Raw genomic sequence first — 115,343 nt, forward strand, 5'->3', positions numbered from 1 at the left:
GGCAGGTGCCGCAGCGGACCTCGGTGCGGACCATGCCGTGCGTCTTGTCCTGGATGAGCTCGACGTTGTCCGCGTCGGTCGGCTGGTAGAACGACGGCCAGCCGCAGTGCGAGGAGAACTTCGCCTCGGAGGTGAAGAGGTCGGCGCCGCAGGCCCGGCACACGTAGGTGCCCTGCGTCGTCGTGTCGGTGTACTCGCCGGTCCACGCGCGTTCGGTGCCCCCCTGGCGGAGCACGGCGTACTCCTGCGGGGTCAGCTCAGCGCGCCACTCGGCGTCGGTCTTGTTCACGGAGCGGGTCATGCTGCCCACGGTAGCCGGATCGCGCTGCGCAGTGCGTCGATGCACCACGGGGCGTCCGGCGCGGGTCAGGCCGGGCAGAGGGTGTCGGCCGCGGGGAGGGTGCCGTCGAGCAGGTAGGCGTCCACCGCCGAGGTGACGCAGTCGCTCGTGCCGTAGCCGCCGTGCCGCGGCCCCTGGTAGGAGACCAGCGACGCCGAGGCCAGCTGCCCCGCGACCGCCTCCGCCCCCACGTACGGCGCGACGGGGTCGTCGACGCCGCCGATGACGAGCAGCGGTGCGGCGCCCTCCGCGCGCAGGGTCGTCAGGGGTGAGTCCGGGGTCGGCCACTGCCGGCACAGGCTGGACAGGGCGACGAGGAACGAGCCGAACGTCGGTGCGGCGGTCGCGGCGTCGGTGAACCTGACCGGCAGGTCGCTGTCGGCGAGCCGCTCGTCGGAGTCGTTGCAGGCGATCATCATCCGCGCCGACTCCGCCGCCCGCGGCTCGTCCAGCAGCGCGTCGAGCAGATCGGTCAGCGTCCCCGGGCGACCGTCCGCCGCGTCGGCGACCGCATCGGCCAGGTCGGTCCACCGCCCCCGGTCCGGCAGCGCCATGACCATGGCCCACAGCACCGCCGACGACCGGGGCTGCAGGTCGTCGCCGAAGCCGTCGGCCTCGTCCAGGGCGGTCAGCGCGTCGGTCACCGCGCGGGCCGGGTCGGCGCCCAGCGGGCAGGACGGCTGGGCGGCGCAGTCGGCGTAGAACGCCTGGACGGCGCGCTCGTACTGGGTCGCCGACGACACGGCCCGCTCCGACGGCGGTCGGCCGTGGTCGGTGGGGGAGTCCAGGGCGGCCCGCCCGATCCGCCCCGGGTAGCGGTCGGCGTAGACGGCGCCGAGCGTGGCGCCGTAGCCGGTACCGAGGAGATCGAGGGTGTCCCGGCCGAGGGCCGCACGCAGCGAGTCGAGGTCGTCGGCGGCCTGGGTGGTGCCGAAGAAGACCATGTCGGGGCCGATGTAGTCCTGGCAGCCGAAGGTGAAGGCGCGGGTGACGTCGAGCAGGCCGGCGCCGGCGTCGGACGCGGTCTGGTCGGCGGCGAGGGTGTAGAGGTACTGGAACGGCTCGTCCCGCCAGCAGGTACCGCCGCCGGACGCGGGCGTCCCCCGGATGTCCAGCGTGACGATCTGGTACCGGGCGGTGAGCGTCGCGGGCAGCCCGGCGGCGAGGTTCGCGATCCGGCCGGTGGCCGAGAGTGCGGCCTCCAGGGGTCCGTCCACGTCCAGGACGACCAGCGTGGGGGCGTCCGCCGGTAGGCCCGGTGTGCGCGCGCGGGCCACCTGGAGCACGACGTCGGTGCCGCCCGGCTGGTCGTAGTCCAGCGGCACCAGCATCCGGGTGCAACCCGTCTCGAACGTCCCGGCCCCGGCCACCGGGGCGTCCAGCTCGTCGCAGCTGTGCCAGTCGGCGACGAACTGCGCCTCGCGGCCGGGGCCTCCCGGTCCCAGCGGCAGCGCGGGGGCGGTGGTCGGGCCGACGGGTGCGCCGCCGCCGTGGACGGCCAGATCCGGGCGGCTGCTGGGTCCGACGGTGCAGCCGGCGAGCACGGCGGCGCCGGTGAGCGCCGCGACCAGCCGACGGACCCGGGCCACGATCGGTGGGGGACGGCGTCGGACGGACAACGGGTGCTCCTGACGGCGGGGGCGGGCTCGGCCCTTCCATCATGGCGGTGCTCGCGGCGGGCGGGGCGCGGGTGCCGACCGGCGCCCCGCGCCGCGCACCGGGCGCCGACCGCGCCGCGCACCGGGCGCCGACCGCGCCGCGCACCGGGCGCCGACCGCGCCGCGCACCGGGCACCGACCGCGCCGCGCACCGGGTGCCGACCGCGCCGCGCACCGGGCACCGACCGCGCCGCGCACCGGGCACCGACCGCGCCGCGCACCGGGCACCGACCGCGCCCCGCACCCACCGGCGCCCCGCGCCGGGCACCGACCGCGCCGCGCACCGGGCACCGACCGGCGCCCCGCACCGGGCACCGACCCCGCGCCCCGCGCCGGGCACCAGTCGGCAAGATCACCGGTCATCTGGTCGGGGCGTCCGGGGCCGTCGTTTACGTTGCTGGCATGTCCCTCGTCCATCTGGTCGACATCGAGCCGGTGATCAGCACCGACGAGCTCATCGACGGTCTGGTCCCGCCGCCCCGCTTCGGCGAGGCGCGTTTCAGTACCTACCGCCCCAATCCCGGTGAGCCGTCGCAGGCCGCGGCGCTGGCCGCGCTGGAGCAGTTCGCCGACAAGATCGCCGCGCCGCCGGCCAAGAAGGGGCTGTTCCGCCGGACGGTCGCGCCCGCGGCGGCGAGCGGGGTGTACCTGGACGGCGGTTTCGGTGTCGGCAAGACCCACCTGCTCGCCTCGCTGTGGCACGCCGTTCCCGGCCCGAAGGCGTACGCGACGTTCGGCGAGATGACCCAGCTCGTCGGCATGCTCGGGTTCGTCCCGACCATCAAGCGGTTGGCCGACCACCGGCTCATCGCCATCGACGAGTTCGAGCTCGACGATCCCGGCGACACCATGCTGATGACGCGGTTGCTGGGCGAGCTGGCCGAGGCGGGGGTGTCGATCGCGGCGACCTCGAACACTTTGCCCGACAAGCTCGGTGAGGGCCGGTTCGCCGCCGAGGACTTCCGACGCGAGATCCAGGCGCTGTCGTCCCGGTTCGCCACCATCCGGGTCGACGGTCCGGACTTCCGGCACCAGGGCCTGGCGGAGGCGCCGCCGCCGATGACGGACGCGCAGCTCCAGCTGGTCGCCGGCGAGGCCGCGGCCCACGGCGACAGCAGCCTGGACGGCTTCGAGGCGCTGTGCCGCAAGCTGGCGAAGCTGCACCCGTCGAAGTACGGGCGGCTGCTCGACGGCATCGGCTCCGTCGGGTTGTCGCACGTGCGGCCGGCGCCGGACCAGTCGGTGGCCCTGCGGCTGGTGACGTTCATCGACCGGCTCTACGACCGGTCGATCCCGGTGAGCGCCAGCGGTGGCTCGCTGGGCGAGCTGTTCACCCCGGAGATGCTGCGCGGCGGCTACCGGAAGAAGTACCTGCGGGCCACGTCCCGCATCCTGGCGCTGGCCCGGGACGCGCAGAACGCCTGACGGTCGGGCGTGGTGCCCGGAGGTCAGACGGGCGCGCTGACCCCGGACAGCATGGCCAGCCGCAGCTTCGTCTCGTCCTCGGTGTCGGGAGCGGCGCTGAGGATGACCACCCGGAGTTCGGCGTCGGCGTCGGTCATCACGTCGCAGTCGACCGTGACGGGTCCGACCGCGGGATGGTGGACCACCTTGTGGTCCTCCCGGTGGCTGCCGACGGCCCCGGCCGCCCACAGCTCGGCGAACCGGGCGTTGCCGTCGTCGAGCGTGCGGACCAGCCGGGCCAGCCGCCGGCTGTGCGGGAAGCGGCCGGTCGCGGCGCGCAGGTCGGACACGACCGCCGCCTCCACCCGCTCGTGGGAATCCGACACGACGGGCCAGTGCGACAGCTGCCGGACGTCGCCGTCGACCGGGAAGGTGTCCCGGGCGAAGTTGCGCAGCGCCGGCGGCGCCGCCGTCGGATCGCCGAGCAGCGCCGCCCAGCCGCGGTTCCACCAGATCAGCTGCCAGTCGGCGGCGAAGACCCCGACGGCGACGTCGCCGAGCCGGTGCAGCACCCGCTGCAGCCCCGGCGCGATGTGGTCGCTCACCTCGTGGCGCGTCGGCGGTGCGATGCCCGCCAGCCGGTACAGGTGGTCGCGTTCGGCGTCGGTGAGCCGCAGCGCCCGGGCGAGCGCCGCGACGACCTGGGCCGACGGAGTGGTGGCGCGGCCCTGCTCGAGGCGCACCACGTAGTCCACCGAGATGCCGGTGAGCTCGGCGAGCTCCTCCCGGCGCAGTCCGTGGGCGCGGCGGGCGTGGCCGGTGGGCAGGCCGGCGGCGGCCGGGGACAGCCGGTCGCGCCACGCCCGCAGGGTGGTGCCGAGTTCCGCGGGCGTCGTGGTCATCCTCCGAGTGTGCGGGTCCGCGGTCCGTCCCGGGTGGTACCGCTGTTCCTACCGTCGGGCCGTCCCTGGTGCGACCGGCCCGACGTGCCCACGATGGGTGCATGACCACCACATTCATCACCGGAGCCAACAAGGGTCTCGGCCACGAGACCGCCCGCCGACTGATCGCCGAAGGCCACACCGTGCTGCTCGGAGCCCGCGACCCGCAGGCGGGGACCGCCGCCGCAAAGGCGCTCGGCGCCCGTTTCGTGCAGATCGACGTCACCGACGACGCGTCGGTGGCGGCCGCCGCCGCCGACGTCGCCGCCCACGAGGGCACGCTCGACGTCCTCGTCAACAACGCCGGCATCGCCGGCGGACAGATCCCGGCCGAGGCGTTGACCGCCGCGGACGTCGCCGCGGTGTTCGACGTCAACCTGCTCGGCGTCGTCCGGACGACCACGGCGTTCCTGCCGCTGCTGCGGACGTCGGCCGACCCGGTCATCGTCAACGTGAGCAGCGGGCTGGGCTCACTGGCGATCACCCACGACGCGTCGCGCATCGAGTCACAGGTGGTGGCGCCGGCCTACACCTCGTCGAAAGCGGCGCTGATCATGCTGAGCACCCAGTACGCCAAGGCGCTGCCGGACGTCCGCATCAACGTCGTCGACCCCGGCTACACCGCCACCGACCTGAACGGGCACAGCGGACCGCAGAGCGTCACCGAAGGCACCGACGCGGTGGTCGCGCTGGCCACCGAGGGGCCGGGGCACGGGTCGGGCCGTTTCCTCGACCGGGCGGGGGACATCGGCTGGTCCTGAACCGGGGTGCAACCCCCGGGTGGGGCCAATGCGTCCGAACTGCATGAAGCGACGGGCGGGCGTGCTGACCACGGTGCTGGGGGCGGCGCTGGGTGCGGTGGTGCTCGCCGGGTGTGCCGCCGACCCGGTCGTCCCGGCGCCGCCGACGTCGCTGGCCGAGCTCGACGGACGGTCCTTCGAGCTGGCCTTCCTGTTCACCGACACCGGGAGCGGCCGCTACCGCCCCGACGACGACGCCCGGATGGTGCTCACCTTCGGGCCCGGGTCGGCCCGCGCGGACACGCACTGCGGGACCATCGAGTATCCGGTCGTCCGGCAGCTGCCACCGCACCCGGGTTGGACCCTGGAACTGGACTTCGGATCGCCGCCGGGTACGGACTGCCGGATGGGCCCCGACCCGGCCGGCACCCAGATCAGTTCCCCCTCCGGGTCGCTCTTCATGGGCGTCGTCACTGAGTCCGAGTACTTCTACCTGACCAACGGCACGACCGGCTGGTACCTGCGGGAGATCTGAGGTCCGCGGACCTCCATGCGACCGAGGCGCCGGGTCGTCACGTCGAGCCGCCGCGGATCCGGGTGTGGTCGTGGTCGTGTGCTGGCGTCAGGCCGTTGCGCCTGGACGGCGCATGACCTGACCGGGACGGTCGCGGGCGGGCCGCCGTCGGCAGCGTCGCGGGCGGGCCGCCGTCCACAGCGGAGTCGGGTGTCGTCGTGTTCTCGGACGGCTCCACGGCGCCGGGTGCGGCGGCGCCGTCGGATCCGGCGCCGCGTACGGAGACGGCGCCCGAACCATCGTGGATTGCACCGACCTCGACCGCTGCGCCGTCGTCCGGGGGCGGCCCCGGGGCCGTGCCGCCCGTCGATCCGGCGTCGCTGAGGGGACGACCCTTCGAAATGGTCGCGGTGTTCAGCGACGCGGGCGCCAGCTACCCGCCGGATCCGGACGCATGCCTGCGGCTCACGTCCGCCGCGGGTCGGCCATCGGCACGAGGCAGTGCGGCACCGTCAGATACCGGTGGGCACGGAGGTCGACGGATCTCCGATGCCCGATCCGACGTCGGGACGACGCGGGGCACGGGGTGCCGTATGGGGACCGACCCGGGAGGTGCGAGATCATGCTGCCGGCCGAGCCGCTGTCCATCGGGTTGCTCGGCGACGGGGTTCTGCACCACCTGTCGACCGGCGACACGGGCCGGCACCAAGGCGAGATCGGACCTCGGCGCACGCCGTGTACCGCGCGCAGGAACCCCGTGACACAGTGGTCGGATGGCAAAGTCAGACAAGGGCTCCAAGAAGTCGCAGGCCAAGGCCGCCGTCGTCACCTCGGCGAAGGCGGCCGGCACGAAGGCCGCCGGCAAGAAGGCGGGCGGAGCGAAGTCCTTCGTCCTGGACCCCGAGGGCCCGCCCGAGGTGCGTCCGGCGGAGCTGCTGCGGCTGCCCGACGGCCCCATCACGCTGGCCCAGCTGAGCACCGAGCGGCTGCCGGGCGTCCCGAAGGACAAGGCCGACGCCCTGGCCCGCATGGAGGCTATGGCGCCCCGGCTGGCGGAGCTGCAGGAGCGGCTGTTCGCCGCGTCCACCGCCGGTGACCGCCGGCGGGTGCTGTTGGTGCTGCAGGGCATGGACACCGCCGGCAAGGACGGCGTGATCAAGCACGCGATGGGGTTGCTCGACCCGGCCGGGGTGGAGCTGTCGTCGTTCAAGAGGCCCACGGCCGAGGAGCTCGAGCACGACTTCCTGTGGCGCATCGAGCGGAAGGTGCCCGCCCCCGGGATCATCGGCGTCTTCAACCGCTCGCACTACGAGGACGTGCTCATCGCCCGGGTGCACGATCTCGTGCCGCGGGAGGTCTGGACGAAGCGGTACGCCGCGATCAACGCGTTCGAGCGCCGGCTGGCCCGGTCGGGCGTGACGATCGTCAAGTGCTTCCTGCACGTCTCGTTCGAGGTGCAGGCCGAGCGGTTGGCCGCCCGGCTGGACGACCCGACGAAGTTCTGGAAGTTCAACCCGGCCGACGTCGACGAGCGGGCCTACTGGGAGGCCTACCAGGAGGCCTACCGGGTCGCGCTGACCCGGTGCTCGACCACCGCGGCGCCCTGGTACGTCATCCCCTCGGACCACAAGTGGTACCGGAACTGGGCGGTGGCGGCGCTGCTGCTGGAGACCCTGGAGAAGCTGGATCCCCAGTACCCGGCGGCGACCTACGACGTCGACGAGCAGAAGGCGCGGCTCGCCGCCCAGCTGGCCCCGTGACCTACGCCGTCCTCATCCCGCTCAAGGCGACGACGCGGGGCAAGTCCCGCCTCGGTCTGCCGGACGGTCCCCGCGCCGCGCTGGCCCGGGCGATGGCCCTGGACACCGTCGCCGCGGTGCGCGGCGCCGCCGGGGTGTCGCTGGTGCTGGTGCTCACCGAGGACGTCCCGGACGCGGACGCGCTGGCCGGTTGTGGCGTCGAGGTGGTGCTCACCGACGTGCGGGGGCTGAACGAGACCATCGCCGAGGGCGCCCGGCTACTGACCGCCCGCGGCTGGACCGGCCCGGTGGCGGTGCTGCCCGGTGACCTGCCGTTCCTGACCGCCGCCGATCTCGCGGCTGCGTTGGCGACGGCCGCCGGTGGGCCGGGGGTCGTCGCCGACGCCGACGGCACGGGCACCACGTTGCTCGCGGCGGCGTCATCGGGGGAGCTGCGCCCGCAGTTCGGCGTGGGCTCCTACCGTCGGCACCGCGACGCGGGTGCGGTGGGTCTCACGGTGCCGGCGGCCAGCACGCTGCACCGCGACGTCGACGTGCTGTCCGACCTGCGGGAACCGGGGTCCCCGGCGGTGCCGGGCCGCCACACCCGCGCGGTGCTCGACGGCCTGCGCGGCTCGGTGGACCGGGGATCGTCGCAGGTCACGGTGTTACCGTAAGAAGCGTGTCCCGTTTCCTTCGCCCCGGTTGGGTGGTCGGCCACGTCCTCGTGCTGGTCGCGGCGCTGGTGTGTTTCCGGTTGGCCTGGTGGCAGCTGGACCGCAGCGAGGAGGCCGACGGCACCATCCAGAACTTCGGCTACGCCCTGCTGTGGCCCGCCTTCGGTATCGCCTTCGTCTACATGTGGATCAAGTTCATGCGTCTGGAGGCGGAGCGCAGCGCTCAGGAGGAGCAAGAGCACCGGGAGTCGCTCGAGCTGATGTTCGCCGAGGCCGAGTCGTTCACCGCCGAGGCCGCGGGTGTCGGATCCGTCACGGGCCAGGAACGGCCCGGGGACGGCTCCGGCGAGACCGGCGCTGGCACGATGGAGGCGTCCGCCCCGGGTGGCCAGGACAGCGGATCACCGGCCGGCGTCGTGGACGACGAGGACGACGATCCCGAGTTGGCTGCCTACAACCGCGCACTCGCTGCGCTCGCCGAGAAGGATCGTCGTGCCCGATAACGCCGTAGCCGTCCCGCCCAAGGTGCTCGCGGCGTTGGGACGGTTCCGCATCGCGGCGATGATCGTCGGTATCGCGCTGCTCGTGCTGGTGGTGGCCATGGTGCTGCGGTACGGCTTCGACCAGCGCTGGGCCGTCGCGACCTGGGGACCCATCCACGGGTTGCTGTACTTCGGCTACTTCCTCATCGTGTTGGACCTGAGTTTCAAGGCCCGGTGGACGCCCGTCGGCACGCTGCTGGTCATCCTGGCCGGCGTCGTGCCGGTCGCGTCGTTCTACGCGGAGAAGACCGTCCGCCGCAAGGTGCTGGCCGGCGAACGGGTCTGACCTGCCCGGTCCGGTCGCCGCGCCGGACCTCAGCTGTACGGTGACGGCCCCTGCAACTGCGGCCGCGGCTTGCTGACCACCCAGGCAATACCCAGGGCGATGTCGGCGAACACCCACATCATCAGCATCGGCAGCAGCGGGCTGCTGGCGGTGACGGGGGCGGCGACGCAGTTGTTGTAGTAGGCCTTCGCGCAGTTCATCGTGGCGCCGCTCTGCAGACCGTGCAGCACCCACAGCGGGAAGATCGCGTTCACCACCACGATGAACCAGGTGATCGGCCGTACCCGGTCCCAGATCGACGCCATGCTCCGATGCTGCCACGATCGCGGCCGGGCCGGTCGGTGCACGGTGGAACCGGGGCCCGGTCACCGCTTCCGCCGACCCCGGACACCCTTGTTCTCCGAGACGCAGCGGCAGGCGGCGGGATCGTCCTTCAGCAGCGCGCGGGCACGCTCGGCGCTGACCTCGAACTCCTCCGGTGGTCGCCCCCGGCGGGCGAGTCCGAGGGCCGACGCCCAGCAGGACGGCAGGTGGCCGGCCGCCGCCTCGACCTTGGTGCGGTGCTGTTGCGGGGAGGCGATGCCGTCTCGTCGATCGTTCATGTGTTCGAGTTTGCCTCCCGAACAGCGAATTGTCTCTCCCTCGAACGGAGGACGAGCGGACCCGGCCGGCTCAGGCGCCGGTGACCCGGGTGCGGTGCCGGTCGGTCAGTGCGGTGCAGACGTCGAGATAGTCGCGCATCACGGCGAGATCGTGATCGGTCAGCCCTTCGAACAGGGTCTGCCCCTCCTGGACCATCGGCTGGTACATCGCCGCGATCTGCTCGGCTGCCTTCGGGGTCATCCGGACGAGCACCACCCGGCGGTCGCGATCGTCACGGAACCGCTCGACCAGACCCCGGCCCTCCAGTCGGTCGAGCAGGGCCGTGGTCGCCGCCGGCTTCAGGCCGGTGGCCGCGGACAGCCGGCCCGCGCTCATCGGACCGTCGGTGAGCCAGTCCAGGCAGCGCAGGTCGGCCGGGCCGAGCCCGAGCCGCCGTCCGACGGCGTCGTCGAACGCCTGGACGCTGCGCTGGTAGCGCTGCACCGCGCGGCCGATGTCGGCGGTGAGGGCTTGACGGGTCTCGGACATCTACCTATTCTCTCGACATTCGAACCATTCGAGAATCGAATGAAAGGGGATGCGGTGCGGGCTCTCATCGTAGGAGGCGGCGTGGCCGGACCGGCGGTGTCGCTCGCGCTGGCCCGGGCGGGCGTGGAGTCCGTGCTCGTCGAGCGCCGTCCGTCGGCGCCGGACGCCGGCTCATACCTGACCGTCGCGCCCAACGGGCTGAGCGCGATGGACGCGCTGGGGGTGCTGAACGCGGTCGCCGCTGTGGGCTTCCCGTCCCGTGACAACGTGATGTACGGCGCGGACGGGCGACTCCTCGGGCGGCTGAGCCTGGGGCCGCCGGTGCGGGACGGTCTAGTCGCGCTCACGCTGAAGCGCTCGCAGCTCGCCGCTCGGCTCACCGAGGAGGCTCGGGCGCGCGGTGTCGACGTCCGGCACGGGAGTGCGGTCGCGGCCGTGTCGGACACCGGGGACGACGTGCAGGTGGTGCTCGCCGACGGCACCACGCTCACCGGTGACCTGGTCATCGGCGCTGACGGGGTGCGGTCGGTGGTGCGGCGCGCGATCGACCCCGCCGCTCCGGACGCCCGCTACGTCGGGCTGACGAACTTCGGCGGCATCACCGACGATGCCCACGGTCTCGAGCCCGAGGCCTGGCACTTCGTGTTCGGCCGGAAGGCGTTCTTCGGCGCCCATCCGACACCCGACGGTCGGGCGGTGTGGTTCGTCAACGTGCCGGAGCCGCCGATCAGCCCGAGCAGCGGGACTCGATGAGCGTCGACGCCTGGCGTGACCGGTTGGCGGCGCTGACGGCCGACGACGCCGGCCCGGCCGTCGACCTGATCCGCCGCGGCGCGCTGGAGCTGATCGGCGACAACACCCACGACCTGCCGCACGTGCCGGTGCGGAGTCGCGGCCGACTGGTGCTCGTCGGTGACGCGGTCCACGCGCCGGCGCCGAGCTCGGGGCAGGGGGCGTCGATGGCGCTGGAGGACGCGGTGGTGCTGGGGCAGGCGCTGCGCGACAACGCGTCGGTACCTGCGGCCTTCGCGGCGTACGAGCACGCGCGACGGCGGCGGGTGGAGCGCATCGTCAAGGTCGGTGCCCGGAGCAGCAGCAGCAAGATCCCGGGACCGATCGGCCGCCGGTTCGCCGAGGCCGGGATGCGCTTCGCGTTCCACCACATCGTCACCGACGCCCGCACGGCGTGGATGAACGGACACCGGCTGGAGTGGGACGCACCGGTGGCGGTCTGACCGCCGCGTCCCTCTTAGGATGGCCGGTGCACCGACACCCGGCACGAAAGGCACTGCGCACCATGTCCACCGAGACGATCGAATTCCAGGCCGAAGCCCGTCAGCTGTTGCAGCTGATGATCCACTCGATCTACTCGTCCAAGGACGTGTTCCTCCGTGAGCTCATCTCCAACGCCTCCGACGCGCTGGACAAGCTGCGGATGGCCGCCTACCAGGACAAGGATCTCGAGGCGGACGTCTCCGACCTGCACATCGAGCTCCAGATCGACACCGACGCCCGGACGCTGAGCATCCGCGACAACGGCATCGGGATGAGCCGCGACGAGGTCGTCGACCTGATCGGCACCATCGCGAAGTCCGGCACCGGCGAGCTGCTCGCGAAGCTGCGGCAGGCGCGGGAGTCCGGCACGGCCGGTGACCAGGCGACCGAGGACCTGATCGGTCAGTTCGGCGTCGGCTTCTACTCGAGCTTCATGGTCGCCGACCGGGTGACCATGGTGACCCGCAAGGCGGGGACGTCGGGCGGCGTGCAGTGGGAGTCGGCCGGTGAAGGCAGCTACACGATCGGGGAGGTCGAGGGCGCGCCGCAGGGGACGGCGGTGACGCTGCACCTCAAGGCCGAGGACGCCGAGGACGCGCTGCACGACTACGCCAACGAGTCGACGGTGCGGACCATCGTCAAGCGGTACTCGGACTTCATCACCTGGCCGATCTTGCTGGTCAACGGCGAGGAGCCGGCGCCGGCGGAGGGTGAGGAGCCGGCCGAACTGCAGCCGATCAACTCGCGGAAGGCGCTGTGGGCGCGCTCGCAGAGCGACGTCAGCGAGGAGGAGTACGCCGAGTTCTACCGGCACGTCTCCCACGACTGGCAGGAGCCGCTCGAGACGATCCGGCTGTCGGCGGAGGGGACGTTCGAGTACCAGGCGCTGCTGTTCCTGCCGAGCCACGCGCCGATGGACCTGTTCTACCGGGACGCGACGCGCGGGGTGCAGCTGTACGTCAAGCGGGTGTTCATCATGGACGACTGCGAGGCGCTGGTGCCGGAGTACCTGCGGTTCGTCAAGGGCGTGGTGGACGCGAACGACCTGTCGCTCAACATCTCCCGCGAGATCCTGCAGCAGGACCGGCAGATCCAGCTGATCCGCAAGCGGCTGGTCAAGAAGGTGCTGTCGACGGTCAAGTCGATGCAGGAGAACGAGCCGGAGAAGTACGCGACGTTCTGGACGGAGCTGGGCCGGGCGGTCAAGGAAGGCCTACTGAGCGACCGCGACAACCAGAACGCGATCCTGGAGATCTGCTCGTTCGCCTCGACGCATGATGCCGAGAAGCCGACCACGCTGGCGCAGTACCTCGAGCGGATGCCCGAGGGCCAGGACGCGATCTACTACGCGACCGGCGACTCGCGGTCGGCGCTGGAGAACTCGCCGCACCTGGAGGCGTTCCGCGCCAAGGGCTACGAGGTGCTGCTGCTGACCGACGCTGTCGACGAGGTGTGGGTCGACCAGGTGCCGGAGTTCGAGGGCAAGGCGTTCACATCGGTCGCCCGCGGTGAGGTCGACCTCGGTGGCGACGTCGATGCCGACGTGGCGACGTCGTTCGAGCCGCTGCTGAGCTGGATGTCGACGGAGCTGGCCGACGAGGTGAAGGCCGTGCGGCTGTCGCACCGGTTGACGTCGTCCGCGGTGTGTCTGGTGGGAGAGCCGGGTGACCTCACCCCGACGCTCGAGAAGATGTACCGGGCGATGGGCCAAGAGCCGCCGAGCGTGAAGCGGACGCTGGAGCTCAACCCGTCGCACCCGCTGGTTGCCGGGCTGAAGTCGGCCCGGGACGCCCGGCCGGACGATGTGGCGCTGGGGGAGACCGCCCGGCTGCTGTACGGGATGGCGCTGCTCGCCGAGGGTGGGGAGCTGCCGGAGCCGGCCGCCTTCGTGGCGAAGCTGTCAGAGCGGTTGGCCACGGCGCTGGGGTAGTCGACCGTCAGGACGCTGTGGGCGGTCGGATCGCGGCCGCCCACAGCTCCGGGTTGGGGTGTGACCATTGCATGGCGGTGAGGACGTCCTCCGGGTTGCGGCCCAGCAGGACCGAGTACCGCGCGGCGACGCTCGGGGTGCGGCTGAGCCCTTGAACGCAGTGCAGCAGCACGGTCTTGCCCTCGGCGCGGAGCTCCTGGATGGTCCGGGCGGCGTCGTCCAGCAGGAAGGCCAGGTTGGGGTTGCGGCGGGGTCCGGCGTCGATCAGCCAGAACTCCGTGTGGTCGGCGTCGAGGGTGGCCGACCCCATCCGGCAGAGGCTGACCACGGCGTCGTACTTCCCGGTGAAGACGGCGTCATAGCCGCCGAGGAAGACGCCGCTGTCGTGCGGGTGCGGGACCGGCTTCGCCGAAGTGTGCCAGTTAGCCGCGTAGTCAAGGCGGTCGATTCCGGGCCAGCCGTCCCGGTCGTGACTGCCGCCGGTGGCCGTGAGCGCGGCCAGGACGACCAGGTCGCGAGACCGCAGGCCCGGCCAGCCGTGCAGGATGCGCCGCCACTTCGCCGGCACCGCGGAGGCGCCCCAGCGAGCGCCGAGCAGCGCTCCGGCGATGGCCGCCGTCGTGTCGGTGTCGTGGCCGGCCCGCACGGCGAGCTCGAGGGCCGCCTGCAGATGGCGCGCATCGTCGGCCGGTGCGGAGGTGATGGCCCACCACGCGGTCTGCAGGGCGTGCACGACCCAGCCGTTATTCGGGAAGCTCGGCGGCCGGCCGGTTTCGGCTTGCTTGATGAGCGGCCGCCAGTAGTCGCTGACGTCGACCGGGGCACGATCGAGGAAGTCCTGCACGCCGTCGAAATTGCCGTGGATCACCGCGTGCCGGATGGCGTGCGACCAGAGCTGGCAGGCCTCGCCGGCCCGCGTATCAACGTGCGTCAGTTCGCTGACGGCGCGCGCAGCTTCCGCGCAGGCCTCCGCGTCGTCGAGGTAGGCAATACCGACGGCGGCGGTCCGCATCAGCGATCCGTTGCCGCCCTTGAGCCCGTCCAGGCCGGCTGCGGTGGCTTGCATCTCGGCGCCGGTCCGGTCGCGATGCGACAGCACGGCGCGGGTCTGGTTGCCGATGTCCTTCGGTTCGGAGTCGTACCACTCGATGAACCCGGCCGCGACGGCGTCAAGGCCCGCGGGCGTGCGCAGATCGATGCCCTGGGCCGCGACCCGGGCGACGGCGATGGACATCGACGTGTCGTCGGTCCACTCGCCCGGCGCGAAACCGAACGGCCCGCCGCCGATCATCGCGATGGTGTCGGTGCGTGCCGGATAGGTGAACTCGTAGCCCGCGCCCAGGGCATCGCCGGCGGCGCTGGCCAGGAGGACGCCTGCGGCGCGGTCGGACTGGGCAGGGGTCAGTCTCATGCCGGCACCGCCTCGTCATTCGTGATGGGGGCTTGCGCAAGAAGTCAACCGACAGTCCATGCTGTCACCTCGGCACGAGCGACAGCGGTAATACATCTCCAGGGGCCCATCAATCGGCGATGAACTGGTCCGCTATGTACCGCCGGAGGCGTTGGCCGCGTCGACGCCGCCCGGCGCCGACCCTGCGGTATTTGGAGTCGCGTATCTGCGTCGGCGACTGGCGCAGACGCGTGTGCGCTGTCTGCAGGCATGACGATTGGGGACCTGGTCGAGTGTACCGAGGTGGACGCCGCCTCAGCGATGCCGAGTTGAGACAAGGTCCTTGGGATTCACGGACCACTTGACCGACACATGGCGCAGGTTTCCCTTCGATTGGGGCACCGATTGGTTGGACTGGGCCAATCGGCTTGGGGCCTCCCAACGCTGAACTGGACGGCGACGGCGCTAACGCGATCGATGCACCCTTGCCAGCCGCGTCAAGCAGACTGGCAATTACGGAACTCAGTGTTCCTGGCTGTTCGGAATCTCGACAAGCGGTGATCGCTCGTCCTGCACCAGCTCGTCGTCGGTGGTGTCGTCGGCCTCGGGTTCGTACTGCATCACTTCGGCTGCTTCATTGACCGGATCCTCCACCACGCTCTTGCCCATCGCATCAGAGATGAGTGCGATCAACGCCGAGCGCCGAGCGGAGAAGAACGCGTTGAAGTCGCCGGCCCGCAAAGCCCCCGGGTCGATGAGGTGCGTCTTGATGACTTCATCCATGACAACCTGGTCGACAGATGCTCGCTTCTCGAGGACTGTGACATAATCAGCGGGATCCTTGGCGCCGATGATCCTGTTGGTGTCGTAGGAAATGGCGGTTTTGTTGACGATGCTCTCTTGCCGGTTGTGATCGATGTCGTTCTTTGCGCACCACGCTTTCGGGAAGATGTGATGGATGTCGATCTTGTACCCGAAGAACGACGACATGTTCATCGGTTGGTGTTTGATCCAGTCGAGACAGTCTGACTGCATCAGGAGGGCATAGACCCCCTTGTAAGCTGCGCTGTTCCGTGTTTTCAGCGTCAAGAGTCGGGCGGCTCGGAAGTTTGCCTCCGACACGGTCCCGGGTTCACTTCCTCCCTCGAGCCACGGCTTCATCTGCTCGACGTCTCGAGCGAAGCGGGTTTCCGTGGAGCCGCCGTACATCTCGCCCAAGACGCCGGACCAGAACCAACGCCTGATCAGGGCTCGCTTGCCATGCTCTTCGGCTCTGACCCCCAAGATCACTCGACAAGCAGCCAGCGGAACCAGCTGCGTCCGATAGGGGAGATCGTCAGCCCGGAAGAAGTGCTCCTGAGAGAGGAACTCGTAGCACCACTCGAATGCATTGGTGACCGGCTCTGCCCACTTGGTGTAATCAGTCAGGCTCAATCGGAGGATGTCGCGCCGCTTGCAGGAGATGCCAGGGGCATCAGCTGGCGGGCGCCCCGCAGCGAGGTGTCGTTCTCGCTTGTCTCTGGTGGCGAGGAGCGAGACAACCTGTAGGAAATCCGTGTTCTCGACAGAACGCAGTACGGCCCGCGTGTCCAGTCGGGCTCGCCGATCGTTCCAATCGTCCTTGAGCCGAAAGTTTTCGCTGGCGAAGGTCGCGGTCAGCAGTTCGAACACATTGAGCGGAACGCCCCCGGTGTTGACCTTCTCGAAGACAGTGCACACGGCTTCTTTGGACGTGCCTTTGGTCAACCTGATGACCGGCACTTTGTAGTCCGCGATCTCTTTCAACACGCGGTTCTGGAAAGCCGTCCACCGAATCAAACGTTCTGGCATACCGTTTGTTTCCAGCTGGAGGTAGGTGACCATCCATTGGTTGAGCGCGGCTTGATCGAAGATGATCCCTGCTGGGAACATCTCAGCGGCACACTCGAGCTGCGTCGACGAATAGTCAATGATCACATCCCGGCCGAAATTGTCTCGTATCATTCGGTCTGCAGGAACTGCGACGACAGCGTCCTGGAGGTCGCTGTCTGGAGCTAGTGCAACCTTCATGTCGATGTAGTACCACCGCGAGATCTTCTTCTCTCGCGCGTCCTTCGTGTCCACCGGTTCTCCAGACATCAGTGCCTGGTAGAGCGACGTCGTCCGCTGTTGGCCGTCCAGAAGTAGCTGCTCGGGTGATGCGAGACTGCCTTTTACTCCCGACAGGGGCTTGGGTGCGAAGTGGACGTCGCTCCCTCCGACTTCCAGCGTCATGACCACTCCGACCGGATGTCCCTGCGCGACGCTCGCGATGAGGCTGGCGACTCGGTCGGAATCCCACTTCCATTCACGTTGGAAATCGGGGAGTTGAATCTTACCTGAAGCAACCTGCCTGAGCAGATCCCCCAACGGCACATCTGGGCTTTCGAACGGCATGCAGTCCCCCTGGCAGTTGTCTTTCACAGTGCAGTTGAGCTTCCCAGCCCGGTCCTTTTCATCGCGCCGGACACAGAGGGTGCGCTCGTGCCGTCACCGTACGCGACTGACCCGAGGGCCGTGACAAACCCGGGCCGCCTGACTTCGTGGTTCGTGCTCCGATGTGTCTCCATGGGTCATGGTGGGTTCCGGCCTATGCTCTGAGGCGGGCAATCGGGAAGGCTAGGGATACTCCAGTGGCACGCGTTCGGTCCTTCGGTCGCTCCCATAAGCGCATCAAGGCCCATCCGACCGAAGTGGACTGCGAGTACGCCACAGTCGGCGAAGGAATTGATCGACTGCTGCACCTCTCCACCTTCGGGAGCGACGGTCGGGCGAGTGACCACAAGTCAAGTCAGAGCCTCCAGCTCGAGGCGGTCCGAGCTCAGGAGCTGGTCGACGTCATCGAGGACGCGTTTCCGGGCACCAGGCGTCGTTGATGCCAGCTCAGCCCCTTCAGACCCTGTCGCTGTTCAGCGGCATCGGCGGTATCGAGGTTGGGTTGGCGGAAGCCGGGGCAGCCGAGATCAGCGGATTTGTCGACAGTTGGGCCTCTGCGCGGTCCGTGCTCACGGACCGATTCCCAGGTGTCCCTGTAGGTACTGACGTTTCCGAACTCGAAAATCTCGGAGGCGCAGATCTGGTCACGGCCGGGTTCCCTTGTACCGATCTCAGTCAGGCAGGCCGTACGCGGGGTCTCGCCGGGGACGCCTCCAGCCTGGTTTTGAAGGTCCTCGAGCTGGTAGACCGCGATCGCCCAGCCTGGCTGATGCTCGAGAACGTCCCGAATCTGCTTCATCTCGGTGGGGGCAGTGCCATATCGCCGATCGTCGATTCTCTCGAGGACAGCGGCTACTCATGGGCGTACAGGGTGGTGGACAGCCGGTTCACCGGTCTGGCACAGCGGAGGAGGCGCGTGATCCTCCTGGCTTCGAACGTACGTGATCCTGCACCGATGTTGCTGGCCGAGGATTCTGGTCCGCCCGTTGGCGATCAGGGGGTGACTGCCTACGGATTCTCGTGGACGGAAGGTAACCGGGGTGTCGGTTGGGCACCCGGTGCTGTACCGACGATCAAGGGCGGTACAACGCAGAGGGTCGCGAGCCCGCCGGCTGTGTGGCTCCCCGGTGCGGAGCTGCGTCATCAGATCGTCCGACCGAGCATCGAGTCGGTGGAGGTCCTTCAGGGGTTCTCACCGGGGTGGACGTCCGTGGCGCCAGTGCGGGACAGATGGAAGTTGGTCGGCAATGCCGTCAGTACGCGCGTCGCGAGGTGGGTCGCTGATCGGCTTGCGCTTCGGGACCGTCCGATCGACTCCGTCTGGCCAGAAGAACTGCTCGTCGACGGGGCCAGGTGGCCGAGCGCGGCCCGCGGCGCTGATGGCAAACGTTGGAAGGTGATCGCATCTGAGTACCCCCAAACGCCCAGCTCAGGAGAGCATCAAGATCTCCTGACGGTGCTGAAGACGCATGGCGCTCAGCCGCTCTCGCTCCGTGCCACCAAGGGATTCCGCGACAGACTGATCCGGAGCCGGCTGACTTTCTCTGACGAGTTCTTGGCTTCCTTGAACGATCACATCGTTGCCTACTCTGACGATCGATCTTCGGGATAGTCAAGTGGCGCAGCTCGAAGCCAGATACTGCCCACCCGATTCGCGGGATGCGTGATCTCGCGCTGCAGGGACCTGTTGATGACGTCGAGCTCAGCGACGTGCATCGAGGACAGACTCCAGTCGCTCGACCGCGTGTTCGACCGTTTCATGCTCCCAAATTCTCACGACGGCCCATCCGAGTGACTCCAGAGCTGCAGTGTTCCTCGCATCCCGAGCGATGTTTGCCATCAGCTTTTCGGCCCACCACGAAGCGTTGTTCTTGGGTGCAGTCGCGTGGAGTGGGCAACCATGCCAGAAGCATCCATCAACGAAAATGGTCACCTTGCGTCTCGTGAAAACAAGGTCGCCTCGGCATCGGAGCGATTGCTCGGCGCGGTAATCTACTCGATACCTGTGACCGCGAGCGTGCAGCTGGCGTCGTATTGATAGCTCCAATTTGGTGTCTCGACGTCGCTGCGCACGCATTCGGCGGCGCACGATCTCGTCGAGCGGTTGAGGCCCGGACGGCTTCGTCACGCGATCCCTCCCACTTGTACCGATTGACACCTGACCAAGTATACCGATTGACACCTGACCAAGCCTGTATCAGCGCCGAGTCGACCGCCGACGTTGCTGCCCACTTTCAATGGGCGTCGTAATCCACGAGAATCCCGTTCTGACGCAGCAATTCCAAGTGGGTGCGCAACGCGCGGGCCACGTTCGGGTCAGAGCTGTGGACACCGCACTCCAGACTGCGGTGAGCAGCTGCGGAGGAGAAATTCGCACTGGTCACGAAAGACACGCTGTCATCAACGGTGATCAGCTTGGAATGCTGGATCGCCCACGAGCCGTCCTCCGGCTCGGAGAGTGTCCACATCCGTGCTTTCGGGAGAACGGCCCTCACCATGGTCGCGTGGTCACTGCGCTCTCTGGTGTCCACGACAACGGTCAGTGCAACTCCCCGGTTGCTGGCGTTGGCGAGTGCAACGAGGTGCGGTGAGTACTGGCCCGCAGAGTAAGTTGCTGCATAGATTGCGACCTGAGCGTTGTTGATGAGATCGAGTGCCGCCAGAGTCGTTCTACCTTCACCTCCAGGTACACGTGGTGAAGTCCAGACCAGATCCGGCCGTACCGTTCGAGGAACAGCAGCGATGCCGTCCAAGACCGCGGCAGCGCGGAAGACGTCACCGCTGTCGGCCACGAGCTCAGCGAGCAGCACCTTGACTTCGGCACGGTTCGGCGGGAAAGCGCGTTTGGCAGCGAGGTGAGCGAGCTTCCGTTGCCGGAGTTCTGCGGCGATTCGTCCGGCCTCATCAGCGCCTAACAGGGCACCGAGCCTTGTGATCGCCGACATCTCAGCGCACCTCGACCATGGACTCCAGGAAGCCCGGAGTACGGACCGTCGGGTCAGTAGGAAGACCGAGCAAGAGACGGCGGTCGAGGAACCGGTTGGTCCGCTCACAGCTCGTTTCGCTGAGGAACAAGCAAAAGTGGCACGCCGCGCCATGCAGGAACTCCTCCTTGCCCGTTGGCACTCGGTGCGAACAGATCGGATCCGAGGAGCACCGCTGACCACGACGGAGCGCGTCGAAGACGATCTTTTCGAGCTTGTCGGGCCGGGCGAGAGCGACGAGCCCGCCGAGTGTGCCTTCGCTGTCGGACGCAGTGGTGCTGATCAGCAACCCCGCAGCGGGCTCATGGTCTGCGTCGCCCGGCCAGGCGTAGACCCGCTCGGTCAAGCTTGCCGATCCGTAGCCGCTCGACATCGCAGCCTCTCGGATCAACAGATGGGACAAAGTGTGGATGGCCCAATACCGCGGTGCGGGAAATCGCGAGTCGGGGTTGATGTCACCGGCAGTCTTGCTGGTGCGCCGTCGGAAGTTGCGATCGTGGGCCCGGCGGAAGGCTTCCCACACCGGCAGGCCCAGGACGCCGCCCTCCCATGCTGCCATGCGCTCCTCAGAAAACTGGATGAAGACGCCTTCGCCTCGGTCCTCAGTTGCCGGGACCCAGGTTGGCTTGCCATTGCGGGCCAGTGGAGCGACTCTTGTCGCCGCGTCATCGATACGGTCAAGCGCGTCGATACGAGTGAACCCGATGAAGGCGTTCACCTTCTTGAGCTTTTCGACCGCGACGACTTCAGCGATGGGTCCCGTGAGGTGACCGGCAACATCCCGGCGTAGTGCCCTGAAATCGGGTGATCCGCTGTGCCGCGTGTACTTCTTGTGATCGGTCAGAACGGTCCACTCGGGTGCAAGGATCGTCCGTGGATCGGTGCGCCTGACCGCTTCGACAACGGGGGGTTCGATCTCGCCCCGAGCAAGGAGAATTGCTTCCCAGAGGACCTCGTCGGTGACAGCTGCGAGCTCGTCGGTCTTGACCGCCATCGCGACCAATTTGCGGAACATTTTCAGCTCGCCGGGTCCTGACACGTCACCAAGAGTCTCTTTGTCCAGAGCTTGCAAAATCGGCACCAGATCTGCAGCCGACGCAGCCTCCTCGCGGGGGAGTGCCAGCAAGCTCAGTGTGGAAGAGAACCACTGGTTCGCTGCACCCAGCATCATCAACTTTCCTGGCTGTGTGCACGGGTAGAACGCGTCCAGGTGCGGGTGTCTTCCGCGGCAATTGGGGAGCTTGTCCCCAGCCTTGGGGCCTGTCGCCTCGAGCATGCCGCGCTGTGCGTTGTTGCATGACGTGCACATGATCTGGACGTCCGGACCGAGGTTGCTCTTCCACTCACGCATCCGCAGGCGGGGGAATGGGCCACTCGGACATGAACCACCGCGATGCACCCAAGCTACATAAGGGAATTCGTCGAGGTGTCCGTTGACGCAAGCGATGAGGTAACGGGCTGGAACTGCAGGTTGCGGGGTCGCCTTGCGCTTTGTCGCTGTCTTTGCTTGACCAGCCCAACCAGTACATGACTTGTGTTCGAACTGCGCCTGATCCGGACGAAATCTATTCGTGTTCGTGTACGCGAACTGCTCGTTCGACACCGGCGCCAGTAACCCGCACCCAGTGCAACGGAGCCACTGCGGGAAAATCCTCCCCGGAATGCCCAGATCGACGGCGTCGCCTGCACTGTGCCCCTTCTCCTCCGGGGCCCACGGTGGTTTTCGAAGCTGCGCAACCTGGTTGCCGATGTGTGACCGGACCAACTCGAGCAATCGCGGTTCGAGCACGGTGTCAACTGGGCCGGGCCGTCTGGCGTAGATCGGCTCCCAAGCGTCGATTCCATGCGGCATCACGGCTAGGTGGGGTAGGTCGACCGTCGCGCCGATGCCGTTGGTGTAGAGCAAGGCCGAAGGCCTGACAGATCCAACGCGTGCCCGGTTTTTGGGCTTGTTCGTTTCGACGTCCTGGATTGGATCTAGAAGCTCCACGCTCGAGACAACAGGCTCTGGCGGTGTGAGCGTTGCTCCGAGGTCGGCCTCTTGTGCAACCGCGGTTGGTTCACTCACGGCTTGTTCGCCCCCAACGGAAATGACCAGCTCGGACTGTCGATCGGCTCCTTGAACGCGAGACGCTGGGGGCTCGGACTCACCAGCAGGTTGATCTCCGGTTGGACCTCGCGCATCGAGTTGGCCACCACGAACACCTGGTCGGCCGGCTGCGGAACCTGATCTTCCGGACTGATCAGCAGCGGCCACGTCACCTTGTTTTTCGGCTTGCGTTCGTAGACGAGGGCGCCCTGGACTCCGGAGGCCTTCTCATACCAACGGTCTTTCCGCTGCAGGAGCTTCCCGCGCATTCGTTCCGCGGATGCGATGTCGTCGACAGCCGGTTCTGCTCGATCGATGAGTTGCTCGATCAGTTGCTCCACTGCTGCGAGACCACTCAGGATCTGGCCGGCGCCTACTTCTGCGGACATGGAGGAGGTTCCGCCGGCTGCCTGGGTGACACGTGTGACGCTGACCAATACCCCGGTGAGGCCTCGCTCCATTGCCGTTTCCGAGTAGGGGGTGACACTGAGCGCCTCGACCTGGGCGTAGAAGGTCTCGTGATAGTGGCGGAACTGCTCGAAGTGCGCCATATCTCGTGGTCGCGACCAGTTCGCGAGCGACACGACCAAACCTGGCTTGGAAGCATCGCGGCCGACCCGAGACGACGCTTGGATGTACTCAGCTGTGTTCTTCGGCTGACCGACGACCATCATCAACCCGAGCCGAGGTACGTCCACGCCGACCTGGAGCATCGAGGTGGCCAACACGACGTCGTACGGTTTGACCCCCCACGGCTCGGTTGGCTTACCGGAGTCGCGCAGCACAGCATTTCGTTTCCTGAACTCATCCCTGCCCCTGGTGCTCCAACGGTCTGCGGTGAACGGGAGGGACAACTTGTCGAGAGTCTTCGAGATGTCCTCGGCGGATATGCGAGACGTGAGTTCGCCGATCTCGAGCCGCTCCCAGTCGTTGGTGCGTCGAGGGAATGGCTCGGTGTTGCCGGTGACACGAGTCGTGACGTCGTCATCGAGGTAGCGCCGCATACCGGCCAGCTCTCGGGTGGCCGAGAAATATCCGACCGTCGTGAGATAGGGGTCCGCAGCATCGCCGTGATCGTCGAAGAGCTTCTGCCCGGCGAGGAGTAGCACCTCAGCGAGGCGGATCTCGGCCAGTGTGAGCCGGATGCCGTGTGCGCAAACACCGAGATACTTACGTCCGGGATCGGCATCGGACACAGTCTTTTCCTTAGAGAAAAATGTGTCCCTGACGTCGAGAACTTGTGGTGGGAATACGTCGACACCACGGCCGTACAGTGCTTGGACCTGGCCTTCGGCGTTCCGTACTGTAGCTGTCGACGCAATAATGAGCGGGCGGACGGTCAGCCCGTTCCGGCGATAGGACGACAACAGGTCCACAGCGTTCTCGAAGAGGCCGACAGCCGTACCCAACGCGCCGGTAATCAGGTGCAGCTCGTCTTGGATGATCAGGTCCGGCGGTCGTAAGCGCGCGACCTTCTGGACTGTGACCTTGGGGTAGGTGACGCCACTCTCGACTTTGGCGTTGTGTGACGCACCGGAGCAGCCACCCTGCGAGTCGGGGTGACGATAGCCATGACGCGGACACCACTCCGCCACATAACCGAACAGACTCGCTGCCTCGCCTTCTCGGGCGAGGCGCGCGAATTTGTCGACCGTGGCCAGCAAGAATGTCGGTGGGTTGCGATAGATCTCGTCATCGACCGTGATGATCGGCAACGCCCCGTCGGCGTCGCCGTCTTTCGAGAACGGACACAGCCCATGTCGCTCGCCGCAGAAGACCTCGATCCGCTCCGTGGTCTCGACTGCCCCCACATCTCGCTTGGGGTTGATCTTCTCGCCGCACCATGGGCAGCGCTGCAACTGCAGCACAGTGAGGCCATAGGCGCGCTGGCTGTCGTCGGCACGAACAGCCTTGACCTGATCCCGTGCCGCGGTATACCGCTTGGGGCTCACCGCAGACCCCACCCAGAGGCCGATGCTGAACGGCTTGGCTCCCCAGGTTCCAGTGTCTTCCTGGCGAATCAGTTCGGCTGCACAGACTAACGCCGCGGCCCGCTGAAATTGCTGAGACGTCAGTAACCGCAGCGTATAACGCATCAGGACCGCGACGCCGTCACCGCCGTCGAGAACACCGCTCTCGGTTTCGACCTTGCCCTGAAGTCGGCGCATGGCGAACACGTACGCGGCGAGGCCCAGGTAAGCCTCGGTCTTGCCGCCACCGGTCGGGAAGAACAACAATTCGACATTGGCGGCGTCGCCACTGCGGATCGCATGAGCGGGGTCGGTCAGTGCGGGGAGTTGCAGCAAGATGAAAGCGAGCTGAAAGGGCCGCCAAGATGCGGCTTTATCGCCGTCGGCCTCAATCTCTTTTATGGCGTCAGCGATGGACAAGCCCTCGTTCGCAGCGCGCTTCGCTGCGATTTGGCTACGAATGCGCTGGTCGCGCATCGCGCGGTTCATGAATCGAAACGCTTGAAGCGCTTGGCCGCCGCGCTTCAGCAAGGCCACGCCTTCCCTCAGACGATCCGCGACGACTTCAGCTTCGGCGATTGCCTCTGAGGCGATGACCTGAAGATGCTCAGGAAGATTCAAGGTGGCGTCGCGTTGCTCGTCGAGCCACGTCGAGTAGCCGTCGATCAGTGGCCCCAAGGCACCTTCGACGTCGGCAGCAGAGGTCTCGGCTAGTCGACGCATTAGCATGACCGCTGTTCCTGCTGAGCCAGCGATCGTCTGCGGAACGTCGGCCGTCGGAAGCCATGTCGTTTCCACTTTCGTCGCGCGGCGCACAGGATCGTCTGCTTGCACCCAGGTGACGGAACAGGTTCTACCGATGGCAAACTCAAGTCGGTGCCGGTACTGCAGGTCAAGCCGGCGCCGCTCCTCGTCAAGCTCGTCGTACCCACTGTCCAGCACGTCCCGAGTCGGTAGAAAAACCGGTTCGCCGTTGTTCGCTTCGACCTGGATCCTCGTCTGAAAGAGCCAGTCGCCGGGAGGTGCATCCATTCCGGTGACTCGGTCATTCGACAGGGCGAGCTCCACAATGATTCGATCCTTGAGCGGAAAGAGCTCGACCCGCAAAGACACGTCAGTGTCGAGTGGAAAGGGCTCCAGCGAGACGTAGTTATAATGTCCTGTAACGTCGACTTTCACGGTCTTCGCGCCTGGAATTCGGCGGGAATACAGGACCCGCCGACCTTCGGAGTTCTCCTGGCGGAAACCTTCGTAGCGACCCCAAGCAGCGTTGACCGCGAGCAATCCACAATCCAGGGGAACCTGAAAGCGAAGGCCCATTGCTGACGGGTGGGTCAAAGCCCCTTTAGGTCCCTCGTCACGATCCTCCGAATCATCCGCGTTGCCGGTCTCTTCATCCGTAATCACAGGGACTCCGCGTTGACCCGAAACTGCTGGATCGCCATCATTAACGCCCAACCCAGTTTCGTTAGGGTTGCCTCCCTGGTCTGGGTCGGTGTCACTCCCTCTCGACGGCCCCGCTAAAGACGGATCAACTGTTACCGGCGCTAGGGCGCCCACTGCGTAACGACCGCGTGGAGTTCCCGCGATCTCTTCAGTGCTGCCACCCCGCGGCCCAAGCAGTTCTCTATTGATAAGCGTAATTAATTCGGATCTGACCACTGTGGATCTACGTTTAGTCATCGATTGTGTCCTCGACTCGCTCATTTCTCGGAGGATCTGTCATGGTTCAGCCTTAGAAGTCGCTCGAGCAACTCAACTCTAGAATCATCATCTATTGTGAACCGGTGCAGGTTATTTCGCTTCCGAACGCTGTACTGTGGGTGGATATCATTCCAGCCGTACCACCCCAGCACTTCTTTATCCATCCTAATAAAAGAGTCGCGGAGTTCAGTTATTGATGCGCCCACGTGATTCTGACTGTTGAACATATTCATCAACGGGCGTAGCCCTCCCGCTTCCAGACAACCGCGCTCCAATGAGGCTTCGAAAGCTTCCGTCGCAGCCAAGTCCGTACGGCTGCGATGTAACCATGGGAAGGTGTCGCTGACTCGCCTCGGCGCATAGCTGGGATCGTCGCGAGTTGTCGCCGCAAAGCTCAGAGTCCAATGATAGTGAAGACTCGAAGCAATTTGGCCCCAAAGGGTCATGCTGTCATATGGAAAAACGACGACGCCCATATCAAAATGAAGCGAAGCTGATGCGAACCTCGGCATTAATAGATTGCTGGTCCTTGGCAGCACAATGCACCTGTCGACAGAGGACAGCTCGCCGTACAATTTATCGGCTGCCGCCTCGAACCACCACCAGTGCTCCTTGAGGCGGGGTTTAGTCGATGGCTGCTGGCGCCATGGACGTTGAAACTGCTCAAGATGATCCCAAGCCGGTCCTGCAGTTCGGGCTAACTTCTCAGGCAGCCCATGCACATCGATGATCCATTCTGATGGGGCGCTGAGATCGCCGATAGACAGGTCCCCGGCCCGAACATAAGGGTAAAGCACTTCGCTTAGACTTTTTTCTTCTTCCATCCACGATGCTGCGAGCCCCGCTGAGACTCTGAAACCCTCGCCGTTTGGATAGGTTCCCACGAAAGCGTTAACTGGTCGCACGCCCGGCGGTCTGATCGGCTCGGTCACGGTGTGCTCCGTACTGTCCTCGCGCAACCGCAACCAAAATCTAACGACTGAGACAGAAGCCTCTCCGCTGCCCCAATCAAATGGCTGGCTGATTGTAGCGTCTGCGCCTTTTCTCAATATCTGCTCCAATCCAACGAGTCGAGTCGCCGACTGCTGGATGGACTTTGTCACGACTAAACCAATTATAGATGATTTCCGGGCCAGTTGCGCCTGTCTCAGAAGGAAAAATGCGGCGAGGTCTGCATTACCCTTGATGCCATTGGCCAGTACGGCCTGAAGATAGCTGCGGTAGTTAACACCGTACGCAGTTGATATCTTCTTGCTGTGTAGAAAGGCAGGATTTCCAATAATAGCGTCGAACCCGCCGCGCTCCACCAGGATTTGTGGTGCCTGTAAGATCCAGTGAAGTGGCCGCCATCGTTTGTAATCGGTCCGTGTCTCAGGTGTCAAAAGCCCGTCGATCTGCTTCTCGACCAAGTTTCGACTTCCCGTGGAAACTGGATCTTGGAGTGCTCTCGCCAAATCTAAACTCAAGCTCACATATTTGGCATTGAGTTGGGTACCGGGTTTGCCGCCGACATGTAAGGCCACCGCGACGATACCGTCGGCAATGAGGCTGAGCTCCTCAGTCGCTTTTTGCGCCTGGTTCATCAGTGACAGCTTGCTGCGCGTCGAACGCATAGGATCGTGTTCGTCCACCGGAGACGCCAACTCTTGCTTCAAGCGAACTGCTTCGGCGACCCTGCCATCGACGTCAATGATCTCGTGAAGAAGGTTGCCGCCGCCTTGTGTTTCCGGATAGATGTGTACGGCGCGTAGCTGATTCAAGCTGGTGAGGCCGAACAGTGAGTTTCCGCAAAAGATCTTATCGTCCACGAAAGAAAATGGTTTGGCCTTGTCCATCGAAATCAACCATAAGGAAAGTTTGCACATGTCGACAGCCATTGGATTGATATCCGCACCGTAAAGGCATCGAGCAATGACTTCGCGGATAGCGCGCGCTACTGCCAGATTTGGCCTAGTTCTCTCCTCCTTGCTTAGATTCCCCTCCCTGGTCCACGCCTCTGCGACGCGGTCAGCAAGAAAGCGGGCAGCAGCCACAAGAAAGGCGCCGGAGCCTACGGCGATGTCTACGACGCGTAGATCAAGAATCGCGGTACTGGACTTGACCTTCCAAAGATTCTTGTCAGCGGTGGTCCAGGCACCAGGCTCGTACACGAGAGGCTCTAATGCATGTTTGACCACATCTTGAGCGAGAATTCGAGGGGTGTAGTGTGCACCTGCGTCTTTTCGAGACGGGGTCTCGATAACGACAAGTCCGCCGACAGGAAGGACGAGGGGAATACGGCGAAGATCGCGGCGGATCAGACTGCCCCACCTGACTAATCGTGACATTAAGACGGGGTCAGAACCGGCGATCGGTGTTAACAGCCGGATTAGCTCAGCCTTTTTGTCGCCGTTCAATCCTTGGAGTAAAAGCTTGTTAATCGTCCCAGCGGATGGACCGATAGCAGCGGGCTGGTTTACTTTAAACCAGTTAACCAGGCTCGCAGCAAAGCCGTCGATGTCCGAGGCCTGATAGAGGCCTTCAATTATTTGGAGCGGAATCTCGGGCTCTTGGCCATTCTTTCCGACTAGGCCCAGCACGACGTCACCCGTGACGATTTGACATGTGTATCCGAGTAGACCTTCATATATATAGCCAATTTGTTCGACGTCAATCTCACGGAAAGATATGAGACGGCGGTCGTTACTCACATCGACAGATTGAACAGAGTCGAAGACATGCAGCATTACGCGGTCTGAAACTATCAATCGAAGGTTGCCTCGATGGTCTACAGCATCCAGCCAAGGAAAACGCGCGGGGTCTAAGAGTGAGCCCCCGTAGGCCGGTATGCGCATTTCGTCATAATTCACTCCTGAAAATAAGGCGTTACTAACGGCAAGGAGGCGGTGCCAGGCGTTGAAGCTCGTGTCAAGACGCTCTTCACCATCGGCCGCTATTGTCTTAAGTTGCTGGAGTAAGTCCCGGATAGCGTACGAATCCCAGTAAAGCTGTTCGGTGGGCAGCATCTCCCGTTCTTCCGCGAAGAGCAGAAACACCACCCGCATCATGACGGTGACGGCACCTTGGTAGATGGCGTCAGGCTCATCCGTTAGGGGGTCGGGCTCGCCGGCGGCAGCGGCAGCGAGGCGCGCTTCTGAAAACGCCTGCACGAGCAGCTCGACGGAACGGCGAACCTGGGTTCCGAGTGCTTCGGTGATCTCCTCAGCTTCCAGTTCACTTCGTTCGAAGAGCCGTGGAAGCCGTTGCTCTGCGTCCTTGGCGCGGAAGCGACGCTGGTCGATAAGAGTCAAGAAAGCGTCACGAAGAAGGGGCTCCTCGGCCCAGGTCAGCGCGTTGACTATTCCGGATCCGGTGGGTTTTCCGTCCTTTGCCCAGACGATTGCCCACCATTGCCCGTCGGTCACGATTCCGACCTCGACCCTGGCTTGGCGCAGGAGCGCGGCCATCCGGTCGATCTCGGTGGCCGCCCAACCATCGAGCCCGATGGTGCGCAAGTCGGAGGTCGGGTCGCCCGACAGCACGAGAACGGCGAGTTCGCCGTCCCGCCCCTCAAGCGCTCCGCTGGGACGGACGGTGATCTCGCCGCCGGGGGAGTTGATCCGAAGTGCAGACAGCCGTTGGTCATCTGCATCCAGCCGGAGGTCTTGCCAGCCGGCAAGGCGATCGAGAACCAGCTCGATCCAGGCGCGGTTGACTACCTTATAGTCGGCCCTCGCATCGGCACTCTTAGAGTCTGCCGTGTAGGTGTCGAAAGCCCTTTGCCATTGCACGTACGCCTGCTTGAAGGTGACCGTTCGGTCGTCGGCGTCACCGAGGCGGTCGACGCCCTGGGGCCAGATGTCCTTGACGACCGGAAGTGCCAGGAAGGGCCCGTCGGTCTCGATCTGGGCCAGCCAATCCTTGTGCAGCTCCGTGACAGTCGGCGTCTTGGGCTTCATCGGATGACAACTCCGTCCTGAACGTCTTTCGGGGAGAGCGCGAAAACGACGGCGGCCGGGAACTCCCAGGCACGAACTTCGTCATAGCGGGCCTCCACTGCATCGATCTCGCGTTGTCGTTCGTCGCGGATCAAATCGATCCGCCGGCGAATCTCTCGAAGGTCGCGTGCCGTCTGACGGCGCTCGTCATCGAAAAGACCGAGCTGGCTGTCATTGTCGAGTGCTGTCGCTTCGCCCAGCGCGTCGCGAAGGGTGCTGCCGAACCGGTCGAAGATCTCGACTATCCGCACTCGGTCGCCCTCCCTGCGGGCGTCGAGCTGACTGCCCACCTCGTCGCGGCGCCGCTTGGCACGCGCATCGATGGCCTCACGAACACGAGCTGCGATCCCGCCGGCAGCAGCATCGTTCCAGGCCGTCGCCAGCTCTGCAGCCAACTTCATCGGAACAGGCTGCAAGCCGCCGCTGTCGAGGGCATGCTCGAGGAGCTCCTCAGCGCGGTGCTCCCCGATCGCCTGTCGACGAGCTAGGCGAGTTCCAGCAAGGAAGACCTCCTCATGAAGTCGGAGACCAGCTCGGCCCACGAGTACCAGACGGGTCACCGCCACCGCGAAGGACTCGTCGAGGTCCGGAACGACCATCGCAGTGACTCTGGACAGCGAGCTGTCACTCCCCCATAGAGCAGACCGGAGACGACGGGTGGTGCGCTGCAGCAAGGGGCTGCCCAGGTGCATGTAGACGACATCCGGATCTTCGCGGAGGACATCAGGATTGAAGGCGATGGGCCTCGCGCGCGTCGGATCGAGGCGGGTGTGTAGCCCACGCGTCACGGGCTCCCACGCCGAGCTGAGAGAAGGCAAGTGGAAGACTGGCACCTCGGTGCGGCCGGATCCGACTTCCACCAAGGGCGGGAGCTTCTCCAAAACGAATGCTGTCTCGACCACCCGCTGCAGATTGGCCGGGTGGAGGTGCAGCTTGTTCCGACTGTCGGCGAGATCCTGCTCCAACCGCGTGAGATCGGCGTTCTTGACTCGGTCTCCTGCCATGACGCCGGCAATCGGATCTCTCTCTGCTTTGGCTTTGCGCGGGACGACCTCGATTCCGCCTAGCTGACGCTGGATGTCCGGGGCGATGATCTCGTTGGCCGATCCCAAGTCCTGCATGATCTTGGAGATCTTCTGAGCCACGCGGGCGAGCATCTCGACGTCTTTGGCGTACGGGGTGTCGGTCCTCAACGCGGGCGCGAAATGACGCACTTCGGGGTTGTGGGTCTGGCCGTATCGGTCGATCCGACCGATGCGCTGCTCGAGCCGGTTGGGGTTGAACGGGATGTCGAAGTTCACCAATCGGTGGCAGTGATTCTGTAGATCGATACCTTCGCCAGCGGCATCTGTGGCAAGCAGGATCCGGACCTTGGTTTTCGCCGGGTCCTCGTTGAAGCGTTCCCGGACCAGCTCGCGGTTGAGGGGATCGGTTCCGCCGTCGATGATCTCGATGCGATCGTTCTCGTAGCCCTTCTGACGAAAGATCTCGCGGATCCATCCCAGGGTGTCGACGTATTCGGTGAATATCACGAGGCGCTCGTTGTACCAGTGACCGCCTGGACGCAACTCGCCTTCTATATATGCGATGAGGGCTTGGAGGCGGCTGTCCGCCTTCCCTTCCTGGGCGTGTCCCCAGTTGCTGAGCCACGTCAAGTCAGCCTGGTCTTGCGCCGTGAGGGGTGGCAGTGTCCCTGTTGCCTGCGCGAGTGTTTGGAGTTCAGGCTGGTCGAGCTTTCCCTCTTCGAGATCATCTGCGTCCGCGCCCAGCAACTCGTCGTACTCGATGTCGAAGTCGACGTTCAGACCTTGACTACGCGTGCTTTGATAAACGTCGACGGTGCGAGCGAAAGCGACCGGCGAAGAGAAGAAGCGCTTCTTGAGCAGTAGGGTCGTCAGGTCTTTCGCGCTGCGACTACCGCTCCCTGTTGCGACCGCCTTGTCGCGACGTCGAGTGAAGGCGAGGAGCCGGTCATAAGCCTCTGACTCGCCCGCGGAGGGTTCGAATTCTAGCGGAAGCACCTTGCGTTCGGCGAAGCCTTGGGCCTCCCTCAGGTCCCGCTTGAGGCGGCGAACAGCGACCTCCTTCAGCGCTTTCTCGTCGAACGTCTTGCCACGAACGAACCGCTGGGGATCGATCATCTCCAGAAGTGCCGTGAAGGACTCGGTGTACCCGTTGTGGGGCGTTGCGGACAGGAACAGGCGGTGTTCGACCCGCTCCGCGAGTTCTCGCACCGCTCGCGTGCGGTGGGAATCGACGGCGTATCCCTGCCGCGCCACACCAGCCGCGTCGGTACGAGTCGGGCTGCTCGGTGCTACGTGGTGGGCCTCGTCGACGACCAGGATGTCGAAGACGAACCTTTCCGTCGTCGACCCGAAGGCATCGCGTAGTTGCCGTTGAGCGCGCTGACCAGGGAGCCACGCCATCGAGACAATGATCCGGGGAAAGAGCGTGAACGGGTTGGCGTGTATGCCGTGTGATCGGCGTACGTCTTTCATCGTCTGCGAGTTGATGATCTCGAAGCGCAGGCCGAACTTCTGGTCCATCTCGTCCTGCCACTTGAGGCACAGACCAGCAGGACACACGATGATCGCGGTGCGAGCGCGGTGCCGAAGGAACAATTCTTGGATGACCAGCCCCGCCTCGATCGTCTTGCCGAGACCGACGTCGTCTGCCAACAACAGATTTGCGCGAGGGCTGCGCAGCGCTCGTACGAGTGGCTCGAGCTGGTAGGCCTCGACGTTGGCTCCGCTGCGGAACGGGGCTTGGATCGTCTGGTTGTCAGCGCTGGTTATGGCGCCCCATCGGAGCGCGTCGATGAACGCTGCCAGTCGATTGGGGTCGTCGAACTTGGTCGCATCGATGCGGGTCGGAAGTCCGCGGGCGGCGTGAAGGCTGCGTCCGGGCTCGAGCTCCCACACCACACGCAGTTCGTCGCCCAGGCGTTCTTCCTCGACGCTCTGCAGGGTCACCGCGTGCTGGAGCTCTTGGACAGCGTCGTCAGCGCTGCTGCGGGTCAGGCTCTGCTGTCGGACGGCGGTCACCACCCAGTTGGCGGCGCGGACGCTGACGAGCTGCCCGACCTCGGGCACCGAGGTGCGAAGTCGCTCATCCGAGTGGGGTGTCGTCGTCGAGGTCACCCACGCACCATATGGGAGCCGTCCGACAGTCCGTGGTCCGATTGTCACTTTCGGTGTGTCTGAGCAACCGACGGGCGCGAATTGGCCAGCGGGGCCTCCTACGATCAGGTCAGGTAGCTGCGGGAAACGGGTGCTCAACCAGATCCAGGGGCTCATGGCCGCGTTTGGGTGCTGTGGCCAGTGGCTCCCAGGTGGTGTGACGCGATCTGCAGGAGCGGCAGGGGGCGGGGTGGAACCCATCGACAAGCGACGAATGCAGTCGATCACGGAAGAGCTGTCGAGCTGGGTGCAGGCGGCCCGGTCGATCCGGAAGCGACGAGCTGACCTGCAGCGGTCGGCCGACGATGCTGTGTCGTCGCTCGTGAAGGGCGCGTTAGAGGTGCCGTCGGCCCAGGGTCCTGGATGGCGGGTTCTTCTGATCCGCTCGCAGCAGAGAGAAAGGATTGGCCAGGTTCTGCAATTCTCTCGGATGCAGGTCATCACCGCGGGCGACGACGCAGTCCTTGAGGTCCTGACCACACGTGTCGCGGAAGCGCTCGCAAATGAAGCGAAGATCAAGGGCGTTCGCGGATGGTTCTCGGGCCGTGACAAACGTGAAGCCGCAACTGCAGCTGCAGCGTTCCTTGCTGACTACCACGCGGATTCATCGACGCGCGGAGTCGAAGCTACCTTGCGGCGCCTGGATGCGGAGGTGGATGGCCCTTCGCCGGTCGACATGTCCTCGGTTCTGGAACCACGGACGGGTCTCGGTGCTCGTCTCGGATCACTCGGGGCGAACGCGAGGATCGCCAACGGAAGCGTGTTCGCAGAGTTGCCAACGGCTGTACATGCAATCCAACAGGCGCTCGCCAGCGGCGACGCCACACGAGACGAAGCGGTCGCGGCGGCAGCTGAGGTCAGGGGCGCCGCCGCTCGCGCGTTGATCGCGACAATGCCGGTGGAGCGACTCCGCGAGGCGACACGAGGACGGCTCCTCACAGGACCACTGATCGAAGCGGGGATCACATCCGTGCTCGACGTGATCACGTCAGGCGACCGGCTGGTGCGCCTGCGTGGAATCGGCGACGCCTCAGCCAAGCAATTGCAAGGTGCAGCTCAGACCCTCTGGAAGACAATTCTCGACGAGACGCCGCTCAAGATCGACGTGTCTGCCCGCGGTCCTGCGGCCACTGAGCTGTTGAGGGCCCTTTCGGCATGGGAGTCCGTCCGCGACCTAAGAGCTGCGTCGCGGGACCTAGAAGCCGCCTGGAGGCTCGCCCCACTCGCCCGCGGCTTCGATCGGCACGTCAGCCATGTCGCAGTCTTCGACGCGGGGCGGCGACCGCAATCGGAATTGCGTAGTGATGTCGAGTTGGTTGTCGCACGTGCCCGCCAACTTCGCGCTCACTTGCAGGCGGGTAATCGGGTCGATCCTTGGGCAGATTTCATTGCGCGTCCTGCAGCTTACTACGCCCTTTTGTCGGACCTCGGCTTGCTGGCCGAGGACGACCAGAAGAGTTTGGGCGACCTGCCAAAACACATCCTGGAAGCGATTCGTAAATTTAAACTGAGCGACAAACTGTTGATCGGATCGCTCCGCGGCTATCAGAGTTTCGGAGCGCGCTTCGCCCTCGTGCAGAAGAAGGTCGTCATTGGGGACGAGATGGGTTTGGGCAAGACCTTCGAGGCCCTCGCTGTGCTGGCGCATCTGCACGCGAAGGGCGAACGTCATGCGGTAGTTGTCTGCCCCGCAGCTGTCGTAGCCAACTGGATGCGCGAGGTGTCGGAGAAGTCGAAGCTGACCCCTCATCGGCTGCATGGGCCGGGTCGTCAGTTGGCTGCCGACGAATGGTCAGCTGACGGAGGTGTAGCGGTGACAACGTACGAGACGCTGGGATGGTGCCGCGACCAATTCCTGGCAGTGCCCAAACTGTATTGTGTGGTGGTCGATGAGGCTCACTACGTCAAAAACCCCGACGCGAACCGCTCGCGCCGCGTCGCTGAGCTGATCACGCTGGCGGATCGCGCCGTACTCCTCACTGGTACACCAATGGAAAATCGTACCGAGGAGTTCCGCAACCTGATCAGTTATCTGCGGCCGGATTTGACTGTCGATGCTGGTGAACTGTCTCCAGCTCGGTTCCGGAAACAAGTGGCGCCCGCGTACTTGAGGCGGAATCAAGAAGATGTCCTCAAGGAATTACCACCGCTGATCGAGGTCGATGAATGGGTACCCATGACGCCAGAAGATCTCGCACTTTACCGCCGCGCCGTTGGGGAATCGAATTTCATGGCCATGCGGCAAGCAGCCGCTGCGGCTGGGCATCAGTCGGGGAAGATGAAGCGTCTGGTCGAACTCGTCAATGAAGCCAGGGAAAACGGACGCAAGGTGCTGGTGTTCTCGTATTTCAGAGCGGTGCTCGAGAGCGCAGTCGAGTTGCTGCCTGGGCAGGTCTTCGGGCCGATCACCGGATCTGTGCCGGCCCCGAAGCGGCAGGCACTGGTTGACGACTTCTCTGCAGCCCAGGGCAGCGCCGTGTTAGTGGCGCAGATCGTCGCCGGAGGGGTTGGCCTCAACATCCAAGAGGCATCCGTTGTGATCATCTGCGAGCCGCAGCTCAAGCCGACAGTCGAATGGCAGGCGATCGCGCGGGCTCATCGCATGGGTCAGCTCAGCTCGGTCCAGGTCCACCGGTTGCTGTCGGATCAAGGGGTCGATGTGAGGGTCACCGAGATCCTGGCTCGTAAGGGCGCTCTGTTCGATGAATTCGCCAGGCCTAGCGACACCGCAGCGAGTGCGCCTGAAGCCGTGGATGTGTCCGAGGCCCAGCTGGCTCGCGAAGTCATTGCCGCTGAGCGCGAGCGGCTGTTTCCGGCGGCGCCCGGATCGCAGGGGCCGGCATCTGACACGCTGAACGGGTGACGCGGACACGCACGACGACCTGACTTGAGGTCGTGTGAAGGCCACTTGTGAGCTGCTGTCCGTCGACAGTGCCGGTCACTCACCAGGCGGGGTCGCCGGTGCAGTCGAGGGCTTCCCGGGCAGCAAGAGTGGTCCGGCTGCTGAAATGTCACCTGCTGCTGCCCGGCTTGCGCGAGGTTTCACCTGGGGCCGCTCGAGCTTCGTCTCCAGATCCGCGGACTTGAAGTCTCGATCGTCGATAGATCCGCCGAAGACTTTCTGGCGCGGGTGGCAACGTCACGAAAGGTCGACGAGCTTAGTACATCGGCCGCAAAGTAGGCATTGTGGAACCGGCTGAACATCCGGGAGCCTTGACGCATGAGGGCAATATTGCGATGATAGGCGGCGTCTGCCAAGAAGTCGTGCAAGAGTTCGGCCGGTGCGGAGGTGTAGTTGTCAAATCGAACAGTTGTCACCGGATAGGAAATGGAATGGGTACCGGGAGAAAATGTCAGACGGTATGATCTAGAGCGTAGTCGGAAAAGCCGTCGATAAAGCTTGGGATCTGACCAGAGGTTGATGTAGACCGCGGTTTCCTGTCGGCCACTGGGTCGGCTGCGACTGATGACAAACAGCGTTTCCATCTGTCCGATGCTGAGGGTCGCCAGTCGACGCGTACTCGCAGTACGGCTCGTTCTGGGTAATGCCGTGAGAGACCATGCGCCTTGCGTGTCGCCAGGGGCGGGCACCGCCTGCACCAGATACATTCCGAGCGCCGCGGTGAGGTCGGGGTAGCCCTCTCGCAAACGTAGCTTGTTGTACGCAGTTCTTGAGGTGGACGAAGCACGTGCGGCTGAATCGAGTTGACTCGTGTTACTCGGGGCAGGCGTCGCGTACGATTGGGGCCGCTCTGCGCGGTTCCCAGGGAGTGTGATGCTCTTACCTTCTGCCACCATTGTCTCCAGGTCCAAAGCCCCGCCAGGCTGGCCCGTCGGGTTCAAGTTGCGCAAGCTGTAGGTGCGTTCCTGGATGCGGACTGTTTCTCGTTCTCGTTGGTTGAGTTCCGCCGCGGTGCACGATGCAAACTGCAGCGCGTGGATGTCAACGTAACGCCGCCGGTGCGTCGTATACCGGTTAACTATGTCTCGCGTTTGGCCGACGTAGCGCATGCCGTCCCGAAATTCGAGGATGTAAATCCCGCAACGCTCTCGCCCGGCGAAAACAGGGTATGCGGAGCCCGCCTGTGACATGTCGTACCTGACGAACGCTAGCCGCCGTGGGCCGAGGTGTATCGCTGAGTCTCAAATCTTCGGGTGGGCCGGCGCGGAGCCGCTGCACCAGCACGGGTGACTACTGAAGTGACGGGGATCAGGCGATGCCGTCACGCTGCCTTCCGGGTGCCACCGGAACGAGGCCGAGCTTCGACGCCAGGCTGCGAACATGAGGGAGGTCGAGCCCGCTCGCTCGGATCTTCGACTACAGGAGCGCCGAGCCTGTGGCACGCTCGTGGACGACGGTGGCCGCCGGTCGTCGATGCAACACAAGGGTTACCGGTCGGTGACTAGCTTGAGTTTAACGCTCCGGCCGATCGCGGCTGTAGCCACGGATTTGGTCGATTTCGCCCAGGACTGCGAGCTTCCCTGGGCTGCTGGGGTCAGTCCGCCAAACGCGATGATGACGCGTTGAACGACGTCAGCTGGCTTGACGGAACTCCTGGTACCGCTCCTCTAGACGCACTGGGTCGGGTTTGTCGCGCCGTTGGCGCGGGAGAGCCATCAGGGGTTGGCCGTGCCGACCCTGCAGGCCGTGCAGGAGCATCGGCCCGTCGATTTCGTCGAGGAGCCGATGATGGATCTCGACGGTGTAGTCCGGTCGGATGGCCATGATGTTGCGGTCGTAAGCGGCGTGGTGGATCTTGCACAGTGCCAGCGCGTTGGGGACAATCGGGAGTCCGTGGGGCTGGCTGTCCGCGATGATGTGGGCGGCGTCCAAGAGCTCGCGATGGTTCAAGGCACACACCGCACAGCGCTGCTCATAGGCCAGCATCACCTGACTGGCGAACACCGGCTGATGGAGGCGCTGACGCGTCTCGCGGATGAGGTATCGGCGCATGCGTTCTTCGATCGGGCTCCCGGGCCGGACCATGCGCTGCATGTCCGTCAGCGTCAGGGAGAACTGGTCGAGCTCGGGTTCCTCCTCGCGGAGATAGACAGGGCTGATGACCTGGAAGATGCCGGGCTCAAGGCCGTAGAACCACGCCAGCGGAAGGTCCAGCGCGAGAGCAGCGCGTAGGCCGTTGTTCTCAGCGGACCCGCCGTCGTCCCTGCGCAACTTGTACCGATGCAGGCCGTCAGCACCCTCGACGTCGTCGTATGGGCGCGCTCGGCCGGACTTGGGCGCAGCTGTGGCGATGGACAGGGCCGCTCGCCAACCTGCCGGCTTTCGGATGCCGCGCCCGCGGTCGATCAAAGGGAAACGCTCGCCGCCGACGATGAAGTCGGTGGCGAGCTGCGCCCGGGTCAACGGCACTTCGCCGCCGAACGACGTTCGTTCGAGCCACGCGAGCGCTGCCGAGCGGATCTCCGGCTCGGTCCACGCTGCCGTCATCGTCTCTCCGACTTCTTTGCGTAAGCGGTTGTGCGCCGGGGCGGCTCGAGCAGTACATCACCACAGTGAAGGCAACCGTTGCGGGCGGGCATCGCCTCGAAGCGAACCATAAGACGCCGGCAACCGCACCGACCTGCGAAGCCGTCGTGGCCCGCATGGCCGGCCAGTTCGCGTCGCTGCAGCGTCCTGAGCACCGCAGCGGCCACCCCGGCATGCCGATATCGCAGGAGGGTGCCGGGCTTGACTCCCAGGATGGCGTCTCACGAGGTCCAGACGACGTCGTCGACGATGGCCACTGCCTCGCGCACTGGCACACACGGGCGAAGTCGCACTTCGGAGTTGATCAACGGGCGCAGCGGATCGGGTAGATCGCCGTTCCCCGGCGGAGTGAACCACAGCGATACCCGACAGCCTCGCCGGGCTGCGTCCGCGAGGCGGCCGACAACCTGCGAGGTTGCGGGACCGGTGACCGATTCGGACCAGACCTGGACCGTGGAGACCGCGGCATCGATGTCCGACAGGAGCTGGTGCAGGTCAGGTTGTCGGAAGCCAGCTCGTTGCAACAGCTCTAGGGGATTGACGAAGTCCGCATCGCGTACTGCTGCTCTGAAGAAGCGGCCGAGCGGATCCGTCCGCGCCGTCTTTCCCACAAGGTGCGCTCGGTCCTTGACCAACACGAGGCGCTCCCTCGCCCGGCTGACCGCAACGTTGATGAGTCGAGGTCCGTCGGCACTGTCGCTGCTCTCATGAAACCAAGGGTGCGGCTTGTCGACCCCTCGCGGCGCGTCCACTGTGTCGAAGACGACGACGCCCCGCTCACCACCCTGGAAGCGGTGAACGGTCGACCCGATTCCGAAACCGTGGCCATCGCCGACCAGCGCCTCCAACAATCGCGCTTGAGGAGTGAAAGGCGTGATCAGGGCCGGCGCCGACCCACACAGGGGTTCCTTCTTCGTGGAGAGCCGCCGATACCAGGGCGCTCATCAGGTTGTATCTGGATCCGAGTCCGTTCGCCCTACCGACCCGAGGCCTCAGGGCGGTGGTGTCGACAACGACGATCGGGGTCGTCATCGATGGAGCCGGGGGACCGAGTGAGCACGCTGCCAGCGGTGATCAATGGATTCTCCGGGTCAAATCCGGCGCTCACCGCATCGGCAACAGCTGCCGCCATTCGGTGCTGTACGTTGAGAGCCACAAGGTTTGTCGGGGGAGTGGCCGATGTGACTTTGCTCGCAATACCGCTGGCCCCGAAAGCGCTCCGGTAGAGCCAGTCGTGCGCCGGTCCGGACTCCGCCAGCACAACGGGCCGGAGCTGTCGGAAGTCGCCGGCGACGACGGTATGTCCGTGACCTGCACCAGCGGCCAACATCGTCAGGCTAGCTGGCAGCATGCTGGCTTCATCGACGACAACGGCATCGAATCGGAGACCGCTCAGGGTCGTCATCGCCAACTGATGCGCCGTCGCCGCCACCAGCCGTGCGTCCTTGCGGACCTGACGCTTGACCTCTCCCATGAGCCCTTTCAAGGCCTTGGCGTAGGCGGAGGCCTCTGCAAGCTCCAGCTGGATGTCGCTGAGTCGTCGACGGTGGCCGCTGGGGTCACGTTTCACCGCCAACTGCTCAGCCTGCAGTTTCCGTATCTGCTTCGACACCTCCCCGTGTGCACGTCCGACAGCGACGCCTCGAACCGCTGCGATCTCCTCGATCAGCACGTTTCCGTCTGCCCGATCCACAAGTGAGATGTCGCTCGGCTGGCCGGCCCGGACTACCTGGCCAGGCCGGAACCTGCCCAGTCGTGTGAGCGCGCCCTGGAGGGCGATGTCCACACCGGTATTCGTGGGCGCGACCAGCAGCACACGCTTGCCTGCCTGGAGGAGTTCCTTTATCAGCACCGAGAAGGTCGTGGTCTTGCCGGTGCCGGGTGGCCCCCACAACCATGTGAGCTGGTCAGCCAGCCCGTGATCGACCGCCGAGCTCTAGATGTTGTTGAGAGGACGGTCGTTTCGCGTCGGTGACACCGACCGTCCACCAGGGTCGCTACGCGATACAACCGCCAGCGCCGCGTGCGGGTCGAACCCATCCGTGCTCGCAGCGAGTTCGCGGAACCGACGAGTCTGGGCGGACAAGAGCCACGACAAGTCGCACCTGAGTCGCACCGTCTTCGGTCGAGGTGCGGAAATCGGTAGCGACAGCGTGACTGTCGATCCGAACTGCGACACGATCTCCACGTCGATCGATTGCTGGTCGACCATCAAGGTCGCTGACATCCCATCCCGCGACGCCAACTCGGCGTCGGTGTCGAAGCGCATGACCACCCGAGACGCGCCTGTCGCGACCACGGAACCACCGCTGCGAGGAACGTCAGTCTGGGTGCGACGTCGGGAGACGGCGTCGAGCTCGTCGGTCAGGGCCCTTGCTGCCTCGTTCGCGACCTCTGCCCATTTCGCGGGGACAGGGGCTGCCTTCTGAGGTTCGTGACCCGTGAGAGCGAGCGTTTCCCTGAGGTGCCTGATCTCGTGTCGGTCGCTCGCGCGGAGGCGCTCCGCTGGCGGCTCGGCGACGAGATTGCTGTCGGGACCGGCCTTACGGGCGTGCTCGCGCTGCGGATCAGTCGCTGACCACCCCCGGGGATCCACGTGCGATCCGCAAGGTCGGCGATGCCGTGCTCATGGCAGATCGTCCACACCGACGAGTTCGGTACCCGCCCGAACCCCATTTGGTCCAGAACGCGTTCGAGCTCGGCCATGGGGAGTGGTCCGTTGCGCAAGGCGCGCTGGAGCGCTGACACCAAGGGGAGAGTCACTACCGGGCACCTGGCCTCACTGCGGGACGGGTTCGAAAGGTTGGAGCCTGGCACGACTGGGGTGAACGCACGATGCCTCGACAGATCACGTGGTCAGTATTGAGTGGGCGGGCGCCCGGTCTCCAGCGCCTTTCGTGCTTCTAATTGGAGTCCGACCTCAGGAACTGACGTCAACGAGTCAAGCGCTGCGAGTGCACGTACCAAGAGATCTTGTTTTCGGCGCCACTTCTTCGTCCCGTCCGCCCCCGGAGCAATCTCTTCATGAATCGACTGCTCGGCCCGGACGGAGTCAAGGGCCGCGGTGACGACTGCTCGCGCATACGGCTCGGTGCTCCGGAACCCAGGCAACTGGGTTTGAGCGTGAATGACGGCCAGCATTCCGATCAGGGTCACTGTCAGGGTTTCCGGGGACAGGGGAGCCAGGTCCGCGACAATGCGGGCAGTTGCTGCTGCGGTGTGCATCGTTTCAGCGTCGTCAGCCTCGAACTCAGCTGAGACGCCCAAGGCGCCCAGCGCACTGGCCGAGCCAGTCAACGCTCCCAGCGTCAACAACCCTCCGACCATGCCCCCAGGCCCGAAGGCTGCGAGGGTAGAGGTCACCACCGCCGCTCCCGCGAGTCCGGCGGGTGCAGCGAGCATGATCCCGATTCCGGTGGCCGCCAGGACGACCACTCCGGTACCGATCAGAACGGTGCCCCATGGGAACTTGCTCTCGACCATCTGCTTTTGGGCCCAGACAAGGGAGTCCCTCACCTGATGTGCATATGTTTGGTCTGCCAGATCTCCGCGATGGTCGCGGACCACGTTGAGAGTGAGCACCAATGCTGGAAGCCTCTGCTTGAGGTCCGCTTGAACGTCGAAAGGATCTACAAGCGGCTGCATCAGCAATCCCACTGCGAGGGCCAAGAGATCTTCGTCATCCCACGTGCCTCTCAGAAGTGATGCCGCGCCCGTTGTCAGGTCCAACAGGGTCGGGTAGCGGTTGTCGGCCAGAGGATGATCTGTGAGCTGACGGGGCTCCCACGACACCCCTCTTTCCTGCATCGAACGGATCAGTTCCGCTCGCTGCGCGCGCTTGCCGACGATGTCATCGACGGCCCGCCGGGCAACCTCCGACCTCGCTGCATCGAGCCTCAGGCGAGCTTTCCACTCGCCCGTCGGCAGCGACTTCGCCAACTGGTGAGTGAATGCCGTCCCCAGCAGCAGGGGGAACCACGCCTCGTGGATAGGACGCGCGACGGCCCGGTTGTTGGCTGTCGCAGCACCAGACGCTGGTCGATCGAGCGGGAAAACGACTGAGCGGATCGCTGCTGCCGTCGCAGGATGCGACATGTAAGCGCCGAGGGAGTGTGCGTGGGTCTGAATGGCGACATCGATCGCGGAACTGATGCTGCCAGCGACCCCCCGGCCGCCGGTGACGAAGTCACGCAGGCCGTGCACGTTGAGCCACCGGTGCACTTGACGGTAGGGAAAGGAGGACGCGAGCGCGCCCAGGTGAGACCGGTAACGAGGTATGCCCAGGGGGCTGCCGATGGTGATGAACAGGTCCACTGTCAACTCGGCAGGTAGTCGCCGCAGCAGCCCTGCCGCAACGACGCTGCCGAGGCTGTGAGCGACCAGGATGATGTGGCCCGATTGCGGCAGCTGCGCAAGTACATGACGGTAGACCGCAGATCTCATGGCCGGCATCTTCATGAACTTCGTGACTTCTTCGAACTTGAGTAGTTCTGCCACGCCCGCAAGAGGCTCGACGACCGGACCCGGAACGCGGTGCAGGCCAACGATTTCCTCAGATTCCGCATGTCTTCGGACGACCCGCTCCAGCTCTTTCTGGCGCGCCCAGAAGGTCAGCCTGTGTTCGAGTGACGTTCTCTCGTCGTCTTTGCGGGAAGTCTCTAGCGCCTCCGGGCCTGACGGCGTTTTCGCAAAAAGATTGCCGTAATCCGGAAGAAAGATGCTGTCGGTCGGCTCACCTATCCGAGGGGCTTCCTGGCTTGCCAGGCCCGAGTTCAGTGGCTGTAGCCACGCGGATTCTGGACTTGCGCCTCCGACACCGTGAAGGAAAACAACATTCGCCAAGATGACCGCCTCTTGCTCAGGCCACGTCACGCGTTGCGGACTTGCGGCAATTGACCGGCGAGGGCGACCGTGTGTGTTGGTCGCGTCCCCGTCGAAACCATAGACCAGCCAGAAGTCCGGCGTGCAGAGTTGCGGAGTCTCAACCGATCGAGAAGTCCCAGCTCGACACACCGTGGTGGCGGTTGAGCTCTTCGATGACTGGTCCACTCATTCGGCGCCCTATCCTGATTGCATCAGAGGATCGGGATGCGGCAACGGTGCGGGTCAGTCCGGCTTGTTGGCGCGGGTATAAGCAGGCTGCCACCATATCGGAGTTCGCCCTGGCCAGCCTTCTGATCACCCGGTTTGCAGTACGCCGGAACCCTTGGAACCGCATAGGGGCAACTGACAAAGCAGGTGAACCTGCGACAACTCCTGGGCGAAATAACGAAAAGACTTCCAGGCAACGTTTCCGTTGCTGGAAGCCTTTTCGCAATGGTGGGCGATACTGGGATTGAACCAGTGACCCCTTCCGTGTCAGGGAAGTGCTCTCCCGCTGAGCTAATCACCCGGGGTGTGAAGTTGTGGACGACCTGCCGGCCGATCCTTGCGAACCGTGAGGTGGGAACGGGATTCGAACCCGTGTACACGGCTTTGCAGGCCGTTGCCTCGCCTCTCGGCCATCCCACCGAGATGGAGCTTCGGTGTACCTCGAGCGGACGACGGGATTCGAACCCGCGACCCTCACCTTGGCAAGGTGATGCGCTACCAACTGCGCTACGTCCGCACCGCACGTCTCCGTGCTGCTGGACGAGCTTATCCGAACCGCGGGGGAGAACCCAAATCGCGAGGCCCGCACCTGGTGTGACCCCACCCGGCGAGCCCCGCCGCCGCCTCCGCCGGACCTGGTCAGGGGCCCTGCCGAGACGCCGTGGGTCAAGCTGCGGCGTCGCCGTCGCGCTGGGCGTACAGCTCCGACAGCATGTCCAGCTCGGCGTCGACCGAGAAGTAGTCACCCTCGGCGCCCTCGGGCACCGTGGCGAACACCGAGCCGATGAACTCGATCACCGGCGCGATCGGCGCCTCCAGGATCGCCCGGCCGCTCGGCGAGGCCAGCTCCATGTACAGCGTGTCCGACACCGGGTACACCCGGATGTCGCCCAGTCCCGTCGGCATCACCACACCCTCGCGCAGCAGATCGCGGGACATCACCCACTGGACCGCCGGGCCCTCGCCCAGCACGAACGACGCGGTCACCGCGAACGGCTCGAACACGTTGTACTTCAGGGTCGCGGCGATCGGGTCGTCGGACTCGCTGCCGGCGAAGGTCATCTCGAAGGCGGTGGTCACGGCGACGTTCTCGACCTTGGTGCGCGAGGGGTTCATGGTCATCCTGCTCTGGGGTGGTCCGGCGGGCCGCCGTACCGTGCGGGTGGAGTCGGAAAGGGAACGCATCAGCCCGGTTTCCATCACGCAGCCCGCCGTACTTCACCCTGTCGGGTGCGTTGGAACCCGAGAGGTCACGGGCGGCCACCTCGCCCGCTCCCGCCCGGCGCAACTGAGCGGACAGTGACCGACACGCCGCTCGTCGTGCCCGGAAGTCACGCTGTGCGATCGTCTGTGTCGGATGCGTGGACGACATGCCGCCCGGGTTCATGCAGATGCATCGACCTTGACCGGGAGTGGTTCCACTCGGCGCAGCGGCAGGTGGACAATCGCACGCCCGACATCGGGTAGGGTATTGAGGTCCCTGAGGGCGATTAGCTCAGGGGGAGAGCGCTTCGTTCACACCGAAGAGGTCACTGGTTCGATCCCAGTATCGCCCACCGTATTACCGCTGGTCAGGTGCCCCAGGCGCCTGACCAGTGGTGTTTCGGGGCCGACCGGGCATGCTCCCGTCGCAGCCCTCCAGCGGCCCCGCCGTCTCCAGGACGCCCCGCCGCCCGCAACGCCCGAACGTCCCGGCCGCTTCACGCCCGGCCGCTTCACGCCCGGCCGCTTCACGCCCGGCCGCTTCACGCCCGGCGGGTGCCTCGCCGTCACGTGTCGCACCGTGGCGCAGCGACGACCGCCGCCCGGCGACGGCACCCACCGCGCGCCCTCCGCCGTGCACATCACCCACGGCCGGGTGCACCGGCACCCGTCAGGGTCCGCCTCGCACCGGCCTCGGTGCACGGTCGGTGACGCCCGGTCCCCGGCGGACTGATGCCCACCCCGTACCGCTGTCTGTGACTTCTCGTCTACCTACGGTGAGCGGGTGTCTTCCGTCGCGCTCAGTCCCCGCCGTGCCGTCGCGTTTCTGATCGTGCTGATCGCGCTGTCCGCCACTGCGGTGCTGTCCGGATCGCAGAGCGCCACCGCGAGTCCGCAGCGGCCTGGAGACCTCGCTGCCCCGAGCCCGTTGGCCTTCGGCGTCAGCACCTGGGGCGGCCCGCTCGACACCGCGGGCATGGCCGAGGTCGCGCGACTCGCGGGGGAGACCCCGACCCTCGAGCTGTTCTACGAGGACTTCGAGCAACCGGTTCCGCTGGCCAAGCTCGACGCCGTCCGGTCCCGCGGGGCGACGCCCGTCATCACCTGGGAGCCATGGCAGTGGGGCGGCGGGCCGGTGCAGCCCGCCTACGCGCTGGACCGCATCGCCGACGGCACCTACGACGCCCACATCGCCGACTGGGCTCGCGGACTGCAGGCGTGGGGTCACCCGCTGACGCTGCGCTTCGCGCACGAGATGAACGGCGACTGGTACCCGTGGGCGGCCGGCGTCAGCGGCAACACGGCCGCCGATTACGTCGCCGCCTGGCGCCACGTGCACGACCTGTTCACCGCCGCCGACGCCACCAACGTCACCTGGCTGTGGAGCCCGAACACGCCCTACGACGGGTCCGCGCCGATGGCCGACTTCTACCCCGGGGCCGCCTACGTCGACACCGTCGGCCTGGACGGCTACAACTGGGGCGGCACCACCGCCTGGAACCCGTGGATCGAGCCGCGGGCGCTGTTCGCGAACGGCCTCACGCAGCTACGGGCGCTGGCCCCGGGGAAGCCGATCCTCATCGCCGAGACCGGGTCAGCCGACGCCGGCGGCGACAAAGCGCGCTGGATCGGTCGTCTCGTGCGCTACCTCGACGCGCAGCCCGACGTCACCGGCTTCGTCTGGTTCGACCACGTCAAGGAGACCGACTGGCGGTTCCACAGCACGCCGCGCACCACCGCGGCCTTCGCCGCCGCCCTCGACCGCCGCGTCGCGGGCTGACCCGGACACCCGGGCGGCCCGCTACCGCATGCACAGCATCGATGACCGAATTCAGTGGGTGTCCGGTCGGCGGAGGGCTTGATCCGCTGCATCGCCGGTTGGCTCGGACCCGGCCGGCTCACGACAGCACCCACAGCATCGACGGCCGGGTGTCGTGCGGGTTCCGGCCGGTGAGCCGGGGGCGGTCGATAAAGGACCAGGACCGCCGCGCCGCGGGCTGACCTTGACGCCGGCCGGCTCACGACAGCACCCACAGCATCGACGGCCGGGTGTCGTGCGGGTTCCGGCCTGTGAGGCGGGGGTGGTAGATGCAGGACCAGCACCGCCGCGTCCCGGGCTGACCCTGACGCCGGCCGGCCCGCGACAGCACCCACATCATCGACAGCCGGACGTCGTGCGGGTTCCGGCCGGTGAGCCGGGGGCGGTCGATGCAGGACCAGGACCGCCGCGCTGCTGCCTGACCCGGACACCGGCCCGCAACGCTCATCCCCGGAAACGCCGACGACCGGGCACCCATCGGGCATCCGGTCGTCGGGACAGGAAAGGTCAGCGCACCGCGTCGACCGCGGGCGTCCCCAGCAGTGCGTCCGTGCCGCAATCCCCGGCCACGCTGATCGAGGGAACGGACGACCCGACCGCCCGGGCGGCCCGCCGTCCGGCCAGCACGGTCCGGCCGTGCAGCAGGATCGGCGCGGAGCACGTCACCGCGGTGACCACCAGCCAGAAGACCAGCGTCGGGTAGCTACCGCCGACCCCGAAGCCCAGGGTGGCGACGAGCAGGGCCGCGGAGGTCCCCAGCCAGAACAGGTGCGGCCGGAAGGTGGCCAGCGTGTCGCCACTGGTCAGCTTGCCCTTCGCGGTCACGGCGTAGGCCAGCGGCCGCCGGGTCAGGAACTGGAACGCCGCCGCCACGTAGACCGGGGCACACACCAGCATCAGCCCGAGACCGGCCATGCCCCATTCCTTGCGCTCGTGGGTGTCGAGGTTGAAGCGGCGCAGCCAGAAGAACGTCCCCAGGCTGGTCCCCATCGACAGCGCCCACAGCACCAGCCACTCACCGACCGGCAACCGCACCGCGGACCCGCCGAGCAGGTACAGCGCGGTCAGCAGGTTGCCCAGCACCCAGGACACCGCGACCGACGGGTAGAACATCTGCAGCAGCGAGAACGACAGTCGCTGAGCGGGTTTCATGTCACCGAAGATCTTCGGCGAGTGCTTGACCATGATCTCCCAGATGCCGTACGCCCACCGCTTCTGCTGGCTGAAGTAGTCGGTGTAGGAGGTGGGGCCTTCGCCGACGGCGAGGATGTCGGGCGTGTAGACGCCCTTGAAGCGGTTGCCCGTCCGCGGGTTGACGGTGGCGTACATGGCCATCGAGGTGAGGTGGTCCTCGATGATCGAGTCCTGGTAGCCGCCGATGGTCTTGAACGCCGACGGCCGGTACAGGTGGTTGGTGCCGATCAGCAGCGGCGCCTCCATGCCGTTGCCGCCGCGCTGGATGATGCCGTGGAAGACGTACGCCTGGATGGCCGAGCCCTTGGCGATCCAGTTCTCCTCGAGGTTGCCGTAGACCTGCGGGGCGACGACGAAGCCCACGTCGGAGTCGCGGAAGTAGCCGAGGCTGCGCTCGAGGAAGTCCGGCGTCGGGACGTGGTCGGGATCCATCTGGGCCACCACGTCGTAGTCGGCCTCGTGGGAGTCGCGCCAGGCGTTGTGGTTACCGGCCTTGGTCTTCGCCTTGAACTCGCCGCCGGGGGTGTTGTACGCGGCGATGCCCTTGCGCGAGAAGTGATGGACGCCGATGGCTGCACACGCGGCCGCGACGGCCGGGTCCCCGCCCTCGTCGAGCAGCCAGACGTCGACCTGCCCGTCGTAGCGCACGTCCTTCATCGCCGTGAGGGTCTCGAGGATCATCTCGAGCGGTTCCTTGTTGGGGACGATGGTGGTGAGCAGTGCGACCCGCATGCCGGTCTCGGGCCGCAGTGGGACCGGGTCCTTCGCGCGGGTGGAGAACAGCCACAGCGCCGCGCCCTGCGCCATCCGGATCACCTCGATCCCCACCATCAGCACCACGCCGACCACCGACGTCGCGAACAGCCATCCGCCGGCCTGCGACAGCAACGGCAGGTGGCTCGGCCACACGAGCCATCCGATGAACGTCAGACCGGTCAACACCTGAGCCGCGATCAACCCGAGCAGCGTCTTCTTCTGCCGGGCCGAGAAGACGTCGGTGTACCGGACGGTGGACCCGGACCGGAGCGGGCCGGTGATGGTGCTGGTGCCCTGGTACGGGCCGGGCGTGGACGGGCGGCGGTCGGGGCCGCTCGACGACGGTGCGGTGGTGGGGTCGGACAGGAGCGTCATGCTGTGCGGCGCCTTCACTCTTATGAGGTAGAGGTTCCGCGCGAATGCGGTCCTCGACACGGACAGACGACACTGTAAGTAAGATCTGAATCGATTTTCAGGGCGATCTACCGCTCGAATCGGTGATTCACCGCACAGTCCTCTACCCAGAGTGATCAATGGAGTTGCCAAGGGGAGAAGCTGCCGGCGCGCTGAGGAAAACGCTGTGGCGTGCGGCACGATCGGGCGGGCTGATCGATGGACCGGACGTACCCCGTCCGGGACAGGGCCGCGGCGACGCCCTCGGACCGAAGTCGGGAGCCGGCGACCCGAGGCGTTCAGCTCGGGGGTGCGGGCGGTGCTGCGGGGCTGCTGGCGGGTGCCGGGCGGCGGTCGACGGCGTCCCGCCACGCCTGCACCGCCTCATCGCTGGAATCGAGCCGCCAGTCCCGCTGGGTGTCGCGCCGGTCGTCCTCGCTGAACCAGATGACGGCGGTCAGCCGGGGGAAGGCGCGGCTGCCGAACATGTCCCGGATCCAGTCGGCCTTGCCCGGTTCCGTCGTGCCGAACTCACAGAGCCAGATCTCCTTGCCGGGTGCCAGCCGGCTGATGCGCTCGTACGGGGCCTCGACGATCTCCTCGAAGCTCCGGTTCTCGCCGTCCCCCCGGCGCGGCTCCGCGTCGCCCCAGTCGTAGGCGTCGAAGCCGGCGATGTCGACGTAGTCGGTCCCGGGCCAGTAGTCCTCCAACCGGTTGCCGTCGACGTCGGGATCATCGGACTCGTTGGGTGACCACACGAACCGGGCGTTGCCGGCTCCGGCCAGCCGGAAGCGGTCGACGACGTGCCGCCAGGCGGCGACGAACTCGCCGGCGGTCGGGCCGCCCCCGCCGGCGGAGTACGACATCCAGGAGCCGTTCATCTCGTGACCGAAACGGAGGAAGACGGGGCGGCCGAAGGCCGCGACCTGACCGGCGAAGGTGTCCAGGTAGCCGTCCTGAGCGCCCGCGTTGATCTGCCGGACGAGGTCACCGTCGGGCTTCAGCGACAGCAGCAGGTCGTGGTCGACGCTGGTGCTGTTGCGGAACTCGTCGAACTGCCGTCCCCAGGTGACGAAGGAGTGCACGATGTCCAGCCGGCCGAGGCGGCTCTCGAACGACGCCAGATCCTGCGGGGCGACCGGATCCAGGAACGGACGATCCTGCAGGTGGATGTACGCACCGACGCGGACCCGCTCGATCAGCGGGGGGCCGTCGGGTCCCGCGCAGCCGGTCAGGGTCAGCACGACAGCGGCGGCCAGTACGGCGCGGATCCGGGCGGTGGCACCGTGTCTCACTGATCTCCCACGCAGCGCTCGACGGTCTGCGGTCCGAGCGTAGCCGGGCGGCCGGAATCTTCGGGGTCGGCGACCACGCACGTTCAGGGCCCACACGCCTGCGTGGGTGTCCTCCGGACGCTCAGGGGGATCGGCTGCTCAGGACTGTCGAGCTGTCGATCTTCAAGCTGTCATCGGCGCGGACCAGCGTGTACCGGGTCCGCTCCTCCGACACCTGGCCGTCGGCGAAGTAGTAGGTGACGGTGGCCTCCACCGTGCCCGGGGGAGTCGCGTCGACGTCGGCGACCTCGACGCGGTCGATCCCGCCCCAGAAGTTGCCGTAGTTGGCGCGGTTGCGGGCGATACCGGTCTGGAAGCCTTCGGTCAGGCGTTCCCAGCCCTGATCGGTGTCCCCGGGCAGCCGGGAGTAGTAGTCGGTCACGAACCCGGCGAGCTCGTCGGCGGTGGGCGCACCGGCCACCTCGGGCGACGACTCGGTGCTGGTCGACGACTCCGTGCTCACGGACGACTCCGTGCTCGTCGACGTCTCGGCGGTCGGCGCCGAGGAGGACGGTGCCGAGGAGGACGGTGCCGGCGTCGACTCGACCGGCTCGCCGGCGTCGACCGGTGCGGTGGACTCGCCGACCTCCGCCGGAGACGGCTGGGACGTGTCCGACACCGGGGGTGGCGCCACCCCGCCCGACGGCTCCGACCCCGCCGTCGACGCGCTCGTTTCCACGGTCGAGGTGCCGGTCGTGGTCGTGGGGTCGGCGCCGTCCGCGGACCCGTCCCCCCTCGTCCGGGTCAGCACCAGGATGACCGCTCCGGCCACCAGCACCGCGACCAGTGCGGCGAGTGCCGGACGCAGCCAGCGGCGGTCCCGCGCGGCCGCCGGTCGGCGGGGAGCGCGGGTCGAGGACGCGGGTGCGGACAGCGGCAGCAGCGGCGACTCCACCGAGTCATCTGGGTCCGGTTCCGGCTCCGGGTGATCCGCCGGCGCCTCGCCCCGGACGAGGCCCTGCCACGGGCCGGGCGGCAGCGGCGCCGTCCCGGCCGGCCACTCCCGCACGGTCTGCGGCGGAAGCACCACCGTCGGCCCGTGCAGGAGCTCCGCTCCGGTGCTCCCGGCGGCCTGGCGGGCGGCCAGCATGCGGGCGACCTCGGCCATCGTCGGCCGCTCGCCCGGTTCGGGGGTCAGCATCGCCAGGAGCACCGGTGTCAACGAACCGCTGCGACGCGGCGGGATCATCTGCCCGGAGGCGACGCGGTGCAGGATCGCCATCGGGTTCGGGTCGGTACCGAACGGCGGCGTGCCCTCCAGCGCGGCGTACAGCGTCGCCCCGAACGAGAAGACGTCCGCCGGGAAGCCGGCCGCGCCACCGCGGGCCACCTCCGGGGCCAGGTACGACGGCGTGCCGGTGACCATGCCGGTGGCCGTCAGGTTCGCGTCGCCCACGGCGTGCGAGATCCCGAAGTCGGTGAGTTTGGCGGCGCCGTCCTCGGTGATCAGCACATTGCCGGGTTTGACGTCGCGGTGCACGATGCCGACCTCGTGCGCGGCCGCCAGCCCGGCCGCGAGTTCGGCGCCGAGCCGCAGCACGGTCGCCTCGGGCAGCACGCCGCGTTCCTGCAGAACGGCGTTGAGGCTGCGGGAGGGGACGTACTGCATGATCAGGCACGGGCAGTCGTCGTGCTGGACGACGTCGTACAGCGTGACCACGTGCGGGTGGTGCAGCCGGGCGGTGATCCGGGCCTCGCGGATGAGGCGACGACGGGCCATCTCGGCGTCCTCGGCGCTCACACCGGGCTGCGGCAGGAGCTGTTTGACCGCGACCCTGCGGTGCAGCAGCTCGTCCCAGGCCTCCCAGACCGATCCCATTCCGCCGGCGGCGATCCGCTCGACCAGGCGGTACCGGCCGGCCATCAGGGTCCCGGGTGCGGTCATGAACACCTTTCCACCGCACTCGTCGGGGTCACGTCGGTCATCGGTCGCATCGTCACAGGTGCCGGCGCGCGGCGACCAGTCGCGGCCGTGCCACAGACTCTCCTACCCGCGGGCCCTACGGGAGAAGCCGCGCCGCAGTCGCCCCGCCGCACCATCAGACCGGCGCCGGTGCGACCGATCGCGCTGCGACCGACGGTGCGACCGTTCGCGGTGCGACCGGGGTCACGCAGCCGGCGCCGTGACCGGGATCCGGCCGGATCGTTCTCTGGACAGAGTCGCCCCCGGGTGCCGCGGTCCCGCCGCCTGGGGGCTTCTTCGCGTCCGGGGCTCCCCGGCGGCTCCCCACATACGGACGACGGCCCGGACCTGGAGGTCCGAGCCGTCGTCCGTCAGCACAAGGGGTCAGTGACCCCGTCCCGTCAGGTGTGGTCCCCGCGTCGGCGGCGCCCCACCAGGGCGAACCCGACGCCGACCACCAGCAGGCCGAGGCCACCGGTGAGCACCGCCGTCGTGTCGATCCCGGCGCCGGTGTAGGCCAGCGGGGTGACCGACGTCCGGGTGGTCGTCGTCGAGACGACAGCCGTGGTCGTCCGGGTGGTGGTGGCGGACGGCGTGCCGGCGGCCGGCGTGCTCGTGGTGGGGGTGGCGTCCACCGGGGTGGTTTCCACCGGGGTCGTCGGCTCCGGCGTGGTTCCCGCCGGCGTGGTGGGCGGTGTGGTGGTCGGCGCCGCCACCGTCAGCGCCTGGTCGAGCACCGACACGTTGCCCGCCGCGTCGGTGAAGCTCGCCTGCACGGTGTAGCTCCCCTCGGGCAGCTCCGACACCTCAACGCTCCAGCTGCCGTCGTCGGCCACGGTGGTGGTCAGCGTCCGTCCGCCGACGGTCACGACGACCGGGGATCCGGCCGGCGCGTCGGTGGTGCCGCTGATGGTGAACGACGCGGTGCCGACCGTGACCGCGTCGCCGTCGTCGAACGCGGCCTGCGGGGCGACGGTGTCGATCGTCAGGGTCTGGGTCTGGGGTGCGCTCGCGTTGCCCGCCGGGTCGGTGACGACCACCGTCACCGGGTGGTCGCCGTCGTCGAGACCGGGCTCCGGGACGGTCACCGACCAGGTCCCGTCCGCGCCGACCGTGGCGGTGAGGACGAAGCCCTCGACGGTCACGGTGACGGTGGAGCCCGCGGGGGCGTCGGTGGTGCCGGAGATGACGGGGGTGGCGCTGTTGCCCAGTGGCGTCGCGCCACCGTCGATCTCGCCGGCGGGCGGCGTGGTGTCGACGGTGAGGACCTGGGTGGCGGTGCCGGTGTTCAGCGCCGCGTCGACGAAGCCCACGACGACGGTGTGCTCGCCCTCGCCCAGCTCGACCTCGAGGGTCAGCGCCCAGGTGCCGTCCTCGCGCACGACGGTCTCGAAGACGCCGTCGTCGACGGCCACCAGGACGGTGCTGCCGACGGGTGCGTCGGTGGTGCCGGAGATGGTCGGCGTCGGCGAACCGGTCAGGGCCGGGCTGGTGACGGCGCCGACGGGGGCCGTGGTGTCCACCACGAGGGTGAGCTGCGCTTCGCTGGAGGTGTTGTCGGCCTCGTCGGTCACCGTGGCGCGGACGACGTACTCGCCGTCGTCGAGCGCCGGCAGCACGACACTCCAGGTGCCGCCGGCACTCACCGTGCCGCTCGCGACGGCGGTTCCGGCGGTCACCACGACCCGGCTGCCCGCCGGGGCGTCCGAGGTGCCGGTGAAGGTCGGGGTCTTCGTCGCCGAGACGACCGATCCGGCGACGTCGAACGACAGCGACGGAGCCTCGCGGTCGACCACCAGGGCCTGGGTGACGGTGGTGGTGTTCCCGGCCGGGTCGGACACGGACACGGACACGGAGTGCTCGCCGTCCGTCAGCCCGGTCCCCTCGGTCCCCGGGGTCACGCTCCAGCGCTGGTCGTCGCCGACGACCGCGGCGTAGGGCACGCCGTCGACGGTGACCGTGACGGTGGTCCCCGCCGCGGCGTCGGTGGTGCCGCTCACGGTCGGCGTCGCGTCGTTGGTGGCGACGCGGCTGCCGCCCGTGACGGTGAGCAGCGGGGCGACCGTGTCGACGGTCAGCGTGCGGGTCACGGTGGTGACGTTCTCGACCTCGTCGAAGACGGTGGCCGAGATCTCGACGTCCCCGTCGGGCAGCGACTGCTCGGGGGTGACACTCCACGTTCCCGCGTCGGTGACCGTGGCGGTCAGCGGCGGGAGACTCCCGATCACCACGAGGACCGTGGTGCCGGCCGGCGCGTCGGTGGTGCCGGAGACGGTCGGGGTCGAGGTGGTGGCGAACGCCGGGGTGGGGCCGTCGATGGTCAGCGCCGGCGGGGTGGTGTCCACCGTGTAGCGCTGGGTGGCGGTGGCGACGTTGCCGACGGCGTCGGTGACCGACGCGCTGACGGTGTACCCGCCCTCGGGGAGCTCCACGGGGGTGACCGACCAGGTGCCGGCGTCCGTCACGGTGCCGGTCAGGGTCTGGCCGCCGACCGTCACGGTGACGATCGAACCGGCGGGTGCGTCGGAGGTGCCGGTGATCCGCTCGTCGCCGTGGTGGGTGCCGGCGGCCTCACCGCCGTCGATTCCCACACCCGGCGGCGTGAGATCGACGGTCAGCGACTGGGTGGCGGGCGTGGAGACGTTGAGCGCCTGGTCGACGGCGGTGGCCGACACGGTGTAGGTGCCTTCGGCCAGCGTGGCGGCCGTGACCGACCAGGTCCCGCCGTCGACGACGGTCGCCGTGAGCGTCTGGTCGGCGACGGTGACCGTGACGGTCGAGCCGACCGGCGCGGTGGTGGTACCGGACACCGTCGGCGTCGGGTCGTTGGTCGCGCGTTCCGGCGCGCCGTCGATCGTCACGGTGGGGGCGGTGGTGTCGACGACGATCGTCTGCTCCCCGGTGCCGGTCTTGCCCGCCACGGTGACCGAGGCGACCACCGGGTAGCTGCCCTCGCCGAGCGCGGTGGGCGTCACCGACCAGGCGCCGCCGGCCGCGACCGTGGTGCTCAGGGTCTGACCGCCGACGGTGACGGTCACGGTGGTGCCGGCGGGTGCGTCGGTGGTCCCGGTGACGGTCGGGGTGGTGTCGGCGGTCCAGACGGTGTCGCCGCCGGTGATGGTCACGACGGGTGCGGCGGTGAAGCCGCCGTCGGAGATCTTGGCGTCGAACGCGGCGATCGTGGTGGCGGTGCCGGCGGCGTCGGTCTCCAACGTCACGACCGGATCGGTGGGCGTGCTGAAGCTGTTGTGCGTGGCGCAGCAGTTGACCATGCCCGCGGTGATGCCGAGCCCGGCGCCGCGCGTCGTCGGGGTGAACGGGGGGTTCACGTCGACGGCGTTGATGGTGATCGGCACGAAGTCGTAGTAGCCGGGCATACCCGCGCCGGACTGGGCGAGGATGCCGCCGCCGGCGTTGAAGAACGTCCGGATGTCGGTGGACCGCGCGTTGATCGTCGCCGAGTCCGACTCACTGATGTCGGCGACGTACCAGGACGAGCCGACGACGATGGCGCTGTACAGCTTGGCCCCCGATCCGTCGACCAGAGGGATCGCGTTAAACGCGGCGGCGTCCGACGGGTCGGCCACGACCACCGGCGTCACCCCGGCGAGCTCGAGTGCCTCGGTGGTGATGGTCCCGCTGTCGATGGACAGCACCGGCAGGGTCGAGCCCTTCCGGACCAGGTCCACCGACACCCGGAGGAAGTCGCAGGATTCGCTGCTGCCTCCCTGGGAGCAGTGCCAATCCTGGTCGTGCCCGGTGGCGATGAAGTTGGCGCCGGTCTCGGCGGCCGCGGCCACGGGTACCGGGAGCGCCGCGGTGGGCAGCACCGCGAACGCGAGGGCCGTCAGCAGGGACGCGGTGCGCCGGGCCAGGCTTCCCCTCCGGCCCGGGTGGCTTCGCGGTCGCGACGGTCGGGATGTCGTCATCTGGGTCTTTCTGTCGGACGGACGCACGCCTGACGGTCGCGCCACGACTTGACTGTCTGTGGCTCATCGATCACGTCAGGTAGGCAGATTTTCATATCGGTCCCGATCGAGGCACCACCGAACGGGTGAAGGTCTGACTGTGGGCGACGACTCGCTCACAGACGGCTGACGGTGTCGGCGGTTCCGCCCACTGATCGAGGACCGCCTGTGCGCCGAGGTGGTGGGCGTGACGAGCGTCGCGCCGGCGCCGATCGCGGCTCACTCCTCAAGTCCCGACCGGTGCTGCCGATGGGGAGGGGACAACCGCGTCCAGGTGCCACGCCGGTCCCGACCCGGGGCCGGCGCACAGGTACCACCTCGCGGAGGGAGACGGATGTACGAATCGTTCCAACCGCTGCTCGACGCCCTCGCCGACCGCGGTGCCGACCTCAACGACCTGGAGGACGCCGCCCTCGAGACGCGGCGTTCCGGCCGGTCCATCCGTGACGTCCTCGTCAACGACTCGGTCATCACCGAGTTCAAGCTCGCCGAGGGCCTCGGCGACGCCCACGGCATGGGCAGCGTCGACCTCGTCGGCTACCCCGTGGACCCCGCCGCGATCGCCAAGATCCCGCTCCCGATGGTCATGCGGCACCGGGCGCTGGGCATCTCGATCGACAACGGCGAACTCGTCGTCGCCATCAGCGATCCCGACGACGTCGTCGCCCTCGACGACATCCGCGCCGCCACCCGGATGACCGTCCGCCCGGTCGTCGCCGCCCGCAGTGAGCTGCGCAAGCTGATCGACCGGGTCAAGCGGCAGGACAGCAACCTCGGCGCGATCATCCCCACCGTCCGCGCCGAGGACGAGGACAGCGTCGCCAACCTCACCGCGGTCGGCGACGACGGCCCGGTGGTCCGCTACGTGAACTCGCTGCTCGAGCAGGCCATCCAGAACCGCGCCTCCGACCTGCATCTCGAGCCGACCGCGACCGACATGCGGGTCCGGTTCCGCATCGACGGCGTGCTGCACGAGATCGACAAGGTCCCCGGCGGCGTCCAGTCGGCACTGATCTCGCGGCTGAAGATCATGTCGGGCGTCGACATCACCGAGCGGCGGCTGCCGCAGAACGGCCGCATCACCGTCCAGCTCAACGGCCGCAAGGTCGACCTGCGCACCGCGACGCTGCCCACGGTGTGGGGCGAGAAGGTCGTCCTGCGGGTCCTGGACACCAGCGGCATCGACCTGGACCTGAAGAAGCTCGGCTTCACCGACGCCAACTACGCCCGGTTCTCCGGCTCGTTCCGCAAGCCCCACGGCATGGTGCTGGTCACCGGGCCCACCGGCTCGGGCAAGTCGACGACGCTCTACGCGACGCTGTCGGAGATCAGCAAGCCCGGGGTCAACATCATCACCGTCGAGGACCCCGTCGAGTACCGCCTCGACGGCATCAACCAGGTCCAGGTCAACCACAAGGCCGGCCTGAACTTCGCGGCCATCCTGCCGGCCATCCTGCGGTCGGACCCCGACATCATCATGATCGGCGAGATCCGCGACCGGGCCACCGCGCAGCTCGGCGTCGAGGCCGCCCTCACCGGTCACCTCGTGCTGTCGACCCTGCACACCAACGACGCGCCCAGTGCCGTCACCCGTCTCGTCGAGATGGGCATCGAGCCCTTTCTCGTCGGGTCCGCGCTGGACTGCGTCCTCGCCCAGCGGCTCGCCCGCCGGCTCTGCGACTGGTGCAAGGAGGAGTACACCGCCACCGCGGCGGACCGCTCGCCCACCCGCTGGCCCAGCACGACCGTGTCGCCGCCGGACACCCTGTGGCGCCCGGTCGGCTGCCGCAACTGCAGCCAGACCGGCTTCCGCGGCCGGATGGCCGTCAACGAGGTGATGCCCGTCGGTGAGGAGATCGAGCACCTGGCGCTGGCCCGCGCCTCGGCCGGCGAGATCCGCAAGGTCGCCCTCGCCGACGGCATGGTCACCCTGCGCGACGACGGCCTGCGCAAGGTCGCCGCCGGCGACACCACGCTCGACGAGGTCATCCGGGTCACCGTCTGACCCCGTCGGCACGACCGAGGAACTCCCATCAACCACCTCCCCACCCCGGACGGACGGCAATGCACCCGACAACCCTGGCGGATCTCGTGCCGCCGCCGCCCACGGCCCCGCTGCGGCTGGACGACCTGCTCGCCGCGACGGTGCGGATGGGCGGCTCCGACCTGCACCTGACCGCCGGCATCCCGCCGTGCGTCCGGCTGCACGGATCGCTCGCGCCGCTCCCCGGGCTCGCCCCGCTGGAGGCCGCGGACACCCAGCGGCTCGTGCGGAGCGCCCTGACCGACGACCAGTGGCAGCTCTACGCCCGTGAACACGAGCTCGACACCGCCCACGCCCTCCCGGGGGTCAGCCGGTTCCGGCTCAACGTCTACCGCCAGCGGGGCTCCGTCGGTGCGGTGTTCCGGGTGATCGCGCACGCCATCCCCAGGCTCGAGGACCTCGGTCTGCCGCTGGCCATCGAGAGTTTCGCGCACCTGCCGCGCGGTCTGGTGCTCGTCACCGGCCCGACCGGCTCCGGCAAGTCCACGACGATGGCGTCGCTGCTGGACGTGGCCAACCGGACCCGCTCGGCGCACATCATGACCATCGAGGATCCCATCGAGTACGTCCACACCCATCAGAGGTCGGTGGTCAACCAGCGCGAGGTCGGTGTCGACACCGCCGATTTCGCGGTGGCGCTCAAGCACGTGCTGCGGCAGGACCCGGACATCATCCTGGTGGGGGAGCTGCGCGACCTGGAGACCACCTCGGTCGCCGTCACCGCCGCCGAGACCGGCCACCTGGTGCTCGCGACCCTGCACACGCAGTCCGCGGCGCAGACCATCGACCGGCTCATCGACATCTACCCGGCGCACCAGCAGCCGCAGATCCGGGCGCAGCTGTCGAACTGCCTGCAGGGGGTGCTGACCCAGGCACTGGCGCCGCGGCGCGACGGGCGCGGCCGCGTCGCCATCACCGAGGTGATGATCGCCAACCCCGCGGTGCGCAACCTCATCCGCGAGGGCAAGGCCCACCAGATCCCGACCGTCATCCAGTCGTCGGGAGGGCTGGGGATGGTGACGTTCGACCAGAGCCTGGCCCAGGCGTTCCAGGACCAGTCGATCAGCATGCAGACCGCACTCGAGCTGGCGCACGACCCGGCCGAGTTCCGACGACTCGCGAGGGTGTGACGACATGCCGGGTGTGAAGACGTTCAGCTACGAGGCCGTCGACGCGACGGGCGCCGTCCGCAAGGGCAGCATCGACTCCGAGTCGGCCGACGCGGCCGCCGTCGCGCTCAGCGGCCAGCGGCTGATCCCGCTCCGCGTCGCCGCCGCCGGTCAGGGCCTGAACCGGGAACTGTCGATCCCCGGCCTCGGCAAGCGCCGCACCAGCCTGAAGGACCTGGCGGTGCTGTCGCGGCAGTTCGCCTCGATGACGTCGTCCGGGCTGACGCTGACCCGCTCGCTGGGCATCCTCGAGGAGCAGACGGTCAAGCCCGGCCTCAAGGCCGCGGTCGGGCAGTTGCTCGCCGACGTTCAGGCCGGGTCGACGCTGTCGGCGGCGATGGCCCGCCACCCCGAGCACTTCCCGCTGCTGATGGTCAACATGGTGGGCGCCGGCGAGACCGGCGGCTTCCTCGACGGGGCGCTGGACCGCATCGCGAAGATGTTCGAGTCCGACGCGGCGCTGCGCGCCAAGATCAAGTCGGCGATGACCTACCCGGTGATCGTGCTGCTGTTCTCGCTGCTGATGGGCGTCGGCGTCGTCATCTTCATCGTGCCGATCTTCGAGACGATGTTCGCCCAGCTCGGTGGCGAGCTGCCGCTGCCCACCCAGACGCTGGTGGTGCTGTCGCACAACGCCTACTGGGCACTGCCTCTCGTCGTGGTGCTGACGGTGGTGGCGCTGCGGCTGTACCGGCGGGGGATGCGCACCAGTGCCGAGTTCCGGCTCCGGGCCGACACGGTCAAGCTCAAGCTGCCCGTGTTCGGCAACCTGTTCGGCAAGCTCGCGATCTCGCGGTGGGCCCGCAACTTCGGCACCCTGCTGGCGGTGGGCGTGCCGGTGATCCAGGCCCTCGACATCGTCGGCGGCACCTCCGGCAACGCGCTGATCGGCCGGGCGATGGCCGACGTCCGCGACTCGGTGCGCACCGGCAGCACGATCTCCGAGCCGATGGCCCGGCACGACGTGTTCCCGTCGATGGTGGTGCAGATGCTCGAGGTGGGGGAGGAGACGGGCCAGACCAGCGACATGCTCGCCAAGGTCGCCGACTACTACGACCAGGAGGTCGAGAGCGCCACCGAGGCGCTGACGTCCGCGCTGGAGCCGATCCTCGTCGTGCTGATGGGCGTGGTGATCGGCGGCATGGTCATCTGCCTCTACCTGCCGATGTTCACGATCTACCAGAACATCGGCGGATAATTTTCTGTAACCGCTTATGTGCGGTGCGTAGCGACCGATAGGGAGAGGGACAGCCTGTCCGGACCGGCCGACATGACCGGATCCGCCCCCTCGTCGCCCTTGGAGGCGCAGATGTACAAGACCTTTGCCGATCTTCGCGCCAAGCGCGCCAAGGGCGACAACGGCTTCACCCTGATCGAACTGCTCGTCGTGGTGGTCATCCTCGGCGTGCTGATCGCGATCGCGATCCCGGTCTACCTGAACTACCGCAAGGGCGCCAACGACTCGGCCGCCGAGTCGGATGTCCGCAACGCCATCAGCGTCATGGAGGTCTGCAACGCCGGCACGGGCAAGTATCCCACTGCTGCGACGACCTACCCGTTGGCCACCGCTTCGACCACCACCCCCTGCTCTGGCCAGACAGTCACGACCAGCACCGGAACGACGCTGAAGTACATCGCCAACACGGCGGGCACCTGCTACACGATCATCGCCCGCAACACCGGTGGAGCGCCGAAGTACTGGATCTACAACAGTGCCACTGCTGGCTCCGTGACCGATGCCGGGACCGAGTCGCTGTTCAACACTCCGGTCGCTCCGAGCTGCTGACCCTGCTTCCATCAGCTCAGGTGGGGCGCCGATAACCGGCGCCCCACCTGGTGCGGTCCGTCCCCGGAGGTCCTCCCGTGCATCACCGCCTCACCACGCTGCGGGGCCGAAAGGCCGCTGGCGACAAGGGCTTCACGCTGATCGAGCTGCTCGTCGTGGTGGTCATCCTCGGCGTGCTCATCACGATCGCGATCCCGGTCTACCTGAACTACCGCAAGGGCGCCAACGACGCGGCTGCCGAGTCGGACGTACGTAACGCCATCAGCATTCTCGAGGTGTGCAACGCCTCCGACGGCAAGTACCCGGTCGCGGATTTCCCTGCATCATTCGGTTCAGAAACCGGTGCAACGGTCGTGGACGCCTGTTCCGGCCAGCGCTACAACACCAGCAAGGGCACCCAGCTCACGTACCGGACCAACAGCTCGGGTTCGTGCTACAGCATGGTGGCAAAGAATGCCGGTGGCGCCCCGAAGTACTGGCAGTACGTCAGCTCCGCCGGGGGAAGTGTCGCCCCCTCCGATGCGGCCCGGTTCGCCGCGCCGCCCCCCTGCTGACGCTGACACCTGCTGGACCACCCTCCCCCTCGTCCGACCCCGACCCGAACGGAGACCACCGTGACGCCACTGCTCGTCGTGGCCGCGCTGTTCGGTCTGGCCGTCGGCTCGTTCCTCAACGTGGTCATCCACCGGGTACCGGCGGCGATGTCGTTGTCCCGGCCCGGTTCCCACTGTCCCGCCTGCGACCACCCGATCCGGACCCGGCACAACGTGCCGGTGGTCGGCTGGCTGGTGCTGCGCGGCCGGTGCGCCGACTGCCGGGCCCCGATCAGCGTGCGCTACCCGCTGGTGGAGCTCGCCACCGCCGTGCTGTTCGTCGGGATCGCTTGGCGGCTGGCGGATCTGGACCTGCTGCCGGCGCTGCCGGCGCTGCTGTGGTTCACCGCCATGGGCGTGAGTCTGACCATGATCGACCTCGACGTGCGGCGGCTGCCGGACGCGATCGTCTTCCCGTCGTACGGGGTGATCGCCGCACTGCTCGTCACCGCCGCTTGGATCGGTCACGACCCGGCCGCGCTGCTGCGGGCCGCCGTCGGCGCCGTCGCGCTCTTCGCCGGCTACTTCCTGCTGGCGTTCTTCTACCCGGGCGGGATGGGCTTCGGCGACGTCAAGCTGGCCGGGATCGTCGGTGGCGTCCTGGGTTTCCTCGGTTACCCGGTCCTGCTCGTCGGCGCCTTCGCCGCGTTCTTCATCGGCGCGTTCGTCGGGATCGCCAAGGTGCTGGTCAGCCGCGGCACCGCCGGGCGGTCGCTGGCGTTCGGGCCGTTCATGATCGCCGGTGCCCTGCTGTCCGTCTTCGTCGGCCCGACCGTGGCCGATGTCTACTCACGTCTCGCGTTGGGCGGTTGACCCATGACCACGAACACTCCCGCGTCGGCGGTGCGGCGATGAAGCTCAGCCGGCGCTCGGCCCGCTCCCAGGCGGTGAACACCGACGGCCACGTCATCGGGCTCGACATCGGGGCCACCGCCGTCCGGGCCGCGGTGCTCGCGCTCAACGGCAAGGGCGGTGGCCGGCCGGTCGTCACCGTGCACGGCCTCGGCTCCGCGCCGCTGCCGCCCGGTGCCGTGGTCAACGGTGTGGTGATGGAGCCGGCCGCGGTGACCGCCGCGATCCAGACCCTCTGGCAGACGCACAAGTTCAAGTGCCGCCGGGTCATCCTGGGCACCTCGAGCCCACAGGCGGTCGTGCGGCCGCTGCAGATCCCCAACCTCAACGCCCAGCAGCGGGCCAAGGCGCTGCCCTTCCAGGCGCGCGAGATCATCGCGCTGCCGCTGGACGAGGTGGTGCTGGACTATGCCCAGATCGGCGACGTCGACGCCACCACCGGCATGGTCTCCGGGCTGCTCATCGCCACCCCGCGCCGGCCGGTGCTGGCCGCCGTCGAGGCCGTGCAGAAGGCCGGCCTGAAGGTCGTCCGGGTCGACCTGTCGTCCTTCGGCGCACTGCGGTCCGTCGCCACCGACGCCCTCGCCGTGCAGGCGGTCGTCGACATCGGCGCCCACCTCACCTCGATCGTCATCCACCACGACGGCGTCCCGAGGCTGGTGCGCACCGTCGCCCGTGGCGGCCAGGAGCTCACCGACCTGCTGGTCGAGAACCACGGCCTGCCCGCCGACGAGGCCGAGCGGCTCAAGCGTGAGACCGGGATGAGCGGCGAACACCAGGCCGCGGCCGAGGTGATCAGGGCCGGCGTCCGGCCCCTGCTCGCCGAGATCCGCAGCTCGGTCAACTACTTCCGCTCCGCCAACGACGGGATCGCGCTGCAGGGCGTGGTTCTCACCGGCGGCGGCGCGCAGCTGGCCGGCCTCGCCGACGCGGTCGCCCGCCAGGTCGGGGTGGCCACCACCATCGGCTCGGCGATGTCGGCCGTCAGCACCGGCCCGGTACAGCCCGTCGGCGCGGCGGCCGGCCGGCCGCCGGTCATCGAGAAGCCCGGCCGTGCCACCGGCCACGACATCTCCGGCGCGACCGCGGTGTCCGTCGGACTGGCTCTGGGAGCGGCCGCATGAGCGAGACCCCGACCACCCCGCCCGGCGCCGGGGCCACCGGCCGCGCCCCGCTCTGGACCGCGGCGCCCGGCTGGGGGATCGCGGCCGACCTGACCCCGCCGGAGATCCTGAAGAGCCGCCAGATCAGCGTGCTGCGGCGGGTGATGGCGGCCGGCCTCGTCGGCCTCGTCCTGGCCTGCGGCGGCGGCTGGTACCTCGCCGCCCGCGACAACGACGACGCCGTGGCCGATCTCGCCTTCGCCTCCGACCAGACCGTCCGGTTGCAGGCCGCCGCGCGCGACTACGCCGACGTCGTGTCCATCCAGAACCGGGTGCTGCAGATCGACGAGCAGATCGCCGACGTGATGGCCGGTGACGTGGATCTCGTGGAGCTGATGGACCTGCTGCAGACCAATCTGCCGCCGACCATGACCATCACCCAGCAGTCGATCACCGTGAGCACCTCGGGGGTCGCCGGTGCGAGCGCCGGCGGGGTCGATCCCGCCGGCGGAGCGCGCATCGGCACCATCACCATGAGCGGCACCGGTACGACCCTGGACGACCTGTCCGACTACGTCGACCGGCTGCAGACGGTGCCGGGCATCGTCGACGTGGTGCCGCTGGCCAACAGCGTGACCGCCGACGGCGGCGCCGGTACCCAGTTCAGCTTGACCGTGGGGTTGACCGACGCCCTGCTCAGCAACCGATTCGCCGTGGGTGGGTGACCTGATGACGACACGTACGGGTTCGTACAACCAACGGCGGGTCTGGCTCGGCGGCGGGCTGGTCCTGGGCCTCGTCATCGCTCTGGTGGGCTGGTTGCTGGTCATCGAGCCGGAGCTGACCGACACCGCGGCGAAGCGCGACCAGCTGGAGTCCGTGGAGCTGCAGAACACCGTCCTGGCGGCCAAGAACGCCAAGCTCAAGGCGGAGAACGACGACGCCGCCGCGCTGCGGGACAGCCTGTCGACCGCGCTGGCCGAGCTGCCCGCCGACGGCGGCCTGCCCGCCTTCACCCGGCAGCTCTCGTCGCAGGCGACGGCGCACGGGGTCACCCTGACCAGCGTCATCGTCGGCGCCACCGCCACCGCCGCCGTCGCCGACCCCGCCGCGGCGGCGACGCCCGCGACCATCGACGACACGGCGACCGCCGCGACCACCGGCACGACCGCCGCGACGGGCCCGCTGCAGATCACCGTCACGGTGGCGGCCTCCGGCCTCGGCCGCGATCTGGCGGCCTTCCTCTACGACATCCAGGTCACCGGCCCGCGCCGCGCCCTGGTCACCGCCACCCAGCTGGCGCCCACCGAGGGCAGCAGCTCCATCGGGCCCGACGCCGGCAGCACCCTGGACCTCACCCTCTCGGTGTTCTCGGCGCCGATGACCGCCGACGAGCAGGCCGCCCTGCAGAAGCTGCTCAGCGGTTCCTAGGCCCGCCCATGACACCGTCTCCGCCGTCCCGGTTCCGGGGCGCGCTCGCCGCCACCGACCTGCGCCTCGCCGCACTCCTGCAGCGACGCGCCGCGCTCCAGGGACGGCGCGGCACCGGCGCCGACGGCGCTGACGGCGGTTTCTCGCTGCTCGAGACCGTGGTCGCGATCAGTCTCATCGTGGTGGTGATGGCCGCGTTCGGCGTCTTCTTCGTCAACTCGGTGGCCTTCACCAGCCTGCAGCGGGCCACCCAGGCGGCCACCGCCATCGCCAACAGCCAGCTGGAGATCATCCGGGCGCTGCCCGCGTCCGACCTGATCAAGGGCCGCACCTCCGCCGCCGTCGGTGCCCAGGTGACTGCCGCGCCGGTCCCGGTCAGGACGTCCCTGGCCGGGATGACCGTGGGCAACGGGGCCGCGGTGGATCCGGCCACGGCCACAGCCACGCCGACGCTACCCACCACGCCGGTCACGCAGACCCTGAACGGGATCACCTACAGCACCACCACCTACCTCGGCCACTGCGGTCTGCCCGCCGGGGTCACTCGCGACGCCGGGTGCACCCCGTCCACGGTGCCGACCGGCTACATCCGTGCCGTCGTGGCCGTCACCTGGTCGCAGAACAAGTGCCCGGCGGCCGGGTGCTCCTACGTCACCTCCACCCTGCTGAGCACCGGCGACGACCCGTTGTTCAACCTCAACCAGACGCCGCCCGCCGCGCCGGCGCTGACCAACCCGGGGCCGCAGACCTCCGCCGTCGGCGACGACGTGAACCTGGTGGTCGCGTCGTCGGCGGTACCCACCTACCGGATCAACCTGACCTCCGGCGTGCTGCCCGCCGGCCTCGCGCTGGACACCGCCACCGGCGTGATCACCGGCCGCCCGGTGACCGTCGCGCCCGCGACCACGCTGACCCTGACGCTGGTCGACGGCTTCGGCCGCACCGCCACCCAGACCTTCACCTGGACCATCGTCGCGCCGCTGTCCGTGGAGACGCCGCCCGGTCAGTCCGGAGTCATCGGCACCCCGGTGACGTCGCTCACCGTGCGCGCCGCCGGCGGCACCGCCCCCTACACCTGGAGCGACCCGAACGGCACCCTGCCGCCGGGCCTGTCCCTGGCGACCAGCTCCGACACCGGCGTCGTCAGCGGCACTCCCACCACCTACGGCACCTACCCCGTGGTCCTGCAGGTGACCGATGCGGCCGGCCGCACCAGCTCGGCCACCTTCAGCTGGACGATCGACTACCCGCCGTTCGCCGCCACCAACCCGGGGCCGCAGTCCGCCACCGCCGGTACCGCCGACACCCTCCAGCTGACCGTCACGGGCGGCTCCGGCTCGTTCGCCTGGACCGGTGGCACCACCCTGCCCGCCGGACTGACCCTGACCCCGGCCGGGCTCATCTCCGGCACCCCGACCATCGTCGGCACCACCTCGGTGGCGCTGACCGCCACCGACACCGTCACCAAGGTGGCGCGGCCGGTCGCCTTCAGCTGGACGGTGTACGGCAAGCCGTCGGTGACCGCACCCGGTCCGCAGCAGTCGACCGTGGGCTCCGCGGTGTCGGTCCAGGTGGGGGCGAACTGCCCGAACTCGCCGTGCACCTTCCGCCTCGACAACGCACCGGCCGCGCTCGGGATCAGCAGCACCGGTCTGATCACCGGCACCGTCACCAGCAACCCGCAGGTGTTCGGTGCGGTCACCTTCACGATGACCGACAGTGCCGGCGCGTCGGTGACCAGCAGCGCATTCAGTTGGACCGTCATCAGCAGCACGCCGACGGCGCCGCAAGCGGTCTCGGTGACAGAGGCGGACGGCGCCCTGACCGTGTCGTGGACGCCGCCGACCAGCGGCGCCACTCCGACGTCCTACACGGTCACGCTGAACCCCGGCGGCGCTACCTGCACGACCTCCGGAACCAATTGCAGCATCGCCGGTCTCACCAACGGCGTGGTGTACTCAGCCACTGTGGCGGCGACCAACAGCGGTGGCACGAGCGCGCCGAGCACCGGCGCGCAGGGCATCCCGTATCCCGCGGTGCTGTCGGCGGCCAGCGGGCTGACCCTGTGGCTCGACGGCACCGACCCCGGGGTGTTTCTCACCGCCGCCAACTGCACCGGACCCGCGGCGCCGGCGTCGACGAAGATCGGCTGCTGGAAGGACAAGAGCGGGGCGAATCGCAGCTTCTCGCAGGCCGTGACCGGGAATCAGCCCGTCGTCGGAACCTGGAACGGCCTGCAGGCCGCCTCGTTCACCGACACCAGCGACGTCCTCAACGCGGTGAACGCCGGCAGCTACCAGACGGTGTTCACGGCAGCGAACATCCTCAATTCCGGCACCGCTGCACGGTGGGTGAACGTGTTCGGGCAGGTCAACACCGATTACAACGTGCGCCTGGGCACCTATGGCGAGCGCAGTGCGCCCAACGCCAACGACTGGGCGACTGGCACCGGCACGCCCCCGCTCAACTGGATCAACAGTGTTCAGGGGGTCAACGGCAGCCCGCCGGGACCGATGATCACCACGGACCAGGCGTCGGCGGTCCGGACCTTCACGGCGAGCGTCTCCAACACCGTCTTCACCGACCGCGCCCTGGTCGGCCAGGTCGGTGACATCATCACCTTCAACCGGGTGCTGACCGCCGCCGAGCGCCGCTCGGTGGAGGAGTACCTCGGCCGCAAGTGGGGCGTGGTCATCGCGCCGACGGCGCCGACGGTCACGTCGGCGACCGTCACGGGAAACGGCAGCGTGGCGGTGTCCTGGACCGCGCCGGCGTCCAACGGCGGCGCTGCTGTCACCGGATACCGCGTCACCGCCTCTCCGGGCACGGCTCCCAACATCCCCACCTGCTCCACAACCGGAGCCACCACCTGCACCGTGTCCGGTCTGTCGAGGAACACCAACTACACGTTCACCGTCGCGGCGATCAACGCGGCAGGCGCCGGTCCGTCGTCCGCGCCCTCGGCGGTGGTGCGCCCATGACCCGCCATCCGCATTCTGCACCGTCGGCATGGCGTCGCCGCTGCCGCGCGCTGCGCGACGAGGCCCGCCGCGACGACGGCACCACCCTGCTCGAACTGACCGTCGGCATGGCCCTGATGGCCGTCTTCATGGTCATCTTCACCGGAGCGATCATGATGATGTTCAACGCGATGAAGACCTCGCAGACCGTGAACAACGCGGCCGCGCAGGTCAACACGGCCTTCCTTCAGCTCGACGAGTCGGTGCGCTCCGCCTCCTACATCGGCACCCCGGGACAGGCCAACGGCAGTTGGTACGTCGAGTACAAGTCGCTGGACAGCACGGGGCAGGACCAGTGCACCCAGCTGCGGGTCACCACCGCCGACCAGCAGCTGCAGAGCCGTACCTGGAGGGTGGTCAACGCGACGCCGACCGCGCCGAGCGCGTGGCGGCCGATCGCCTCGGGCGTGTCCAACGGAGCCGGCGCCGCCGGCACGCGGGACCAGCCGTTCGTCCTCGGCGCGGGGGCGGGGTCCACCCAGTTCCAGCAGCTCGTCGTGACGCTGGTGCCGACGGCGGGGCCGGGCGCGACCACGGCAACCCGCGGCACCCAGTTCACCGTGACCGCGCTCAACAGCGTGCTCCCGGCGCCCGCGACCAACCCGTGCGCGCAGGTGCGGCCGTGAGGTCCGTCCGGCGGGACCGCGCCCTCGCCACCGACGACCAGGGGTCGATGGCGATCCTGCTGCTCGTGGTGCTACTCGGGTTGATGCTCGGCGCCGTGCTGGTGCCGATGGTCGTCACCACCAGCCGGGCGTCGGCGTTCGACAAGACCAGGGTGCAGGCGCTGGACGCCGCCCAGGCCGGTATCGACGTCACCCTCGGCGGCATCCGGGCCGGGGTCACCGCCGGCGTCGGTGACAGCACCCGGTTGCCGTGCGGCCCCGGCTCGGGCAGCGTGAACACGGCGTCGATCGCCCGCTACGACGTCGTGGTCGAGTACTTCGTCACCGACCCCAGGTCCGAGCCGTACCCGTCGACGCGGGCCATGCGCTGCATCCCCGGTTACGGGACGTACGACAGCGCCACCGGCAGGACGACCCCCGCGTTCGCGCGGATCACCTCCGTGGGCAGTGTGGGCACGCCGGCCAACGGCTCCAGCCCCAGCCGGACCCTCACCACCACCTACGTCTTCCGGACCAGCAACGTCAACATCCTCGGCGGCCTGCTGATGCTCGAAGGCACACCCAGCCTGTGCGCCGACGCCGGCGGGGCAGCGCCGACCGAGGGCAGCATCCCGGTGCTGCGGGCCTGTACGTCGGCGAGCCCGGCGGCCCCCCAGCAGGTGTTCGCCTACCGCAGCGACCTGACGCTGCAACTGGTCTCGTCGATCACCAACGCCTATCCGAACGGGCTGTGCCTCACGCCGGCCCGGACACCGGCGGTCGCCGGCGACGCGGTCAAGCTGCTGCAGTGCGGTCCGCTGGGCAGCCCCGCGAGTTACACCCAGCAGTGGAGCTACAACGACAGCGCCAACTACCAGGCGGCCCAGGCCGACTCGGCCACCACCGGCAACCTGCCCAACCTGTGCCTCAACGCGGTGAGCCAGGCCGCCGGTCAGAGCCTGGTCGTCGGGGGCTGCGGAAACGTCTGGCGGCCGACGGCGGCCGTCGGCCCGGGCGCAGCGGCGCTGCCCCAGTGGATCAACTTCGCCGAATTCGGGCGCTGCCTCGACGTCACCTACCAGGACGTCAACTACGCGTTCCTGATCAGCTACCCGTGCAAGCAGAACCCGTTCCCGGCGGCGAAGCTGTGGAACCAGCTGTTCACCGCTCCGTCGCTGGCCGGAGTGGTGAGCGCGACCGGGCAGATCTACACCACGCCGGTGGCCAACGGCACGAAGTACTGCCTGACCAGCCCCGGCACCGCCGGCGGGTACGCCACCGTGCGGCCCTGCATCACCGGCAGCGCGCAGCAGACCTGGACGCTGTACGGCGGGGACGCCTCGCTGAGCTACTCGACGAAGTACACCATCGTCAACGGCTCGACCTGCCTGGGGCTCGGTCCGGTCAACGCCGCGGCGTCGTTCTCCTCGACCATCGTGGTGAAGAGCTGCACCGGCGCGACCGACCAGAAATGGAACGCGGTGGCGAACACGCTCAACCCGGCGCAGCGCGACACCTTCGAGAGGTGAGGGGAGTGGAGCGGACGTGCGGAGCCGGGGCGGGTGAGGTGCACGTCCCGGTCGCGCGGCACCGGACGACGGCGTGGCCTGTCTCGGGGACGACGAACGGGTGAGCCCCGGCCGGTGCGGCCGAACTCCCACCCGTCAGGGTCAAGACCTGGGGCCGGAACTCGGGGTCGGGACTCAGCGTCGCAACTAGGGGTCGGAACTCGGGGTCGGGACTCAGCGTCGCAACTCGGGGTCGGGACTCGGGGTTGGAGCCCAGCTCCGATCTCGGGCGTCGGCACCTGGAGTTTGAACCCGAGTGTCGGAGCTCGGGTGTCGGGTGTCGAGACCCGGAGAACCCGGGTGTGGGAAGTCGGGCGTCGTGAACCCGGAGTGCGGACTCGGGAGTCGGGACTCGGGGGTCGGAGCCCAGCTCCGATCTCGGGCGTCGGCACCTGGAGTTTGAACCCGAGTGTCGGAGCTCGGGTGTCGGGTGTCGAGACCCGGACGAATCGGGGTGTGGGAAGTCGGGTGTCGTGAAACCCGGAGTGCGGACTCGGGAGTCGGGACTCGGGGGTCGGAGCCCAGCTCCGATCTCGGGCGTCGGCACCTGGAGTCCGAACTCGGGTGTCGGAGCTCGGGTGTCGGGTGTCGAGACCCGGAGAACCCGGGTGTGGGAAGTCGGGCGTCGTGAACCCGGAGTGCGGACTCGGGAGTCGGAACTCGGGGGTCCACACACGGACGTCGGCACCCGGAGCTCGGACCCGGGGGTCGGAACTCGGGGCGGTCGGAACTCCGTGCGGAAGCGATCCCGCCGACGGCCCGGGTCGAGCGTCGGCGGGCAGCGGTCAGGCGATGCGCGAACCCACCGTCTCGACCGTGCCGATGCTGCCGACTGCGCCCCTGGCGCCCACGGTGCCCCTGGTGCCCGTCACGGCCATCGCGGCCGCTTCGGCCCCGACCCGGCGGCGGATCTCCCCCTGGCAGGTCGACATGGCCAGTCGGCCGGCGACGGTGTGCCGACCGCCCACCGCCTGGTAGTAGGCCCTGCGGGTGGCGGCGGCGCGCCCCGTGCGGGCCAGTGGCGCCAGCGCTTCCGGGTCGAGCTGCGCGTTGATGCCGTCGCGCATCAACGCCGTGGCCTCGGCGCACATCTGCGACACCCGGGACTGGGTGACCGACAGCTCGGCGGCGATCTCACCCATCGGGCGGTTCTCGAAGTAGTAGGCCTCGACGACCCGGCGCAGCCGATCGGGGAGCGCGGCGACCGCGTCGTGTAGGTAGCCGAGCTGCTCACGATGCAGCAGCAGCGCCTCGGGACCGTGGGTGCGGTCGGGCAGCACGTCGTGGACGACCTCCGGAGCGAAGCCCTGCAGGCTGACGACGGTGCCGCGCGCGGCGTCGGCCTGCACCGCGTCGAGTTCCCGCAGGCTCATGCCCAGGGCCGCGGCCACCTCGGTGTCGCTCGGGCAGCGGCTCAGGGAGACGGTGAGATCGCGACGGGCGGCCTCGACCGCACGCACCCGGGCGCGCACCGAGCGGGAGGCCCAGTCCATTCCGCGCAGCTCGTCGATGAGGGCGCCGCGGATGCGGAACGCCGCGAAGCTGCGGAAGGACACGGCGCGGTCGGCGTCGAAGGCGATCGCACTCAGCACCAGCGCCATCATCCCGGCGGACATCAGATCGTCGCGGTCGACGTGGCGGGGGACCGTCCGCATCCGTTCCGAGACCAGGATCTCCACCAGCGACACGTTGTCCTCGACCAGTTCGGCGACGGCGGCGCGGTCGGTGGCGTGACACAACGTGATGACCGCGACGGCGAGCGGGTGTTCGCCCCCCGTGGGCTCGACGTCCACGGTCGCCTCTGACTCTGCGTAGCCGCCCTGCGCTTCGAGCGAGCGAGGATCGACATCGTCGGCTTCACTCGAATGAATGATGTGGAGGGTCATGAGGCTCCCATGTGCGGGGAAAACGGTTGATCTGGCGGTCTGATGAGCGATGCTAGCGAGTTCTGGCCGCGGTTAGCACTCGAATGGGTGCCGATGCAGTGTCGCAGCGACGCTGCAGACGGTCATCATGGACCGTAGATCCGGCACGGAGCGTGACGTTCGCGGGTGTCGGCAGGGCTGGATGTATGAGCGGATGCGGCGAGCGGGACCGAGCCGGTGTCCCGTCCTCAGCCCGGTGCGACGGAGCGGTCCGCCGATGCGGCAAGCGGGTGATTTTCGACGGTGATCGGGCGCGGGTCGGTACGCAGGGTCCCGGACGCTGTCCGGAACGGGCTGCGGATCATGTCGGTCAGCTCTGCAGCTGCGCGCCGGCGTCGTGGTCGGGCGGCGGCCGGACGGCGGGGGCGGGGAGTCGACGCCCGGGCGCGGCCGTCGACGTGCCGGTGGTGTGGCGGCAGGACCCGGGGAACGGACCGGTGAACCGGCGGCGGTGGCCGGGTGGCGTCGGGACGGCCTCGGTAGCATCGGGCCGATGACGGACCCCGCATCCGACGCCCTCCGCGTCGGCGACCGCGAGCGCGAGCTGGCCGTCGCCGTCCTGCACGAGGCGGTCGGCGGTGGCTACCTCGATCTGCAGGAGTTCGAGGAGCGTTCCGTCACGGTGTACGCCGCGAGGACCCGCGGCGACCTCCGCTCGGCCCTCGCCGACCTACCGGACGCCGCCCGACTGTTCCCGCCGGCCGCCGCCGCTCCGGGTGGGGCGGGAGTGGACGTGGACGCGATCGCCGTCGACTGGACGACGGTCAGGCGGCAGGGCCCGTGGCGGGTGCCCGGCCACCTCTACATCACCGGCACGATGGGCACCGCCGACCTCGATCTGCGCGCCGCGAACCTCCCGCCGGGCGGCTGCGTCATCGAGGTCCGCGCCACCTGGAGCACCGTCAAGATCAGACTCGGTGACGCGGTGATCGCCCGGACCGACGATTTCGGCGGCGGGTCGATGACCACCGTGAAGGACAAGGCAGGCCCGCCGACGGTGCCCGGCGGCCCCGTGGTCGACATCCGGGGCGAGACCAGCTGGACGACGGTCACCCTCCGGCGGAAGTGACGAGCGCAGCGTCGGTCACCGCGCGCCCGCGCCGGCCTCCCGGGCAGCGGTGGCGCGACCGGACGGTCGGCGGTGCGGTGGGCCTTGGGGGACCGCAGAGAGGACCCGGCGACATGCCTGTGCGCCGCGTGACGAACGTGCGCCGGGATCGTCCCTGAGTTGTCAGGCGCCCTCCGGTGCCGCGGATCCGCCGCCGGAGGGCTTCGCCGTTCCCCGCCTCCTGTCACTCCTCCACGCAGGCCTCCCCCTGATCGGGTGGACCCTTTCGGGCTGTACCACCCGTCAGGAGCAGTGTGCGGGGTGCATCCAGCGCGGTTCTGGGCCGCGATGCGACGCCTGAAGGCATCGATTCGCCCCGCAAACACCGCCGTTTACCGTGTTTTCGCAGCTCAGGACAGGTGGTTACGCTGAGTTCGCCGCGCCGGGCCGGCTCGCTCCATCGAGGTGAGCGCGTGGTTCCGGTCGGAACACAGCGTGACGGAGGCAAAAAACGGTCACGATGCGTTGTGCTCCATCCGACGGACAGTCAGAAGAAGCTGCCCTAAGCTCAGCGTTGTCACCACAGCAGTACACCGAAGCACCAGTGAGTGACTGATCCGTTCGAGATGCACCAGCGCCCATCCGGAGGCCGACATGTTGTGGTTCCTGCTCCTCGCCTTCCCGGCCATCGTCGTCGGGCTGGCCGTCGTGGCCCGCTCCGGCAAGGTCACCGAGACCGACACCGCGTGCGCCGTGCTGGACCTCCGACTGGATCGCCAGGCCGACCTGCTCCGCGCCGGCGCCGCCGCCCAGCCTGGCTGGGTGCCGCAGCAGCGCACCCCCTCCCGGGTCGCCCCCCGCCCGATGGCCGCCCGCGGCGTCGAGTTGCTGGCCGGCTGACTCCACCTCCGACCCTCCCAGGGCCGGTCACGCCTCCGGGCGTGACCGGCCCTGCGCGTTTCCCGGGTGGTGGTGGGCGGTCGGCGGTCGGGACGGGCCACCGCCGGCCTGTCCCGACCGTCCCCTCGTCCGGAATCGCGGTTGTCGGCGGCGACTAGTCTGCGAGGGTCGGAATCACCGCTGACCTACCTCTGGAGCAACTCTCGTGTCTGCCGCTGCCTGGTTCCCCTCGCCCGCCCGCATCCGGGTCGCGGCCGGCACCACGGCCGGCAGCGCGGTCCAGACCGCCGACCTGCCCCGCACCGGCCCGGACGCGATCGTCGTCGTCCGCGACGCCGAGGGCCGGTTGCGCGACCTCGCCTGGACACCTGACAGCGAGGCGGAGGTGGAGGCCGTGGCGGCGTCGAGTGAGGACGGACGCTCGGTCATCCGGCACAGCGCCGCGCACGTCCTCGCGCAGGCCGTCCAGCAGAAGTTCCCGGACGCGAAGCTCGGCATCGGACCGTTCATCACCGACGGCTTCTACTACGACTTCGACGTCGAGAAGCCGTTCACTCCTGAGGATCTCGCCGACCTCGAGAAGCGGATGGCGAAGATCGTCAAGGCCGGGCAGCGGTTCTCGCGACGCAGCTACGCCTCCCGGGAGGCCGCCCGCGAGGAACTGGCGGGGGAGCCCTACAAGCTGGAGCTGATCGACCTCAAGGCGACCGACTCCGCCGACTCCGGCGAACTCATGGAGATCGACGCCGCCGACCCGCATCTCACCGCCTACGACAACCTGCACGCGCACACCGGCGACCGCATCTGGGGCGACCTGTGCCGCGGCCCGCACGTGCCCACCACCCGCTACATCCCGGCCGTCAAGCTCATGCGCAGCGCCGCCGCGTACTGGCGGGGCAGTGACAAGAACCCGCAGTTGCAGCGCATCTACGGCACCGCCTGGGAGTCCACCGACGCGCTGGACGCCCACCTGACCCGGATCGCCGAGGCCGAGCGCCGCGACCACCGCCGGCTGGGCACCGAGCTCGACCTGTTCTCGTTCCCGGACGAGATCGGCTCGGGGTTGGCGGTGTTCCACCCCAAGGGCGGCATCATCCGGCAGGAGATGGAGAACTACTCCCGGCAGCGGCACACCGAGGCCGGCTACGAGTTCGTCTACTCGCCGCACATCACCAAGGGTGCGCTGTTCGAGACCTCGGGCCACCTGCAGTGGTACGCCGACGGCATGTTCCCGCCCATGCACCTCGACGAGGAGCACCACCCCGACGGCACCGTGAAGCGGCAGGGGCAGGACTACTACCTCAAGCCGATGAACTGCCCGTTCCACAACCTGATCTTCCGGTCCCGCGGCCGCTCCTACCGGGAGCTGCCGCTGCGGCTGTTCGAGTTCGGCTCGGTGTACCGCTACGAGAAGTCCGGCGTCATCCACGGTCTCACCCGGGTCCGGGGGATGACGCAGGACGACGCGCACATCTACTGCACCCCCGACCAGCTGCAGGACGAGATCAAGTCGCTGCTGAAGTTCGTCATCGACCTGCTGCGTGACTACGGCCTGGACGACTTCTACCTGGAGCTGTCCACCCGCAACCTCGAGAAGTCCGTCGGCACGGACGAGCAGTGGGAGACTGCGACCGACGCGCTGCGCACGGCCGCGGAGGATTCGGGGCTGGACCTCGTGCTCGACGAGGGCGGGGCGGCGTTCTACGCCCCCAAGATCTCCGTACAGGCCAAGGACGCGATCGGGCGCACCTGGCAGATGAGCACCATCCAGGTCGACTTCCAGCTGCCGGAGCGGTTCCACCTCGAGTACACCGGGTCCGACGGCCAGAAGGCCCAGCCGTACATGATCCACCGGGCCCTGTTCGGCTCCATCGAGCGGTTCTTCGGTGTGCTCACCGAGCACTACGCGGGCGCCTTCCCGGCCTGGCTGGCGCCGGTCCAGGTCGTCGGCATCCCGGTCGCCGAGGCGTTCGGTGACCACCTGCAGGAGGTGGTGGACGGGCTGCGCCGGAAGGGGATCCGCGCCGAGGTCGACCACTCCGACGACCGGATGCAGAAGAAGATCCGCAACCACACCGCGCTCAAGGTGCCGTTCCAGCTGCTGGCCGGCGCCAAGGACGTCGAGGCCGGGGCGGTGTCGTTCCGGTTCCGCGACGGCAGCCAGGTCAACCAGGTGCCGGTGGCCGATGCGGTCGACGCGATCGTGGCCTGGGTGGGCGAGCGCCGCAACGAGTCGCCGTCCGCGGTGGCGCCGGCGTTCGCGTCGCTGGGCTAGGCGTGGCCGTGGACGGACAGGTGCTGGAACCCCAGGACGGCGCGGGGGAGCGGGACGGGCTGCAACGGCTGTGGACGCCGCACCGGATGGCCTACATCCAGGGCGAGAACAAGCCGTCGGGTCCGGGCGCCGGTGACGACTGCCCGTTCTGCCGGATCCCGGCGATGGACGACGCCGACGGGCTGATCCTGGCCCGCGGGACGTCGGTGTTCGCGGTGCTGAACCTGTTCCCCTACAACCCGGGCCATCTGATGGTCGTCCCGTACCGACACGTCGCCGACTACACCGAGCTGACGCTCGACGAGACCGCGGAGCTGGCGGCGATGACCCGCCGCGCCATGACGGTCGTCCGTCAGGTGTCCGCGCCGCACGGGTTCAACCTCGGCATGAACCAGGGAGCGGTGGCCGGCGCCGGCATCGCCGCACACCTGCACCAGCACCTGGTGCCCCGCTGGGGCGGCGACGCCAACTTCATGCCCGTCATCGGCCACACCAAGGTGCTCCCGCAGCTGCTGGGGCAGACCCGGCAGATGATCGCCGACGCCTGGGGCTGAACGGGCGCTGATCCCGCGGCCCGGGTTCGGGTCGGCGGGCCCCCGGGCGCGGACCGTCACCCCTGATGCCGGCCGGCTCGGAGCGGCCGGCCCGCAGCCGGGATGCCGCCGAGGAGCCGTCACCCCCGGTGCCGGCCTCGCCCCGAGAAGTCGCCCGCAGCGGGACGCGGGGCGGGCCGGCCCGGTCCCGTCCGCGGCGACCCGGTGGACCGATCCTGCCGCGCCCGGTCGGACGGCGGGGCGCGTGTTTCCGCCCGGTAAACATTTCCCGCCCGTCACGCCGTCCGCTCCGCGTTCCGGCGCATCGTCGCAGCTCACCGCCGCATCGTGGCGGACCGACGGCACCGGTTCCGGGCCTCGGACCGTCGGTGGCCCGTCCGGGCGTCCCGGCGGCCTGATACTGGTGGGCGGTGCGGCCGGGAGTTCGCCGGCGCGCCCCGACGACGGGATGACCGCCGTCGGTCGCCGGGGAACGACGATGTTCCCGCCCGGTCCGGGCGTCGGCTGCGGTGACGGACAGTGACCGATCCCGAGCGGAACTCCACCCGTCCAGCACGGTCGTCGGCGTCGGATCACGGGTTGACTCGAGGTGGCCGGCGTCGTCGCCGGCGGGTGAGGAATGTCGGCGCCGTCCGGCTCGTCCAGAGGAGGTCTTCGCAGTGTGTCGTCTGCTCGGTGTGGTCAGCCCCCGGCCGTTGCCGTTGACCGAATCCATCGGTGAACACCTGGCGCCGTTCGAGGCGCTGTCCAGCCTGCACTGCGACGGCTGGGGCATCGCCAGCTGGGGCGGCACCGACACCCTCCAGGTGCACAAGGCCCCCGAGCCGGCCCGGACCAGCCGGCGCTTCGACGAGATCGCCGAGAAGACGATGACCGACGCCGCGCTGCTGCACCTGCGCAAGGCCTCGCCGGGGATGGAGCTCTCGGTCGCCAACACCCACCCGTTCAGCGACGGCCGCTATGCGCTGGCCCACAACGGCTACTGCGGCACCGTCGAGGACCTCGACGCGATCGTCGCCGAGGTCGGCGGCGCCCCCGCGGTCGGCACCACCGACAGCGAGCGCTACTTCTCGATCGTGATGGCCCTGCTGGCGGACCTGCCGCCGGCGGCGGCGCTGCTCGAGGCGGCCGCCCGGATCGGCCGCGGTGCGAACCTCTGTGCCCTGAACACCCTGCTGCTCACCCCGGACGCGCTGTACGCCATGTGCTACTACGACCCGGTGAAGTGCGCGGACGAACCGGGCGGCGTCGAGGGCTACTTCCTGCACTACACGGTCAGCCGCCGCGAGGTCCTCGTCGCCTCCACCGGGTGGGACCGGGAGATCGACCGCTGGTCGCCGCTGCCCAACGGCGAGGTGCTGGAGATCTCCCGGCACACGCTCGAGGTCAACCTCTACAGCCGCGCCGAGTCCGCGGCCTGAGCCGCGGGCGGCGCCACGGACCCGCCCGGCACGCTCTCGGGCCGAACGGAAGGACCTCCGGCTGCCGCTATCGTGAACCTTCCACCTGTCCACGGCTCTGCCACCACCCGTGCACGCCCCTGCTCCGAACGAGGATTCCCGTCATGCTCAACGCGCTCGCCCGTGGCGCTGTGTCACGGGTGACCGATCCGGTCGGTCGCGCGCTGCTCCGGGTGGGTCTGACCCCGGACGCCGTCACCGTCATCGGCACCGCCGGCGTCGTGGCGGGGGCGGTGTTCCTGATCGGGGCCGGTCACCTGTTCTGGGGCACGATGGCCGTGACCGTCTTCGTGTTCTTCGACCTCTTCGACGGGGCGATGGCCCGGGCCCGCGGCCACGGCACCGACTTCGGTGTGGTCCTGGACGCCTCGTGCGACCGGATCGCCGACGGCGCGCTCTTCGGCGCCATCGCCTTCGCGGCCTTCCAGCACCTGCACAACCCGTCGCTGGCCATCGCCGCGCTGATCTGCCTGACCGCCGGCCAGGTCGTGTCCTACATCAAGGCCCGCGCCGACTCGGTGGACCTGCGCATCACCGGCGCACTCGCCGAGCGCGCCGAACGCAACGTGCTCGGCCTGGTCGGCGCCGGCCTGCAGGGCATCGGGGTGCCGTACGCGCTGGCCGTGTGCCTGTGGGTGCTGGCCGCGGCGAGCGTGTTCACGGTGGTGCAGCGCATCGTGCAGGTCAAGCGCGCCTACGTCCGGCGGGAAGCGGCCCAGCCGCGGTGAGCGCCCGCACGGACCGCCTGGTCGCCGCCGGGTACGGCGCGGGCTGGTCGTTGGTCAAGGCGCTGCCGGAGGGCTTTACCGCCCGGGCCGCCGACCGGGCCGCCGACCTCGCGTTCCGGCGCCGCGGACCGGCGACGGTCCGGCTGGCCCGCAATCTCCGCCGGGTCCTCGGCGACGACGCCACCCCCGCCGCGCTGTCGGCGGTCACCCGCGCCGGGCTGCGGTCCTACGCCCGGTACTGGCGGGAGACCTTCCGGCTGCCGACGATGGACCACGAGGCGGTGGTTGCGGGATTCCTGCCCCGACTCGCCGGTATCGAGCACATCCGGGCCGCGATGGAGGCCGGCCGCGGTGTGGTCCTGCCGCTGCCGCACTCCGGGAACTGGGACATCGCCGGGCTGGGGATGACCCACGAGTACGGCACCTTCACCACCGTCGCCGAGCGGCTCAAACCCGAGTCGCTGTACGACAGGTTCGTCGCCTACCGGGAGAGCCTCGGTTTCGAGGTGCTGCCGCTCACCGGCGGCGCCAACCCGACCACCGTGCTGCGGGAACGGCTGGAGAACGGCGGCATGGTCTGCCTCGTCGCCGACCGCGACCTGTCGGCGCGGGGCGTCGAGGTGGACTTCTTCGGCGAGCGCACCCGGATGCCCGCCGGCCCGGCGATGCTCGCCGCCGTCACCGGCGCCGCGCTGTGCCCCGCCCACATCTGGAACACCGCCGACGGCTGGGCCGGCGACATCGGCGCGCCGCTGGCACTGCGCGGCGAGCGGCTCCGTGACCAGGTGCGCGACGGCACCCAGCAGGTCGCCGACTTCTTCGCCTCCCGGATCGCCGAGCACCCCGCCGACTGGCACATGATGCAGCCGCTGTGGCTGTCGGACCTGCGGCCGCGGCCGGGTGACCCGAACCCACCCGTCGATCCCGCATGAGGATCGGCCTCGTCTGTCCGTACTCCTTCGACGTGCCCGGCGGCGTGCAGGGGCACGTGCTCGAGGTCGCCCAGGTACTGACCGATCGCGGCCACGACGTCTCGGTGCTGGCCCCGGGGGAGGAGGACGCGGACCTGCCCGGGTTCGTCGTCCCCGCCGGCCGCAGCGTCGCCATCCCGTACAACGGCTCGGTGGCGCGACTGTCGTTCGGCCCCGTCAGCTACACCCGGGTGCGGCGGTGGATCCGCGACGGACGGTTCGACGTCCTGCACGTCCACGAACCGGTGGCGCCCAGCCTGTCGATGCTGGCCCTCATCGTCGCCGAGGGCCCGATCGTGGCGACCTTCCACACCGCCAACCCCAAGTCCAAGGCGCTGGCCGCGTTCCAGGGCATGCTGCAGCCGTTCATGGAGAAGATCACCGGCCGGATCGCCGTCAGCGAGCTGGCCCGGCAGGTGCAGGTGGAACACCTCGGGGGCGACGCGGTCATCATCCCCAACGGGGTGGACACCTCCTTCTACGCCGACGCCCCGCCGCTGCCCGGCTACCCGCGGGCCGGCGGCACCATCGGTTTCGTCGGCCGCTACGCCGAGCCCCGCAAGGGGATGGCGGTGCTGCTGGCGGCGATGGAGCTGCTGCTGCCCACCCACCCCGCGCTGGAGCTGCTGGTCGCCGGGGCCGGCGACCCCGACGAGCTGATGGACGCCGCCGGGCCACGGCTCGCCGGTCACCTGCGCCTGCTCGGTCAGGTCAGCAACGGCGACAAGGCCGCCATGCTGTCGTCGGTGGACGTCTACTGCGCTCCCAACACCGGCGGCGAGAGCTTCGGCATGATCCTCACCGAAGCGATGGCCGCCGGGGCCGCGGTCGTCGCGTCCGACCTCGACGCCTTCCGCCGCGTGCTCGACAACGGCCGCTGCGGCGTGCTCTTCCCGGTCGGGGACGCGGTCGGGCTGGCCGCGGCGCTGGCCCGCACCCTGGATGCGGCCGCCGCCCGGGCCGCGACGGTGGCGAGGGCGTCCGCGGCCGTGCGTCGCTACGACTGGTCAGTCGTCACCGACCAGATCCTGCAGGTCTACGACACCGTCATCGCCGCCGACCCGCGGTCCGTGGTGGAGGCCGAGTGAACACGGCCCGGCCGGCGGGCCCGGCGTGAACCTCGTCATCGCCGCGATCATCGTGGTCCTGCTGGTCTGCGCCTTCCGGCTGTACCGGCTGGCCACCCGGCTCGACCGGCTGCACCGCCGGACCGAAGCCGCCTGGGCGGCGCTGGACGTGGCCCTCGCCCGCCGCTCCGGGGTGGCCCGGGCGCTGGCCGCCGCCGGCGATCTGGCGCCCGCGGTCGCCACCACGCTGGCCGCCGCGGCCCGCCGGACCGAGGACGCCGGCGACCGGACCCGGCGTGCCGACGCCGAGAACGAGCTGACCCGTCTCCTCGAACAGCTCCCCACCCCGCCCGACTCGTCGGTCGCCGACGAGCTCGCCGAGACCGCGCAGCGCGTCCTGCTGGCCCGCCGCTTCTACAACGACGCCGTACGCGACACCCGGGCCCTGCGGGCCGACCGTTTCTCCCGGATGTTCCGGCTGGCCGGCCGGGCGTCCCTGCCCGACTACTTCGAGATCGCCGAGTACAACCCGTCCCGGCCGCTCAACCGGGTGTCGGCCCGGGTGCTGATGATCGACGACGCCGACCGGGTGCTGCTGTTCCAGGGCGGCGACCCGCAGCTCCCCGGGGACCGGTTCTGGTTCACCCCGGGCGGCGGGGTCGAGGCCGGTGAGGACCTGCTCGGTGCCGCACAGCGCGAACTGACCGAGGAGACCAGGATGCGGCTGCCCCGCACCGCCTTCGCCGGCCCCGTCTGGTGGCGGCGGTCCCGGTTCACCTTCAGCGGGCAGGACTACGAGCAGACCGAGTACTTCTTCGTGGCCGCTCCGCCCGCCGACGCCGCCGTCCACCACGACGGCTTCACCGAGGTCGAACGGTCCTACATCCACGGCGAGGAGTGGTGGGCGGCCGACGCGCTGGCGGCCACCGGCGACGTCGTCTACCCCCTGCAGCTCACCGCGCGGCTGCCCGAGGCGGTGAAGCTGCTCCGCGAGGTGACCGGAGGGCGCGGCCCGGCAGTCCCCCCGGAGCCGACTCAGATCGACTGAGCGCGGTGCGTTGACCACCCACAGCGACGACGGTGTCCTAGGTTGGACGGCAGCGGATCCGGTCGCGACGACGCCTCCGGACCCTTCCGACCAGGGAGAACAAGGTGACGCCCCGCGCCCGACGAAGTTGCCCGTCCCTGGCGTGCTGGCTGGTCCCGATGCTGCTGCTGGCCGGCTGCGGGTCCGCCGGAGACGCCGTGCCGGCCACCTCGTCGGCGGCGACCGCCCTGACCAGCTCGTCCTCGGTGACGGTCCCGGGGTCGACCGCCGCGTCCAGCACGGCCGTCACCCCCGCCCCGCCGGGTCCGGTCGAGCCGCCCGCGCCGCCGCCGCCAGCGCCGACGATCAACGTGCTGACCGGTCTGGCGGTGACCGACAACGTCGTGGTGGCGGCCAAGATCGACAACACCTTCCCCGGTTCCCAGTGGGGGATCGGCGCGGCTGACATCGTCTACGTCGAGATGGTCGAGGGTGGCCTCAGCCGGTTGATGGCCGTCTTCCACACCACCTTCCCGGGGGAGGTGGGTCCGGTCCGCAGCGTCCGCACCACCGATCCGGACGTGCTCACCGCGTTCGGCCGGCCGGCCCTGATGTTCTCCGGCGGTGCCGGCGGGCCGCTGGACAACTTCGCCTCGGCCGGGCTGGTCGACGCCTCGCCGGACGTCATCGGCGGTGCCTACTGGCGCTCGTCCGCGGCGAGCGAGCCCTACAACCTGCACGCCGACGTCCTCACCGTGGCTTCGCGGCTGGGCGGCATCGGCCGGCCCACCAGCCCCGGTTTCGTGTTCTCCGACGACGTGGGCGCCTACGCCGGGCAGCGCGACGTGGACCGCGTCGCGGCCGCCTTCGCCAACCCGATCTCGTTCCGCTGGGCCGACGGGGTGTGGAACTACATCCGGCTCGGCGCCGTGCAGACCGACGGCGCCACCGGTGAGCCGTTCGCCTTCCAGAACCTGCTCGTGCAGCGGACCACCGCCCAACCCGACGGCACGGTCGACTCGAACGGCATCCCGTCGTTCAAGTCCAACAGCACCGGGTCGGGCACCTTCACCCTCTACCGCGACGGCAAGGCCCTCGACGGCACCTGGTCCCGGCCGGACGCGACCTCGCCGACCAGCTACCTCGACGGCGCGGGGAACCCGGTGCCGTTCCGCACCGGCAAGACCTGGGTGGTGCTGGCGCCGGGGCAGATCCCGACCACTGAGGGCTGAGCGGCCCGGGTGGGCCGGGCAGGTCGAGCGGCCGGACCGGGCCGAGCGAGCCGGCGACCGCCGTGCCTGCCGGGCTGAACTGGACTGCCGGGGCGGTGCCACCTGGCGGCGCAGACTGGGTCCATCAGCGCCTCGCCGGGCGCATCGGTCCAGCTCAGGAGCCTGCCATGACGACACCCGCACCCCCGACGGTCACCGGATCGGCGCGCGTCAAGCGCGGCATGGCCGAGATGCTCAAGGGCGGCGTCATCATGGACGTCGTCACCGCCGAGCAGGCCCGGATCGCCGAGGACGCCGGCGCCGTCGCGGTGATGGCGCTCGAGCGGGTGCCCGCCGACATCCGCGCCCAGGGCGGTGTGTCGCGGATGAGCGACCCGGACATGATCGACTCGATCATCGCCGCGGTGAGCATCCCGGTGATGGCCAAGGCGCGGATCGGGCACTTCGTCGAGGCGCAGGTGCTGCAGTCGCTCGGGGTCGACTACATCGACGAGTCCGAGGTGCTGACCCCCGCCGACTACGCGCACCACATCGACAAGTGGGCGTTCACCGCGCCGTTCGTCTGCGGGGCCACGAACCTCGGGGAGGCGTTGCGGCGGATCACCGAGGGCGCGGCGATGATCCGCTCCAAGGGCGAGGCCGGCACCGGCGACGTCTCCAACGCCACCACCCACATGCGCACCATCCGCGCCGAGCTCGCCCGGCTGGCGTCGCTGCCGAAGGACGAGCTGTTCGTCGCGGCGAAGGAGCTGCAGGCGCCGTACGACCTGGTCGTGGAGGTCGCCGCGACCGGCACCCTGCCGGTCGTGCTGTTCACCGCCGGCGGCATCGCCACCCCCGCGGACGCCGCCATGATGATGCAGCTCGGCGCCCAGGGCGTCTTCGTGGGGTCGGGGATCTTCAAGTCCGGTAACCCCGCGCAGCGTGCCGCCGCCGTCGTGCAGGCGACCACGTTCCACGACGACCCGGACGTCATCGCCAAGGTCTCGCGCGGGCTCGGCGAGGCCATGGTGGGCATCAACGTCGCCGACATCCCCGTGCCGCACCGGCTGGCCGAGCGCGGCTGGTAGTGCCGCGAGCCGCCGCGCTCGAGCCGGGGTGCGGACGGCACAGAGCGGCCGGCTGCCCGTCTCGGCGTGGATCCAACCGGATTCCGGTGATTTCCACGCCGAAACCGGGCGTGGGGGGCGGGATCTGCGGATGCGGCCAGGTGGGTGGTGACGCCGATCGTTCACCGTCCGGGGGTGGCACTGTCGGTGCGGCCCGGTAAGGATCAGGTCTGTTCCGCCCGGCCGACCGTCGGGCGGGCGACCGCACCCCCGGGTCGACCGCGTTCCGACGCTCACCGCGTCGGCGCCGTGGCCGGTCCGTCACCGCCGTCCGCGTCATCCGTGCCGTCAGTGAGGACACCCCATGCCGTTCGCCCCACCCCGACGACCGGCGGGCACCCTCGCCGCCGTCACCGTCACCGCACTGGTCGCCGGTCTGCTGGCCGTCACCCCGGCTGCCGCCGCACCCGCCGCGGACTGCACGGTCCCGGTGACCGCGATCGGTGCGGTGCAGGGCAGCACCGACGCCAGCCCGTCGAGCGGCCAGACGGTCACCGTCCGGGGCGTCGTGGTCGGCGACTACGAGGGCGCCTCGCCGACCTTGCGCGGTTTCTACCTGCAGGACGGCGGCGACGGTGACCCGGCCACGTCCGACGGGGTGTTCGTCTTCGACAGCGGCGCGAACCTCGTCGCCGCCGGGGACATCGTGCAGGTCACCGGCCAGGTCGGCGAGTTCCAGGGCCAGACCCAGATCACCGCGGGTGCCACCGGCATCGGCGGCTGCGGGACCGGCACCGTGACGCCGGCCGAGGTGACCCTGCCGCTCGCGTCGCCGGACGCGCTCGAGCGGTACGAGGGCATGTCCGTCCGGTTCCCCCAGGAGCTGTCGGTCACGGAGACCTTCCAGCTCGGTCGCTTCGGCCAGGTGGTGGTCTCGTCCGGGGGACGGCTGCCGCAACCCACGTCGCTGTTCCGGGCCGGCACGCCCGAGGTGGCCCGCCAGCAGGCCGCGAACGCCCTGAACCGGTTGATCATCGACGACGCCACGAACGCACAGAACCCGGATCCGATCGTCTTCGGCCGCGGCGGACGGCCGCTGAGCGCCTCGAACACCCTGCGCGGCGGTGACACGGTCACCGGAGCCACCGGCGTGCTCACGTTCACCTGGGCGGGCAACGCCGCCAGCGGGAACGCCTACCGGCTCCGCCCTGTGCAGGCCCTGAACGGCGCGGCGACGTTCGTTGCCGCCAACCCGCGCCCCACGAGCGTGCCCGAGGTCGGTGGCACGCTGACCGTGGCGGGCGCCAACCTGCTCAACTGGTTCGACACCACGACCGGGTGCACCTTCGGGCTGAGCGGTGGTCCGGCCGATTGCCGCGGGGCGAACAACCCCGCCGAGCTCGAGCGGCAGGCCGCCAAGGAGGTCGCCGAACTGAACGGCCTGGCGGCCGACGTGGTCGGCGTCGTCGAGGTCGAGAACGACGGGTACGGCCCCGACAGCGCCCTGGCCGATCTGGTCGAACGGCTCGACGCCGCCGCCGGCGCCGGCGCCGGCACCTGGGACTTCGTCGACGTCGACGCCGCCACCGGGGTCGTGGACGCCGCCGGTGACGACGCCATCAAGGTCGGCCTGCTGTACAGGCCGGCCGCGGTCACCCCGCTGCCGGGCCGAACCTGGGCCGACACCGGGCAGGGCGAGCTCTGGGACCGGGTACCGGTCGCCCAGTCCTTCGCCACCGCCGACGGCGAGACCGTCACCGTCGTGGTCAACCACTTCAAGTCCAAGGGCAGCTGCCCGGCCGCGACCGACACCGCGAACGCGGCCGACGCCGACCGCGGCGACGGGCAGAGCTGCTGGAACGCCCGCCGGGTGGAGCAGGCGCAACGGCTGGCGAGCTGGCTGTCGACCACCGTGGTGCCCGCGGCCGGCGATCCCGACGTCCTCGTCGTCGGCGATCTGAACTCCTACGCCGGGGAGGACCCGATCGCCGTGCTCGCCGGCGCCGGCTACGTCGACCTGGCCCGGGAGTTCGGAGGCGCACAGAGCTACTCCTACGGCTTCGACGGCCAGTGGGGCTACCTGGACTACGCGCTCAGCTCGGCGTCCTTGCGTCCGCAGGTCACCGGCGCGGCGGAGTGGCACGTCAACGCCGACGAGCCGACCGTGCTCGACTACAACACCGAGTTCAAGACGCCGGCGCAGCAGGCCTCGCTGTACGCCCCGGACGCCTTCCGCAACTCCGACCACGACCCGGTCCGGGTCGGCCTGCAGCTGACCTCGCCCGCCGTCGCCACCACCACCACGGTCACGACCTCGGCGACATCGGTGGTCGTGGGTGCGCCGGTGACCCTCACCGCCACCGTCACCACCACCCGCCCGGTCGCCCCCGGCGGCACCGTCCGGTTCAGCGTCCGCGGCGTGCCCGTGAGCGGGCCGGTCGCGCTGGTCGACGGTGCAGCGACGGTGACCGTTCCGGCCGTCGTCCCGGGGACGACGACGGTCACGGCCACCTACTCCGGTGACGCCGGGAACCTGCCGAGCCAGGGCTCGGTCGCCCAGACCGCCACCTACGGACTCCGGCTGGTCACACCCGTCCAGGGCCACACGCTGACGGCCGGGACCAGCACGACGATCCGATACCAGCTGGTGGACGCCGCGGGCCGGCCGCTGCCCGACCTGGCCGCCCTGGTGCTCGGTCTCACCTGCACGTCGACGGTGTCGGTGAGCGGCGCACAGACGCTGCGACCCACCTGCGGCCGGTACGACAGCCGCAGCGACAGTTTCACGGTCAGCTGGAAGCCGGCCAGGGCGACCCCCGGCGCGATCACGGTGACCGCGACGGTCCGCTACCCGGACACCACCCCGCCGACCACCGCGAGCGCGGCGGTGACGCTGGTGCGCTGACCGGATCGGCACGGTCGCGCCCCCGCCGCACCCGGCGCCCGGCGGGACGTGTTGACGGCCGCCGGACCGCCCGCCGCGGGAGCCGGTCGCCCGCACACCGGGAGCGGGCGGGTGGTCCGGCTGATCGCCTCAGGTCATCCAGCGCTGGGGGAGGGCGGGCCGGGCCGCGGCCGCCCGGGAGTCGATCGAGGACAGTCGCTGCACCGCGGCGCGCAACGCGTCCGGTGACGCGGTGAACGGCAGCCGCAGGAACGACTCCATCGTCCCGTCCGGCCCGAACCGGGGCCCCGGCACGATCGCCACCCCCACCGACGGGGCCAGCGCGGCCAGGTCCGTCGCGTAGGGCCCCGGCAGCTCCACCCACAACGAGGCACCACCCGCGGGCCGCGTCGGACGCCAGTGCGGCAACTCCGCGTCCAGGGCCGCCAGCAGTGCGTCGCAGCCCGCCTGCAGGCGGGCCCGCTGCACCGTCAGCGCCGGCGCCTCGTCGGCGAGCAGCCGGTCGGCGACCAGCTGGTCCAGCACCGACCCGGCCATGTCCTGCAGCGACCGCACCGCCGCCAGCCGCCCGACCACGCTGCGGTTCGCCCGCAACCAGCCGATCCGCAGACCACCCCAGAACGACTTGGACATCGACCCGATGGTCACCACCCGGCGCGCCCGGTCGAAGGACGCCAGGTGCGGCGGCATCGGCTGCGCCGGGTCGAAGGCGACGTCCCGCAGCGTCTCGTCGACCACCAGCACCGTCGCCGTCCGGGACGCGGCGGTCACCAGGTCGGCGCGGGTGGCCGCGTCCATCACCGCACCCGTCGGGTTGTGGAAGTCCGGGATGAGGTAGGCCAGCCGCGGCGTCGACTGGATCATCGCCGCGGTCATCAGGTCCAGGTCCCACGGCTGCCGCGCCGACGGCCGCACCCCGACCGGTACCGGGATCCGGCGGCTCGACCGGGCCGCCTCCAGCGCCAGTGGGTACGTCGGGCAGTCGAACAGCACCCGGTCCCCGGGTCCGGACAGCTCGGCCAGCACGATGGTCCAGGCGTGCTGGCCGCCGTTGGTGACCAGGATCTCCTCGGCGGTCGTCGGCAGGCCGCTGTCGGTGTAGCGGCGGGCGATGCGCTCGCGCAGCGACCGGATGCCGAGCGGCTCGTAGCCGTCCTCCCGGAAGTAGGCCGACAGGTCCGCCGCCGCGGCGTTCACCGCCGACTGGATCTGCTCGGCCGGCGCCGGCAGCGACGCCGTCGTCAGGTTGATCAGCGCGTCCTCCGCGGTCGCTCCCCACGACAACGGCGACAGCGGCGACAGGTCGTCCGGCGCGCTGCCCGGTGCCGGCCGCAGCACGCTGCCCGACCCACGTCGACTCACCAGCCAACCGTCGTCCCGCAGCAGGGCGTACGCCGCGGCGACCGTGGTCCGTGACAGGTGCAGCGCGTCGGCCAGGGCCCGCTCACTCGGCAGCCGGGTGTGGGCGGCCAACCTGCCGTCGAGCAGCGCGTCCCGGATGCGGCGCGCGAGCTCCCGGTACGTCACCCCCGTCCGGCCCTCGACATCGGCCGGTTGGCTGGCCGGCTTGCCGATCTTGACGTGCCGGGCCAGGGTCGCCGCCGACACCCGGTTCACCGGCGCGGACGGCACAGCGATGGTGGTCACCAGGCCACTCTGCGGGATCTGGCCCGGTGTGGTCAACGGCGAACGCGGTCCACTTTCACCGACCAGGCCAGTCACCCCGAAGTGGCCCTGTCGGACCTGCGGGCGCGACCAGCAGACTGGTGTGGTGCACGACCCGACCGCAGACGCGCCCGCCGCCCCTTCCCCGAACCGACCCGGCCGGCTGGCCCGGCTGACCGCCGCCCCCGGCCGCGCCGCCCGGGCCGTGGTGCTGCCGATCCCGCCGGACCGCCGCCCCCGCCGCTTCACCCAGCTCTTCGTCGGGCTGGTGCTCTACGGCTTCTCGATGGCGGTGATGGTCCGGGCCGGGATGGGCCTGGACCCGTGGGACGTCTTCCACCAGGGGCTGGCCGACCGGCTGCCGTTCAGCTTCGGCATCACCATCGTGCTGGTCTCCTTCGTCGTGCTGCTGCTGTGGATCCCCATCCGGCAGCGACCCGGGTTCGGCACGCTGGCCAACGCCGTCGTCATCGGGCTCGCCACCGACGCCTCGCTCGCGCTGCTGCCCGTCGCGCCCAACGTCACCGTCGGGGTCGTCGCCATGCTGCTCAGCGTCCCGCTGAACGCGTTGGCCGGGGCGCTGTACATCGGTGCCGGCCTCGGCCCCGGGCCCCGCGACGGGCTGATGACCGGCCTCGTCGCCCGCGGCGTCGGCCCGGTGATGGTTGTCCGGACCGGTCTGGAGGGCAGCGTGCTGCTCGGCGGCTGGCTGCTCGGCGGACCGGTCGGCATCGGCACCGTGGTCTACGCGCTGGGCATCGGCCCGATGCTGCAGCCGCTGATGCCGATCTTCGCCATCGACAAGCCCGTGCCCGCCGCAGCACCCGCCGGCCTCACCTCGCCCGCATGAGCGCCACCGTCGGCGTGCTCGCGCTGCAGGGCGACGTCCGCGAGCACCTGGACGCGATCGAGCGGCTCGGCCACCGCGGCGTCCCGGTCCGTCGCGCCACCGAGGTCGCCGTCCTCGACGGGCTGATCATCCCCGGCGGCGAGTCGACCACCATGAGCCGGCTGCTCGACGTGTTCGCCCTCCGCGAGCCGCTGGCCGAACGGCTGGCCGCGGGACTTCCGGCGTACGGCTCGTGCGCCGGGATGATCATGCTCGCGACCCGCATCGTCGACGGCCGGCCCGACCAGCGGCCGTTCGGCGTCCTGGACGTCACCGTGCGGCGCAACGCCTTCGGGCGGCAGGTCGACTCGTTCGAAGGCGACGTCGACATGGCCGGCATCGACGGCCCGGTGCCCGGCGTGTTCATCCGGGCGCCCTGGGTGGAACGGGTCGGGCCCGACGTCGAGGTCCTCGCCACCGCCGCCGACCATCCCGTCGCCGTCCGGCAGGGGCCGATCCTCGCCACCTCGTTCCATCCCGAGATCAGCGGCGACCTGCGGGTCCACCGGCTGTTCCTGGACCTGGTCACCGCGTCGGCCTCCTGAGGCGACGTAGACTCACCCGTCGAACCTGCGGCGGTCGCGGCCTCCAGCCCGCCCGCGTGCCAGGGACACCGAGCGGGATACGAGCGAGAGGTACGGCAGGCAATGAGCGGCCATTCCAAGTGGGCCACCACGAAGCACCAGAAGGCCCACAAAGACGCCAAGCGCAGCAAGCTGTTCGCCGGGCTGATCAAGAACATCGAAGTGGCCGCCCGGATGGGCGGCGGCGACATCAACGGCAACCCCACCCTGTACGACGCGGTGCAGAAGGCCAAGAAGTCCTCGGTGCCCAACGACAACATCGACCGTGCGGTGAAGCGCGGGTCCGGCGCCGAGAGCGGCGGCCTGGACTACACCTCGATCATGTATGAGGGCTACGGCCCGAGCGGCGTGGCGATGATGATCGAGTGCCTGACCGACAACCGGAACCGCGCGGCGTCCGAGGTGCGGGTGGCCGTGACCCGCAACGGCGGCACGATGGCCGACCCGGGTTCAGTGTCCTACCTCTTCAAGCGGATGGGTCAGGTCGTCGTCCCCAAGGGCGAGCTGAGCGAGGACGACGTGCTGATGGCGGTGCTCGACGCCGGTGCCGAGGAGGTCACCGACGCCGGTGAGACGTTCGAGGTGCTCACCGAGCCGTCCGACCTGATGCCGGTGCGCACCGCGCTGATCGACGCCGGCATCGAGTACGACTCCGCCGACCCGACCTTCGTGCCGTCGCTGAACGTGCCGCTGGACCTGGAGTCGGCGCGCAAGTTCATGAAGCTGGTCGACGCCATCGAGGATCTCGACGACGTGCAGAACGTCTACACCAACGCCGAGATCCCCGACGAGGTCGGCGCGCAGCTCGACGAGGACGACGAGTAGCACCGTTTCGCAGGACGTCCACAGCCGCGGCCGGGATCACCGGCCGCGGCTGTGTGCTGTCCGGATGTGTGCTGTCCGGGAGCGGGACGCCGGCCTGCGGTCAGGAGCGCTGGGCGGGGATCTGCCGGCCGGGGGCGCCGGCCGCCGGGCACTGCTCGTGGACGAAGCCCGCGCCCTCCTTGCGGATGCGGTCGGACAACGTGATGCGCGCACCGCAGTTGCCGCAGCTGATCCGGGCACGCCGCGACGAGGAGGACCGGGTGGACAGGAATGACATCGGGATCCGTTCGCAGGGGTTCGACACGAGTGACCACGTTCCGGGGGCCTCGTCGCCGCCGAACGCCTGAATCCGCCACTGACCAGCGGCTGAGACGTCGCCGACAGTAGCAACCGTCACCCGGATGATCCACCGAGGGGCATCGGAGCATCCGTCCGCGCGGTCCGCTTACGCCGGGGTCCGCCACCGGTCACGGGCGTGGCGTGCCGTGCCGGCGGACTTGCGCCGGTAGCGTCCTCGGGCGTACACGTGTTCGGTCGCGTGGTGGGTCGTTGTCGTGCGGCAGCGTGACGGAGAGGCGGTACGGGGTGCGCGTTCTGGGCGTCGATCCCGGGCTGACCCGGTGCGGGGTCGGTGTGGTCGACGGCGGGCCGGGGATGAAGCCGGTGCTGGTGGACGTCAGCGTGGTGCGCACGCCGTCCCAGTCGGACGTCTCCCACCGGCTGCTCACCATCGCCGCGCACGTCGAGGCGGCCATCGACCGGCACGCGCCCGACGCGGTGGCCATCGAGAAGGTCTTCAGTCAGCACAACGTCTCCACCGTCATCGGCGTGGCCCAGGCCACCGGGGTGGTCGCCGTGATCGCCGCCCGGCGCAGCATCCCGGTCGCGTGGCACACCCCCAGCGAGGTGAAGGCGGCGGTGTCGGGCAACGGGGCCGCCGACAAGGACCAGGTGACGGCGATGGTGATGCGGCTGCTCCGGCTGACCACCGCGCCCAAGCCGGCGGACGCCGCGGACGCCCTGGCGTTGGCCATCTGCCACCTGATGCGCGCCCCGCTGCAGGCCCGGCTGGCGCAGGCCGCCCGCCTCGCCGACCTGGCCGCCGCGACCCGGGCCGGCCGATGATCGCCTCCGTACGCGGCGCCGTGCTGTCGATCGCCCTGGACCGGGTGGTCGTCGAGGTGGGCGGGGTGGGGCTCGCGGTCCGGGCCACCCCGGCCACGCTGGCCACCCTCACCCGGGGGCAGGACGCCTACCTCGCGACCACGCTGGTGGTGCGGGAGGACTCGCTGACCCTGTTCGGCTTCGGCTCCGACGAGGCCCGAGACCTGTTCGAGCTCGTGCAGTCGGTGACCGGCGTCGGACCCAAGATCGCACTCGCCCTGCTCGCCGTGTTCACCCCCGACGAGCTGCGGCAGGCGCTGGGCTCCGGGGACGTCACCGCGCTGACCCGCGCGCCCGGCATCGGCCGGAAGGGCGCCGAACGGCTCGTGCTGGAACTCCGCGACAAGGTCGGCGTCCTGCCCGGCACCGGCGCCAGGCCCGCGGCCGGACCGACCGTGCTGTGGCGGGACAAGCTGGTCGAGGCGCTCACCGGCCTGGGCTGGACCGCCAAGCAGGCCGGCGACACCGTCGACACCCTCGCCGAGGACGTCCACGACCCGGCGGTCCGCAACGGTGACGTCGGGGTGCTGCTGCGCCGCGCGCTGGCCCTGTTGGGCGGGAAGCGATGACCGTGCCACGCCCCGACGACCCCGCCGACGACGACCACCTCGTGTTCGCCGGCGAGCTGCCCGGCGACGAGGTCGACGGCTCGCTGCGGCCGAAGAGTCTCGGCGAGTTCGTCGGCCAGGCCCGGGTCCGCGAGCAGCTCGAACTGGTGCTCACCGGCGCCAAGATGCGCGGCGCCGTCCCCGACCACGTCCTGCTCGCCGGTCCGCCCGGTCTGGGCAAGACGTCGCTGGCGATGATCATCGCCGCGGAGCTGGGCAGCTCGCTGCGGCTGACGTCCGGTCCCGCGTTGGAGCGGGCCGGTGATCTCGCCGCGATGCTGTCCAACCTCGTCGAGGGCGACGTCCTGTTCATCGACGAGATCCACCGGATGGCCCGGCCGGCCGAGGAGATGTTGTACCTGGCCATGGAGGACTTCCGGGTCGACGTCATCGTCGGCAAGGGACCCGGTGCCACCTCCATCCCGCTGGAGATCGCCCCGTTCACGCTGGTGGGGGCCACGACCCGGTCCGGGCAGCTGACCAGCCCGCTGCGGGACCGCTTCGGGTTCACCGCGCACATGGAGTTCTACGAGCCGGCCGACCTGCGCCAGATCATCAGCCGCTCGGCCGGGATCCTCGGTGTCGACCTGCGGCCGGACGGTGCCATCGAGATCGCCCGCAGGTCCCGCGGGACACCCCGGATCGCCAACCGGCTGCTCCGGCGGGTGCGCGACTTCGCCCAGGTCCGGGCCGACGGGGCCATCACCCTGGAGACCGCCCGCGAGGCGCTGGCCGTCTACGACGTGGACGAACTCGGCCTGGACCGCCTCGACCGGGCCGTGCTGTCGGTGCTGTGCCGCTCGTTCGGCGGTGGTCCGGTCGGGTTGACGACGCTGGCCGTCGCGGTGGGGGAGGAGCCGAGCACGGTGGAGGAGGTCTGCGAGCCGTTCCTCGTCCGGGTCGGCATGCTGGCCCGCACCCGCAACGGCCGGGTCGCCACCGCCGCCGCCTGGGACCACCTCGGGATGACGCCGCCGGACGGCGCTCCGGGCGGTCAGTCGCTGCTGTTCACCACACCACCGGAGGAATGACGCCGCGGGTTTCGGAGACCGTCCGTAGCGGGTCGCTCCGGTAGGCTGGGTCGACATCCTGACCTGCATCACCGGGTGCGTCCGTCACGTCACGGGTGCGTCCGGCCCACGGTGCGGGACACCCGGAGGAGTCGGCGACGCCGCGGACGGCCGTCCGTGCGTGCCGCCCCGGGCCAGGCACCGAAGAGGGAGAAACCATGGATTCCAACGGCATGTTGATGATCGTGCTGCTCGTGTTCGTCGGCGGCATGCTCTACCTGTCGTCGCGGACCCGCAAGAAGCAGCTGGCCGCACAGCAGGAGAAGCTGAACTCGATCGTCCCCGGCGTCCGGGTGACGACGATCGCCGGTCTGCAGGGCACCGTCACCGCGATCGCCGACGACACCATGGAGCTGGAGATCGCTCCGGGGGTCCGCACCACCTGGCTGCGCGCCGCGGTCCGCGACGTGGTCGTCGCTCCCGACGCCAGCGACGCGGTGGACCTCGAGGCGGCCTACGGCGGGGAGTCCTACGACGCCGACGCCCCGGTGCGCCTGACGAAGGACGCCGACACGGATGCCTACCGCACCGACGGTGACAACCGCCACAAGGATCTCGGCTAAGCTCGCCGATCGCAACTCTCTGTCGTTCGGCGGTCACCGCCCGGGTGGAGTTCGCCGTGCGAGCTTGTCCGCCGCGGTGATCGGCCGAACGATGGGAGTGATGCTCCACGCCGGTACGACGACGTCGTCCGGAGTCCAGCGTCGTCGTCCGACCGCCGGTGGTTGTCCGCCCGGGGGTGGGCGGCGGCGTGTCCATGAGGGGAACAAGCACACGTGGCAACACCGGCCAGCCAGTACCGGCCCTGGCGACTCATCACGACCTTCGTCGGGCTGACGGCGATCCTCTACGGCCTGGTGTTCTTCACCGCCGGCTCCAATGCCCCGAAACTGGGGATCGATCTCCAGGGCGGGACCAGGATCACCCTGACGGCGCAGTCGAGTGACAATTCGACGCCCACGCGCCAGTCGATGCAGCTGGCCCGCGACATCATGGAGCGCCGCGTCAACGGCTCCGGTGTCGCCGGGGCGCAGGTGCAGATCGACGGCAACAACCAGCTGATCGTCACCGTGCCGGGCACCGAGGACCTCACCAACCTGACCCGCTCGGCGCAGCTGTCGCTGCGTCCGGTCGACTGGGACCCGACCTCGGGCACCGGTGCCGTGACGCCGACCCCGAGCGCGGGGGCGAGCGTGGCCCCGACCGCCCCCGCGGACGCCACCGATCCGGCCGCGTCCGTCGACCCCTCGGCCGCCGCGACCACCGAAGCGCCGGCTGCCACCACCGAGGCGCCGGCTGCCACCACCGAGGCGCCGGCCAGCCAGGGCCTGCGCGGCGGGTTCGCCGCCCGCGCCGAGGAGACCACCGACCCGTCGGCCCCGGCCACGGACGGCGCCACCCCCGCCCCGGCCACGGACGTCTCCGCGACCGACGCCACCGGTACGGAGTCGACCGGCACGGAGTCGACCGGCACCGAATCGACCGGCACCGAGTCGACCGGCACCGAGTCGACCGGGACCGAGGCCGCCCCGGCCACCGTGGAGTTCCCGGCGTCCAGCGATCCGAACGTCCCGACGCAGCCGTCGTCGACGGTGCAGGCCGACTGGACCACCTGGCAGACCGACATGCAGACCGCCATCCTGAGTGGCCTGTCCTGCGCCCAGATCAACCAGTACGCGGGGCTGGACGATCCGGCCAGGCCGCTCGCCTCCTGCGATGCGGCCACCGGCATCCCCTACATCCTCGCGCCGGTCTTGATCCCCGGCGACCAGGTGGACACCGCGACCTCCGGTTACGACGCGTCCCAGGGCTGGGCCGTCAACCTGAAGTTCAAGGGCGAGGGCTTCACCCAGTGGGCCGCCTACACCACCGCCAACGTGGGCAAGCGGGTCGCCTTCGTGCTGGACGGTGAGGTCATCACCGCGCCGACCATCCAGGGCGCGATCACCACCGACACCCAGATCACCGGCAGCTTCACCCAGGCGACCGCCACCGACCTGGCCAACTCGTTGAAGTTCGGCGCGCTTCCGCTGGCCTTCGAACGGTCGTCGTCGGACTCGGTCACCGCCGAGCTCGGGCTGTCCTACCTGCGGGCCGGCCTCATCGCCGGCGGCATCGGGCTGCTGCTCGTCGTCGTCTACTGCCTGGTGTACTACCGCCTGCTGGGCGTGATCACCATCCTGTCGCTGGTCCTGTCGTTCGGGCTGGTCTACGCGGTGATGGTGCTGCTGGGCCGGTGGATCAACCTGTCGCTGGACATGGCCGGCATCGCCGGTCTGATCATCGCGATCGGCATCACCGCGGACTCCTTCGTCGTCTACTTCGAACGCATCAAGGACGAGGTCCGCGAGGGCCGTTCGTTCCGCTCGGCGGTGCCCCGCGGCTGGACGCGCGCCAAGCGCACCATCCTGTCCGCCGACGCGGTGTCGTTCCTCGCCGCGGCGATCCTGTACGCGCTGGCGGTCGGCGACGTGAAGGGCTTCGCGTTCACCCTGGGCCTGTCGACCGTGCTCGACCTCGTCGTGGTGTTCCTCGTGACCCACCCGCTGGTCGCCCTGGCGTCCGGCCGCAAGATCTTCTCCTCGCCGACCTGGTCCGGACTGGGGTCGGTCGCCGACGCCGGTCAGGAGCAGCGCGCGTCGGCGTCGTCCTTCGTGAAAGAAGCCGTGAAGCGATGACCACCACCACCCCCGACGTGCCCACAGTGCCGGGACCCAAGCCCCCGGTCGCGCACCGCCGGAGCTTCCTGAACCGGCTGACCACCGGCACCGGCGCGTTCGACATCATCGGGCACCGCCGGAAGTACTACATCGTCTCGCTGGTGCTCGTAGTGCTGTCCATCGCGCTGATCATCATCCGCGGGTTCAACTTCGGCATCGACTTCGCCGGCGGCACCCGGATCCAGTTCCCGGCGAGCAGCTCGATCAGCACCGACCAGGTGGCGCAGGCCGTCGCCGGCAGCACCGGGGTCGAGCCCGAAGCGGTGCAGACCGTCGGCACCGGCGCGTCGGCCACCTTCCAGGTGCAGACCACCACGCTGTCCGCCGATCAGGTCGTCTCGCTCAAGCAGGCCGTCGCGAGCGCCTTCAACCTGACCACCGAACAGATCTCCGACTCCGCGGTGTCGGAGACCTGGGGCGGTGAGATCTCCCAGCGGGCGGTCATCGCCCTGGTCGTGTTCCTCATCGCGGTGAGCGCGTTCCTGTGGATCCGTTACGAGCGGCGGGTCGCCATCGGCGCCGTCATCGCCGTGGTCCACGACATGATCATCACGGCGGGCATCTACGCGCTCGTCGGCTTCGAGGTCACCCCGGCGACGGTCATCGGCCTGCTCGCCATCCTCGGCTTCTCGCTCTACGACACCGTCGTGGTCTACGACAAGGTGCAGGAGAACACCAAGGGCCTCACCAGCCTGCTGCGCCGCAACTTCGAGGAGGCGGCCAACCTCGCCGTCAACCAGACGCTGATGCGCTCGGTCAACACCACCGTCATCGCCCTGCTGCCGGTCGGCGGCCTGCTCGTCGCCGGTGTGGCCATCCTCGGCTCCGGCACCCTCAAGGACCTCGCCCTGGTGCAGCTGGTCGGCATGATCGTGTCCGGCTACTCGTCGGTGTTCCTGGCCGTGCCGATCGCGGTGGACCTGCGCCTGCGGGATCCGCTGATCAAGGCGCACACCGCCCGGGTCGCCGCGCGCCGCAAGGCCGAGGGGATCATCGTCGACGCCGACGGCGACGCAATCGGCCGGGTGCCCGGCACCGGGACACCGGACGACCAGGACGCGCCGGTCCGCCGCGTGCCCGGGGCGGACGGCCCGACCGCGCCCCCGAAGCCCGGCGTCAAGGCCCAACGCACCGGATCCCGCCCGGTGGGTGCCGCCCCGCGTCCGGTGTCCGGCGCCCGTCCTGCGGCCGGCGGTTCGCGGCCGGTCGGCAAGGCGGCCCGGCCGACGGGCAAGCGCGCCCGTTAGTGGCGGCCTTCCCGCCCGGGGCGGACCGTCGGGTCGACCTCTCGGGGCACGACCGCGCGTCGGTCACCGCGGCCGCCGCGGCGCAGATCGAGCGGTTGACCCGTGTCGTCCCGGACTTCCCCGTCCCGGGGGTGCTGTTCCGTGACGTCACGCCGGTGTTCACCGACGGCGCCGCGCTGGCGCTGGTCGCCGGGGCGCTGGCCGCCACCGCCCCCGACGGCTTCGACCTGGTCGCCGGGCTCGACGCCCGCGGCTTCCTGCTCGGCGGGGCGGTCGCGGCGATCTGCGGCAGCGGTGTCCTCGCCGTCCGCAAACCCGGCAAGCTGGCCGGCGCGGTCATCGGCCAGGACTACGCGCTGGAGTACGGCACCGCGCGGCTGGAACTGCATCCCGACGACGTCCCCGACGGCGCCCGGGTGCTCGTCGTCGACGACGTCCTGGCCACCGGCGGCACCGCCGCGGCCGCGTGTTCGCTGATCGGCCGGGCCGGGGGGCGGGTCATCGGGGTCGCCCTGATGACCGAACTCGTCGACCTCGGCGGCCGGGCCGTGCTGGCCGCGGCCGGGGTCGACGCCGTCACCGCCATCTGCGCGGTCTGAGCGGTCGCCCGGGCGGGGGCGGGCGTCCGGACACACCGACGCCCGCGTCGGCTCCCCGGCTATCCTCGGATCCGGGGCGGAGCCGCAGGAGCTCGAGCCCCGTGCCGACCGGTGGACCCGGCCGACCGCCCTACGTTCCCCGAGGAGGCGCCATGACGTCGCACGTCGCCGACGCCGCCGCGAGCAAGGCACTGCTGGACGAGGAGGCGGCCGACGCCGCCGGCCCGGCCGACCGCGCCGCCAGCGACGCGGAGCTCACCGTGGCCGCCACCCAGAAGGCGCCGCAGACCGACCCGGCGCTGACCCCGCCGATCGCGCCCGAGCCCGCGCCGGTCGCGGTCACCGCCGGCACCGCCGACGCCGCCCCGGTGTCGGCGACCCGCCGGGTGCGGGCCCGGTTCACCCGCCGGATGAGTGGCCAGCGGCAGGCGTCCGGGCCGACCACCGTGCTCGAGCCGCTGTTCGCCGTACACCGCGGCTACCACCCGAAGGCCGACCTGCGGATGCTGCAGCGGGCCTACGAGGTCGCCGAGGAGGCGCACCGGGGCCAGTTCCGCAAGTCCGGTGACCCCTACATCACGCACCCGCTGGCCGTCGCGAGCATCCTCGCCGATCTCGGGATGGACACCACGACGCTCGTCGCGGCGCTGCTGCACGACACCATCGAGGACACCCCGTACGGGCTGGAACAGCTCAACACCGACTTCTCGCCCGAGATCGGCCACCTCGTCGACGGTGTGACCAAGCTGGACAAGGTCGATTTCGGGGACGCCGCCGAGGCCGAGACCATCCGCAAGATGGTCATCGCGATGGCGCGCGACCCGCGGGTGCTGGTCATCAAGCTCGCCGACCGGCTGCACAACATGCGCACCATGCGGTTCCTGGCGCCCGAGAAGCAGGCGAAGAAGGCGCGGGAGACGCTCGAGGTGCTGGCGCCGCTGGCCCACCGCCTCGGTATGGCCACCGTGAAGTGGGAGCTCGAGGACCTGGCGTTCTCGATCCTGTACCCCAAGCGCTACGACGAGATCGTCCGGCTGGTGGCCGACCGGGCGCCGTCCCGCGAGACCTACCTGACGACCGTCGCCGACCAGCTCTCCCAGGAGCTGACCGCCGCCAAGATCACCGCCCAGATCGTCGGCCGCGGCAAGCACTACTACTCGATCTACCAGAAGATGCAGGTCCGCGGCCGCGACTTCGACGAGATCCACGACCTCGTCGCGGTGCGCATCCTGGTCGACTCGCTGCGCGAGTGTTACGCGGCGATGGGCGTGGTGCACGCGCTCTGGCAGCCGATGCCCGGCCGGTTCAAGGACTACATCGCGCAGCCCCGCTACGGGGTCTACCAGTCGCTGCACACCACGGTGATCGGCCCCGGCGGGAAGCCGCTGGAGGTGCAGATCCGCACCACCGAGATGCACCACACCGCCGAGTACGGCATCGCCGCGCACTGGCGCTACAAGGAGACCAAGGGCACCCACCAGGGTGGCGGCCCGATCGACGAGATGGCCTGGATGCGCCAGTTGCTGGACTGGCAGCGGGAGGCCGGCGACCCCGGCGAGTTCCTGGACAGCCTGCGCTACGAGATGGCGTCCCGGGAGATCTTCGTCTTCACCCCCAAGGGCGACATCCACACGCTGCCCACCGGTTCCACCCCGGTCGACTTCGCCTACGCGGTGCACACCGAGGTCGGCAACCGCTGCATCGGCGCCAAGGTCAACGGCCGGCTGGTGCCGCTGGAGCGGACCCTGGACAACGGCCAGATCATCGAGATCTTCACCTCCAAGGCGCCGACCGCCGGCCCCAGCCGGGACTGGCTGAACTTCGTCGTCAGCTCGCGGGCGAAGAACAAGATCCGCCAGTACTTCGCCAAGGAACGCCGGGACGAGGCGATCGAGGTCGGCAAGGAGGCCATCACCAAGGCCATCCGCCGGGCCGGCCTGCCGGTACAGCGGATGATCTCGCACGACAGCCTCGCCGCGGTCGCGCACGACCTCGGCTACAAGGACATCGCCGCGCTGTACGCCGCGGTCGGTGAGAACCACATCGTGGCCAGCACGGTCGTGTCCAAGGTCGTCTCGCTGCAGGGTGGGGTGGAGGAAGCGGGCGAGGCGATCGCCGAACGCGCCCCCGCCCGGCACCGCCCGATGCAGCGACCCAGTGGTGACGCGGGAGTCCTGGTGCACGGCGTCAGCGACCTGCAGGTCAAGCTCGCGCGGTGCTGCACCCCGGTGCCGGGCGATCCGATCCTGGGCTACATCACCAAGGGCGGTGCCGTCTCGGTGCACCGCACGGACTGCACCAACGCGGAGTTCCTGCGCAACGAACAGGAACGGCTGATCCCGGTCGGCTGGGATCCGCACGCGTCGTCGGTGTTCCTGGTGGCCATCCAGGTCGAGGCGCTGGACCGGCACCGGCTGCTGTCCGACATCACCAAGACGCTGGCCGACGAGAAGGTCAACATCCTGTCGGCGAGCCTGGCGATGACCAAGGACCGCATCGCGGTCAGCAAGTTCTCGTTCGAGATGGCCGATCCCAAGCATCTCGGGCACCTGCTGCGCGCCGTCCGCGGCGTGGAAGGGGTCTACGACGTGTACCGGGTCACCAACGCCTGAGCCGGGTCAGGCCGCGATCACCACGGCCGCCGCGGCCATCCCCCGGACGCGCCGGACCCGGTCCGCCTCGGCGTCCAGGGCGCGGCGTTGGCCGGCCGTGAGCGGGCGGAACGGGGTGACCGTCAGCGTGAGCGTGCGACCCTGCGTCTTCGGCCGCCAGGTCCCGGCGACCTCGCCGCCGGCCAGCACCGCCCCGGCCGGGCCGAGGGCGGGCCACAGCGCCTTCCAGTGCGCCTTGTCCGGAACGATCAGGCTGCGGGTGCGTGGCTGCAGCAGCGGGTCGCCGGGCGGCAGCAGCCGGACGAGGTCGGCGACCGCGGCCGGGTCGGTCGCGGCGATCCGGTCCCGCCGGTCCGGGGTGGTCTGCAGCCGCTCGCCGTCCACGACCACGGTGCGGGTGTCCGGCCACGTCAGGTCACCGGGGCGGGTGCCGAGGTGGGCGGCGACCTCGGCCTTCGTCGCGGCCCCGTAGAGGTCCAGGAACGCCTCGACCAGCCCGCCGGTGCCGGCGGGCGCCGCGGGCACGGACACCGTGCCGAACGGCTGCAGGGTCGCCTTCTGTCCCGGGACGAGACCCAGACCGGCGGGGAGGGCCGCGCACCGGAACAGCAGTTCGGGCACGTGGTCGGTGCCGCACGGCGTGCAGAACGCCACGTACCGGGCCGGCAGGGTGACCGTCAGCGCCGTGCTCACCTCGGCCTTGGGCATCGGACGCGTCACCAGCCGTCGCATCGTGTCGGCCACCGCCCGCAATGCGTCCAGCGCCCCGGTGCCCTGCGCCGCGAGCGCCTTGCCCGAGCCGGCGAGCACGGCCGTGGCCGCCGCCTCCGAGCCCGGCCACAGCGCGTCGGCGACGCGCTGGAGGTCGGCCCGCGGGTGCACGTGCGGGGTGCCACGCAGGGTCCAGGCCAGCGCCAGCGGGCTGGCGGCGTCCGGAGCGCCGACGAGCGGGGGTTCGGGGTGCCGGGCGGCGAGCGCCAGGGCGGCGCCGCCGTCGCGGTCCTGCACCCCCAGCGCGAGCACTGCGTCGAGCCGCCCGGTGCGGTCGAGCCCGGAGGCGAGGATCCGGGATGCGGTGAGCCGGTCGCGTTCGATGCGGTCGACCGGGCCGGACGACGTGGTGCCCATCGGTCACCCCCGGGAACGGGTCCGGCCGCCGGGGATCCGGCGGCCGGCGGTGGATCAGGAGGTCGGTGCGGTGCTGCTGTCGGTCGGGGCGGCGGCCGGGTCGGTCGTGCCCGCGTCCGTCGGGGCGGCGGCCGGGTCGGTCGCGCCCGCGTCGGTCGGGGCCGCGGCCGGGTCGGTCGGCTCGGCCTCCGACGGTGCGGCGTCGGTGGGGACGGCGTCGGTGGGGAGACCGTCGGCCGGGGTGGTCTCGGTGGCGGCCGGCGGCTGCGTCGGGGTCAGCGCGTCCTCGGGCACGGTCACGGAGGTGACGTCGACCTTCTCGGCCGGTACGTCGGCGACGCCGTTCGACCCGTCCACGGTGCCCTTCGCCGCGATCTGGTCGACCACCGCGAGACCCTCCGCGCCGACGGTGCCGATCTTGGTCAGCCCGCCGCTGCTGAGGTCGGACTCGCCGTAGACGACGACGAACTGTGAACCGTTGGTGCCGCCACCGGTGCCGCCGGGCGTGGTGGCCATGGCCAGCGTGCCGACCGGGAACGCGGACGTGGTGGCCGGGTCCGCGGCGGGATCGGTCACCGGCGCGGCCTCGGCGGCGTAGGAGTAGCCGGGCCCGCCGCGGCCGGTGCCCGACGGGTCGCCGCACTGCAGGATTTTGAAGTTCTCCGCCGTGGTGAGCCGGTGGCAGCTGGTCTCGTTGTAATAGCCCTGCGACGCGAGGCTGACGAACGCGTTGACCGCGCACGGGGCGAACGAGCGGTCGAGGGTGACCGGAACGGTGCCCTGGCCGAGGGTGATGGTGGCGTCGACGGTGCCCGAGGTCAACGGATTGGTGTTGTCGGGCTTCTGGACCGCCTTCACCGTCGTCTCCGCGTCGGTGTAGGTGCACGCCGAGGTCGGCTCCGGGGTGGGCTCGGCCGCGGTGGCGGACTCGTCGGCGGGCGGCCGGGTCACCACGAACACCACGCCGGCGATGACGACGACCGCGGCGATCACCGCGCCGATGACGGTGCGCTGCCGGCGGCTCTTCTGCTGCTCCTGCCGACGGACGAGTTGGCGCTCGAGCTTCCTCTTCGCGACATCCCGGCGCTGCTCGTTGGTCGGCACGGTTGATCCTCCTGGAACGGTTCACGGCGGGTCGACGTCGTCTCGACCGCGACAGACCCGCGGGGGAGTCTACGAGACGTGACCGTGTGTTTTCCGTGAGTCCGGGTGCGGTGGCGCCTGTGAAGCCGCAGCCGGGGCGGGCGGGGCCGGCCGCTGCGGCGGGCACGACCGGCGGCGACACCCGCTGCCGCCCGCATGCCGGGTTCCCGGCTGCCGCTGGGCTGCTGCTGCCGCCGCACCCCGGGTGCCCGCTCCCGCCGGGTCCGGCGGGGCGACAGGGGCGGTCCGGCGTCGAGGTGCGTCGAGCACGGGCCACTAGGGTGGCTGTCGTGTTCATCGCCGGGTTCCCCACAGGATCGCTCGCGGCGAACTGCTACCTGCTGGCCCCGGCCGCCGGCGGCGACTGTGTCGTCGTCGATCCGGGCGAGGACGCCCTGGCCGCGGTGCAGGCGACCGTCGCCGAACACGGCCTCCGCCCGGTCGCGGCGCTGCTCACCCACGGCCACCTCGACCACGCGGCCGCGCTGCGTCAGGTCACCGACGCGTACGGCATCCCCGGCTACCTGCACCCGGCCGACGACTACATGCTCGACGACCCGCTGGCCGCGCTCTCGCCGGAGTTCCGGCAGATGCTGGCCGGCTACGACCTGCCGGCCATGCGCCCCGACGAGCTGCACACCCTCGCGCCCGACCAGGTGCTGCGCTTCGGTGAGCTGCAGCTGACCGTGCTGCACACCCCCGGCCACACCGGCGGCTCCGTGCTCTTCGCGCTGGCCGGCGACGGACCCCGCCCCGAGGTGCTGTTCACCGGAGACACCCTCTTCGCGGGCTCGGTCGGGCGCACCGACCTGCCCGGCGGCTCGACCGCCACGCTCACCTCGTCGCTGCGCACGCACGTGCTGGGCCGACCGCACGACGCGGTCGTGCTGCCGGGTCACGGTCCGCAGAGCACCATCGGCGCGGAGCTCCGCACCAACCCGTTCCTCGTCCCGCTCCTCACCGAACAGGCTCCTGTCTCCGATGGCTGACTTCCACGCTCCCAAGGGCGTCCCGGACTACTACCCGCCGACCTCCACGCAGTTCTTCGCCGTCCGCGAGGCGTTGCAGAACGCCGCCCGCCGGGCGGGGTACCAGCCGATCGAACTGCCGGTGTTCGAGGACACCCGGCTGTTCGCCCGCGGCGTCGGGGAGAGCACCGACGTGGTCAGCAAGGAGATGTACACCTTCGCCGACAAGGGCGACCGCTCGGTCACGCTGCGCCCCGAGGGCACCGCCGGCGTCATGCGGGCCGTCATCGAACACGGTCTGGACCGCGGCCAGCTCCCGGTGAAGCTGTACTACGCGGGCCCGTTCTTCCGCTACGAGCAGCCGCAGGCCGGCCGCTACCGGCAGCTGCAGCAGGTCGGCATCGAGGCCATCGGCGTCGACGACCCCGCGCTGGACGCCGAGGTCATCGCGGTTGCCGACGAGGGATTCCGTGCGGTCGGGCTGACCGGATTCCGGCTGGATCTGACCTCGCTCGGCGACGCGCAGTGCCGTCCGGCCTACCGGGAGCGGCTGCAGTCGTTCCTGCTCGGGTTGGACCTCGACGATGACACGGTCGCCCGCGCCCGGTTGAACCCGCTCCGGGTCCTGGACGACAAGCGTCCGCACATCCGGGCGATGGTGGCCGACGCGCCGCTGATGATGGACCACCTCTGTGACGACTGCGCCACCCACTTCGCCGCGGTCCGGGCGTCGCTGGATGCGCTCGGGGTCGCCTACGAACTCGCTCCGCGGCTCGTGCGCGGACTGGACTACTACACCCGCACGACCTTCGAGTTCGTGCACCCGGGCCTCGGTGCCCAGTCCGGCATCGGTGGGGGCGGGCGCTACGACGGGCTGATGGCCCAGCTGGGTGGTCAGGCGCTGTCGGGCATCGGGTTCGGCATCGGGGTCGACCGCACGGTGCTGGCCGCCGCGGCCGAGCACGTCCAGGTCGCACCCACGGCCCGTTGCGAGGTCTACGGCATCCCGCTCGGCGCCGGTGAGCAGGGTGCCCTGGTGACAGTGGCCGGGGAGTTGCGCCGGGCCGGGGTCCGGGTGGACCTCGCCTACGGCGGCCGCAAGCTCAAATCGGCCATGAAGGCCGCCGACGCGGCGGGCGCCCGGTGGGTGCTGCTGCTCGGCGACCGCGAGCTCGCGGTGGGCGAGGTCACGGTCCGCGACATGGAGTCCGGCGACCAGGAGTCGGTTCCGCTGGCCGCGGTGGCGGGGGTGCTCGTCCAGCGGCTGCGCCGCGCCTGACACGACTGCGACCTGCGCCGACGGGCGTCACACCCGGGTGCGGTCGTGCCGACGGCACGTCCGAGCAGTTCCTGAATCGGTCCGGTGGGCGGCACCACCGGTTTCCGCTGTGAGTGAGGTCACGTTCGCGACCGGTGCCACGGTCGTGCGGACCTCAGGAGAACCAGTGGGGGCTCTCCCGTCGCTGAGGGTGAAGGTTGCCGTGGGTCACCTCCCTGTAGCGCTGGGTAACCCATCGTCGGCGTCTGTCGGTTAGCCCTATCGGGGCGGTATCGCCACGCTCAGCGGTGCGCAGTCGGGTGTAACGCGAACTTTCCCGGCGCGATGAAGCGATCGACGATGCAATCGGTCGCCCTTCTCGAGTGATGAGTGGCCCCGACCGTCGTCCCTCCGTCGAAGCCACAGCACGAGTTTGGGAGTCCGATGCAGAACAGTGCGGGAACCACGACCGCGATGACGGGGGAGCCGCGGACCGGCGGTGTGCCGTCGCCGGACTCGTCGTCGGCACCCGCCGTCGACACCACCACGGCGCTGCTGCCGGCCGGCGTCGTCGCCGAGATCGGCCTGGGTCCCGCCGACCTGCCGCCGGTGCCGCAGCGTCGTCTCGGTGAGCGTGACTACGTCGGCAACACGTCCGGTTCGGTCAAGCGGATGCCGTTCGGTCAGCGCCGCCAGCAGGACTGGATCAACACCTACCAGCGCAACCTCGTCTTCACCGACCTGGCCATCCTGCTGGTGATGACGGTGGTCGGGCACGTGACGCGACTCGACGTCATCCGCACGTTCGACGCGTCCGGCGCCGACTGGGCGTTGTCGTTCGCGCTGGTGGCGCTGTGGGGTCTGGCCCTCGGCGCCCGGGGTGCCTACGAGAAGAACGTGCTCGGCAACGGCGCGGGGGAGTACCACCGTGTCGCGCAGGCGACGTTCCTGCTCTTCGGCACCGTGGGCACCATCTGCTACCTGGCCCAGCTCGACTTGACGCGCAGCTATCTGCTCACCACGCTGCCGCTGGGTGTCGTCGGGCTGTTCGTCGGCCGCGCCGTGTGGCGCTGGAAGCTCGCCGCGCACCGGCGCAGCGGCACCCACCTCAACACCGTGCTCGTCGTCGGCAGTCCCAAGGGTGCCGTGGACCTCGCCCAGCGGCTCGACGCCTCGCCGGCGGCCGGGTTCCGGGTCGTCGGACTGTGCGTTCCGCAGGACCGCATCCCGCCGGGCACCTCGTCGTTGGACGGTTTCAAGGTCTCCGGACACCTCGCGTACCTGATGCAGACCATCCAGCGCAGCAAGATCAACACCATCGCCGTCGCCGGCGGCGAGGACTTCGGCCCCGCGCAGGTCCGCGACCTCGCCTGGAAGCTCGAGGGCACCGGCATCAAGCTGGCCCTCGCGCCGGCGCTCACCGACGTCGCCGGACCCCGGATCCACATCCGGCCGGTCGACGGGCTGCCGCTGATGATGGTGCAGGAACCGCGGTACCGCGGACCCCGGCTCTACACCAAGACGGTCCTGGACATCATGACCAGCGCCGTCGCGCTGGTGCTGCTGTCCCCGGTCCTGCTCGCCGTCGCGGCGGCCATCAAGATCACCGATCCGGGCCCGGTGTTCTTCCGCCACACCCGCGTCGGGATGGGCGGCAGACGGTTCAAGGTGTGGAAGTTCCGCTCGATGCGGGTCGACGCCGACGCCCAGATCGACGCGGTCAAGGCCGCCGCCGGGCAGGCCGGCAACACGTTCTACAAGTCCGCCGACGACCCCCGGATCAGCCGTATCGGGGCGTTCCTCCGCAAGACCAGCCTCGACGAACTGCCGCAGCTGTTCAACGTCATCAGCGGTCAGATGAGCATCGTCGGACCTCGTCCGCTGGTGCCCGGCGAGGGTGCCGACGTCGGCAGTTTCGTCGAGCGCCGCATGCTGGTGCGTCCCGGGATGACCGGCTTGTGGCAGGTGTCGGGTCGCTCCGACGCCAGTGCGGACGAGCGCATCCGGCTCGACTTCTACTACATCGAGAACTGGTCGGTGGTCAGTGACCTGGTCATCATGGCCAAGACGGTGAAGGCGGTGCTGGCCGGCTCCGGGGCCTACTGAGCGCGGCCCACCCGGCGCGGCGGTACTTCGCGCCACTCGCCCACCCGGCGCGGCGGGCGAGTGGCGCCTCGCACACACTTCGCAGCCACCCGGTGACCACCGGTCGGGCACCGATCCACGCGACACGCGGATCGAACGTCTGATCGACAACGCGCCGACGGAGGATTGACACCACCCCCGAACACCTGTTCGATGATCTCAGCGGTCGGCGGCCGCGGGACGACGGCGGAACGTGGGGTGCACGATGAGATCAGTTCAGTGGCAGGGATTCTCGGACCAGGGACGGTCCGGGGGTGGGTCACCGGAGCGCCGGTGGTGGGACGCGGCGGGCACCACCCGGTCGCAGCCGGCCCGGCATCTGGACGGTCTCGTCGCCTTCGGCGAACAGACCTCGTCCGGCCTGGAGGTCACCTGGCAGCTCAGCACCACGGTGGACTGGCAGGCCGAACGGCTGGACGTCCGCGTCGTCGGCACCGGCGGCGGTGGCCGCACCTGGAACCGCACCCTGCTGCTGGAACGTGCCGCCGCTGGCTGGCGGTCCCGGGCCTGGACCGGACGCGGTGACGACGCCCGCTCCGGGGCCGACGAGCCGGTCGGCGAGGCGACGCACCCCGGGTGGCCGGGACTGCCGGGTGGCCTGCTGGCGCAGCCGATCGCCGATGTCGTCCTCGACAGCTGTCCGCTTTCGCACTGGGCGCCGATCCGCCGGCTCGGCCTGGCCGGACCCCGCCCGACCGGTCGGCGCGGCGGACCCGTCCGGCCGCTCGCCGCCGCCTACCCGGTGTTGCGGGTCCGGCTGCCCGATCTGGCGGTCGTGGTGACCCGCCAGCGGTACGTCGGCGTCCGGGACAGTGGCCGCGACCGCGCGCTCGAACAGTCCTTCGCCGGCGCCCCGGCGGTGCCGCTGGTCGTCGACGACACCGGCGTGCCGGTGCAGTTCGAGGGGCTGCAGCGACGCGCCGACTCCGCGATGGTGGCCTGAGCCGTGCGGTGGCAGGCGCAGCAGCTGACCACCGTCGACGACGGTGCGCTGCCCGGCCTCGGCCGGATGGCGGGCCTCGTCCGCACCGTCCGCACCCCCGAGTTCGCCGGCGTCACCTTCTACGAGGTGCACGCCAAGTCGGCGCTCAACCGGGTGCCGGGCGGTTCGCCGATGCCGTTCGACTGGACCATCAACCCGATGCGGGGATGTGTCCACAGCTGCACCTACTGCTTCGCGCGCAAGACGCACGAGTACCTGGAGATGGACAGCGGGCAGGACTTCGACAACCGCATCGTCGTCAAGGTCAACGTCGCCGACGTGGTGCGCCGGGAGGTGGCGCGACCCGGCTGGGAGCGCCCGCACGTCGCCCTGGGCACCAACACCGATCCCTACCAGCGCCCGGAGGGCCGCTACCGGCTGATGCCGGGCATCATCGACGCGCTGACGCGGTCGGGGACGCCGCTGTCGATCCTGACCAAGGGAACGCTGCTGCGGCGTGATCTGCCGGTGCTGACGGCGGCGGCGGAACGCGTGCCCGTGGGCGTCGGCGTCAGCCTGGCGATCCTGGACCCGGTGCTGCACCAGCAGTTCGAGCCAGGGACCCCCACCCCGAAGGCGCGGCTCGAGTTGATCCGCGCGGTCCGCGACGCCGGACTGCGGTGCTCGGTGATGGTGGCACCGGTGCTGCCGTACCTGACCGACACCGCCGAGCAGCTCGACACCGTGTTCGCCGCGCTGGCCGAGGCCGGCGCTACCCACGTCACCGTGCTGGCGTTGCACCTGCGGCCGGGGACGAAGGAGTGGTTCATGACCAACCTCGAACGCGACCGGCCGGACCTGGTCCCGCGGTACCGCGCCCTCTACGGGCGGGGTGCGTACGCCTCGAAGGAGTACCGGGACGCGTTGCACGCCCGGGTCCGGCCCCTGCTGGACCGGTACCGGTTCGGCGCCGACCGCCGGGGCGGCGAACCGGAGCGGTGGGCGCACGAACTGCGGGTCCCGGGCGGTCCGGCGGTCGCCGCGTTGGCCCCGGAGCCCGCGTTGTTCTGAGCTGTCGGGAGCCTGATAGTGACGGTGGCGCGGCTGGGGTGACTGTCGCTGGCGGGCAGGGGCGGTCCGGCGATCGTCGTTGCGCTGGGCGGCCGCGTTCGGCGCAGATGGACCTGCAGTGGGTGGCTGGCGTAGCGCCGGGGTGTGGGCGTGGCCGCGTTCGGGGCGTCGTGATTGTGGTCGTTGCGCTGGGCGGCAGCGTCCTACGCAGATGTTCTTGGGGTAGGTAGCCGCCGGGGTCGGCGCGGCGGCGTCCGGTGCGTCGTGGTCATTGCGCTGGGCGGCCGCGTCCTGCGCAGATGTACCTCCAGTGGGTGGCTGTTGTCGAGCCGGGGTGTGGGCGTGGCCGCGTTTCGTGGCGTCGGCGTCGTGGTCGTTGCGCTGGGCGGCCGCGTCCTGTGCAGCTTCGTGCGGTGGGTGGCTGTCGTGACGCCGGGGTGTCGGCGCGGCCGCGTTCCGTGGCGTCGGCGTCGTGCCGGAGTCGTTGGTGCGGCCGCGTCCGGGCCTCGGCGCCTGTGCCTGTCAGTCGATCGGGTCCAGCACGACCACCGGGATCTGCCGGTCGGTCTTGGTCTGGTAGTCGGCGTAGGCGGGCCAGACGGCGATAGCCCGCTCCCACCAGGCGGCCCGCTCGTCTCCCTCGGCGACGTGGGCGTGGCAGGTGCGGACGGTGGCGCCGTCGCGGACGGTCACCGTGGGATCGGCGAGGATGTTGAGGTACCAGACCGGGTGCTCGGGGGCGCCGCCCTTGGAGGCGATCGCCGCGTAGCTTCCCTCGTGCTCGACGCGCATCAGGGGGGTGCGGCGGAGTGCTCCGGTCTTGCGACCGGTGGTCGAGACCAGCATGATCGGCACGCCCTGGAGCGTGTTCGCCTCCTGGCCGTTGCTCTCCTCGTAGCGCTCGGCCTGGTCGGCCGCCCAGTCGCTGGCGCCGCGCAGGTAGGGCTTCTCCGTGGGTGTCCCGGTCATCGTCGTCTCCCGTTCCGGGCCGTCCGTCGGCCCTGCCGGAAGTCAACACCGGTCGTACGCACGGTGTTCCGCCGGGTCGGCACCGAAGGGCCCTTCCGGTCGAGTCCTGGGATCGGTGCGGCAGGCCAGACGGGCGGCCCGGTTCCGGTTGACGGTGGGGCTTGGCGCCCGGCTGCGGCTCCGCTTGGCGGCCGGTCCGACGTGCGGCTGCGGCTCGGCCGACGGCTGGGCACGGCGCAGCGGTGGTCTGGTTGGGGAGTGGGCCTGGCGCGCCGCTGCGGCTGGGGCTGACGGCAGGTGCGGCTGCGGCTCGGCCGACGGCCGGGCACGGCGCAGCGGTGGTCTGGTTGGGGAGTGGGCATGGCGCGCCGCTGCGGCTGGGGCTGACGGCAGGTCCGGCGTGCAGCTGCGGCTCGGGCTGACGGCACGTCCGGCGTGCGGCTGCGCTCCGGTTGGCGGCTGGCCTGGTGTGGCTGCGATCCGGCTGGCGGCGGTCCTGGTGCGGCGGTGCTCTGGTCGGCGGCGGTCCTGGCGCGCCACTGCGGCTGTGGTGACGGCACGTTCGACGGACGGCTGCGGTTGCGGCTCCGGCCGACGGCTGGGCCTGACGCGTGGCCGCAGTCTCGGTCGACGGTGGGGTGGCTCCCGCCGCCGGCTCCGCCTCTCCACAGGCCGGTCGACGAGATGGGGTGAGCGGCGGCCGGAGGCGCTCACTCACGACGACCGACGCGTCAGCCGAAGCGACCGTGGTCTCACCGTGGCGGCCGGGCGGCAGAGTCCGGACAGCGGAGCCCGCCAGCTCGTCGCGGCCGCCGGTCGGACCCCATCCCGCTCGTCGTAGCCTTCGTCGGATCGGGGCAGCGGCCGACGACGGGCCTCCGGCGGGTGGGATCCCCTCACATCCGACTTTGGTGGCACAGAATCACCGGTGGGTCCGTCGGCGTGGCGGCCGCTGGCCGTCACTGCCTGTTCGACACGGATCGGCCCCATACTGAGTCACCGTCATCGAGGTACTGCAGCATCGCAACACCGTCACCACCGCACCGGCATCACCGTCTCGACGAGGAGCAACCATGTCCGAGCACCCCAGCACGTCCGGCGACGGGACACCCGCTTCCCGCGGATACCATCCGCCCCCACCCGAGACGACCGCTGGACACCCGGAGATGTTCGCCGAAGAGGAGCAGGGCTACCACAAGGGGCTCAAGTCCAGGCAGATCCAGATGATCGCCATCGGCGGCGCCATCGGCACGGGCCTGTTCCTCGGGGCCGGCGGGCGGCTCGCGCAGGCCGGACCGGCGCTGGTGGTCATCTACGCGATCTGCGGCTTCTTCGGCTTCCTGGTGCTGCGTGCGATGGGCGAGCTGGTGCTGCACCGGCCGTCGTCCGGCTCGTTCGTGTCCTACGCCCGCGAGTTCTACGGTGAGAAGGCGGCGTTCACCGCCGGCTGGCTGTACTGGCTGAACTGGGCCATGACGTCCATCGTCGACGTCACCGCGGTGGCGTTGTACATGAAGTTCTTCGGCCAGTACTCGGAGTTCATCAACTCCGTGCCGCAGTGGATCTGGGCGCTGGGTGGCCTCGTGATCGTCCTCGGCCTGAACCTGGTGTCGGTCAAGGTCTTCGGCGAGCTCGAATTCTGGTTCGCGCTGATCAAGGTGGCGGCGCTGGTCATCTTCCTGCTGGTCGGCACGTACTTCGTCATCTTCGGCACCCCTGTCGATGGTCAGCAGGTGGGGTTCAGCCTGATCACCGACAACGGGGGATGGCTGCCCAACGGCCTGGTTCCGGCGATCGTCATCATCCAGGGAGTGGTGTTCGCCTACGCCGCCATCGAGCTGATCGGCACGACCGCGGGAGAGACCGAGAACCCGGCGAAGGTGATCCCCAAGGCGATCAACACGGTCATCTTCCGGATCGCGGTGTTCTACGTCGGCTCGGTGCTGCTGCTGACCCTGCTGCTGCCGTACACGGCGTACAAGTCGGGGGAGTCGCCGTTCGTCACGTTCTTCTCCTCGATCGGCGTCGACGGGGTCGGCGTCATCATGAACCTCGTGGTGTTGACGGCGGCGCTGTCGTCGTTGAACGCGGGTCTGTACTCGACGGGTCGGATCCTGCACTCGATGGCCAAGGCGGGCTCCGCGCCGCAGTACGCCGGGCGGATGAACAAGTCCGGTGTTCCGTACGGCGGTATCGCTATCACCGCCGTGGTGACGCTGCTGGGCGTCGGCCTGAATGCGATCGTGCCCGCGGAGGCGTTCGAGATCGTGCTGAACGTCGCGTCGCTGGGGATCCTGGCGAGCTGGGCGACGATCATGCTCTGCCAGTGGCGGTTGCAGCGCTGGTCGCAGAAGGGGCTGTTGGAGCGGCCCGCGTTCCGGCTGTTCGGCGCGCCGTTCACCTCGTACCTGACGCTGGCGTTCCTGGCCGTGGTGCTGGTGTTGATCGGCTTCGACTACCCGGTGGGGACCTACACCGTGGCGTCGCTCGTCATCATCGTGCCGGCGCTGGTGCTGGGCTGGTTCGCCTGCCGCGAGCGCATCGCCGCCATCGCCGACGAGCGGTCCGGTTTCACCGGCACCTTTCCCGTCGTGGCCAGTCGGCCGCTGGCCGACAAGCAGAAGCTGCGCAAGCGCGACTCCTGATGCCTGACGAGTGGGCCGGGACGTCGGTCCGCGTTAGGTGCATCGGTGGGTGAACGTGATGAGGCCACCGGGACCGGGATGGTGGCGTATCGGCCGCGCGTCTTCGCGACGAGTTCGACCGCTCCGCGACGGTTGCAGCCGGCGGAAGGTGTTGCGGAGTTGCTGGACCTGTCGCGAAGTCCTCGTCGGGAGATGCGGCCGGCGCAGCTTCGAGTCAGGTGCGTGAGTCGCGCACCGGTTGCAGCGGGTGCGTCAGTGGTGGAGTGGGGGCGAAGGCGGGCTCAGGGTCACCGCGGCGTGGCTGCGTCTCAGCGACGGGTTCGCCCGCTTCGCGACCGCTGCAAACCGGTGGGAGGTGTCGCGGAGCTGCTGCACCTGTCGCGAAGTCCTCGTCGGGGGGTACGGCCAGCCAGCTTCGCGTCAGGTGTCTGTGTCGCGCGTCGGTTGCAGCTGATGCGTCGTTGGGGAAGTGGGTGCGAAGGCGGGGTCTGCGGCTGACCGCGGCGTGGCTGCGTTTGAGCGACGGGTTCGCCCGCTCAGCGACCGCTTGGGCCGGCGGAAGGTGTCGCGGAGCCGCCGGACCTGTCGCGAAGTGCCCGCCGGCGCATCCGCCCGGCTGCGAAGCACCACTCGTGGGTGCCGTCACGAACGGCGTCGGACCCGCAGAACGACCGCAGCCCCCGGAAGCGCAGCAACCCCGCAAACGCAGGAACCCCCGCCGATTAAAGGGTCGACGGGGGTTCCTGACGACGAAGCGTCAGTCGCGGAACGAGCGCTTGGCCGGGGCCGCCGCGGTGGCGTCCTCGTAGTGGCGCTTGATCCGCAGCTCGCGACCGGAGACGCGGGCGGCGCCGATCCGGGAGAACGCGGCCGGGGTCAGCTCGCTGATGATCTCGACGATGCTGTGGTTGTCGAAGATGTCGATGCGGCCGAGGTCGCGGCCCTGCAGGCCACCTTCCGCGGTGATCGCACCGACGATGCCGGCGGGACGCACACCGTCGGCGTGACCGACGGCGATGCTGTAGCGCTTGCCCGACGGACGGCTGGAGTCGCGGCCACCACGGTCGGACGGACGACGGTCCGAGCGGGGACGCTCGCTGCCGAAGCGGTCGCCACGGTCGCGGTCGAAGCTGCGGCCACCACGGTCGCCGCGGTCGCCACGGTCACGGTCGAAGCTGCGGCCACCACGGTCACCGCGGTCGCCCCGGTCGTCGCGCGAGCGCGGCCCGGAGACCAGCACCTCGGGCTCGGCGACCTGCTTGCCGGTGTCACCGGCGACCAGTGCGGCCAGCGCGCTGGCGAGCTCCGCGACCGACAGCGGGCTGTCGGTCAGGAAGGTCTCGATCGCGGTGCGGTAGGACTCGATGTTGCCGGCCTCGGCGCGCGCGGCGGCCTTGGTCAGCACCTTGATCGCACGCTGCGCGGACACCTCGGAGGCGGTCGGCAGGGTGATCTCGGTCAGCTTCTGGCGGGTCAGCTTCTCGATGACGCGCAGTCGGCCGGTCTCGCGCGGCGTGAAGAAGGTCAGCGCCTCGCCGGTACGGCCGGCGCGGCCGGTACGGCCGATCCGGTGCACGTAGGTCTCCGGCTCGCCCGGGGCGTCGTAGTTGACGACCAGGTCGATGCGGTCGACGTCCAGGCCGCGGGCCGCGACGTCGGTGGCGACGAGGACGTCCAGCTGGCCGTTGCGCAGCCGCTCGACGATCCGCTCACGCTCGCGCTGGGC

83 protein-coding genes, 4 tRNA genes and 1 pseudogene (2 of these 88 running past the window's edge) are annotated in these 115,343 nt (G+C 69.4%); 55 read left to right on the forward strand and 33 right to left on the reverse strand.

The window, feature by feature from the left end:
• Positions 1 to 301, reverse strand: the 5' portion of a protein-coding gene (gene msrB / locus DB033_RS01330; protein WP_111767144.1) for a peptide-methionine (R)-S-oxide reductase MsrB. 107 nt of this gene lie to the left of the window's left edge; the window shows 301 of its 408 coding nt (coding positions 1–301); the start codon lies at positions 299 to 301; its stop codon lies beyond the left edge, outside the window.
• A 65-nt stretch (positions 302 to 366) separates the two neighbouring features.
• Positions 367 to 1,959: an alpha/beta hydrolase gene (locus tag DB033_RS01335; protein WP_157970439.1), complete on the reverse strand. Its 1,593-nt coding sequence runs from the start codon at positions 1,957 to 1,959 to the stop codon at positions 367 to 369.
• 441 nt (positions 1,960 to 2,400) lie between these two features.
• On the opposite strand from DB033_RS01335, the gene zapE reads away from it, so the two are divergent.
• On the forward strand, positions 2,401 to 3,423 hold the full coding sequence (zapE, locus tag DB033_RS01340) for a cell division protein ZapE (protein ID WP_111765120.1): 1,023 nt from the start codon (positions 2,401 to 2,403) through the stop codon (positions 3,421 to 3,423).
• Between the two features lie 23 nt (positions 3,424 to 3,446).
• On the opposite strand, the gene DB033_RS01345 is transcribed toward zapE, so the two are convergent.
• Positions 3,447 to 4,304 (reverse strand): helix-turn-helix domain-containing protein, encoded by an 858-nt coding sequence (locus tag DB033_RS01345; RefSeq protein WP_111765121.1) that lies wholly within the window; start codon positions 4,302 to 4,304, stop codon positions 3,447 to 3,449.
• Positions 4,305 to 4,405: 101 nt separating this feature from the next.
• On the opposite strand from DB033_RS01345, the gene DB033_RS01350 reads away from it, so the two are divergent.
• The 6 genes from DB033_RS01350 to DB033_RS01375 all read left to right on the forward strand — a co-directional run bounded on the left by DB033_RS01350 (position 4,406) and on the right by DB033_RS01375 (position 8,841).
• Complete coding sequence (locus tag DB033_RS01350) at positions 4,406 to 5,104, forward strand: SDR family NAD(P)-dependent oxidoreductase (RefSeq protein WP_111765122.1); 699 nt, start codon at positions 4,406 to 4,408, stop codon at positions 5,102 to 5,104.
• Between the two features lie 43 nt (positions 5,105 to 5,147).
• Positions 5,148 to 5,618 carry a hypothetical protein gene (locus DB033_RS01355; RefSeq protein ID WP_157970440.1) on the forward strand — a complete coding sequence of 157 codons (471 nt, stop codon included), beginning with the start codon at positions 5,148 to 5,150 and terminating at the stop codon, positions 5,616 to 5,618.
• A gap of 752 nt (positions 5,619 to 6,370) precedes the next feature.
• Complete coding sequence (locus tag DB033_RS01360) at positions 6,371 to 7,357, forward strand: PPK2 family polyphosphate kinase (protein WP_111765124.1); 987 nt, start codon at positions 6,371 to 6,373, stop codon at positions 7,355 to 7,357.
• On the forward strand, positions 7,354 to 8,013 hold the full coding sequence (cofC, locus tag DB033_RS01365; protein WP_111765125.1) for a 2-phospho-L-lactate guanylyltransferase: 660 nt from the start codon (positions 7,354 to 7,356) through the stop codon (positions 8,011 to 8,013). The genes DB033_RS01360 and cofC overlap by 4 nt, the downstream gene beginning before the upstream one ends.
• A 5-nt stretch (positions 8,014 to 8,018) precedes the next feature.
• Positions 8,019 to 8,516: a transcriptional regulator gene (locus tag DB033_RS01370; RefSeq protein ID WP_157970441.1), complete on the forward strand. Its 498-nt coding sequence runs from the start codon at positions 8,019 to 8,021 to the stop codon at positions 8,514 to 8,516.
• Positions 8,506 to 8,841, forward strand: coding sequence for a DUF3817 domain-containing protein (locus tag DB033_RS01375; protein WP_205843594.1), 336 nt, complete (start codon positions 8,506 to 8,508; stop codon positions 8,839 to 8,841). Before DB033_RS01370 ends, DB033_RS01375 begins: the two co-directional genes overlap by 11 nt.
• 29 nt (positions 8,842 to 8,870) lie before the next feature.
• Here DB033_RS01375 and DB033_RS01380 read toward each other — a convergent pair whose 3' ends face one another.
• The 3 genes from DB033_RS01380 to DB033_RS01390 all read right to left on the reverse strand — a co-directional run bounded on the left by DB033_RS01380 (position 8,871) and on the right by DB033_RS01390 (position 9,972).
• Positions 8,871 to 9,146, reverse strand: a complete 276-nt coding sequence (locus DB033_RS01380; RefSeq protein WP_111765127.1) for a hypothetical protein — start codon at positions 9,144 to 9,146, stop codon at positions 8,871 to 8,873.
• A 60-nt stretch (positions 9,147 to 9,206) separates the two neighbouring features.
• Complete coding sequence (locus tag DB033_RS01385; protein ID WP_111765128.1) at positions 9,207 to 9,443, reverse strand: hypothetical protein; 237 nt, start codon at positions 9,441 to 9,443, stop codon at positions 9,207 to 9,209.
• Positions 9,444 to 9,513: 70 nt separating this feature from the next.
• Positions 9,514 to 9,972 (reverse strand): MarR family winged helix-turn-helix transcriptional regulator, encoded by a 459-nt coding sequence (locus DB033_RS01390; protein ID WP_111765129.1) that lies wholly within the window; start codon positions 9,970 to 9,972, stop codon positions 9,514 to 9,516.
• 81 nt (positions 9,973 to 10,053) lie between these two features.
• Here DB033_RS01390 and DB033_RS21020 point away from each other — a divergent pair, with 81 nt between their 5' ends.
• The 3 genes from DB033_RS21020 (at position 10,054) to htpG (ending at position 13,177) form a co-directional block, all read left to right on the forward strand.
• Positions 10,054 to 10,725, forward strand: a complete 672-nt coding sequence (locus DB033_RS21020; RefSeq protein WP_205843595.1) for an FAD-dependent monooxygenase — start codon at positions 10,054 to 10,056, stop codon at positions 10,723 to 10,725.
• On the forward strand, positions 10,722 to 11,207 hold the full coding sequence (locus tag DB033_RS21025) for an FAD-dependent monooxygenase (protein ID WP_205843596.1): 486 nt from the start codon (positions 10,722 to 10,724) through the stop codon (positions 11,205 to 11,207). Before DB033_RS21020 ends, DB033_RS21025 begins: the two co-directional genes overlap by 4 nt.
• A 62-nt stretch (positions 11,208 to 11,269) precedes the next feature.
• Positions 11,270 to 13,177: a molecular chaperone HtpG gene (gene htpG / locus DB033_RS01400; RefSeq protein WP_111765130.1), complete on the forward strand. Its 1,908-nt coding sequence runs from the start codon at positions 11,270 to 11,272 to the stop codon at positions 13,175 to 13,177.
• 7 nt (positions 13,178 to 13,184) lie between these two features.
• Here the strand turns inward: htpG and DB033_RS01405 are convergent, their stop codons facing one another.
• Both DB033_RS01405 and DB033_RS01410 read right to left on the reverse strand, forming a co-directional pair.
• Positions 13,185 to 14,588 carry an ADP-ribosylglycohydrolase family protein gene (locus DB033_RS01405; protein WP_111765131.1) on the reverse strand — a complete coding sequence of 468 codons (1,404 nt, stop codon included), beginning with the start codon at positions 14,586 to 14,588 and terminating at the stop codon, positions 13,185 to 13,187.
• Between the two features lie 501 nt (positions 14,589 to 15,089).
• Positions 15,090 to 16,982 carry a DUF262 domain-containing protein gene (locus DB033_RS01410; protein ID WP_111767146.1) on the reverse strand — a complete coding sequence of 631 codons (1,893 nt, stop codon included), beginning with the start codon at positions 16,980 to 16,982 and terminating at the stop codon, positions 15,090 to 15,092.
• A 478-nt stretch (positions 16,983 to 17,460) separates the two neighbouring features.
• Here DB033_RS01410 and DB033_RS21765 point away from each other — a divergent pair, with 478 nt between their 5' ends.
• A complete protein-coding gene (locus DB033_RS21765; RefSeq protein ID WP_111765133.1) occupies positions 17,461 to 18,633 on the forward strand; it encodes a DNA cytosine methyltransferase in 1,173 nt (390 codons plus the stop codon).
• 90 nt (positions 18,634 to 18,723) lie between these two features.
• On the opposite strand, the gene DB033_RS01425 is transcribed toward DB033_RS21765, so the two are convergent.
• The 6 genes from DB033_RS01425 to drmD form a co-directional block, all read right to left on the reverse strand.
• Positions 18,724 to 19,098: a very short patch repair endonuclease gene (locus DB033_RS01425; protein WP_111765134.1), complete on the reverse strand. Its 375-nt coding sequence runs from the start codon at positions 19,096 to 19,098 to the stop codon at positions 18,724 to 18,726.
• 157 nt (positions 19,099 to 19,255) lie between these two features.
• On the reverse strand, positions 19,256 to 19,966 hold the full coding sequence (drmC, locus tag DB033_RS01430) for a DISARM system phospholipase D-like protein DrmC (protein ID WP_111765135.1): 711 nt from the start codon (positions 19,964 to 19,966) through the stop codon (positions 19,256 to 19,258).
• 1 nt (position 19,967) lies between these two features.
• Entirely contained in the window at positions 19,968 to 22,073 is a 2,106-nt protein-coding gene (locus DB033_RS01435) for a DrmB family protein (protein WP_338066240.1), read from the reverse strand.
• Entirely contained in the window at positions 22,070 to 25,771 is a 3,702-nt protein-coding gene (gene drmA / locus DB033_RS01440; protein WP_338066241.1) for a DISARM system helicase DrmA, read from the reverse strand. Before drmA ends, DB033_RS01435 begins: the two co-directional genes overlap by 4 nt.
• Entirely contained in the window at positions 25,768 to 29,706 is a 3,939-nt protein-coding gene (locus tag DB033_RS20475) for an Eco57I restriction-modification methylase domain-containing protein (protein WP_157970442.1), read from the reverse strand. The genes drmA and DB033_RS20475 overlap by 4 nt, the downstream gene beginning before the upstream one ends.
• Entirely contained in the window at positions 29,703 to 32,885 is a 3,183-nt protein-coding gene (gene drmD, locus DB033_RS01450) for a DISARM system SNF2-like helicase DrmD (protein WP_205843599.1), read from the reverse strand. Before drmD ends, DB033_RS20475 begins: the two co-directional genes overlap by 4 nt.
• Before the next feature lie 229 nt (positions 32,886 to 33,114).
• On the opposite strand from drmD, the gene DB033_RS01455 reads away from it, so the two are divergent.
• Entirely contained in the window at positions 33,115 to 35,787 is a 2,673-nt protein-coding gene (locus DB033_RS01455; RefSeq protein ID WP_111767148.1) for a DEAD/DEAH box helicase, read from the forward strand.
• A 1,671-nt stretch (positions 35,788 to 37,458) separates the two neighbouring features.
• Here DB033_RS01455 and DB033_RS01460 read toward each other — a convergent pair.
• The 8 genes and pseudogenes from DB033_RS01460 to DB033_RS01500 form a co-directional block, all read right to left on the reverse strand.
• Positions 37,459 to 38,373 carry an HNH endonuclease gene (locus tag DB033_RS01460; protein WP_111765139.1) on the reverse strand — a complete coding sequence of 305 codons (915 nt, stop codon included), beginning with the start codon at positions 38,371 to 38,373 and terminating at the stop codon, positions 37,459 to 37,461.
• Positions 38,374 to 38,633: 260 nt separating this feature from the next.
• The gene (locus tag DB033_RS01465) at positions 38,634 to 39,314 is read right to left on the reverse strand and encodes an AAA domain-containing protein (protein ID WP_111765140.1); all 681 of its coding nucleotides are present in this window, start codon (positions 39,312 to 39,314) and stop codon (positions 38,634 to 38,636) included.
• 74 nt (positions 39,315 to 39,388) lie between these two features.
• Positions 39,389 to 40,333: pseudogene (locus tag DB033_RS01470) on the reverse strand (AAA domain-containing protein); the annotation flags it as partial.
• Between the two features lie 935 nt (positions 40,334 to 41,268).
• The gene (locus DB033_RS01480; RefSeq protein WP_157970445.1) at positions 41,269 to 43,284 is read right to left on the reverse strand and encodes a hypothetical protein; all 2,016 of its coding nucleotides are present in this window, start codon (positions 43,282 to 43,284) and stop codon (positions 41,269 to 41,271) included.
• 445 nt (positions 43,285 to 43,729) lie between these two features.
• Positions 43,730 to 43,804 (reverse strand) — tRNA-Val (locus tag DB033_RS01485).
• Between the two features lie 48 nt (positions 43,805 to 43,852).
• Positions 43,853 to 43,923: transfer RNA gene (locus tag DB033_RS01490), tRNA-Cys, on the reverse strand.
• Between the two features lie 24 nt (positions 43,924 to 43,947).
• A tRNA-Gly gene (locus DB033_RS01495) sits at positions 43,948 to 44,020 on the reverse strand.
• A 149-nt stretch (positions 44,021 to 44,169) separates the two neighbouring features.
• Positions 44,170 to 44,619, reverse strand: a complete 450-nt coding sequence (locus DB033_RS01500; RefSeq protein WP_157970446.1) for an SsgA family sporulation/cell division regulator — start codon at positions 44,617 to 44,619, stop codon at positions 44,170 to 44,172.
• A 368-nt stretch (positions 44,620 to 44,987) separates the two neighbouring features.
• On the opposite strand from DB033_RS01500, the gene DB033_RS01505 reads away from it, so the two are divergent.
• Both DB033_RS01505 and DB033_RS01510 read left to right on the forward strand, forming a co-directional pair.
• Positions 44,988 to 45,059 (forward strand) — tRNA-Val (locus tag DB033_RS01505).
• Between the two features lie 431 nt (positions 45,060 to 45,490).
• Entirely contained in the window at positions 45,491 to 46,486 is a 996-nt protein-coding gene (locus DB033_RS01510; protein WP_205843600.1) for a glycoside hydrolase family 26 protein, read from the forward strand.
• Between the two features lie 546 nt (positions 46,487 to 47,032).
• Here the strand turns inward: DB033_RS01510 and DB033_RS01520 are convergent.
• From DB033_RS01520 to DB033_RS01535, 4 genes are all read right to left on the reverse strand, one after another.
• The gene (locus DB033_RS01520) at positions 47,033 to 48,850 is read right to left on the reverse strand and encodes a glycosyltransferase family 2 protein (protein ID WP_157970447.1); all 1,818 of its coding nucleotides are present in this window, start codon (positions 48,848 to 48,850) and stop codon (positions 47,033 to 47,035) included.
• Between the two features lie 317 nt (positions 48,851 to 49,167).
• Entirely contained in the window at positions 49,168 to 50,163 is a 996-nt protein-coding gene (locus tag DB033_RS01525; RefSeq protein WP_157970448.1) for a glycoside hydrolase family 26 protein, read from the reverse strand.
• 121 nt (positions 50,164 to 50,284) lie between these two features.
• Positions 50,285 to 52,087 carry a serine/threonine-protein kinase gene (locus tag DB033_RS01530; RefSeq protein ID WP_157970449.1) on the reverse strand — a complete coding sequence of 601 codons (1,803 nt, stop codon included), beginning with the start codon at positions 52,085 to 52,087 and terminating at the stop codon, positions 50,285 to 50,287.
• A gap of 419 nt (positions 52,088 to 52,506) precedes the next feature.
• Entirely contained in the window at positions 52,507 to 56,034 is a 3,528-nt protein-coding gene (locus DB033_RS01535; RefSeq protein WP_111765149.1) for an Ig-like domain-containing protein, read from the reverse strand.
• 373 nt (positions 56,035 to 56,407) lie between these two features.
• On the opposite strand from DB033_RS01535, the gene DB033_RS01540 reads away from it, so the two are divergent.
• The 12 genes from DB033_RS01540 to DB033_RS01595 all read left to right on the forward strand — a co-directional run bounded on the left by DB033_RS01540 (position 56,408) and on the right by DB033_RS01595 (position 70,205).
• A complete protein-coding gene (locus DB033_RS01540; RefSeq protein WP_111765150.1) occupies positions 56,408 to 58,078 on the forward strand; it encodes a GspE/PulE family protein in 1,671 nt (556 codons plus the stop codon).
• Positions 58,079 to 58,137: 59 nt separating this feature from the next.
• Complete coding sequence (locus tag DB033_RS01545; protein ID WP_111765151.1) at positions 58,138 to 59,247, forward strand: type IV pilus twitching motility protein PilT; 1,110 nt, start codon at positions 58,138 to 58,140, stop codon at positions 59,245 to 59,247.
• A gap of 4 nt (positions 59,248 to 59,251) precedes the next feature.
• Positions 59,252 to 60,484: a type II secretion system F family protein gene (locus tag DB033_RS01550; protein ID WP_111765152.1), complete on the forward strand. Its 1,233-nt coding sequence runs from the start codon at positions 59,252 to 59,254 to the stop codon at positions 60,482 to 60,484.
• 111 nt (positions 60,485 to 60,595) lie between these two features.
• Positions 60,596 to 61,072 (forward strand): prepilin-type N-terminal cleavage/methylation domain-containing protein, encoded by a 477-nt coding sequence (locus DB033_RS21725; protein ID WP_111767150.1) that lies wholly within the window; start codon positions 60,596 to 60,598, stop codon positions 61,070 to 61,072.
• Positions 61,073 to 61,149: 77 nt separating this feature from the next.
• Positions 61,150 to 61,626, forward strand: coding sequence for a prepilin-type N-terminal cleavage/methylation domain-containing protein (locus DB033_RS21570; protein WP_170315458.1), 477 nt, complete (start codon positions 61,150 to 61,152; stop codon positions 61,624 to 61,626).
• 60 nt (positions 61,627 to 61,686) lie between these two features.
• Complete coding sequence (locus tag DB033_RS01565) at positions 61,687 to 62,478, forward strand: prepilin peptidase (protein ID WP_111765153.1); 792 nt, start codon at positions 61,687 to 61,689, stop codon at positions 62,476 to 62,478.
• A gap of 38 nt (positions 62,479 to 62,516) precedes the next feature.
• Positions 62,517 to 63,641 carry a type IV pilus assembly protein PilM gene (pilM, locus tag DB033_RS01570; RefSeq protein WP_111765154.1) on the forward strand — a complete coding sequence of 375 codons (1,125 nt, stop codon included), beginning with the start codon at positions 62,517 to 62,519 and terminating at the stop codon, positions 63,639 to 63,641.
• Positions 63,638 to 64,345 (forward strand): hypothetical protein, encoded by a 708-nt coding sequence (locus DB033_RS01575; protein ID WP_111765155.1) that lies wholly within the window; start codon positions 63,638 to 63,640, stop codon positions 64,343 to 64,345. The genes pilM and DB033_RS01575 overlap by 4 nt, the downstream gene beginning before the upstream one ends.
• 4 nt (positions 64,346 to 64,349) lie before the next feature.
• A complete protein-coding gene (locus DB033_RS01580; RefSeq protein WP_157970450.1) occupies positions 64,350 to 65,051 on the forward strand; it encodes a hypothetical protein in 702 nt (233 codons plus the stop codon).
• An 8-nt stretch (positions 65,052 to 65,059) separates the two neighbouring features.
• On the forward strand, positions 65,060 to 68,032 hold the full coding sequence (locus tag DB033_RS01585) for a putative Ig domain-containing protein (RefSeq protein ID WP_111765157.1): 2,973 nt from the start codon (positions 65,060 to 65,062) through the stop codon (positions 68,030 to 68,032).
• Positions 68,029 to 68,697: a PilW family protein gene (locus DB033_RS01590; protein ID WP_111765158.1), complete on the forward strand. Its 669-nt coding sequence runs from the start codon at positions 68,029 to 68,031 to the stop codon at positions 68,695 to 68,697. The genes DB033_RS01585 and DB033_RS01590 overlap by 4 nt, the downstream gene beginning before the upstream one ends.
• Positions 68,694 to 70,205: an RICIN domain-containing protein gene (locus DB033_RS01595; protein ID WP_111765159.1), complete on the forward strand. Its 1,512-nt coding sequence runs from the start codon at positions 68,694 to 68,696 to the stop codon at positions 70,203 to 70,205. Before DB033_RS01590 ends, DB033_RS01595 begins: the two co-directional genes overlap by 4 nt.
• A gap of 824 nt (positions 70,206 to 71,029) precedes the next feature.
• Here the strand turns inward: DB033_RS01595 and DB033_RS01600 are convergent.
• Positions 71,030 to 72,130, reverse strand: a complete 1,101-nt coding sequence (locus tag DB033_RS01600; RefSeq protein ID WP_111765160.1) for a sigma-70 family RNA polymerase sigma factor — start codon at positions 72,128 to 72,130, stop codon at positions 71,030 to 71,032.
• A gap of 532 nt (positions 72,131 to 72,662) precedes the next feature.
• On the opposite strand from DB033_RS01600, the gene DB033_RS01605 reads away from it, so the two are divergent.
• The 12 genes from DB033_RS01605 to DB033_RS01660 all read left to right on the forward strand — a co-directional run bounded on the left by DB033_RS01605 (position 72,663) and on the right by DB033_RS01660 (position 87,385).
• Positions 72,663 to 73,238 (forward strand): DUF1707 SHOCT-like domain-containing protein, encoded by a 576-nt coding sequence (locus tag DB033_RS01605; protein WP_111767152.1) that lies wholly within the window; start codon positions 72,663 to 72,665, stop codon positions 73,236 to 73,238.
• A gap of 633 nt (positions 73,239 to 73,871) precedes the next feature.
• The gene (locus tag DB033_RS01610; RefSeq protein ID WP_111765161.1) at positions 73,872 to 74,117 is read left to right on the forward strand and encodes a hypothetical protein; all 246 of its coding nucleotides are present in this window, start codon (positions 73,872 to 73,874) and stop codon (positions 74,115 to 74,117) included.
• Positions 74,118 to 74,322: 205 nt separating this feature from the next.
• The gene (thrS, locus tag DB033_RS01615; RefSeq protein WP_240615681.1) at positions 74,323 to 76,392 is read left to right on the forward strand and encodes a threonine--tRNA ligase; all 2,070 of its coding nucleotides are present in this window, start codon (positions 74,323 to 74,325) and stop codon (positions 76,390 to 76,392) included.
• A gap of 20 nt (positions 76,393 to 76,412) precedes the next feature.
• On the forward strand, positions 76,413 to 76,946 hold the full coding sequence (locus DB033_RS01620; RefSeq protein ID WP_240615682.1) for an HIT family protein: 534 nt from the start codon (positions 76,413 to 76,415) through the stop codon (positions 76,944 to 76,946).
• A gap of 659 nt (positions 76,947 to 77,605) precedes the next feature.
• Positions 77,606 to 78,367 (forward strand): class II glutamine amidotransferase, encoded by a 762-nt coding sequence (locus DB033_RS01625; protein ID WP_157970451.1) that lies wholly within the window; start codon positions 77,606 to 77,608, stop codon positions 78,365 to 78,367.
• Between the two features lie 143 nt (positions 78,368 to 78,510).
• Complete coding sequence (gene pgsA / locus DB033_RS01630; protein ID WP_111765163.1) at positions 78,511 to 79,134, forward strand: phosphatidylinositol phosphate synthase; 624 nt, start codon at positions 78,511 to 78,513, stop codon at positions 79,132 to 79,134.
• Positions 79,131 to 80,066, forward strand: a complete 936-nt coding sequence (locus tag DB033_RS01635; RefSeq protein ID WP_111765164.1) for a phosphatidylinositol mannoside acyltransferase — start codon at positions 79,131 to 79,133, stop codon at positions 80,064 to 80,066. Before pgsA ends, DB033_RS01635 begins: the two co-directional genes overlap by 4 nt.
• The gene (locus DB033_RS01640; protein WP_111765165.1) at positions 80,063 to 81,193 is read left to right on the forward strand and encodes a glycosyltransferase family 4 protein; all 1,131 of its coding nucleotides are present in this window, start codon (positions 80,063 to 80,065) and stop codon (positions 81,191 to 81,193) included. The genes DB033_RS01635 and DB033_RS01640 overlap by 4 nt, the downstream gene beginning before the upstream one ends.
• A 25-nt stretch (positions 81,194 to 81,218) precedes the next feature.
• Positions 81,219 to 82,220: an NUDIX hydrolase gene (locus tag DB033_RS01645; RefSeq protein ID WP_111765166.1), complete on the forward strand. Its 1,002-nt coding sequence runs from the start codon at positions 81,219 to 81,221 to the stop codon at positions 82,218 to 82,220.
• A gap of 104 nt (positions 82,221 to 82,324) precedes the next feature.
• The gene (locus DB033_RS01650) at positions 82,325 to 83,431 is read left to right on the forward strand and encodes a DUF3048 domain-containing protein (protein ID WP_157970452.1); all 1,107 of its coding nucleotides are present in this window, start codon (positions 82,325 to 82,327) and stop codon (positions 83,429 to 83,431) included.
• 167 nt (positions 83,432 to 83,598) lie between these two features.
• The gene (gene pdxS, locus DB033_RS01655) at positions 83,599 to 84,501 is read left to right on the forward strand and encodes a pyridoxal 5'-phosphate synthase lyase subunit PdxS (protein ID WP_111765168.1); all 903 of its coding nucleotides are present in this window, start codon (positions 83,599 to 83,601) and stop codon (positions 84,499 to 84,501) included.
• 343 nt (positions 84,502 to 84,844) lie between these two features.
• Complete coding sequence (locus DB033_RS01660) at positions 84,845 to 87,385, forward strand: ExeM/NucH family extracellular endonuclease (RefSeq protein WP_111765169.1); 2,541 nt, start codon at positions 84,845 to 84,847, stop codon at positions 87,383 to 87,385.
• 129 nt (positions 87,386 to 87,514) lie between these two features.
• On the opposite strand, the gene yczR is transcribed toward DB033_RS01660, so the two are convergent.
• A complete protein-coding gene (gene yczR, locus DB033_RS01665; RefSeq protein ID WP_170315459.1) occupies positions 87,515 to 89,032 on the reverse strand; it encodes a MocR-like transcription factor YczR in 1,518 nt (505 codons plus the stop codon).
• 229 nt (positions 89,033 to 89,261) lie between these two features.
• Between yczR and yczE the strand changes: the two genes are divergently transcribed.
• The 3 genes from yczE (at position 89,262) to DB033_RS01680 (ending at position 91,348) form a co-directional block, all read left to right on the forward strand.
• Complete coding sequence (yczE, locus tag DB033_RS01670) at positions 89,262 to 89,900, forward strand: membrane protein YczE (RefSeq protein ID WP_476703778.1); 639 nt, start codon at positions 89,262 to 89,264, stop codon at positions 89,898 to 89,900.
• Complete coding sequence (gene pdxT, locus DB033_RS01675; RefSeq protein WP_111765171.1) at positions 89,897 to 90,484, forward strand: pyridoxal 5'-phosphate synthase glutaminase subunit PdxT; 588 nt, start codon at positions 89,897 to 89,899, stop codon at positions 90,482 to 90,484. The genes yczE and pdxT overlap by 4 nt, the downstream gene beginning before the upstream one ends.
• 102 nt (positions 90,485 to 90,586) lie before the next feature.
• Complete coding sequence (locus DB033_RS01680) at positions 90,587 to 91,348, forward strand: YebC/PmpR family DNA-binding transcriptional regulator (RefSeq protein ID WP_111765172.1); 762 nt, start codon at positions 90,587 to 90,589, stop codon at positions 91,346 to 91,348.
• Between the two features lie 100 nt (positions 91,349 to 91,448).
• On the opposite strand, the gene DB033_RS20480 is transcribed toward DB033_RS01680, so the two are convergent.
• A complete protein-coding gene (locus DB033_RS20480) occupies positions 91,449 to 91,625 on the reverse strand; it encodes a hypothetical protein (protein ID WP_157970453.1) in 177 nt (58 codons plus the stop codon).
• A 308-nt stretch (positions 91,626 to 91,933) separates the two neighbouring features.
• Here DB033_RS20480 and ruvC point away from each other — a divergent pair, with 308 nt between their 5' ends.
• The 8 genes from ruvC to DB033_RS01720 all read left to right on the forward strand — a co-directional run bounded on the left by ruvC (position 91,934) and on the right by DB033_RS01720 (position 101,368).
• Positions 91,934 to 92,473: a crossover junction endodeoxyribonuclease RuvC gene (gene ruvC, locus DB033_RS01685; RefSeq protein ID WP_111765173.1), complete on the forward strand. Its 540-nt coding sequence runs from the start codon at positions 91,934 to 91,936 to the stop codon at positions 92,471 to 92,473.
• Complete coding sequence (ruvA, locus tag DB033_RS01690; RefSeq protein ID WP_111765174.1) at positions 92,470 to 93,081, forward strand: Holliday junction branch migration protein RuvA; 612 nt, start codon at positions 92,470 to 92,472, stop codon at positions 93,079 to 93,081. The genes ruvC and ruvA overlap by 4 nt, the downstream gene beginning before the upstream one ends.
• Positions 93,078 to 94,151, forward strand: coding sequence for a Holliday junction branch migration DNA helicase RuvB (gene ruvB, locus DB033_RS01695; RefSeq protein ID WP_111765175.1), 1,074 nt, complete (start codon positions 93,078 to 93,080; stop codon positions 94,149 to 94,151). Before ruvA ends, ruvB begins: the two co-directional genes overlap by 4 nt.
• Positions 94,152 to 94,348: 197 nt before the next feature.
• Entirely contained in the window at positions 94,349 to 94,753 is a 405-nt protein-coding gene (gene yajC / locus DB033_RS01700; RefSeq protein ID WP_111765176.1) for a preprotein translocase subunit YajC, read from the forward strand.
• Positions 94,754 to 94,966: 213 nt separating this feature from the next.
• On the forward strand, positions 94,967 to 96,868 hold the full coding sequence (gene secD, locus DB033_RS01705) for a protein translocase subunit SecD (RefSeq protein ID WP_111765177.1): 1,902 nt from the start codon (positions 94,967 to 94,969) through the stop codon (positions 96,866 to 96,868).
• Complete coding sequence (gene secF, locus DB033_RS01710; protein WP_111765178.1) at positions 96,865 to 98,157, forward strand: protein translocase subunit SecF; 1,293 nt, start codon at positions 96,865 to 96,867, stop codon at positions 98,155 to 98,157. The genes secD and secF overlap by 4 nt, the downstream gene beginning before the upstream one ends.
• Positions 98,157 to 98,756 (forward strand): adenine phosphoribosyltransferase, encoded by a 600-nt coding sequence (locus tag DB033_RS01715; protein WP_111765179.1) that lies wholly within the window; start codon positions 98,157 to 98,159, stop codon positions 98,754 to 98,756. The genes secF and DB033_RS01715 overlap by 1 nt, the downstream gene beginning before the upstream one ends.
• 152 nt (positions 98,757 to 98,908) lie before the next feature.
• Positions 98,909 to 101,368: a RelA/SpoT family protein gene (locus DB033_RS01720; RefSeq protein ID WP_111765180.1), complete on the forward strand. Its 2,460-nt coding sequence runs from the start codon at positions 98,909 to 98,911 to the stop codon at positions 101,366 to 101,368.
• A gap of 6 nt (positions 101,369 to 101,374) precedes the next feature.
• Here the strand turns inward: DB033_RS01720 and DB033_RS01725 are convergent, their stop codons facing one another.
• Both DB033_RS01725 and DB033_RS01735 read right to left on the reverse strand, forming a co-directional pair.
• Entirely contained in the window at positions 101,375 to 102,496 is a 1,122-nt protein-coding gene (locus DB033_RS01725; protein ID WP_111765181.1) for a DNA glycosylase AlkZ-like family protein, read from the reverse strand.
• 54 nt (positions 102,497 to 102,550) lie between these two features.
• Entirely contained in the window at positions 102,551 to 103,600 is a 1,050-nt protein-coding gene (locus DB033_RS01735) for a peptidylprolyl isomerase (protein WP_205843602.1), read from the reverse strand.
• Positions 103,601 to 103,929: 329 nt separating this feature from the next.
• Here DB033_RS01735 and DB033_RS01740 point away from each other — a divergent pair, with 329 nt between their 5' ends.
• The 5 genes from DB033_RS01740 to DB033_RS01760 all read left to right on the forward strand — a co-directional run bounded on the left by DB033_RS01740 (position 103,930) and on the right by DB033_RS01760 (position 110,003).
• Positions 103,930 to 104,628, forward strand: coding sequence for an MBL fold metallo-hydrolase (locus DB033_RS01740; protein ID WP_111765182.1), 699 nt, complete (start codon positions 103,930 to 103,932; stop codon positions 104,626 to 104,628).
• Positions 104,612 to 105,886, forward strand: coding sequence for a histidine--tRNA ligase (gene hisS / locus DB033_RS01745; protein WP_111765183.1), 1,275 nt, complete (start codon positions 104,612 to 104,614; stop codon positions 105,884 to 105,886). The genes DB033_RS01740 and hisS overlap by 17 nt, the downstream gene beginning before the upstream one ends.
• Positions 105,887 to 106,309: 423 nt before the next feature.
• Positions 106,310 to 107,971, forward strand: a complete 1,662-nt coding sequence (locus DB033_RS01750) for a sugar transferase (RefSeq protein WP_111765184.1) — start codon at positions 106,310 to 106,312, stop codon at positions 107,969 to 107,971.
• Positions 107,972 to 108,215: 244 nt separating this feature from the next.
• Positions 108,216 to 108,953: a putative glycolipid-binding domain-containing protein gene (locus DB033_RS01755; protein WP_111765185.1), complete on the forward strand. Its 738-nt coding sequence runs from the start codon at positions 108,216 to 108,218 to the stop codon at positions 108,951 to 108,953.
• Between the two features lie 3 nt (positions 108,954 to 108,956).
• Positions 108,957 to 110,003 (forward strand): Rv2578c family radical SAM protein, encoded by a 1,047-nt coding sequence (locus DB033_RS01760; protein ID WP_111765186.1) that lies wholly within the window; start codon positions 108,957 to 108,959, stop codon positions 110,001 to 110,003.
• Positions 110,004 to 110,525: 522 nt separating this feature from the next.
• Here the strand turns inward: DB033_RS01760 and DB033_RS01765 are convergent.
• Complete coding sequence (locus DB033_RS01765) at positions 110,526 to 110,972, reverse strand: nitroreductase family deazaflavin-dependent oxidoreductase (RefSeq protein ID WP_111765187.1); 447 nt, start codon at positions 110,970 to 110,972, stop codon at positions 110,526 to 110,528.
• 1,166 nt (positions 110,973 to 112,138) lie between these two features.
• Here DB033_RS01765 and DB033_RS01770 point away from each other — a divergent pair.
• Positions 112,139 to 113,617: an amino acid permease gene (locus DB033_RS01770; RefSeq protein WP_420814039.1), complete on the forward strand. Its 1,479-nt coding sequence runs from the start codon at positions 112,139 to 112,141 to the stop codon at positions 113,615 to 113,617.
• A 757-nt stretch (positions 113,618 to 114,374) separates the two neighbouring features.
• Here the strand turns inward: DB033_RS01770 and DB033_RS01775 are convergent.
• On the reverse strand, positions 114,375 to 115,343 hold the 3' portion of the coding sequence (locus DB033_RS01775) for a DEAD/DEAH box helicase (RefSeq protein WP_111765189.1). It continues 900 nt past the right edge of the window; the window shows 969 of its 1,869 coding nt (coding positions 901–1,869); the start codon falls outside the window, past its right edge; its stop codon occupies positions 114,375 to 114,377.

The organism is Nakamurella deserti (assembly GCF_003260015.1).
Classification (GTDB): domain Bacteria; phylum Actinomycetota; class Actinomycetes; order Mycobacteriales; family Nakamurellaceae; genus Nakamurella; species Nakamurella deserti.

What these genes read in the sequence shown, in the direction of transcription:
- DB033_RS01765 (WP_111765187.1), bottom strand. Translation starts at nt 110,972, where the DNA reads ATGACCGGGACACCCACGGAGAAGCCCTACCTGCGCGGCGCCAGCGAC.
- pgsA (WP_111765163.1), top strand. Translation starts at nt 78,511, where the DNA reads ATGCTCAACGCGCTCGCCCGTGGCGCTGTGTCACGGGTGACCGATCCG.
- secF (WP_111765178.1), top strand. Translation starts at nt 96,865, where the DNA reads ATGACCACCACCACCCCCGACGTGCCCACAGTGCCGGGACCCAAGCCC.
- DB033_RS01600 (WP_111765160.1), bottom strand. Translation starts at nt 72,130, where the DNA reads ATGACCCTCCACATCATTCATTCGAGTGAAGCCGACGATGTCGATCCT.
- DB033_RS01590 (WP_111765158.1), top strand. Translation starts at nt 68,029, where the DNA reads ATGACCCGCCATCCGCATTCTGCACCGTCGGCATGGCGTCGCCGCTGC.
- DB033_RS01750 (WP_111765184.1), top strand. Translation starts at nt 106,310, where the DNA reads ATGCAGAACAGTGCGGGAACCACGACCGCGATGACGGGGGAGCCGCGG.
- DB033_RS01530 (WP_157970449.1), bottom strand. Translation starts at nt 52,087, where the DNA reads ATGACCGCACCCGGGACCCTGATGGCCGGCCGGTACCGCCTGGTCGAG.
- ruvA (WP_111765174.1), top strand. Translation starts at nt 92,470, where the DNA reads ATGATCGCCTCCGTACGCGGCGCCGTGCTGTCGATCGCCCTGGACCGG.
- DB033_RS01520 (WP_157970447.1), bottom strand. Translation starts at nt 48,850, where the DNA reads ATGACGCTCCTGTCCGACCCCACCACCGCACCGTCGTCGAGCGGCCCC.
- DB033_RS01550 (WP_111765152.1), top strand. Translation starts at nt 59,252, where the DNA reads ATGCCGGGTGTGAAGACGTTCAGCTACGAGGCCGTCGACGCGACGGGC.
- ruvB (WP_111765175.1), top strand. Translation starts at nt 93,078, where the DNA reads ATGACCGTGCCACGCCCCGACGACCCCGCCGACGACGACCACCTCGTG.
- DB033_RS01410 (WP_111767146.1), bottom strand. Translation starts at nt 16,982, where the DNA reads ATGCCGTTCGAAAGCCCAGATGTGCCGTTGGGGGATCTGCTCAGGCAG.
- DB033_RS01405 (WP_111765131.1), bottom strand. Translation starts at nt 14,588, where the DNA reads ATGAGACTGACCCCTGCCCAGTCCGACCGCGCCGCAGGCGTCCTCCTG.
- DB033_RS01540 (WP_111765150.1), top strand. Translation starts at nt 56,408, where the DNA reads ATGTACGAATCGTTCCAACCGCTGCTCGACGCCCTCGCCGACCGCGGT.
- DB033_RS01385 (WP_111765128.1), bottom strand. Translation starts at nt 9,443, where the DNA reads ATGAACGATCGACGAGACGGCATCGCCTCCCCGCAACAGCACCGCACC.
- pdxS (WP_111765168.1), top strand. Translation starts at nt 83,599, where the DNA reads ATGACGACACCCGCACCCCCGACGGTCACCGGATCGGCGCGCGTCAAG.
- DB033_RS01360 (WP_111765124.1), top strand. Translation starts at nt 6,371, where the DNA reads ATGGCAAAGTCAGACAAGGGCTCCAAGAAGTCGCAGGCCAAGGCCGCC.
- DB033_RS20475 (WP_157970442.1), bottom strand. Translation starts at nt 29,706, where the DNA reads ATGAAGCCCAAGACGCCGACTGTCACGGAGCTGCACAAGGATTGGCTG.
- htpG (WP_111765130.1), top strand. Translation starts at nt 11,270, where the DNA reads ATGTCCACCGAGACGATCGAATTCCAGGCCGAAGCCCGTCAGCTGTTG.
- drmA (WP_338066241.1), bottom strand. Translation starts at nt 25,771, where the DNA reads ATGAGCGAGTCGAGGACACAATCGATGACTAAACGTAGATCCACAGTG.
- DB033_RS01660 (WP_111765169.1), top strand. Translation starts at nt 84,845, where the DNA reads ATGCCGTTCGCCCCACCCCGACGACCGGCGGGCACCCTCGCCGCCGTC.
- DB033_RS01610 (WP_111765161.1), top strand. Translation starts at nt 73,872, where the DNA reads ATGTTGTGGTTCCTGCTCCTCGCCTTCCCGGCCATCGTCGTCGGGCTG.
- DB033_RS01350 (WP_111765122.1), top strand. Translation starts at nt 4,406, where the DNA reads ATGACCACCACATTCATCACCGGAGCCAACAAGGGTCTCGGCCACGAG.
- DB033_RS01575 (WP_111765155.1), top strand. Translation starts at nt 63,638, where the DNA reads ATGAGCGAGACCCCGACCACCCCGCCCGGCGCCGGGGCCACCGGCCGC.
- drmC (WP_111765135.1), bottom strand. Translation starts at nt 19,966, where the DNA reads ATGTCGGCGATCACAAGGCTCGGTGCCCTGTTAGGCGCTGATGAGGCC.
- DB033_RS01545 (WP_111765151.1), top strand. Translation starts at nt 58,138, where the DNA reads ATGCACCCGACAACCCTGGCGGATCTCGTGCCGCCGCCGCCCACGGCC.
- DB033_RS01585 (WP_111765157.1), top strand. Translation starts at nt 65,060, where the DNA reads ATGACACCGTCTCCGCCGTCCCGGTTCCGGGGCGCGCTCGCCGCCACC.
- yajC (WP_111765176.1), top strand. Translation starts at nt 94,349, where the DNA reads ATGGATTCCAACGGCATGTTGATGATCGTGCTGCTCGTGTTCGTCGGC.
- DB033_RS01425 (WP_111765134.1), bottom strand. Translation starts at nt 19,098, where the DNA reads ATGCGTGCGCAGCGACGTCGAGACACCAAATTGGAGCTATCAATACGA.
- DB033_RS01725 (WP_111765181.1), bottom strand. Translation starts at nt 102,496, where the DNA reads ATGGGCACCACGTCGTCCGGCCCGGTCGACCGCATCGAACGCGACCGG.
- DB033_RS01460 (WP_111765139.1), bottom strand. Translation starts at nt 38,373, where the DNA reads ATGACGGCAGCGTGGACCGAGCCGGAGATCCGCTCGGCAGCGCTCGCG.
- DB033_RS01770 (WP_420814039.1), top strand. Translation starts at nt 112,139, where the DNA reads ATGTTCGCCGAAGAGGAGCAGGGCTACCACAAGGGGCTCAAGTCCAGG.
- DB033_RS01535 (WP_111765149.1), bottom strand. Translation starts at nt 56,034, where the DNA reads ATGACGACATCCCGACCGTCGCGACCGCGAAGCCACCCGGGCCGGAGG.
- DB033_RS01355 (WP_157970440.1), top strand. Translation starts at nt 5,148, where the DNA reads ATGAAGCGACGGGCGGGCGTGCTGACCACGGTGCTGGGGGCGGCGCTG.
- DB033_RS21765 (WP_111765133.1), top strand. Translation starts at nt 17,461, where the DNA reads ATGCCAGCTCAGCCCCTTCAGACCCTGTCGCTGTTCAGCGGCATCGGC.
- DB033_RS21725 (WP_111767150.1), top strand. Translation starts at nt 60,596, where the DNA reads ATGTACAAGACCTTTGCCGATCTTCGCGCCAAGCGCGCCAAGGGCGAC.
- pdxT (WP_111765171.1), top strand. Translation starts at nt 89,897, where the DNA reads ATGAGCGCCACCGTCGGCGTGCTCGCGCTGCAGGGCGACGTCCGCGAG.
- DB033_RS01680 (WP_111765172.1), top strand. Translation starts at nt 90,587, where the DNA reads ATGAGCGGCCATTCCAAGTGGGCCACCACGAAGCACCAGAAGGCCCAC.
- DB033_RS01605 (WP_111767152.1), top strand. Translation starts at nt 72,663, where the DNA reads ATGACGGACCCCGCATCCGACGCCCTCCGCGTCGGCGACCGCGAGCGC.
- DB033_RS01380 (WP_111765127.1), bottom strand. Translation starts at nt 9,146, where the DNA reads ATGGCGTCGATCTGGGACCGGGTACGGCCGATCACCTGGTTCATCGTG.
- pilM (WP_111765154.1), top strand. Translation starts at nt 62,517, where the DNA reads ATGAAGCTCAGCCGGCGCTCGGCCCGCTCCCAGGCGGTGAACACCGAC.
- DB033_RS01580 (WP_157970450.1), top strand. Translation starts at nt 64,350, where the DNA reads ATGACGACACGTACGGGTTCGTACAACCAACGGCGGGTCTGGCTCGGC.
- DB033_RS01345 (WP_111765121.1), bottom strand. Translation starts at nt 4,304, where the DNA reads ATGACCACGACGCCCGCGGAACTCGGCACCACCCTGCGGGCGTGGCGC.
- DB033_RS01500 (WP_157970446.1), bottom strand. Translation starts at nt 44,619, where the DNA reads ATGAACCCCTCGCGCACCAAGGTCGAGAACGTCGCCGTGACCACCGCC.
- DB033_RS01755 (WP_111765185.1), top strand. Translation starts at nt 108,216, where the DNA reads ATGAGATCAGTTCAGTGGCAGGGATTCTCGGACCAGGGACGGTCCGGG.
- zapE (WP_111765120.1), top strand. Translation starts at nt 2,401, where the DNA reads ATGTCCCTCGTCCATCTGGTCGACATCGAGCCGGTGATCAGCACCGAC.
- DB033_RS21025 (WP_205843596.1), top strand. Translation starts at nt 10,722, where the DNA reads ATGAGCGTCGACGCCTGGCGTGACCGGTTGGCGGCGCTGACGGCCGAC.
- DB033_RS20480 (WP_157970453.1), bottom strand. Translation starts at nt 91,625, where the DNA reads ATGTCATTCCTGTCCACCCGGTCCTCCTCGTCGCGGCGTGCCCGGATC.
- DB033_RS01390 (WP_111765129.1), bottom strand. Translation starts at nt 9,972, where the DNA reads ATGTCCGAGACCCGTCAAGCCCTCACCGCCGACATCGGCCGCGCGGTG.
- DB033_RS01640 (WP_111765165.1), top strand. Translation starts at nt 80,063, where the DNA reads ATGAGGATCGGCCTCGTCTGTCCGTACTCCTTCGACGTGCCCGGCGGC.
- DB033_RS01720 (WP_111765180.1), top strand. Translation starts at nt 98,909, where the DNA reads ATGACGTCGCACGTCGCCGACGCCGCCGCGAGCAAGGCACTGCTGGAC.